At 41.9% G+C, this 102,435-nt stretch carries 83 protein-coding genes; 60 read left to right on the plus strand and 23 right to left on the minus strand.

Features of this window, described 5'->3' with window-relative positions; all coding sequences use genetic code 11:
* Positions 1-215: 215 nt before the first annotated feature.
* A complete protein-coding gene (locus J2T13_RS16335; protein WP_429373125.1) occupies positions 216-1,166 on the plus strand; it encodes a 1,4-dihydroxy-2-naphthoate polyprenyltransferase in 951 nt (316 codons plus the stop codon).
* A gap of 290 nt (positions 1,167-1,456) precedes the next feature.
* On the opposite strand, the gene ald is transcribed toward J2T13_RS16335, so the two are convergent.
* Positions 1,457-2,584: an alanine dehydrogenase gene (gene ald, locus J2T13_RS16340; RefSeq protein WP_429373127.1), complete on the minus strand. Its 1,128-nt coding sequence runs from the start codon at positions 2,582-2,584 to the stop codon at positions 1,457-1,459.
* Between the two features lie 886 nt (positions 2,585-3,470).
* On the opposite strand from ald, the gene J2T13_RS16345 reads away from it, so the two are divergent.
* From J2T13_RS16345 to J2T13_RS16370, 6 genes are all read left to right on the plus strand, one after another.
* Complete coding sequence (locus J2T13_RS16345) at positions 3,471-4,805, plus strand: LLM class flavin-dependent oxidoreductase (protein WP_429373129.1); 1,335 nt, start codon at positions 3,471-3,473, stop codon at positions 4,803-4,805.
* 61 nt (positions 4,806-4,866) lie between these two features.
* Positions 4,867-6,537 carry an ABC transporter substrate-binding protein gene (locus tag J2T13_RS16350; RefSeq protein WP_429373131.1) on the plus strand — a complete coding sequence of 557 codons (1,671 nt, stop codon included), beginning with the start codon at positions 4,867-4,869 and terminating at the stop codon, positions 6,535-6,537.
* A gap of 19 nt (positions 6,538-6,556) precedes the next feature.
* Positions 6,557-7,483, plus strand: coding sequence for an ABC transporter permease (locus J2T13_RS16355; protein WP_429373133.1), 927 nt, complete (start codon positions 6,557-6,559; stop codon positions 7,481-7,483).
* Positions 7,484-7,702: 219 nt separating this feature from the next.
* Positions 7,703-8,596: an ABC transporter permease gene (locus J2T13_RS16360; protein WP_429373135.1), complete on the plus strand. Its 894-nt coding sequence runs from the start codon at positions 7,703-7,705 to the stop codon at positions 8,594-8,596.
* 25 nt (positions 8,597-8,621) lie between these two features.
* Positions 8,622-10,661, plus strand: coding sequence for a dipeptide ABC transporter ATP-binding protein (locus J2T13_RS16365; protein WP_429373137.1), 2,040 nt, complete (start codon positions 8,622-8,624; stop codon positions 10,659-10,661).
* A 182-nt stretch (positions 10,662-10,843) separates the two neighbouring features.
* Positions 10,844-11,116: a glutaredoxin family protein gene (locus J2T13_RS16370; protein ID WP_429373139.1), complete on the plus strand. Its 273-nt coding sequence runs from the start codon at positions 10,844-10,846 to the stop codon at positions 11,114-11,116.
* 152 nt (positions 11,117-11,268) lie between these two features.
* Here J2T13_RS16370 and J2T13_RS16375 read toward each other — a convergent pair whose 3' ends face one another.
* Positions 11,269-11,553 carry a hypothetical protein gene (locus J2T13_RS16375; RefSeq protein ID WP_429373141.1) on the minus strand — a complete coding sequence of 95 codons (285 nt, stop codon included), beginning with the start codon at positions 11,551-11,553 and terminating at the stop codon, positions 11,269-11,271.
* Between the two features lie 278 nt (positions 11,554-11,831).
* Between J2T13_RS16375 and J2T13_RS16380 the strand changes: the two genes are divergently transcribed.
* On the plus strand, positions 11,832-12,749 hold the full coding sequence (locus J2T13_RS16380; RefSeq protein WP_429373142.1) for a LysR substrate-binding domain-containing protein: 918 nt from the start codon (positions 11,832-11,834) through the stop codon (positions 12,747-12,749).
* Positions 12,750-13,294: 545 nt separating this feature from the next.
* Here the strand turns inward: J2T13_RS16380 and J2T13_RS16385 are convergent.
* Positions 13,295-13,549: a hypothetical protein gene (locus tag J2T13_RS16385; RefSeq protein WP_429373144.1), complete on the minus strand. Its 255-nt coding sequence runs from the start codon at positions 13,547-13,549 to the stop codon at positions 13,295-13,297.
* A 359-nt stretch (positions 13,550-13,908) separates the two neighbouring features.
* Here J2T13_RS16385 and J2T13_RS16390 point away from each other — a divergent pair, with 359 nt between their 5' ends.
* Both J2T13_RS16390 and J2T13_RS16395 read left to right on the plus strand, forming a co-directional pair.
* Positions 13,909-14,742 carry a hypothetical protein gene (locus tag J2T13_RS16390; protein ID WP_429373146.1) on the plus strand — a complete coding sequence of 278 codons (834 nt, stop codon included), beginning with the start codon at positions 13,909-13,911 and terminating at the stop codon, positions 14,740-14,742.
* Positions 14,743-14,820: 78 nt separating this feature from the next.
* Positions 14,821-15,117, plus strand: a complete 297-nt coding sequence (locus J2T13_RS16395) for a hypothetical protein (protein WP_429373147.1) — start codon at positions 14,821-14,823, stop codon at positions 15,115-15,117.
* A 535-nt stretch (positions 15,118-15,652) separates the two neighbouring features.
* On the opposite strand, the gene J2T13_RS16400 is transcribed toward J2T13_RS16395, so the two are convergent.
* Positions 15,653-15,979: a hypothetical protein gene (locus J2T13_RS16400; protein WP_429373149.1), complete on the minus strand. Its 327-nt coding sequence runs from the start codon at positions 15,977-15,979 to the stop codon at positions 15,653-15,655.
* 199 nt (positions 15,980-16,178) lie between these two features.
* On the opposite strand from J2T13_RS16400, the gene J2T13_RS16405 reads away from it, so the two are divergent.
* From J2T13_RS16405 to J2T13_RS16445, 9 genes are all read left to right on the plus strand, one after another.
* Complete coding sequence (locus J2T13_RS16405) at positions 16,179-16,337, plus strand: type II toxin-antitoxin system HicA family toxin (protein ID WP_429373150.1); 159 nt, start codon at positions 16,179-16,181, stop codon at positions 16,335-16,337.
* 392 nt (positions 16,338-16,729) lie between these two features.
* Positions 16,730-17,590, plus strand: coding sequence for a transporter substrate-binding domain-containing protein (locus J2T13_RS16410; protein WP_429373271.1), 861 nt, complete (start codon positions 16,730-16,732; stop codon positions 17,588-17,590).
* A gap of 42 nt (positions 17,591-17,632) precedes the next feature.
* The gene (locus tag J2T13_RS16415) at positions 17,633-18,406 is read left to right on the plus strand and encodes an amino acid ABC transporter permease (RefSeq protein WP_429373152.1); all 774 of its coding nucleotides are present in this window, start codon (positions 17,633-17,635) and stop codon (positions 18,404-18,406) included.
* Positions 18,406-19,116, plus strand: coding sequence for an amino acid ABC transporter permease (locus J2T13_RS16420; protein ID WP_429373154.1), 711 nt, complete (start codon positions 18,406-18,408; stop codon positions 19,114-19,116). Before J2T13_RS16415 ends, J2T13_RS16420 begins: the two co-directional genes overlap by 1 nt.
* Entirely contained in the window at positions 19,113-19,865 is a 753-nt protein-coding gene (locus J2T13_RS16425; protein WP_429373156.1) for an amino acid ABC transporter ATP-binding protein, read from the plus strand. The genes J2T13_RS16420 and J2T13_RS16425 overlap by 4 nt, the downstream gene beginning before the upstream one ends.
* A gap of 96 nt (positions 19,866-19,961) precedes the next feature.
* Complete coding sequence (locus J2T13_RS16430; RefSeq protein ID WP_429373158.1) at positions 19,962-20,984, plus strand: LLM class flavin-dependent oxidoreductase; 1,023 nt, start codon at positions 19,962-19,964, stop codon at positions 20,982-20,984.
* Positions 20,984-22,120 carry a M20 peptidase aminoacylase family protein gene (locus J2T13_RS16435; protein WP_429373160.1) on the plus strand — a complete coding sequence of 379 codons (1,137 nt, stop codon included), beginning with the start codon at positions 20,984-20,986 and terminating at the stop codon, positions 22,118-22,120. Before J2T13_RS16430 ends, J2T13_RS16435 begins: the two co-directional genes overlap by 1 nt.
* Before the next feature lie 26 nt (positions 22,121-22,146).
* Positions 22,147-23,292 (plus strand): N-methyl-L-tryptophan oxidase, encoded by a 1,146-nt coding sequence (gene solA / locus J2T13_RS16440; protein ID WP_429373273.1) that lies wholly within the window; start codon positions 22,147-22,149, stop codon positions 23,290-23,292.
* Between the two features lie 226 nt (positions 23,293-23,518).
* Positions 23,519-23,731, plus strand: a complete 213-nt coding sequence (locus tag J2T13_RS16445) for a Spo0E family sporulation regulatory protein-aspartic acid phosphatase (RefSeq protein WP_429373162.1) — start codon at positions 23,519-23,521, stop codon at positions 23,729-23,731.
* A gap of 325 nt (positions 23,732-24,056) precedes the next feature.
* Here J2T13_RS16445 and J2T13_RS16450 read toward each other — a convergent pair whose 3' ends face one another.
* Positions 24,057-25,157 (minus strand): glycosyltransferase family 4 protein, encoded by a 1,101-nt coding sequence (locus J2T13_RS16450; protein WP_429373164.1) that lies wholly within the window; start codon positions 25,155-25,157, stop codon positions 24,057-24,059.
* A gap of 215 nt (positions 25,158-25,372) precedes the next feature.
* Here J2T13_RS16450 and J2T13_RS16455 point away from each other — a divergent pair, with 215 nt between their 5' ends.
* The 4 genes from J2T13_RS16455 to J2T13_RS16470 all read left to right on the plus strand — a co-directional run bounded on the left by J2T13_RS16455 (position 25,373) and on the right by J2T13_RS16470 (position 29,550).
* Positions 25,373-26,260: a YheC/YheD family protein gene (locus J2T13_RS16455; RefSeq protein ID WP_429373166.1), complete on the plus strand. Its 888-nt coding sequence runs from the start codon at positions 25,373-25,375 to the stop codon at positions 26,258-26,260.
* 313 nt (positions 26,261-26,573) lie between these two features.
* Positions 26,574-27,362: an ABC transporter ATP-binding protein gene (locus J2T13_RS16460; protein WP_429373168.1), complete on the plus strand. Its 789-nt coding sequence runs from the start codon at positions 26,574-26,576 to the stop codon at positions 27,360-27,362.
* Positions 27,363-27,365: 3 nt separating this feature from the next.
* Positions 27,366-29,009 (plus strand): hypothetical protein, encoded by a 1,644-nt coding sequence (locus J2T13_RS16465; RefSeq protein ID WP_429373170.1) that lies wholly within the window; start codon positions 27,366-27,368, stop codon positions 29,007-29,009.
* Between the two features lie 58 nt (positions 29,010-29,067).
* A complete protein-coding gene (locus J2T13_RS16470; RefSeq protein WP_429373172.1) occupies positions 29,068-29,550 on the plus strand; it encodes a hypothetical protein in 483 nt (160 codons plus the stop codon).
* A 147-nt stretch (positions 29,551-29,697) separates the two neighbouring features.
* On the opposite strand, the gene J2T13_RS16475 is transcribed toward J2T13_RS16470, so the two are convergent.
* Positions 29,698-30,729 (minus strand): methyl-accepting chemotaxis protein, encoded by a 1,032-nt coding sequence (locus tag J2T13_RS16475; protein ID WP_429373275.1) that lies wholly within the window; start codon positions 30,727-30,729, stop codon positions 29,698-29,700.
* Positions 30,730-31,201: 472 nt separating this feature from the next.
* Between J2T13_RS16475 and J2T13_RS16480 the strand changes: the two genes are divergently transcribed.
* From J2T13_RS16480 to J2T13_RS16535, 12 genes are all read left to right on the plus strand, one after another.
* On the plus strand, positions 31,202-32,602 hold the full coding sequence (locus tag J2T13_RS16480) for a cytochrome ubiquinol oxidase subunit I (protein WP_429373174.1): 1,401 nt from the start codon (positions 31,202-31,204) through the stop codon (positions 32,600-32,602).
* Positions 32,589-33,605, plus strand: a complete 1,017-nt coding sequence (gene cydB, locus J2T13_RS16485; protein ID WP_429373277.1) for a cytochrome d ubiquinol oxidase subunit II — start codon at positions 32,589-32,591, stop codon at positions 33,603-33,605. The genes J2T13_RS16480 and cydB overlap by 14 nt, the downstream gene beginning before the upstream one ends.
* Positions 33,605-35,332 (plus strand): thiol reductant ABC exporter subunit CydD, encoded by a 1,728-nt coding sequence (cydD, locus tag J2T13_RS16490; RefSeq protein ID WP_429373176.1) that lies wholly within the window; start codon positions 33,605-33,607, stop codon positions 35,330-35,332. Before cydB ends, cydD begins: the two co-directional genes overlap by 1 nt.
* Positions 35,329-37,104 (plus strand): thiol reductant ABC exporter subunit CydC, encoded by a 1,776-nt coding sequence (gene cydC, locus J2T13_RS16495; RefSeq protein ID WP_429373178.1) that lies wholly within the window; start codon positions 35,329-35,331, stop codon positions 37,102-37,104. Before cydD ends, cydC begins: the two co-directional genes overlap by 4 nt.
* A 635-nt stretch (positions 37,105-37,739) precedes the next feature.
* A complete protein-coding gene (locus J2T13_RS16500) occupies positions 37,740-38,867 on the plus strand; it encodes a hypothetical protein (RefSeq protein WP_429373180.1) in 1,128 nt (375 codons plus the stop codon).
* Positions 38,868-38,896: 29 nt separating this feature from the next.
* Positions 38,897-40,390: a hypothetical protein gene (locus J2T13_RS16505; RefSeq protein ID WP_429373182.1), complete on the plus strand. Its 1,494-nt coding sequence runs from the start codon at positions 38,897-38,899 to the stop codon at positions 40,388-40,390.
* A 1-nt stretch (position 40,391) separates the two neighbouring features.
* Entirely contained in the window at positions 40,392-41,948 is a 1,557-nt protein-coding gene (locus J2T13_RS16510; RefSeq protein ID WP_429373184.1) for a hypothetical protein, read from the plus strand.
* On the plus strand, positions 41,948-43,198 hold the full coding sequence (locus J2T13_RS16515; protein ID WP_429373279.1) for a glycosyltransferase family 2 protein: 1,251 nt from the start codon (positions 41,948-41,950) through the stop codon (positions 43,196-43,198). The genes J2T13_RS16510 and J2T13_RS16515 overlap by 1 nt, the downstream gene beginning before the upstream one ends.
* Before the next feature lie 20 nt (positions 43,199-43,218).
* Positions 43,219-45,297, plus strand: a complete 2,079-nt coding sequence (locus tag J2T13_RS16520; RefSeq protein ID WP_429373281.1) for a cellulose biosynthesis cyclic di-GMP-binding regulatory protein BcsB — start codon at positions 43,219-43,221, stop codon at positions 45,295-45,297.
* The gene (locus tag J2T13_RS16525; RefSeq protein WP_429373186.1) at positions 45,294-46,151 is read left to right on the plus strand and encodes a diguanylate cyclase domain-containing protein; all 858 of its coding nucleotides are present in this window, start codon (positions 45,294-45,296) and stop codon (positions 46,149-46,151) included. The genes J2T13_RS16520 and J2T13_RS16525 overlap by 4 nt, the downstream gene beginning before the upstream one ends.
* Before the next feature lie 42 nt (positions 46,152-46,193).
* A complete protein-coding gene (locus J2T13_RS16530) occupies positions 46,194-47,204 on the plus strand; it encodes a glycosyltransferase family 2 protein (RefSeq protein WP_429373188.1) in 1,011 nt (336 codons plus the stop codon).
* Positions 47,183-47,590: a GtrA family protein gene (locus J2T13_RS16535; protein ID WP_429373190.1), complete on the plus strand. Its 408-nt coding sequence runs from the start codon at positions 47,183-47,185 to the stop codon at positions 47,588-47,590. Before J2T13_RS16530 ends, J2T13_RS16535 begins: the two co-directional genes overlap by 22 nt.
* Before the next feature lie 55 nt (positions 47,591-47,645).
* On the opposite strand, the gene fumC is transcribed toward J2T13_RS16535, so the two are convergent.
* On the minus strand, positions 47,646-49,037 hold the full coding sequence (gene fumC / locus J2T13_RS16540; RefSeq protein WP_429373192.1) for a class II fumarate hydratase: 1,392 nt from the start codon (positions 49,035-49,037) through the stop codon (positions 47,646-47,648).
* A gap of 165 nt (positions 49,038-49,202) precedes the next feature.
* Here fumC and J2T13_RS16545 point away from each other — a divergent pair, with 165 nt between their 5' ends.
* Together J2T13_RS16545 and J2T13_RS16550 are read left to right on the plus strand one after the other, a co-directional pair.
* Positions 49,203-50,156 carry an alpha/beta hydrolase gene (locus tag J2T13_RS16545; protein WP_429373194.1) on the plus strand — a complete coding sequence of 318 codons (954 nt, stop codon included), beginning with the start codon at positions 49,203-49,205 and terminating at the stop codon, positions 50,154-50,156.
* Positions 50,157-50,474: 318 nt separating this feature from the next.
* Positions 50,475-51,536 carry a LacI family DNA-binding transcriptional regulator gene (locus J2T13_RS16550; RefSeq protein ID WP_429373196.1) on the plus strand — a complete coding sequence of 354 codons (1,062 nt, stop codon included), beginning with the start codon at positions 50,475-50,477 and terminating at the stop codon, positions 51,534-51,536.
* Between the two features lie 23 nt (positions 51,537-51,559).
* On the opposite strand, the gene J2T13_RS16555 is transcribed toward J2T13_RS16550, so the two are convergent.
* The 6 genes from J2T13_RS16555 to J2T13_RS16580 form a co-directional block, all read right to left on the minus strand.
* Entirely contained in the window at positions 51,560-52,174 is a 615-nt protein-coding gene (locus tag J2T13_RS16555) for a hypothetical protein (protein ID WP_429373198.1), read from the minus strand.
* A 483-nt stretch (positions 52,175-52,657) separates the two neighbouring features.
* Complete coding sequence (locus tag J2T13_RS16560; RefSeq protein WP_429373200.1) at positions 52,658-53,824, minus strand: glycoside hydrolase family 130 protein; 1,167 nt, start codon at positions 53,822-53,824, stop codon at positions 52,658-52,660.
* Between the two features lie 47 nt (positions 53,825-53,871).
* Positions 53,872-55,074, minus strand: a complete 1,203-nt coding sequence (locus tag J2T13_RS16565; protein ID WP_429373283.1) for an AGE family epimerase/isomerase — start codon at positions 55,072-55,074, stop codon at positions 53,872-53,874.
* Positions 55,074-55,280: a hypothetical protein gene (locus J2T13_RS16570; protein ID WP_429373202.1), complete on the minus strand. Its 207-nt coding sequence runs from the start codon at positions 55,278-55,280 to the stop codon at positions 55,074-55,076. Before J2T13_RS16570 ends, J2T13_RS16565 begins: the two co-directional genes overlap by 1 nt.
* Positions 55,281-55,331: 51 nt before the next feature.
* Positions 55,332-57,797 carry a beta-mannosidase gene (locus J2T13_RS16575; RefSeq protein WP_429373204.1) on the minus strand — a complete coding sequence of 822 codons (2,466 nt, stop codon included), beginning with the start codon at positions 57,795-57,797 and terminating at the stop codon, positions 55,332-55,334.
* Between the two features lie 348 nt (positions 57,798-58,145).
* Positions 58,146-59,879: an LTA synthase family protein gene (locus J2T13_RS16580; RefSeq protein ID WP_429373206.1), complete on the minus strand. Its 1,734-nt coding sequence runs from the start codon at positions 59,877-59,879 to the stop codon at positions 58,146-58,148.
* A 517-nt stretch (positions 59,880-60,396) separates the two neighbouring features.
* On the opposite strand from J2T13_RS16580, the gene J2T13_RS16585 reads away from it, so the two are divergent.
* Complete coding sequence (locus J2T13_RS16585) at positions 60,397-62,604, plus strand: methyl-accepting chemotaxis protein (RefSeq protein WP_429373208.1); 2,208 nt, start codon at positions 60,397-60,399, stop codon at positions 62,602-62,604.
* Between the two features lie 126 nt (positions 62,605-62,730).
* On the opposite strand, the gene gdhA is transcribed toward J2T13_RS16585, so the two are convergent.
* Positions 62,731-64,110 (minus strand): NADP-specific glutamate dehydrogenase, encoded by a 1,380-nt coding sequence (gdhA, locus tag J2T13_RS16590; protein ID WP_429373210.1) that lies wholly within the window; start codon positions 64,108-64,110, stop codon positions 62,731-62,733.
* A 223-nt stretch (positions 64,111-64,333) separates the two neighbouring features.
* Between gdhA and J2T13_RS16595 the strand changes: the two genes are divergently transcribed.
* Both J2T13_RS16595 and J2T13_RS16600 read left to right on the plus strand, forming a co-directional pair.
* A complete protein-coding gene (locus J2T13_RS16595) occupies positions 64,334-66,625 on the plus strand; it encodes a helicase C-terminal domain-containing protein (RefSeq protein ID WP_429373212.1) in 2,292 nt (763 codons plus the stop codon).
* A 209-nt stretch (positions 66,626-66,834) separates the two neighbouring features.
* Positions 66,835-67,812 carry a Gfo/Idh/MocA family protein gene (locus tag J2T13_RS16600; protein WP_429373214.1) on the plus strand — a complete coding sequence of 326 codons (978 nt, stop codon included), beginning with the start codon at positions 66,835-66,837 and terminating at the stop codon, positions 67,810-67,812.
* Between the two features lie 5 nt (positions 67,813-67,817).
* Here J2T13_RS16600 and J2T13_RS16605 read toward each other — a convergent pair whose 3' ends face one another.
* Positions 67,818-68,495, minus strand: a complete 678-nt coding sequence (locus J2T13_RS16605; RefSeq protein ID WP_429373216.1) for a CidB/LrgB family autolysis modulator — start codon at positions 68,493-68,495, stop codon at positions 67,818-67,820.
* On the minus strand, positions 68,492-68,863 hold the full coding sequence (locus tag J2T13_RS16610) for a CidA/LrgA family protein (RefSeq protein ID WP_429373218.1): 372 nt from the start codon (positions 68,861-68,863) through the stop codon (positions 68,492-68,494). Before J2T13_RS16610 ends, J2T13_RS16605 begins: the two co-directional genes overlap by 4 nt.
* 127 nt (positions 68,864-68,990) lie before the next feature.
* Between J2T13_RS16610 and cidR the strand changes: the two genes are divergently transcribed.
* From cidR to J2T13_RS16630, 4 genes are all read left to right on the plus strand, one after another.
* Entirely contained in the window at positions 68,991-69,893 is a 903-nt protein-coding gene (gene cidR, locus J2T13_RS16615; protein WP_429373220.1) for a cidABC operon transcriptional activator CidR, read from the plus strand.
* 116 nt (positions 69,894-70,009) lie between these two features.
* Positions 70,010-70,480 carry a MarR family winged helix-turn-helix transcriptional regulator gene (locus J2T13_RS16620; protein WP_429373222.1) on the plus strand — a complete coding sequence of 157 codons (471 nt, stop codon included), beginning with the start codon at positions 70,010-70,012 and terminating at the stop codon, positions 70,478-70,480.
* A complete protein-coding gene (locus tag J2T13_RS16625) occupies positions 70,474-72,201 on the plus strand; it encodes an ABC transporter ATP-binding protein (protein WP_429373224.1) in 1,728 nt (575 codons plus the stop codon). The genes J2T13_RS16620 and J2T13_RS16625 overlap by 7 nt, the downstream gene beginning before the upstream one ends.
* Positions 72,198-74,081 carry an ABC transporter ATP-binding protein gene (locus tag J2T13_RS16630; RefSeq protein WP_429373226.1) on the plus strand — a complete coding sequence of 628 codons (1,884 nt, stop codon included), beginning with the start codon at positions 72,198-72,200 and terminating at the stop codon, positions 74,079-74,081. The genes J2T13_RS16625 and J2T13_RS16630 overlap by 4 nt, the downstream gene beginning before the upstream one ends.
* 186 nt (positions 74,082-74,267) lie before the next feature.
* On the opposite strand, the gene J2T13_RS16635 is transcribed toward J2T13_RS16630, so the two are convergent.
* Positions 74,268-74,867, minus strand: coding sequence for a TetR/AcrR family transcriptional regulator (locus J2T13_RS16635; protein ID WP_429373228.1), 600 nt, complete (start codon positions 74,865-74,867; stop codon positions 74,268-74,270).
* Positions 74,868-75,016: 149 nt separating this feature from the next.
* On the opposite strand from J2T13_RS16635, the gene J2T13_RS16640 reads away from it, so the two are divergent.
* From J2T13_RS16640 to J2T13_RS16650, 3 genes are all read left to right on the plus strand, one after another.
* Positions 75,017-77,242 carry an MMPL family transporter gene (locus J2T13_RS16640; protein ID WP_429373230.1) on the plus strand — a complete coding sequence of 742 codons (2,226 nt, stop codon included), beginning with the start codon at positions 75,017-75,019 and terminating at the stop codon, positions 77,240-77,242.
* A 153-nt stretch (positions 77,243-77,395) separates the two neighbouring features.
* A complete protein-coding gene (locus tag J2T13_RS16645) occupies positions 77,396-78,775 on the plus strand; it encodes an aldehyde dehydrogenase (RefSeq protein WP_429373285.1) in 1,380 nt (459 codons plus the stop codon).
* 155 nt (positions 78,776-78,930) lie between these two features.
* A complete protein-coding gene (locus tag J2T13_RS16650; RefSeq protein WP_429373232.1) occupies positions 78,931-79,107 on the plus strand; it encodes a Spo0E family sporulation regulatory protein-aspartic acid phosphatase in 177 nt (58 codons plus the stop codon).
* A 235-nt stretch (positions 79,108-79,342) separates the two neighbouring features.
* Here J2T13_RS16650 and J2T13_RS16655 read toward each other — a convergent pair whose 3' ends face one another.
* A complete protein-coding gene (locus J2T13_RS16655; protein ID WP_429373234.1) occupies positions 79,343-80,893 on the minus strand; it encodes an FAD-dependent oxidoreductase in 1,551 nt (516 codons plus the stop codon).
* A 235-nt stretch (positions 80,894-81,128) separates the two neighbouring features.
* On the opposite strand from J2T13_RS16655, the gene J2T13_RS16660 reads away from it, so the two are divergent.
* The 3 genes from J2T13_RS16660 (at position 81,129) to J2T13_RS16670 (ending at position 85,038) form a co-directional block, all read left to right on the plus strand.
* Positions 81,129-83,966: a glycoside hydrolase family 3 C-terminal domain-containing protein gene (locus J2T13_RS16660; protein ID WP_429373236.1), complete on the plus strand. Its 2,838-nt coding sequence runs from the start codon at positions 81,129-81,131 to the stop codon at positions 83,964-83,966.
* A 238-nt stretch (positions 83,967-84,204) separates the two neighbouring features.
* Positions 84,205-84,651, plus strand: a complete 447-nt coding sequence (locus J2T13_RS16665; protein ID WP_429373238.1) for a V4R domain-containing protein — start codon at positions 84,205-84,207, stop codon at positions 84,649-84,651.
* 45 nt (positions 84,652-84,696) lie between these two features.
* On the plus strand, positions 84,697-85,038 hold the full coding sequence (locus tag J2T13_RS16670) for a cupin domain-containing protein (protein ID WP_429373240.1): 342 nt from the start codon (positions 84,697-84,699) through the stop codon (positions 85,036-85,038).
* A 363-nt stretch (positions 85,039-85,401) separates the two neighbouring features.
* Here the strand turns inward: J2T13_RS16670 and J2T13_RS16675 are convergent, their stop codons facing one another.
* The 5 genes from J2T13_RS16675 to J2T13_RS16695 are packed head-to-tail and all read right to left on the minus strand — an operon-like array spanning position 85,402 to position 90,119.
* Positions 85,402-86,148 carry a YheC/YheD family protein gene (locus J2T13_RS16675; protein WP_429373242.1) on the minus strand — a complete coding sequence of 249 codons (747 nt, stop codon included), beginning with the start codon at positions 86,146-86,148 and terminating at the stop codon, positions 85,402-85,404.
* A complete protein-coding gene (locus tag J2T13_RS16680; RefSeq protein ID WP_429373244.1) occupies positions 86,135-87,277 on the minus strand; it encodes a 2-aminoethylphosphonate aminotransferase in 1,143 nt (380 codons plus the stop codon). Before J2T13_RS16680 ends, J2T13_RS16675 begins: the two co-directional genes overlap by 14 nt.
* Before the next feature lie 27 nt (positions 87,278-87,304).
* Positions 87,305-88,441 carry a phosphonopyruvate decarboxylase gene (aepY, locus tag J2T13_RS16685; protein WP_429373246.1) on the minus strand — a complete coding sequence of 379 codons (1,137 nt, stop codon included), beginning with the start codon at positions 88,439-88,441 and terminating at the stop codon, positions 87,305-87,307.
* The gene (gene aepX, locus J2T13_RS16690; RefSeq protein WP_429373248.1) at positions 88,438-89,337 is read right to left on the minus strand and encodes a phosphoenolpyruvate mutase; all 900 of its coding nucleotides are present in this window, start codon (positions 89,335-89,337) and stop codon (positions 88,438-88,440) included. The genes aepY and aepX overlap by 4 nt, the downstream gene beginning before the upstream one ends.
* 5 nt (positions 89,338-89,342) lie before the next feature.
* Entirely contained in the window at positions 89,343-90,119 is a 777-nt protein-coding gene (locus J2T13_RS16695) for a YheC/YheD family protein (protein ID WP_429373249.1), read from the minus strand.
* Positions 90,120-90,496: 377 nt separating this feature from the next.
* On the opposite strand from J2T13_RS16695, the gene J2T13_RS16700 reads away from it, so the two are divergent.
* The 10 genes from J2T13_RS16700 to J2T13_RS16745 all read left to right on the plus strand — a co-directional run.
* Positions 90,497-91,441: an aldo/keto reductase family protein gene (locus J2T13_RS16700; protein WP_429373251.1), complete on the plus strand. Its 945-nt coding sequence runs from the start codon at positions 90,497-90,499 to the stop codon at positions 91,439-91,441.
* A 256-nt stretch (positions 91,442-91,697) separates the two neighbouring features.
* Positions 91,698-93,320 carry a spore germination protein gene (locus J2T13_RS16705; RefSeq protein WP_429373253.1) on the plus strand — a complete coding sequence of 541 codons (1,623 nt, stop codon included), beginning with the start codon at positions 91,698-91,700 and terminating at the stop codon, positions 93,318-93,320.
* Between the two features lie 8 nt (positions 93,321-93,328).
* Positions 93,329-94,510 carry a Ger(x)C family spore germination protein gene (locus J2T13_RS16710; RefSeq protein WP_429373255.1) on the plus strand — a complete coding sequence of 394 codons (1,182 nt, stop codon included), beginning with the start codon at positions 93,329-93,331 and terminating at the stop codon, positions 94,508-94,510.
* Positions 94,503-94,721 (plus strand): hypothetical protein, encoded by a 219-nt coding sequence (locus tag J2T13_RS16715; protein ID WP_429373257.1) that lies wholly within the window; start codon positions 94,503-94,505, stop codon positions 94,719-94,721. Before J2T13_RS16710 ends, J2T13_RS16715 begins: the two co-directional genes overlap by 8 nt.
* A gap of 23 nt (positions 94,722-94,744) precedes the next feature.
* A complete protein-coding gene (locus J2T13_RS16720) occupies positions 94,745-95,809 on the plus strand; it encodes a GerAB/ArcD/ProY family transporter (RefSeq protein WP_429373259.1) in 1,065 nt (354 codons plus the stop codon).
* Between the two features lie 63 nt (positions 95,810-95,872).
* Positions 95,873-96,715, plus strand: coding sequence for a uroporphyrinogen-III synthase (locus J2T13_RS16725; protein WP_429373261.1), 843 nt, complete (start codon positions 95,873-95,875; stop codon positions 96,713-96,715).
* Between the two features lie 990 nt (positions 96,716-97,705).
* Complete coding sequence (locus tag J2T13_RS16730) at positions 97,706-98,350, plus strand: ThuA domain-containing protein (protein WP_429373263.1); 645 nt, start codon at positions 97,706-97,708, stop codon at positions 98,348-98,350.
* 102 nt (positions 98,351-98,452) lie between these two features.
* Positions 98,453-98,791, plus strand: coding sequence for a phasin family protein (locus J2T13_RS16735; protein ID WP_429373265.1), 339 nt, complete (start codon positions 98,453-98,455; stop codon positions 98,789-98,791).
* Positions 98,791-100,461, plus strand: coding sequence for an ABC1 kinase family protein (locus J2T13_RS16740; protein WP_429373267.1), 1,671 nt, complete (start codon positions 98,791-98,793; stop codon positions 100,459-100,461). The genes J2T13_RS16735 and J2T13_RS16740 overlap by 1 nt, the downstream gene beginning before the upstream one ends.
* Before the next feature lie 457 nt (positions 100,462-100,918).
* Positions 100,919-102,435: DEAD/DEAH box helicase (locus J2T13_RS16745; protein ID WP_429373269.1), on the plus strand; the 1,517-nt coding region annotated here is incomplete at its 3' end.

Consider the following 102,435-nt stretch of genomic DNA (forward strand, 5'->3'; position numbering starts at 1 on the left):
TTGACCATATATTTCTCTCCCCTCGGAGAGTATGTCGGCTAATTATGGGGAATTTTCAACTGCTGATATTAGGTATTTTACAATTGATGTTCACATCTATATCTTAGAGAATCAGGTCCTTCATTTTTTCTTGTGAGAGTGATATTTGTCTCTACATAAAGCTCAAAAATTATATATCATTATTTAAAGTAAATGTTGAATAAGGATGATGGAGTATGACATTCAGAGGGTATCTACAATTAGTGGAAATGAGGACAAAAGTGGCGAGCATGATTCCGTTTCTCATAGGATCGGTCTATGCGATCTTTCGATTCCACGAGTTTAATGTATTTCATTTCGTCCTGATGCTGATTTCTTTACTTAGTTTTGATATGTTCACAACGGTCATGAATAATTATTATGATTTCAAAAAAGCTAGAATAAAAGAAGGTTACGGTTATCAAATTCACAACGTCATTGTGAAAGATAACCTCAAAGAGAGAACCGTAGTTACGGTTATCATTCTCCTATTCCTAGTGGCGACAGGTGCAGGCATTGTCCTCGTGTTTCATACAGGCCTCCTACTATTTCTATTGGGTGGATTGTCCTTTCTAGTAGGTATATTATATTCATTTGGTCCGATCCCCATTTCAAGAATGCCATTAGGTGAAATATTCTCAGGTCTATTCATGGGTTTGGTGATCATCTTTATTTCGACCTACATCCATGTCGGGGATGATCAACTAGTGTCTCTAGCCTTCGATCAGCAACATCTTATGGTTCAACTCAATATCGTTGAAGTATTACTCATCTTTCTCATCTCCATACCTGCCGTTTTATGTATTGCAAACATTATGTTAGCTAACAATATATGTGACATGGATGAAGATATAGAGAATAAAAGATACACCCTACCCGTATATATTGGAAAACCGTATGCTTTAATTTTATTTCGTTGCATCTATTATGCATCATTTCTAGATTTGATTGTCCTGGCGTTCTTGAAGGTGAATCCTATCATTATCGCACTTATTCTCCTCACCTTGATTCCTGTGAAGAAGAATATAAACGCCTTTATGTTCACACAGACTAAGAAAGATACGTTCGGTTTGGCTGTGCGTAATTTCCTTATTATGAACATGTCTCGAATTATAGCCTTTGGAATAGCAGCATTGATGGCAGGGTAGTCTAGTAGAGGAAGTTCAAGAAACATGATCGGTACGTGGAAAGAATGTCTGAAGAAATCGCTGTTGCCCCTAAAATTTATATTTAATGAAGATACCGCTAATTACGGTGGGAGTTTAGGGGCAAAGCATAAGATTAGAAAGTAGCTTTTCAGAAGTGAATTTTTAGGTGGACGCTACGCTTCTTGGACAATTGCATTATGGAAGCTATGATCATCAGCATCGAATACTTTATCGGCTAGTTCATTACGAATTAGAGCCGTTTATTTGTGCTGTTATTTAATCAGCGTTGCTTAGATGGGTATTCTATCGAACGCTTTGTCAGCAGGAACATATTCATAACCTAGATCACGGGCTACCGCTTCAAAAGTAATATAGCCATTGACGACATTCGCGCCACTGTGAATCGCGGGGTTACTCCGAATCACTTCCTGAATCTCATGATTAGCAAGTTCTAGCGCAAAAGGTATCGTAGCATTTGTTAAGGCGATGGTTGATGTTTGTGGTACAGCGCCAGGCATATTAGCTACTGCATAGTGAACCACACCATGCTTTACATACGTAGGATGATCATGAGTTGTGATATGGTCGATCGTCTCGACAATTCCACCTTGGTCGATCGCTACATCTACGATGACGGAGCCTAGTTTCATCGATTGTACCACTTGTTCAGAGACAAGTTTAGGTGCCTTTGCGCCGGGAATAAGAACAGCCCCTATGAGTAAGTCTGCTTCAGAGACGGCCTTGGCGATATTCGATGGATTAGAGACTAAGGTCTTTAATTGATTTCCGAAGATATCATCTAATTGCCGCAACCGCCCTACACTTAGATCAAGAAGTGTAACATCTGCACCTAATCCGATAGCGGCCTTAGCTGCATGGGTTCCAACGACCCCACCACCAATAATGGCGACCTTACCACGGGCAACGCCAGGGACTCCAGATAGAAGTATACCTTTGCCCCCTTGAGGTTTCTCTAGTAGTTGAGCCCCGATCTGTGCTGACATCCGTCCAGCTACTTCACTCATAGGTATAAGTAGAGGTAAAGTTCCATTGACAGTAACCGTTTCATACGCAATTGCCGTTACTCCTGTATCTACTAGTGCTTTGGCTAGAGCGGGTTCAGCGGCTAGATGTAAATAAGTGAATAGAATAAGCCCCTTACGGAAGTATACATATTCGCTAGATAGTGGTTCTTTAACTTTCATGATCATATCGGATTGATTCCATACATCTTGAGCTTGTTCTACAATGTTCGCTCCTGCATCTATATATTCATGGTCAGGAAATCCACTCTCAGCACCTGCAAGTTGTTCAATATATACGGTATGTCCGTGTTGAAGGAATTCTGCTACTCCCGCAGGTGTGATAGCGACGCGATTTTCATTGTTTTTAATTTCTTTTGGAATTCCGATTCTCATAACCAATCACCTCGTGTGTTTTATAGTTAAAGTGTACAAGTAAGTTAATATTTAATCATCATACGGAATGTCTAGAAATGTAATAAAAAAAGAAGACAGAATGTTTATAATGTAACATTATTTAACACTCTATTGCGACTAATGTTCCATTCGATTATCTCTAATCTATTATATGTATATAGTGGATAGCAAGTTGTGTGATTATTCACTGTAAGTTTAGTTATGTTTTCTAACCTTCCTCCCGTATGAGGCAATGATCCGGGGAGAGGGTTTTTTCATGTTTGTGGGTATAGCTTTGTTCTATTTTTAAATAGAAAAAGGTTATTAGACGATGGATGGGGTCCGTGATAAAGTATTACCAAGCAAATTCATACTTAACTTATCGGAATTATGAAATATCCATAAAACTCAAAATGGCATCATTCGCTATGAGTTTTCTCGAAGTAAATCAGGAAGTAACGCTAAAAACTGGCTCTAAATCATGATCAGTGCTTGCAGAAAACAGAAGTCTGTGCTGATCGTAGCTTCGATACTGGAATTGTCTTGGAGAAGCGTAGCGTTCGCCTAAAGCTTTCCTTTGGAAAGCTACATCGGAAGCATACGCTTTGCTCCTAAATTTTCACCGCAAAGAGCGGTAGATTCAAGGAAATTTAGGGGCAACAGCGATTCGGTTGGACAATCCATCAGCGTAGCGTCATCAATCAACTCGATACATTTGTCAAGCACTGATATTGGTGTTGAGCTCAAAAACTAAGCGTATGCTTTCGAGGTTATTTTTTTCGAAGTGAATCAGGAAGATGATGCTTTAAAAAGCGTATGCTTCCGGTGCTAGTTTTTTCGAAGCAATTCAGGAAGTAACGCTCAAAAACTTTTAGGAGGAATAAACATGGCTAGACAAAAAAAATTAAAGCTCGGAGCAATCATTCACGGCGTGGGCGGCAACCCAGCAGCTTGGAAACATCCAGATGTTCTCTCCGATGCTAGTGTGAACTTCAAATTTTACAAAGAGCAGGCATTGACAGCGGAGGAAGGAAAGTTCGATCTCGTCTTCATTGCCGATGGTCTGTATATTACAGAGAAGTCTATTCCTCATTTCCTAAATCGCTTCGAACCGATCACAATATTATCTGCGCTGGCAGCGGCTACAACGAATATTGGTCTGGTGGGTACGCTCTCGACATCTTACAGTGAACCTTTCACCGTTGCTCGACAATTCTCTTCTATTGATCATATTAGTGGGGGGCGTGCAGGGTGGAATCTCGTAACTTCACCGCTTGAAGGATCAGCCAAAAATTTCAGTAGAGAGGATCATCCCTCTCATCCCGAGCGTTATAAGATTGCCGAGGAGTATCTGGAAGTGACGAGAGGGTTGTGGGATTCATGGGAAGATGATGCCTTCGTTCGTGACAAAGAATCGGGTGTTTTCTTCGATCCTGAGAAGCTGCATACGTTGAACCATAAGGGAGAATTCTTCTCTGTCCAAGGGCCTTTGAACATTGCTCGCTCCAAGCAGGGGCAACCGGTCATTTTTCAAGCAGGGTCTTCGGAGGATGGGAAGGAGTTAGCAGGAAAAGGGGCAGATGCCGTATTTACAGGTCATGGAACGATAGAGGAAGCTAAAGCTTTTTATGCAGATGTCAAAAGAAGAGCTGTAGCCCATGGGCGCTCTCCCGATGAAGTTCTTATATTCCCTGGTATTGGGCCTATTGTGGGCCGGACGGAAGAAGAAGCAGAACGTAAATATCAGGAAGTGGCGAGTCTAGTTACGATAGAGAATGCACTTGATTATTTGGGACGTTTCTTTGAACATCATGATTTCTCACAATATCCGCTGGATGAACCGTTCCCGGAACTAGGGGACTTAGGAAGTAATAGCTTCCGTAGTGGTACCGACAAGATCAAACAAGATGCTAAGGAGAACAATTTAACGCTTCGTCAGGTTGCGTTAGGTTCCTTAACCCCTAGAGGCAATTTCATAGGTACTCCTGAAAGAATAGCAGACCTTGTTCAGCAGTGGTTTGAGGAAGAAGCAGCCGATGGATTTATTATTAGTTCCAATGGTCCCAATGGATTAAATGATTTCGTTGAGCTAGTCGTTCCTATTCTACAGGAGCGTGGAATTTATCGTACAGAGTACGAAGCAGATACATTGCGCGGCAATTTAGGGTTGGCAGTTCCAGAGAATCGTTACGTACAGAAGAAGGTAGCTACGGAAGCTTAGTCAGTATAGATAGAGTTACAGCAGCAATAACAAAAGAGACTAATGGAATAGGGGGAAAGAAATGATGTTACAAATTTCGTTAGGTAGAATAAAGCACATTGCGCTATTCGCAGCTCTGATTATGGTGATAACAGGCTGTGGAGCGGGAAACACAAATAGTGCTGATGCCGTGGGAAAAGAAACAAAGGCACAAGATACCTCGGGAACAAGTGGGGAGCTAAGTAAAGGTGGAGAATTGAGCTTTGCACTGGCAACTTCGCCAGACACCCTTGATCCACATAGAAGTGGATATGCAGTAGCCGTTAGAGTCATAAGAACGATCTATGATAGTCTCGTTGTTCAGTTGCCAGATCATACGATTGGACCGTGGCTTGCTACAGAGTGGTCTATTTCTCCTGATAAGAAGAGTTATACGTTCAAGCTTCGTGAAGATGTGAAATTCCAGGATGGGACACCTTTGAATGCTGAGGCTGTTAAATATAATTTCGATCGTATTATCGATCCGGCGACGAAGGCAAATAATTCAGTAGCCTTACTTAAACCCTATACTTCTTCGGAAGTGATTGACGAGTATACCGTTAAATTGAATCTGGAGACGCCTTCTGAAGCCTTTTTAGGAAATCTCAGCCAAGCATTGCTTGGTATCGTCTCTCCCACGGCGGCCAAGAAAGATGGGGATCAATTTGGGAAGCATCCTGTAGGTTCAGGTCCTTTTAAATTCGTGAAATGGGATGAGAATGCAGAGATTAGCGTCGAGAGAAATCCCGATTACTCATGGGCTCCTGCGAGTGTAGATAACCAAGGTGCAGCGCATTTAGATACAATCGTATTCAAAATCGTACCAGAAGAAGCTACTCGAATCGGGAGTGTACAGAGTGGACAGGTGCTAGCGGCCGAAACGGTACCTCCACAGAATATCCTCTCACTTAAGAGTGATCCTAATTTTCAATTACTACAAGCCAATACGGTAGGCTTACCGTACACCCTCTTTTTTAACGAGAGACGGGCGCCATGGAATGAAGTGAAAGTTAGACAGGCTGTACAACTTGCCGTTGATATTGATGTCATTGTGAAGACCTTGTATTTAGGAACGTATGAGCGAGCTTGGTCACCACTATCGCCGGGTATCTTCGGTTACGACGAGTCCCTTGAGAATGCAGTGAAGCCAGATCCGGATAAAGCCAATCAACTGCTCGATGAGACGGGTTGGGTTCGAGGAGCAGATGGCATTCGCGAAAAAGATGGCAAAAAGTTGACGCTCCATTATGTGGATGGCTCACCTAACCGTGAGAAAAGAAATGATATCGCTGCGATTATCCAGCAGCAGTTGAAACCCATCGGCATTGATGTAGATGTAGAGATCACGAAGGATGTTGGCACTGTAATATACACAAACGGGGCTTATGATCTGTACGGCAATAGCCAAGTGAACTCTGACCCGAATGCGCTATATTCCATCTATCATTCTATTGATCCTAATGCTGACCAACTAACGTTACCCGGTCTTGCAGATCCGGAGCTTGATAAGCTGTTAGAGCAAGGCGCGGTTGAGGCAGATCCCACGAAGCGTCTTGAAATTTATACCAAAGTACAACATTACATTATCGATAATGCTGTTGTACTCCCCATCTATGTATTTCCTTATACGGTTGCGGCAGCGGAGTCTGTAGAAGGTCTGAAGTTCGATACCCTAGGTTACCCACTATTTAATGATGTTTCGATTAAGCAATAACTAAGAGGAGGTAGAGGATATGGTGAAGCCCATGATCGTAAGGTTCTTTACTTCCTTGTTCGTCATATTTGGATCGCTGATTCTGGTTTTCTGTATCCTTTACTTGCTACCCGGTGATCCGGTTCTTAGTATGATTGATCCTTCTATGGCTACTCCAGAAATGATTGCGAGTTTACGTCATCAGCTTGGATTAGACCAGCCCTTCTATGTTCAGTTCGCTACCTATTTTAATAAGATTATTCAGGGCGAATTTGGAAATTCGATTATCAATTCAGAGCCTGTTCTGCCCAAAATATTGAAGCATTTCCCGGCTACATTGTTGCTAACCGTGGCTAGTTCCATTATAGCGGTTATTGTAGGTGTGTTACTTGGGGTCTTATCTGCGATACATCGCAATCGTTGGGTCGATATTGTAGCTAGAATTGTAGGTTTGTTTGGGATCTCGATGCCGACTTTTTGGACGGGGATTCTGCTTATTCTCATCTTCTCGATTCAGTTAGGCTGGTTTCCGGCGATGGGTTCAGATGGATGGAAGACCGTAGTCCTTCCCGCACTAACGTTAGGTATTGTTGGAGCTGGATTCATCGTCCGTATGGTTCGGAATAGCATGCTTGAAGTGATCAATGAGCAGTTCATTGTGACTTTACGGTCCAAGGGATTATCGGAAAAAGCCATTATGTATCAACATGCGCTCCGTAATGCGCTTATTCCAGCCATCACGATGATGGGTATGCTCATCGGGGAGATGTTGGCAGGTGCAGTCGTTATCGAAACGGTGTTTTCTAGGCAAGGAATAGGCCGGATTATTGCGGATGCAATTATGGCCAAGGATTTACCTGTAGTACAAGGAGTTATCTTCTTCTCGGCCATCATTTACGTAATCGTCAATCTGCTCGTGGATATTTCATATTCTTTCATTGATCCAAGGGTGAGACGTTCATATTAAGACTGCTGCGCAAAACTTATGTTCATGCTTACGAAGCAAGTTTTGAGACGAAGTAAGTCAGGAAGAGAAGCTCCTCAAAACTTAAGTTCATGCTTACGATGACAGTTTTGCTTCGCAAAACTTTAAAGTATCGCTTACGAAGACAGTTTTGCTTCGCAAAACTTAAGCCTATGCTTACGAAGATAGTTTTGCTACGCAAAACTTTTAGGAGGTTTTTCCATGAAAGAAGCCATTTCATCAAAAGTTGTCTGGCAGAGAAAGAGGCTGGGCTTATCGACTTCTTTTTCACAGAAGCGGCTTACTGTATCTGAGCTATTCGTGGTGGTGGCCGTGTTAGTGGTGGCGTTCATCGTTGTCTGTGCGATTGTGCCCAGCTGGATTGCTCCGTACTTGCCTACTGAAATGCTAACAGACCAACTATTGCAGGCACCAAGCTTCGCTCATCTGTTCGGCACAGACTATTTCGGAAGAGACATCTTTAGTGTGGTTGTGTATGGTAGTCGAGATTCGTTGTTCATCGGCTTTGCTTCTGTGCTCGTGGGCGGACTTGCGGGAGGATTGATTGGAATTATATCAGGTTATGTGGGTGGGGTTGTGGATATTATACTCATGCGACTTATCGATGTTCTGATGACGATTCCAGGAATTCTTCTAGCCCTTGCCATTGCAGCCTCACTGGGCCCAAGCTTGTTTAATATTATTCTAGCTGTCGCCATATCCGCCGTTCCCGGATATGCAAGAGTGATGAGAGGACAAATGATGAGTATCAAGAATCGACCGTTCATCATGGCCTCACGATCAATCGGTAGCTCAAGTATACAAATATTATGGAAACATGTGCTTCCTAATTCACTGTCACCTCTTTTAGTTATGGCTACTCTAGGGATTGGCTCTTCTATTCTGATGGGATCAGGTCTTAGCTTTCTCGGACTTGGCATCATCAAGGAAATTCCAGATTGGGGAACGTTACTGTCCCAAGGAAGAGGTTACTTAACGGTGGCTTGGTGGATGTGTACTTTCCCGGGACTCGCCATCACGTTGTTCGTTATTTCAGTAAATATTATTGGAGATCATGTTCGAGATGTATTAGATCCGAAGAAACTTACAGCATAAAAGCCATGCAGAGGAGGTGCTTTACTTGACACAACTGCTGGATATTCAACATTTATCCGTGGATTTCAATACCAAAAAGGGATTACTAAGAGCAATCACGGATGTATCTCTGACCATTCAAGCAGGTGAGACCGTCTGCCTTGTTGGAGAATCGGGAAGTGGCAAGACCATTACCTCTAAATCGGTTATGAGATTGATAGACTACGAGAATGGCATCATATCTGAGGGAGCTATTAAGCTGAACGGTGTTGATGTAGTTCCGCTATCGCAGAAAGAGCTTCGTTCTCTTCGAGGGAACAAAATGGCGATGATTTTTCAGGAGCCCATGTCTGCTTTTGACCCTGTTTTTACAATAGGTAGTCAAATTATCGAGGTGATCATCAATCACCAGCAAGGGGGGCGGAACAAAGCATGGGATCGTGCGGTTCACTTATTGCAACGAGTTGGAATACCTGAGCCAGAGATCCGTATGAAGCAGTATCCTAACGAGTTATCTGGGGGCATGTTACAGCGGGCCATGATCGCAATGGCTCTGGCATGTGGTCCCGAACTTCTGATTGCGGATGAACCCACGACGGCTTTAGATGTGACTATCCAGGCCCAGATTCTACAGTTACTGCAAGAATTGAAGGAAGAGTTCAACATGTCCATTCTGTTAATTACACATGATATGGGGATCGCAGCCGAGGTAGCTGACCGCATTATTGTGATGTATGCAGGGCAAGTCCTGGAGAATGCAAATGTCTATCAATTGTTCAAACAGCCACATCATCCGTATACACAAGGTTTACTTCAATCGATAACAACGATGGATAGTGATCGTTCGAACACGTTGTATTCCATTGAGGGAGCGATTCCTAACCTAACTGATTTACCGACAGGTTGCCGGTTTCATCCACGCTGTCCGTATGCCAGAGATCGGTGTGCCAAGGATAGTCCACCCCTATTAGAGGTGAATGACCGATGGGTAGCCTGTTGGTATGCTGAGGAACTGGTACAATCCGACGAATGGAGACATGCAACAGTCAAGTCACAGCATCCAAGTCCAACGGTAACCGAGCAGAAATCTTCGGCCGAGTTAGACCAGAACTTAGATAAGGGACCTTTATTCGAAATCGAAGGATTAAGTAAATTTTATCCGATCCATAAGGGCGTCTTCGCACGGAACAGGACGGTTATTCGGGCTGTAGATAACGTATCTCTTCATTTGCGGAAGGGAGAGACTTTTGGACTTGTTGGTGAATCTGGTAGTGGTAAATCTACTTTAGGTCGTGTCATTCTACAGCTTGAGCAAGCAACATCGGGCAAAGTGTTATATCAAGGTCGTGACTTAGGGAAGTTGAGTACGAACCAATTACGAGATGCTCGTAAGGATATGCAGATGATATTTCAAGATCCATATGGTTCGGTCGATCCGCGCTGGAATGTGGGTGACATTATTGGTGAGCCTTTAGCGGTACATGAGAATTTGAATACAAAAGAGAGGCGATTGCGTGTAGAGGAGCTTCTGAACATTGTAGGCTTAGATCGTAGCTGGATTGATCGCTACCCACATGAATTCTCAGGTGGACAAAGACAACGTATCGGGATCGCAAGGGCAATTGCCCTTCATCCCGAGTTTATTCTTGCAGATGAAGCGGTCTCGGCACTCGATGTGTCCGTACAATCTCAGATTGTGAACCTAATGCAGGACTTACAACACAGGTTAGATCTGACCTATCTGTTCATTGCACATGGGCTTAATATTGTAAGGCATATATCGGATCGGATTGGTGTGATGTATTTAGGGAAGTTAGTTGAGATTGCACCGAGTGAAGAGTTATTTCTACACCCTGCTCACCACTATACGAAGGCGCTCATCGCATCTATTCCAATCCCTGATCCTACTCGCCAAAGAGAGGCTGTTGTCATCCAAGGTGAAATACCTTCACCGGCAAATCCGCCATCAGGTTGCCATTTTCATACACGCTGTCCCGCAGCAACGGTTAGGTGCCGAGAGGAACAGCCTGTGTTGAAGCAAGTGGGCAAGGACCATTTTGCAGCTTGTCATTTCCCGGCCTTTTGAGGGTAGTGTAAGTTCAGTGAGCTGATTTTACTTCGTAAAACTTTAAGAAAATGCTTACGAAGCTAGTTTTACTTCGTAAAACTTTAAGAAAATGCTTACGAAGCTAGTTTTACTTCGTAAAACTAAGAAAATGCTTACGAAGCTAGTTTTACTTCGTAAAACTTTAAGGAGGAATTATAAACATGTCAACTAATCCTAAGATCGTGGTATGGAGCAAGCCGGGCTGTCATTATTGTGCTGAAGTGAAGTCTTACTTGGAAGCTAACCATTATAGCTATGAGAATATTGATGTAGGTGCGAATGATAATTTACGCGATGTACTAGAGGTGAAGTATGGGATTCGCCATGTTCCAGTCGTTGAGATCGGTAGAGATGGCAAATTTGAAGGGGTTGTGGAATTAGGATTAGATCATCTGCAAGCTGCTCTCGAGCGGTCGCTAAGAACGGTTGTATGAAGACAAGATGAATATTCACACGTGAAGGCTCCTCTCCTTATTCTTTCTCATACTGAGGAAGGGTAGGAGCCTTTTTGACTTTGCTTTGTTTAATGTCAATGTTGATTTGTGGTAATAAAATAGGGATATTTTGTTGCTAATCCCCGTAATATTTAACATATTTGTTGCACCCCGTGAGTTATCTTACCATCGTTAACATTTACATAATCCGTTCCGCTTTCACAATTACTCTTACGATCCCACTTTACTTCATATTCATCATGCTTTTGTGTGACCGATAGGACATTGATCTTACCAAAAGTATTGTTCTGTTCATGTTGAGCTCTTACGGATGTTATGGCTTGTTCCTTTGAAATTATAGAAATTGAAGAATCTTGGCATCCGCTTATTAAAGCTATGGTTATTAGTAGACATGTCACAAGGAATCTAAGGTTCAACTTTCTACCCCCTTTATTAGATTGATTTGTTTCTCTTCCGATATGCGGAGATGGAGAGTTTCCTATTGACATCGTATTCCTACATTGTCTACATAACGATAACAACCCCAATAATGTTGCGAATATGGCGCTTTATATACTATTTAAATCCGTTAATGGTAAATTTAGATTGACATCGAAGAAGGGTTGCATTAAGATAACGGCAATAATACCGACTTAATTTATAGGAAAAGTATATTTAATATATCGTTCAGCACAACATATGGAGGAGGGATTAGATGAATATTGAGAATTTGGAGGCCTTTGTGTATGTTATTCACTACGGAAGTTTCAATAAAGCAGCAGATATGTTATTTCTATCTCAGCCTTCGGTATCTGCTCGGATACAATCCCTTGAACGTGAGTTGGATTGCAAGTTATTTGACCGGTGTGGAAGACAGGTTCAATTAACAGACAAGGGAAAACAATTCTTGCCCTATGCACAGCAGATTCTCCAAACGTACCAAAAGGGTAAAATGCTGCTTCAAAAGCAAAAAGCGCTTCCCAATGAATTACGAATTGGCTGCACCATTTCAGTATCTAACTATGTAATCCCTAACCTGCTACCACGTATAAAGCTATTATATCCAGATATTATTTTTAAGCTTAGTGTAGGAGTTACGGATGATATTGTGAATAAGACGCTTAACAAGGAACTAGATATTGGATTTGTGAGGAATATAACTCATCCTAACCTTCAATCCGTTAAGCTCTATACAGATCCTATTACATTATACGTTTACGAAGGACATCCATTTATTGGTGATGAGCAGGTGACGATCGAGGATATTAAACAGGAAGCTCTAATATTTTTTGAATGTGGTGCACTCGATTGGATGCAGCTACATCGCGTATTTGAGAATTTAGATCACCCTCCTAATATTGAGTTTATGACAGATAATTTAGAGACAGCTAAGAAACTAGTTCTTAATAAGATGGGCATTTGCTTTCTGCCGAGTCGGTGTGTGAGTGAGGAGATGGCCGAACAGAAGCTCTTCCCGATCCATTTTCGTGAAGTGTCTAATATTTCTTTGCAGACCAATCTGATTACGCTTCATGGGGAAAATACCGACATCTATAATAAGTTTCTCCAAATGGGCAAGGAAATAGGATCAGGTGGCGATAGCACAGACTTAGAGAGAAAGCTACATGTGTAAATGATGTTGACAAGGTGAAAAGAAAAGCTTGCCTTTAGGCATTTGTTCAACGGAAATGTGATCGGCTCTCATGGTCCAACTCGGCTGAATTTGGAGATCTGGAAGCAAGGCATATTCACAAAATGTCTGACCCTTCGATCCTCAAATTCAGTTATAGCAAGGTCTAATAACGAGCGGGTCATGAGCCTCACAGCAACTATATGTTATCTGTGTCCGTCTAATAAATGAGTCGTATTATATAATATTTTTCTTCTGGATCTTCTTTCATATTAGTCAGTGTTGTACGTGAGCTATTGAAATATTCACCAACTAAAACAAGACCACTAAGGCTTTAGCCAAAGTGGTCTTAAAAGATAAATTCGGGTGATGGAATTATATAACTCAACTGACGTATGTAAAGTACAGCTAACGTTACTCCCGCATTGGCCATCCCTTTAAACCTATTAATTTATGTACTTGGATGATTTAGATTTAGTCTCCCGTCTTGTCCCAGAATACTGATAGATCCTTAACCTTCTCAATAGGCACAATAATATTACTATGCATTACTCTTTTATACGAATGGCATCATTGTAATTTCCTTTAGGTACGAACATGGCTAGAATCGATTTTTTAATAGTTAAATATGTATTAGCATTAATTCCTCCAATGCTCCCGACTAATCCTTCCGGATCGATTGTCCCCGTAACTGCGAAATTACCGTGATTGTTTCTTGTTTCCTTAGCCTTTAACATAACTTCATAAGCTGTGGCCGCACCACCAGAACTGCCAGAAAAACCTTGGATGTCAAAATACATCATATCGTTAAGTCCCCATAGATCATTCAACGTATAATGTGCCCTTACTGTGGCTCCATATAGTGAGACGCTGAAGCTTGGATATTCCCTATTATTGTAACAAAGTTGAAGTTTATTCAGAAACTCCTTTTTGTGTCCACTACGTTATACTACCTTTCGGTTGCTTCCATAGTTTTAAAACTAAACTAATATCTTCAGATTTTCATTTTTCATAGAATAGATAGAGATTATTATGATTTCCAGTCTCTCTAATTACCTACTATAAATTTCATGATACTCCAATATTTAACCATATTAAATTGTACAAAATATCCCATATGTGGTAGAGTTAAACTATACCACATATGGGAGGATGATAATAAATGAATAAAATGTTGCTAGTTACCAAAAAAATCAAAAAGACAATGCTATTGGTACCTTTGCTAGTAATGTCCGCATTTCCTGGAATCGTAGGCGCAGAAGGGCTTTCTACTGAGGAATTAGCAAAACAATCTGTAAGCAATTATTTAGAAGCTGCTCAATCTGGAAATGCTTCTGAAGCCGTAAAATGGGTGATAGATACGAGATTTAATAGTACAGAAGAACAATTACAAGCATATAAGGAATCTGTAAATAGTAATCCATTCTCTGATGTAAGTCTCAAAAGCATTACTCCGGAATCAAACAATACCTTTTCTGCTTTAGTTGAATTAACTAGAAAAGATGATGGGGAAATTAATGAGGTCTCATACCCAGTTATTGAACAGGGGGACAGTTGGAAGGTAGTAATAGATGGTCAAGAAACGATGAGTAAAAAAGTTGATAAATTTATTAAATCAAAAATGAGTGAATCTCAAATTTCTCCTCTAAATTCTGTTCATTTGGGAAGCTATGGACCAGATACCTTTGGTGCAGGTGAAAAAACATATAGTAATCAATTTAATATGACTGCGAACATAGTAGGCATTACTGGATGGCAACATGTAAATGGTCTTATAAAAAAAATCGACGTAAGTTACAGTATCGTGACTAAAAACATTATGAGTGATGAAATACATGGAAGGACTTTTGTTAATGCTTTCACATATTGGAATGGCAGTGCATTTTATGATACAGTATCCACAGATCAGCAGAGAAACAATGTATATCTAAAAGTTATAAACGAGATGTTTAGCAATACTCATATACAGGTAAGAGGTCATGTATACGGAAATTAAAATAGAATGAAAAATCTGGAGGATGTAAAAAAAATTTCTCCAGTTTTTTTTACTTACTAATTTATGGAGGCCCCGTAAATGAGATTATTAAAAGAAAGCTCTAAAAAAGAATTGCTCCGAGATCAGTATGAACAATTATGGTCTGAACTTTTAACTAGTGATGAAGAAAAAGCGGAGAAAATCCTAAAAGAATTAAATTATGATTTGCTTCCCTCTCGCAAAAAAAAAATACACCGTTTTAAAACTCCTCGTACATTGAAAAATACACTGTTACCATTTAAAACTCATCTTACTTGGATTATTCCCTTGTGTGTGATTGCATTATATGTGTTAGCCTATGTACTCTTTATAAGATTATCATTATGGTTAGAATAGTTACCTAGAGGCTTTTTCAGTTTCGTGCTGATCTACAGCAAAGATTTAATCTCACTTTCTAAGTTGCTAATGCAGTCTTTCATCGGGTCTGTCAATAATTTTGTGTAGTGCCTCCGGGCAAGGTCGCTCATTCTAGTGGGTGGAAGTCCCATCGGAATAATGCCTAACCAGCAGTTCCGTAGCTAGTTCTTGGAGGTTAAACGGTAACGCTTAACTTTAAGCGTAGAACGGCAAATTAGCGGGCCGAAAGTGAAAGCTGAAGTGATTGAGCCTCGAAAATACGTGGAGATAGGCCGATGTAGTTACACATACAGAAGGCAATATCGGTTCAAGCGTGATGGTGAGTTTGAATCGGCGCTCCAGGGTCTTAGAGCTTGGCACATTAAGACTGAGAATAAGTGGTAACCCGGGAGAACCTATCTCTTCCTGAAAAAAACAGGTATGCTGTACAAGCAATAACCAAGTAAGGAAGTCAAAAGAATGTCCCAAGTAGCAGTTTACAAGCTTAATTCACTTGTTAAATGAGAAGATGCTACTAGAATGTCATCATGAACTGAAGGGAAATAAAGCAGTTGTTGTAGTCTGTATACGTCTTAGAAGAGGTATGTGTTTTGCCCTTCGAATCCGTCCATGTGACAGTTCTTGTTTTGACATGATAGCCAGTAATCAAAGGATAACTTACTGTCCAGTTACCTTGATCCTCCGCTTTATTACAATCTCCACTGCCCTCATTACCTCCTGCAGAACCCGAATTCACGCTGCAGACTGTGGTAGCAATATTATTCGTCCGGTCTTTGTCTGGATTCTTCTTGTCCGGATCTACATGAACAGAGATATAATATTGGGTTAGGTGGTGAGTCATGGAAGATCGCTTTACTTAGCTTTACCGGAATTATTGTTCTTATAGTAATACTGGGTGCCGTATATATCATTGGGTACAGCAACGTAAAACAGATGTATCGATTGGAAACAACAGGTCAATCCATACTGCAGCTGGAGACCTTATTAAGGGTCATGAACGCTATCTTACAAAATCAAAGCAGCCTCAGGAACTGCTAAAAATGCGTATGGAAAAGGAAGGCTGGACATATATTCAGCAGGATGGATCAGGGTATTTTTTTGAAAGGGATGATCATCAGGGAATTGTGACCATGAGGAAATGGAATCATTTATACGTGGTTTACGATTTGAAAAGTGAAGTGGCTAACCTAGCAGATTAAACGGTAACCCTTCCCCCTATAATGGTCAAGACCCCAATTTAGTGGACATTGGAAAAACCCATAGGCTATAAACTGACGCTGATACTCTATCGGTGTCAGTTTATTTAGTTTTCGTTGCGCTCCTTTTTCGTTTTAGGTCGAATATAAGGGCTTCTTTTATTCGATTGAACTATTGTATTGCCATATAGAAAAGCTCTATTAGTTACCCCGTTGACGGGAAGGCCTAAGGGTTGTAAAGTTAATTCAACACTAATTCATACCAAAACTATAGGAATTATAAGGATATGAAATAATACATTTTAAGAGGTGAATTAAGAGGTGAATTAAGAGGTGGATACATGGGGGGAAATGAGTTCATGAATACAAAAAAATCAAATTTGGGGGAAATCAGAATGAAGAAGCTAAGCATCATAAGTACCGTACTATTACTAGTTGTGTTAATTGCAGGTTGTGGCTCTAACAATAACAATGCAGCTAAGGAAACCACTAAGGCAGAAGGAACAACGGGAAGTGCGGCAGTAGCGGTCAAGAAAATCATTGTAGGAACAGGTACACAGTTCCCTGATGTGTGCTTTATAGATGAGGATGGCAAACTGACAGGCTTTGACGTGGAACTCGTGAAACAAATAGACGAACTATTGCCTGAATATGAATTTGAATTTAAAACGATGGATTTTGGAAATTTACTGCTCAGCCTAGAAACGAATAAAATTGATTTTGTTGCCCATCAAATGGAGAAAAACCCGGAACGTGAAGAGAAATTCCTGTTCAACAAAGAGCCGTACAGCATTTTCTTAACAAAAGTAGCTGTAGCTAAGAATGATACTACGATCCAGTCGATTGCCGATTTGAAAGGTAAAAAGATACTCGTAGGACCGACTAGTAATCAAGCCTATTTCCTTGAGAATTACAATAAAGAAAATAGTGATGCTATTAACATCGTATATTCGAGTGGTGAGGCCAATGATCTCGTAGCTCAGATTGAAGGTAAACGAGTAGATGCTACCTTAACGACTGACTTTGCACTTAAGAACCACTATCCTGGCGCGGACGGTAAGCCGGCTCTAAAAACGGTTGGAGACCCGTTGATTCAATCCAATGTATTGTTCGTATTACGCAAGGATGGTCAGGAATTATCTGACAAGCTAGATGGAGCGATTAAGACGCTGAAAGAAAACGGCGAGCTAGCTAAATTAAGTATTCAATGGTTAGGGGAAGACTTAACGAAAACCTTAGATGAAGAAACGAAATAAGATATTCGATATCAACAATAATCTCAAACAGGGGGTGTAGGTGTGGGCAGAAAATTTGATATTTATTACGTATTGGATTTCCTACCTAAACTACTGTCATATCTGCATATTACCCTGTTCATTGTAGCTTGCTCCATTATGCTTGGGATCGTCATCGGATTTCTGGTGGCGTTACCTAGGCTATACAATGTACCGGTATTAAAAAGAGTCTCGCAAGTCTATGTATCCTTTTTTCGCGGAACACCGATTCTGATTCAATTATTTCTTATCTATTATGGTTTGCCGGAATTGTTAAAGCTGGTAGGTATAGATACTTCGAGGGCAGATGTGCTCCTATTCGTTATATTGACGTATGCGCTACATAGCGGTGCCTTTGTTTCCGAAGCTATCCGAGCGGCAGTTAATGCTGTTGATCGGGGCCAGGTAGAAGCAGCCTATTCAGTGGGTATGAGTGGATATAAGGCATTCACCAGAATTGTACTTCCGCAGGCACTATCGATATCTGTACCGATTCTAGCTAATTTAGTGATTGCTAATTTGAAGGATACTTCCCTTGCCTTTACGTTAGGTGCCATGGAGATGACGGGTAAATCTCAGACACTTGGCTTAGCGACACAGCATTTTTTAGAGACTTATATTGCTTTATCCCTTATATATTTCGTGATCAGTACGGCGCTTGAACGATCATTCTCCTTCATGGAGAGAAGATTACTAAGACATGAGCGACAGGACGTAGATAAAGAACTCGGATGGAAAAGGCTGGTTGGATTACGGCGGAGGCTGATACTCGTATCGAGAAGGGAGGCTGATTCATAGTGCAAATTGATCCATCGTTCATTCTAACGGCCTTGATAAGTTTGCTAAAAGCGCTCCCTACGACGCTGATCATCACGATCGTCTCGGTAAGCATTGGGTTCATCATTGGTGCTACAGTGGCTCTTATTCGAATATACAAAGTACCCGTTCTGCACCCTATCGCTTCTGCGTATGTTCTGTTCGTTCGTGGAACGCCTATGTTGATGCACTTGCTTCTTATCTATTTCGGGCTTCCAAAGCTGATAGATGGCCTATCGGGAGCTTGGGGGTTAGGATTTCAATCCAACTCGATCCCTTTGATCGTATTTGTGTATATTTCTTTTTCTCTAACGGCAGGAGCGTATATGTCGGAGGTCATCAGGGCGGGAATATTGGCGGTTAATCGTGGACAGATGGAAGCAGCTTATTCGATTGGGATGACGACTTCTCAGGCACTGCGTAGAATTGTGCTTCCACAAGCGTTGGCGGTGAGTCTGCCTAACCTATCCAATAACTTAATCGGTATGCTGCATGGATCTACGCTGGCTTTTGCCGTTTCTATAGTGGAGATTAACGCACAAGCACAGATCGTGGCAGCTACAAATTGGAAATTTCTTGAATCCTATATTGCAGCAGCCATACTCTTCTGGGGAATGACCTTTCTGATCGAGAGAGGAACAGCGGTGCTGGAGAAGCGGATCAATATTTATAATCGAGGTGGCGTAGCATGATTAAGCTGACTAATATCTCCAAGTCTTTTGGTAAAAATCAAGTATTACGTCATATCAATCTAACCGTGGACAAAGGGGAAGTGGTTGTTATTCTGGGTCCGAGTGGCTCAGGTAAGACGACTTTGCTTCGTTGTATTAATTATTTAGAGAAACCTAGCGGCGGCCAAATAGAGATCGGTGATTTCAGTCTTGATTATAAACAAGCAAGCAAAAAGGATATTCACAATCTTAGACAAAAATCAGCGATGGTATTTCAACACTACAATCTATTTAAGCATAAGACGGTGTTAGAGAACGTTATGGAAGGGCTTGTCGTTGTTCATAAGTTACCGAAGGAAGAAGCTAAAGAGAAAAGCATTCAAATGCTGGAGAAGGTAGGGCTTGGAGCTAAACTGGATGTCTTTCCTAGCCAACTATCAGGTGGTCAGCAGCAACGTGTTGGGATTGCGCGGGCACTTGCACTTAATCCAGAAGTTATTCTGTTCGATGAGCCCACCTCAGCCCTCGATCCCGAGCTTGTTGGTGAAGTATTGGACGTTATCCGTAAAATTGCCAAGGAAGGCATCACAATGATTGTCGTTACACATGAGATGGGTTTTGCACGTGACGTATCGAATCATGTGGTCTTTATGGATGGCGGTGTCATTGTAGAGGAAGGTCGACCGCAGGACATATTCGGCTCACCGAAAGAAGAACGTACGAAGCAATTCCTGAAGCGTATTACATCGGAATGGAGCTATTCCATATAAGTGCGATGTCGAATATTCCGCTTGTGTTACTTCGAGAGCAATGGATGATTTTTTGAACAACCTCTATAAATGGGGTGGGAGAGGGAGCGAGATTATATGGGTATTAAGTTAAGCATATTAGATCAAAGTCCTGTGTTTGAAGGAGATAGTGCAGCGGATGCATTCCGGCATACGCTGGAGTTAGTCCAAGTCGCAGAGGCATGGGGTTACCATAGGTTCTGGGTATCGGAGCATCATGATTCGGATCAAGTCGTGGGATCTTCGCCTGAAGTACTCATCTCCTATCTACTGGCCAGAACAGAATCGATTCGTATTGGTTCAGGGGGGATTATGCTCCAGCATTATAGTCCTTATAAAGTAGCAGAGAATTTCAATATTCTAGCAACGCTCGCCCCAGGAAGAGTAGACCTAGGGATCGGGAGAGCCCCGGGCGGACTTCCACGTTCCACGAAGGCACTTCAGCATGGGGTGGTAGATGCTCCCTCTTTGGAACATAAGTTGCAAGAGCTTGAGCAATACGTGTATAACCAGTTGGATGACAATCATCCCCATGCTGGACTTCGTGCGACACCTATTCCGGAGCAGCCTGCGGATATTTATCTACTGGGTGCTAGCGTCGCTAGCGCTGAATCCGCTGCCGAGTTAGGACTTCCGTACGTGTTTGCTCAATTTATTAATAGTGACCCCGAGATCGTTCGCGATGCTTTATTGAACTATCGAAGCCAATTTAATTATAATAAAGGAAGACAACCTCAGCTTATGCTCGCACTCTCAGCCATTATCGCCGATACGGATGAGGAAGCGAAGGCATTAGCAGGTGATCACAAACTGTTCAAGGTACATTTGGATAGTGGCAAGAGCGTTACAGTGGGTACACTAGAGCAAGCAGAGAAGTACGGTAAACAAGCTGATGAACCTTATCGCATTGAAGTTAAAGATGCAGAAATTACAAAAGGTACGAAGGAAACCGTACGTCAATACTTACTTGGATTACAACAACAATATGGCATAGAGGAGTTTATCGTTACGACAGCATTAAAGGATTTCTCCAAGCGGATTCATTCCTATAAGCTGCTTAAGGAAGCTTTCTCAGAAGTGCTAGTAGAGGGTGAACAGTAATGTTAGAGCAACAATTAATCGAGATGAGACGTCATCTACATCTAAATCCTGAATTATCCCATGAAGAGTTCGAAACAACGAAGTCAATCCGGGGGTGGTTAGAGGAAGCAGAAATTAAGATCGTTGATTATTCATTGGCCACAGGAATTATTGCCGAAGTAGGCGGTCATCAAGGTGGACCCATCATCGCTATCCGAGCGGACATAGATGCCCTACCTATTCAAGAAGAGACGGGGCTATCATATGCCTCTCTAATTCCTGGAAAAATGCATGCGTGTGGTCACGATTTTCATACCTCTGCTATCGTGGGTACTGCTTTGTTACTGAAGCAGAAGGAGCATGAACTAAAGGGGACCGTTCGATTTATTTTTCAACCGGCAGAGGAGAAGGCGCAAGGGGCTAACTTGGTCATTCAGAGCGGGGCGCTCGAAGGCGTGCAAGCCATCTTTGGAATGCATAATAAACCAGACTTACCTGTAGGAACTATCGGGATTAAATCAGGTGCACTTATGGCGGCTGCAGATGGTTTCGTGGTCGAAGTGAATGGCGTAGGCACGCATGCAGCCGTTCCAGAGGCGGGCGTAGATCCGATTGTGACAGCATCATATATCGTAACTGCATTGCAATCTATTGTTAGTCGTAATGTGAGTTCTTTACAGAGTGCCGTGGTAAGTGTAACTCGTATTCATAGTGGAACGTCTTGGAACGTTATTTCAGATAAAGCGATTCTTGATGGAACCATCCGAACCTTTGACGAGGGAGTAAGGTCTCGCGTCCTAGAGCGGTTTAAGCAGGTTGTAGATGGCGTAGCTGCTGCTTATGGAACGACTGCAAGTGTGAAGGTTGTTGCAGGTCCACCATCGGTACATAATGATAGCTCGCTGGAGCAACTTACGATCGATGCCGCTCATAGCGTGGGACTAGAAGTCATTGCGGTAGCGCCTTCTCCTGCTGGAGAGGATTTTGCCTTTTATCAGAAGGAGATTCCGGGGTTCTTCGTGTTCATGGGAACGTCGGGTCCACGGGAGTGGCATCACCCTTCGTTTGATATAGATGAGCGGGCTTTACCCCTTAGTGCACAGTATTTCGCGAACTTGGCGGAAAGAGCCATTCAACAGTTGTTAATCACCGATTAGAATACATGGAATTAGGATAGGAGGGGATTCTCATTCGCACGTTATACGACGTCATTGTCGTCGGGGCGGGGTCGATGGGCATGAGTGCAGGGTACCATCTGGCTAAACAGGGCGTACGTACACTGCTCATTGATACCTTTGATCCTCCACATCAGGAGGGAAGCCATCATGGGGAACCACGGTTAATCAGACATGCTTACCATGGTGGCCCAGCTTATGTATCGATGGCTCTCCGAGCGCACAAACTTTGGAATGAGTTAGAAGATGCAACAGAATCCTCGTTACTTGTTCAATCCGGTGTATTGAATATGTCATCTTCCAAAGTGTATTCATATGAAGAGCGCCTGAAAGATTCGCTGCAATTCGGAGTTCCGATAGAACTACTAGATGCAGATGAAATCGCAAAGCGGTGGCCAGGTATCCGGCTTCCAGAGGATTTCGCCGGAATGTATGAACCGGAGGCTGGATATTTATTCAGTGAGAAATGCGTGGGAGCCTACCGTCAGTTGGCATTGGCAGCCGGAGCAACGTTGTTACCCTATACGCGGGTTGAATCCATTGGTGCAGATCATAGTGGAGTGTCTGTATACACACAGCATGGTGTATTTCATGCAGAGAAGGCCATTTTAAGTGCAGGGGCATGGTTTAAGACATTGGAACCGTTCATCACATTGCCGATCCAATCCGTTCGTAAGGTTGTGGGCTGGTTTCAGAGTGAGTCGCCGCTCTTTGATGCAGGAGACTTTCCCGGCTTTACACTTGGGACGGTAGAGGGTGGATTCTACGGATTCCCAAGTATCGGGGGAGCCGGAGTCAAGATTGGCCGCCATGATCAAGGGGTACTATGGCAGCCTGGAGAACCGATTGAGCCGTTCGGAACTTATGCCGATGATGAAGCCGATCTGCGTCGCGCACTGGAGACTTACATGCCAGCAGCAGCGGGTAAACTCATTCGTGGTGCAGTATGTAAATACGAGATGACACCAGATGAGGACTTCATAATAGATCACCACCCCGCGTATCCTAACATTCTGTTAGCAGGTGGATTCTCAGGCCACGGCTTCAAATTCTCCAGTGTCGTAGGAGAGATTCTATCGGATCTGATTATGAAGCAGGAGACGACGCAGGACATTAGTCCATTTGCGATATCTCGATTTAGTAATCCTGTGTAAGATTTGACTTGAAGCGTAAGCCGTTACTTTTAACGGCTTACGCTTTTTTTGGAATATACGAAAGATAGGTTTTCACTGTGCTTTGATTATCTTTCTACGAGAAACAGTTACCGTCCCTTTAAGGACGAAGCTGTTCCTTTTTGATGGTTACACTAAAAGGGAATATAACTTCAAAACCTTTACTTTTGGTAACTTGGGATAATATAGCAAAAAAGGGGGCGCACCTATGAATTTAGAAACAATAAATGAATTGATAGAGTGTACACGTAGGGAGTTAAATAGACTAGCTAGTATCTATGGCATTATAGATGAAAGAGTATTGAATAAATCTATGGAGTTAGATGAGATTATCAATCTTTATATTCGGAATAAAAGGCTGGTAGGCCTAGGGTATAGGGATATGAATACAGTAAAGTATGAAATGGAATATTCGATGTAAATGTCATGTCTTTTAATCTATATCATGCTGTTCGCCCATACATATGTTTATGAATTAGGATCTTGTGACAAGTCCTCTTGAAGCCTTTTTGAGAACGTACAAGAGTTAATCATAAATCGGAAATATACAAGGAAATAATATAATCAGTTTTATGGTAGTACCCATAAGGTCCGTCGTTTATAAAACGGGAAATATGGGTACTATTTTTTTGGATTTATATTTTATTGAGAATAACAGGAATTAACTCAGCTAAGGTGACATTAACAAATTAGAGTGACGATAAGCATGCTTTGTCCGGGAAAGAGAATCCGCCGCATAAATCAAGTTATGATGTTATCGCCTTACTATAGATTGCCGCTAATTTAGTCGATGTTTGGCTCCAGGTGAAATGTTGAAGCACATCGTTGCGTCCATTAGCACTCAGTTTATCTCTTTGTGTGGGGTTTTTGGCTAAGCGTATTAGATAATAAGCGAACTCACTTGGTTTCTGATAACGATCTACAAGGTAGCCATTGTGTTCGTGTTTCACCACTTCTTGAATTCCACCAATTCGTGAAGCAATAACCGGAACACCTGAAGCCATCGCTTCCACATTGACGAGGCCGAAGGCCTCGTGTTTCTGCGAGGGGCAGACGAAACAGTCGGCTGCGCGATATATTTTGTGAATCTTTTCGTGCGACTTTTTGCCAGTAAACGTAATGGGGACGCCTAATTTATAAGCTTGAAGCCTCAACCGTCGAATATAGGAAGGATTACCTTTCCCCACAATGATGAGATGAATAGGCGTATGCTTCCGTACGAGATGAGCAGCCTTAATGAGGACAGGTACGCCCTTTCGTGGAATGACTCTGCCAACGAATAGGATCGTGAAGGCCCTACGGATTCGATAATGTCGTTTGGATGCCTTTTGCTCAGACCTTGTCGCTGGACGGAAACGGGAGGTATCTACACCAAGCTCAACGGTATGAATTTTGCTAGCGATATCAGGGAATCTAGAAGTTAATTTTTGTTGTAATGAGCTGCTATTAGCAATGATAAGATCTGCTTTTCTTAAGTTGTTCGTCATTTCAGCAGTATTGGGTACAAAAGTTAAGGAATGCAGGAAGATGGAGACGAGTGTACGAGGGAATTCCTTTTTTATTTGAGCCATATAGCTAGGACGGTTATCCACTTGGATGAAGTCGAATGATTTGCCCTTCATATAATGAAGGACGGAAGCAATGTAAGTCTTAGCACTTCCTGAGGTCACACGCACAATGGTCACATTGCTGATATGGCTCTGAAGTGGGAGCGGATAAGATCGTTTACTAATGATGGTTACTTTGTGTTGCAATGCAAGTTGCTTGGCTATGGAGAGAATACATATTTCTACAGAGCCACTTCCTGGAACGGGAATCTGTTCTGGTGCAACAATGAGTATGTGCACAGCCTTTCCTCCTATCGGGCCTTAAGGACCAACCACTCTCCTTTAACGTATGTTGGCTCCTTCGAAAATGTACGCTCCCACACCCTATTTTCTCTTAAATGTGTGAATTATAGCCGTTGAATGTCTCGACCCAAAAGCTTGGATTTGAATAGAATGTATGGATTGTCGCTTAGACGGTAGATTCATCATATTCGTTCACAGGGGAGAGGTAGGGAATGAAGGTGAAAAAGGCGGAGAAGGGAACGAAGGTGGATAGAGTAAATAATGAACTAAATGTGCAGAAGGCGAAAAAGGTGAAGAAGCTAAAAAAAGGAAACAAAGTAATTAGGGCACAGAATGGAGTTAAGGCGAAGCGACTTCGGACAATTACAAGTAAATGGGTTAAAACAAAGGTGTTGCTACGTCATCCTCGAATTAGTTGCTATATTCCAGAGACTGTGAAATTGACGAATATTAGCTTAAGGCAAATGTTAAATAAATATAACATGGTCTATATTAAACCAGAGCGTGGAACGTATGGTAACGGAGTCATTCGGGCCGAATGGGTGAAAGATGGAAATAAGGGGTCTTATTATAAATATCAAGTGGGTACAGTCGTAAGAAAGTTTAATACTTATGAAGCATTCTATGCGGCTCTATGCCAGTATAAGAAGGGCAGAAGTTATCTTGTTCAGATGGGTATCTATCTATTGAAATATCAGAAGCGAAGATTCGATATTCGGGTCATGGTTCAACGGAGTCCGGTGAGAAAATGGGAAGCAACGGGCATTATAGGAAGAGTAGCTCATCCAGGTAAAATAGTAACTAATTATCATAGTGGAGGAACACCGATGGCTATGGAGAAGCTATTAGCCCCTCATCTATCTGTCATTGAGCAGCGAAAAGTTCTGAATCAGATGTCTCAATTAGGTGTTACGATCGGCGAGGCCCTTCAGCAGAAATATCCTAATTTCAGGCAGATAGGTGTCGATATTGGGCTAGACCTAAATATGAAGCCATGGATTATTGAAGTGAATACGAACCCAGATCCGTATATTTTCAATAAACTTGCAAATAAAACGATGTATCGTAAAGTCATGAAATATCGAAAGTTTAATGGTTAGAGTGGAGGAGCCGAGATTCTAATGACTCGGCTTTTTTGTTGATCGCTCACCTGCGGAGAGACATTCAGAATTTGTGGATTGTGCATTGGAGCACCTTCATTATTTATTGGAATTCACCTGCCGTATTTCTGGTATCTTATTTTAATCAATAAGTAAATCGTGAATCAAAAGATATCTGATAGCAACAGCAAGTGTAAGAGTGATCCGGCATCTTAGCGATCTTTTTGCATGCAAATGGAAGGAATTGTATAGTCATTCATAGAATAATATACTAAGGATACATTCGAGGGTAGGAAGGTGAGGCGTTTTTGGTATGGACGAGACAGGAGAACCCGTAATATCAATACGAAGTTTAGCTATGAATTATGGTGACAAACCTGTGCTGAGGTGGATTAATCTTGATGTATTCAAAGGACAGATTATTGGATATATAGGTCCTAACGGCGCTGGAAAGAGCACTACAGTGAAGATTCTATTGGGTCTTATACAGGGATATATTGGAGAAGTGAAGATACTAGGAAGAGATATTTCAGACGGTGATGTTGAATATAAAAGAAGGATTGGATACGTACCAGAGGTCGCAGATATATATGAAAGTCTGACGGCTCAGGAGTATTTAACATTCATAGCGCAATTATATGGAATGAATTATAGTAAAGCCAACCATAAAGCAGAACAACTGATGATAAGTTTCGGATTAGAATCCGTGTATTCTTCGAGGGTATCCTCCTTCTCGAAGGGGATGAAGCAGAAGGTACTCTTAATCTCAAGCCTAATACATAATCCGGATATCCTGTTCTTAGATGAACCTCTAAGTGGCTTGGATGCTAACAGCGTCATTGTTGTGAAAGAAATACTTGCTTGCTTAGCAGCTCAAGGGAAAACAATCTTTTATTCGTCGCACATGATGGATGTAGTGGAGAAGATTAGTAACCGTATTGTTCTTCTGAATGATGGGCAAATCATTGCCGACGGAAGCTTCCACCAGCTACAGGAGAAATCGAAGGAAGGGTCACTAGAGCAAATATTTAATGAATTAACTGGCTTTCATGATCATAAAGAGAAGGCTGAACAATTCGTATCTATCGTTCAAGAGGTGTAATCAATGAAGGATTTCACAACATTGAAGATGTTAGATCGCTTTCGTATCCTTTTTGAGAAATTAGGTATCGACTACGTCATTATGAGAAGAATACTACACATTAAACTGACGATGGATGGTCGGAGAGTCTCAACTGTCATGGCGAATTCAGGATCTCTGTCTAAGAATGAAGATAAGAATAAGTTCCTTCAATCATTGTGGTTATATATGATTATGGGCGTGATCGTATTGACGCCACTGGTGTTATTGGGGCAAGGTTTTATTTTTAAAATGAGTCTGGTATTTGGAATTCTTATGTTCATGATCATGACCTCGCTTATATCGGACTTCTCATCTGTGCTGCTTGATATACGTGATAAGAATATATTAGATTCTAAGCCTGTAAATTCACGAACCATTCATGCAGCGAAGATGATCCACATTTCCATCTACTTAATGTTTATTACAGGATCGCTCACACTGGTGCCATTAATCGCTGGATCGTTCAAGTTTGGGATTGGATTTTTCCTCCTGTTCTTAATAGAGATTATCCTCATGGATGTCTTTATAGTGGTCGTAACAGCTCTTTTCTATTTGTTCGTTCTTCGTTTCTTTAATGGTGAGAAGTTAAAGGATATGATCAATTATGTACAGATTGCTCTAACGCTTGTCATAACAATAGGTTACCAACTCATTTCGCGATTATTTAATGTTTTAGATTTTCAAATCGTATTTGAAGGGAACTGGTGGCAGTATTTTATCCCTCCACTTTGGTTCGCAGCTCCGTTTGAGATGTTGATTCAAGGGGATGTACGCGTAGCATTTATTCTATTCTCTTTGTTATCCGTGGTTGTGCCTATTGTGGCTATTATGATCTATGTGAGACTTATGCCGTCTTTTGAGCATTATCTACAGAAGTTGACGGATAGCAGTATACCTAAAAGTAGAAAATGGTTCAGTGGATGGGGCAATATTTCTCATATCATTTGTAAGAGTTCAGAAGAAAGATTATTCTTTCGATTTACATCTGACATGATGCGCAATGAACGTGATTTCAAGCTGAAGGTGTATCCTTCTTTAGGATTTTCTCTTATCTTTCCTTTTATCTTTCTTTTTAATGGTTTGCAAAGTGAAGGACTAGAGGGCATTTCCTCTGGAAGAATGTATCTTTTTATATATTTTATGGCTACACTGATACCCTCAACGTTAATGATGCTGAAATTTTCTGTGAATTACAAGGGAGCCTGGTTGTATCGAACGATGCCGTTCCAAGATGCAGCTGGCATCTTCAAAGGTAGCATTAAGGCATGCCTAGTTAAATTGATAATGCCGTTATTCGTTCTAGAGAGTATTGTGTTCCTTTGGATTTTTGGATTTCGTATCATACCCGACTTGCTTGCTATATCGTTAACTGTAGGGATCTACGTGCTTATTAGCTTTGCTGTATTAAGAAAGGCGCTACCTTTCTCTGAACCCTATCAGGCAACTCAAAGTAATGAGGGGCTAAAGGTATTCTTTCTAATCCTCGTTCTAGCGTTATTTGCCGGAATACACTTGTTATTCACTACGTTGAATTATGGGGTTTACATCTATATGATATTACTTATTATGGGTAATATTATAGGATGGAGAAAGGCTTTCACAACAATTCCTATTTCATCCTTTTGATTATCTGTTTCATAAGTAGTACATTAATAAGGGAGTAATTAAGGAGGTTTCTAGATTAATGTATTACGAAGACAACGAGAACCTATCCATCATGACGTACACACTCAACAGTGGCATTAAAGGAACTGTCCCTTTATCTAATAAGCAAATTCAGGAATGGTTAGAGAGTTACAAATCAAACACCAAGTTTATTACTGCTATTGGTAAGGAGTTTTTTGGACTAAATCCAGATTTGGTTGCAGATTTCAAGGTGCAGAATCGTTTCTCTAGCTATGTGGAGATGCTCAAACCGGTTTCTAGTGCAGATCAAGTTAGCACGGAAGAGCTGTCACAAGCCTATGAAGACAACATGGTATACTTTAAGGTCGACTGTAAATGCGGAACAACCTACACAACTTTTTCGCAATACTATACAACGAAGTGGTTCTGTTCTAAATGTAAGGAAATTGTATTCATGGATAAGAAAAAAGGGAAGGTTCCAACAGACAAAGGCGAGGCATGGTACATGACGAACAAGTACTTTGTAGAACGTGAGTCGTAATAAGTTGATATCCCTACAGACACTATACAAATAGACCACTACCCGAGGGTAGTGGTCTAATTTGCGTAACATAGAATGACAGCATGTGAGAAGTGATTGAATGATTATGAATACGATCGGACCCTTAATGGTCTAAAGACTCATATGTTATATCTTGAAACGTTCAATTAATGTATGAAGCTTATCAGACATAAGGGAGAGAAGCGAGGCTGAAGAATCGACTTCTCCAATTGAAGCGAGTTGCTGCTGGGAAGCTGCTGATACACCTTGGGCTCCGTTCAACGTCTGATTGGCAACTTCGACGAGTTCGAGTGTTGAGGAAGTAAGGTATTGAGAGTGATCAGATAGCTGATGGACAGCGTTAGCTATATATTCATTATGTGCTGTGATTTGGGAAGCGTTAGCTTCAATTTGCTCGAAGTAATGACCGGCATTTGTAACACTTTGGGCTCCCTCTGTCACTTGAATAACGGTTTCAGTCATTCTTTCACTGGTTAGTTCCATTAGTCTTAACGTCGTTAATACAACATTAGAAATATCTTCTGCCGATTGAGCTGAACTCTCGGAGAGTTTCCTCACTGAACTTGCTACTACGGCAAATCCCCTCCCCTCTTCTCCAGCTCTAGCAGCCTCTATTGCAGCGTTAAGTGAAAGTAATTTGGTTTCCTCAGAAATCTGACTAATGATACTTAGCATTTGCTTGATTTCATGCGAGTGATTTCTTAAATTCTCGATTGTAACCGATAATTCTTGAATGCTCCCACTCATATGCAGCATTTTATTTTTGGTTTCACTCATAGATGACTTGCCTGTTTGAGCATTCTGCAAGTTGTCTGCTGCGGAGACCAGCGCGTGCTCAGTGCTAACAGATATCTCTGATATGAACTGTGACATTTCGGTCATCTTGTGAGAGCTTGATTCTAAGCGCTCAAGTTGTTTCTCTGCGCCATCAGCCATCTCTAAGATGATAGATAAGGTTTGCTGGCCTGCTTCCTCGGTTTGTTTAGAGCTTGCAGATAATTGTTCAGAAGAAGATGCGACTTGGTGTGAAGTATCGTTGACCTCACAGATCAGGTTCTGGAGACTAGAGGTCATTTTGTTGAAATCTGCTGCAAGAGCCCCAATTTCATCACGGCCTTTGAAATGCAAAGGGGGTTGTGTTAAGTCACCTTCAGCAATGAGGTGGACGCTTGCTAAACAGGAAGGAGAGAGGCTTCACCAAGACGCGAATGATAAGGTAGACAGCTAACGAAGCCGCGAATGATAAGGTAGACAGCTAACGAAGCCGCGATAAATAAGATAGCTCCAATGGTAAAGGGGAGCATAAGAATTTCAATCCATCTTTTATAACCTCCGTTTTACCTAATGTGTTACTGTTTATCTTTTAGTTACGTAATTACGCGCAACTGCTAAAAATTATAACGGAAATGAGTCAGTGAGTGTCTGTATCTTATATCACTCTGATTTGAGATCTGGGGATCTGGTTATTATTAGGATGAACTGGTTGTAATTTTAAATATTGTGTGACAAACTTCACATTGGACCTTGTTTAGGTGGACGAGTGTGATAAATATCACATTCCCAATGAAGACGGTCTGACAGAATATAAAAAGATGTTATAAAATTATCAATAGAAAGAAGGATTAGAACCATGGATCCGGTTATGCTCTCTCGCATTCAATTTGCGTCGACAACGCTGTTCCACTTTATCTTTGTACCCTTGTCTATCGGATTAGCACTGTTGATCGCGATTATGGAGACAATGTATGTTATAAAAGGTAAAGAAGAGTACAAAAAGATGGCTAAATTCTGGGGGCACCTGTTCCTGATTAACTTTGCGGTTGGTGTGGTTACGGGGATATTGCAAGAATTTCAGTTCGGGATGAACTGGTCGGATTATTCTAGATTTGTAGGAGATGTGTTCGGGGCACCGCTTGCTGTCGAAGCATTGCTTGCATTTTTCTTGGAATCTACATTTCTCGGATTGTGGATTTTTGGATGGGACCGCTTATCGAAGAAACTTCACCTCATGTGTATATGGTTAGTTTCTATTGGGACAATTATGTCAGCTTTCTGGATTCTAGTCGCGAACTCGTTCATGCAAAGACCTGTAGGGTTTACCGTTAATAATGGGCGAGCGGAGATGAATGATTTCCTTGCATTGATTACGAACGGACAGGTATTATTGGAATTCCCGCATACGATTCTTGCGGCATTCATGACCGGAGCTTTTGTGGTTACAGGTGTCAGCGCATATAAAATATTGAAAAAGAAGGATGTTCAATTCTTCAAGAAATCTTTCATTATTGCTATTATAGTGGGAATGGTTTCATCTATAGGGGTTGCACTCGTTGGGCATAGCCAGGCGCAGTATCTAGTAGAGACTCAACCGATGAAGATGGCAGCTTCGGAAGCACTTTGGGAAACAAGCTCTGACCCAGCTCCTTGGACCGTTATAGCATCGATTGATCCGGAGAAGAAGGAGAATGGGGTAACCTTCAAGATTCCATATCTACTTAGTTTCTTGTCCTATAGTAAATTCTCGGGAGAAGTTATAGGGATGAATGAGCTTCAAGCTCAGTATGAAGAACAATATGGACCTGGGGATTATATCCCACCCGTACGTACGACTTTCTGGAGTTTCCGTATCATGGTTGCAGCGGGTTCGGCTCTTATTCTTCTGTCAATGTATGGAGTCTATTTAGTTGCTCGTAAGAAGCTAGATCAACCTAACAAATGGTTTATGCGTATCATGATATGGGCTATGTCATTACCATTTATCGCAAACTGGGCGGGATGGATTATGACTGAGATTGGTCGTCAACCTTGGACGGTTTTCGGATTGTTTAAGACTGAAGATAGCATTTCACCCAACGTTTCGGCAGGACAGATCTTATTCTCCTTAATTACATTCTCGCTGGCGTACACGATATTAGCATTTATATTGGTCTATTTATTTGTTCGTGTGATCAAAAAGGGGCCGAATCATTCGGATTCCATGGATGAACAATCTCACGACCCATTTGATAAGGAGGGTTATCATGTCTCTTAATGAGTTGTGGTTCTTGTTGATTGCTGTGCTATTTATTGGTTTCTTTTTCTTAGAGGGTTTTGATTTTGGAGTAGGGATGTCCACAACGGTTCTCGCCAAGAATGACACGGAGCGTCGTGTATTAATTAATTCTATAGGTCCGTTCTGGGATGCCAATGAAGTATGGCTCATTACAGCAGGGGGTGCGATGTTTGCAGCTTTCCCGCACTGGTATGCCACATTATTTAGTGGATTCTACACCGCCCTTGTATTTGTACTGCTCGCTTTGATAGGCCGTGGTGTGGCTTTTGAATTTAGAGGTAAAGTGAATTCAGAACGCTGGAAGAGAACTTGGGATATCGTTATTTTCTTCGGTAGCCTACTTCCGCCACTATTGTTCGGAGTTGTATTCGCTTGTCTGATTCAAGGGGTACCTATTGGCGAGGACATGAATATGAATGCTGGATTCTTTGATATTGTGAATGTGTATACCTTACTAGGCGGTATTACCGTTGTCGTTCTATGTTTGGTACATGGGTTATTGTTTACGACGTTAAGAACGCTTGGAAGCTTACAAGAACGCGCTCGTATTATGGCTAAGAGACTTCTTATCCCACTTGCAGTTCTAATTGTAGCTTTTGGAGTTATGACCTATTACGTAACAGATCTATTTGAAGTTCGGGGGACGATTCTGACCCTGATTGCTATTGTTGGAATGATCGTATACCTATTAGCTGGCTTCTTCATTGCTCGGAAGAAGGATGCTTGGGCTTTTGGAATGACAGGTGCTGTGATTGCTTTGTCCTTCGCTTCGATCTTTATTGGTTTGTTCCCACGAGTGATGATTAGTTCGATTAATGATGCTTTTAGTTTAACAATTACGAACGCTGCATCTGGGCAATATTCACTCAAGGTCATGTCCATTGTCGCCTTAACATTGCTTCCATTCGTCTTGGGATATCAAGTGTGGAGTTACTTCGTATTCCATAAACGGGTGAACGAGAAAGAACATATGGAATACTAATGGACCGTAATTTACTGGGCTTCAAAGGGATTAAGCCTGTTTTTGCGGCGGTGGCACTGCTGACCTTGGTGCAAAGTGTATCCATACTGCTCATGGCAAGAGGGTTATCGGAAGTGATTTCCGCCCTCTTTGCCGGTGCTCCACTACAAGAACAAAATCAAGCTATTCTTATGTTTGTTGTCTCATTTCTAGTTCGCCATTTGACGAATTTCTTTCAACAGAAGATTACACATCGCTTTGCGGAGACTACGGGGACGTTGCTCCGTAAACAGTTGATGGATAAATTGTTTCTACTCGGACCACGTTTTGCTAAAAAGGAAGGCACAGGCAAGTTGGTAACGCTCGTCTTGGATGGCATATCGAAGTTCCGAACTTATCTTGAGCTCATTATCCCACGGATGGTGGCCACGATGATTATACCGATGGTCATTGTCATCTATGTATTTACGCAGGACATTCAATCCGCCATTATTTTAGTAGTGACGATGCCCATTCTAATAGCCTTTATGATCCTAATTGGTTTAGCTTCGCGTAAACAAGTAGACAGTCAAATGAATTCTTATCACAAGCTAGCGAATCATTTCCTGGATTCGTTACGTGGATTAGAGACATTGAAATATTTAGGTCGTAGTAAATCACATATCAGCTCCATTGGAAGTGTAAGTGATAAGTACAGAACTGCAACGATGCGTACACTGCGTGTTGCCTTTTTGTCATCATTCGCCCTAGATTTCTTCACCATGCTCTCTGTGGCCTCTGTAGCGGTGGGTCTAGGACTTCGGCTGGTGAACGGGGATATGATGCTTGTAACGGCACTAACGATCCTTATATTGGCTCCTGAGTATTTCCTCCCGGTACGGATGGTAGGAGCGGATTACCATGCTACTCTGAATGGTAAAGAGGCTGGGGCATCTATTCAAGCGATTATTGATATGCCTGTTCAGAAAGTTAAGGGAAGATTGCCTGAGTCTGCCTATTTATGGACAGCAGATAGTCAACTACTCCTCTCTCATGTGCAAGTGCAGTATGAGGAAGAGGGTCCGCACTCTTTACATGATGTGAGTGTCAAGATTCAGGGTCTGCTTAAGATCGGGATTATTGGAGAGAGTGGAGCAGGCAAATCAACGTTGATTGATGTTCTTAGTGGTTTCCTAGAGCCATCATCTGGCTCAATAGAGCTTAATGGACATAAACTAACCGATTTAATGGATGAAGCATGGCAGCAACAAATGACGTACATTCCACAGAGTCCCTATCTGTTTAGCAGCAGTCTTGCGGATAATGTCCGGTTCTACACACCCAATGCATCTCAAACGGAGGTTGAACAAGCTGTTGTAAATGCAGGTTTAGCTGACCTTGTAAGTCAGTTGCCTCATGGATTTGATGAGGTCATCGGGAATGGTGGGCGACCCCTAAGTGGTGGACAAGCACAACGTGTGGCGCTGGCTCGTGCATTTCTCAGTGATCGGCCAGTTATCTTATTGGATGAGCCAACAGCGCATTTAGATGTCGAGACAGAGTATGAATTGAAAGAGACGATGCTTTCTCTTTTTGCAGGGAAATTAGTGTTCCTCGCGACGCATCGCTTACACTGGATGCCGGATATGGATCTAATTATCGTAATGGACCAAGGCAAAGTAGCTGAGGTGGGCACGCATGACGAACTCCTTGATCGTAAAGGCGTGTATCATGCATTGATTGCATCGCAATTGGAGGGAGTGCTATGAGAAACAATCCATGGCTGCGGCCCTATATCTCTTCATACTTCTGGCGGTTTGTCATTATTATCGCGCTAGGTACTCTAACGCTACTGACCGCGAGTAGCTTGATGTATACGTCTGGGTACCTCATCTCAAAGTCCGCGCTTCGTCCTGAGAATATATTGATGGTGTATGTCCAGATCGTTCTCGTAAGAACGTTCGGAACGAGCAGGTCGGTGATCCATTATGTAGAGCGTCTCGTTGGACATGATACGATTCTACGTATTCTATCTAAAATGCGTGTACAACTGTACCGTATTCTAGAACCGCAAGCGCTATTTATTTCTTCCAGATTTCGTTCAGGTGATATTCTTGGCGTGTTGTCAGATGATATTGAGAAATTACAGGATGTTTATCTACGTACGATCTTTCCAAGTGTGATTGCGGTGGTACTATATATCGTATCCATCACGGTACTGGGTCAATTTGATGTAAGGTTTGCCCTGGTGATGGCATTGTATTTGTTGATTCTGATCCTCGTCTTACCTTGGATTTCATTGTGGGTTACGAAGTCTAAGAATAAGCAGGCACAGCGTAAGCATGGTCGATTGTACCAGACGCTAACGGATGCTGTACTGGGGATGAGTGATTGGGTCATCAGTGGTAGACCCGCACAATTTGTTCATACCTATGAGCAGGATGAGCTTGAGGTCGCTCGAATTGATCGTAAGCTTAGTGGCTGGTCACGGTGGAGAAATCTTATCGGTCAAGCCGTGGTCAGTGTCATCGTCGTTAGCATGTTGTACTGGGCTGGTCAGCAGTATGCGGAGGGACTAATTCCTTCGACGATGATTGCTGCGTTTGTACTCGTTATTTTCCCACTGATGGATGCATTCTTGCCCCTATCTGAGGCTGTTGAGAAAATGCCGCGGTATCAAGGCTCATTTGCAAGATTAGCGGAGTTGGATAACTCCGTTGGACAAGGTGAAGTGACGGGTAACCGTAAGCTTACGGAGATGCAGATGAGTAAAGAAGAGACGCTTGCCATCGCTGGTTCTAATGCGCATATTAAGATAGATCAAGCATCTTACCGTTACGATGCTACCACACCATGGTCTTTCGAGAATATCACACTAGACATTCCACAAGGTAAGAAAGTGGCGATTATCGGACGTAGTGGCGCTGGTAAGTCTACCTTGCTGAAATTAATCCAAGGAGCCATTGTTCCTGAAAAAGGAACTGCGACGATTCATGGTGTAGATGTGGAGCAATTTGGAGAGCACATCCCAAGCCTTATCGCTGTGTTGAATCAGAGTCCACATTTATTCGATACAACGGTGAGTAATAATATACGACTAGGCAAGTTAGAGGCATCAGATGTGGAAATCAGCAATGTAGCCTCTAAAGTGAAGATGGATGCTTTAATTGAGTCACTTCCAGAAGGGTACAGAACGCCGATGCATGAAACCGGACAGCGCTTCTCCGGTGGTGAGCGGCAGCGTATTGCCTTAGCACGCGTACTGCTGCAGGACACGCCTGTAGTTATTCTGGATGAACCGACAGTAGGTCTTGACCCGCGCACGGAGAATGAGTTACTCTCCACGATCTTTGAGACGATGCAAGGGAAGTCACTGATCTGGGTTACTCACCATTTAGTAGGCGCAGAACATATGGATGAGATCATCTTTATGGAGAATGGGAAGATTGAGATGCGAGGTTCTCATGTGGAGCTCATGGCGCAATATCCGCGGTATCGTAATCTGTATCATCTCGATCGGCCGGAGGTCTTCTTTAAATAATTGTGATCGTTTTAACGCTCTTAGTGCAACTACAGTTGACACTGAACCTTCCTGCCCATCAAATGAACTCTAACACAAAGGGACACCGTAAGGTGTCCTTTTGTGTTAGTAGGAAGTATATAATTCTGAGGAAAGGGTTGAGTCAGAGGTCGATGATTTCCTTTACAGAATCAAAGATGCGATACATACTCACCACGGAAATCGAAATGTGAGATAACGATTGCGAGGAATTGCGATAGATTTAGTGCCCTATATGCCAACTAGTGCTGAGTACCATAGGCGCGCACGGTGTTGAGAGTTGTCGTAAAGTCCCTAAAAGTATCGAAAAATGCAGAAGATAGTCGAAAAGTGCCAAAAATAAGCCGTCGAAAGCGCCAGAATCATCAGAATCAGCTGGAAAGACCTGGGGCGCTCGAAGTGCTTAAGGTCTTTCTTGTATATAATGCAAGAGTTTATAGAATTTATTATATGGTTATTTATAGGTATTGAGATCTAGTTGGATGGTTTTGTTGTGATTTGTGTAGTTAGGTAAAGTGCGATAAATACTATATTATACAATCATACGACATTTTTCGTGCTTTAAGGGGATTCTCAATACAGGATGTATTAAATAGTTACAAAAGGAGCCAAGATGTATGAAAATAAGAATTGCTCTATTTCTAGGTATTTTTGTACTATGCTCTTTATTTATTTATTTCGGAAGACTTAATCAACCTAAGCAAACGTTGGTAGATTCCGTCACGTCTGAGAATCACTATGGAGATCGCTTGCCCAATCAAGAGAAACGACAAGTATTATACCAATTTATTATAAATAGGCTTTCTGGAAGTGATGGTATATTTACGAATTATCTGGATACTGACCAAGCCTTAAATGTGGCTACTGGACATGAGGTGTTGAGCGAATCTGAAGGTTTAATGATGCGTTATTATGTGATGACTAAGCAGCAGGATGCATTTGATAAAGAGTGGGCCCTCGCTAAACAAACTCTTAATCTTTCTTCGGGATTTAGTTACCGGTATAGCCCGAAGACGGATAAACGCTATTCGCTAAACGCAGCAGTAGATGATCTACGGATCATTCGTGCACTTTATGAAGCTGGGGATATGTTCGAAGATGCTCGTTATACAGAAGAAGCCGATACGTATGGTGGACGATTTTATGAGAATAACGTGAAGGATCGGAATGTCTATGATTTCTACGATGAGAGCTACAAGATGACGAATGATTTCATTACTTTATGTTATATAGACTTAACAACACTACAGAAGCTTCCGATTAAATCCGATAAAGCTCAACAACTATCCTCCAATATGCTGAGTGTTGTTCAGGATGGATATTTGTCTGATCCATTCCCCTTCTACGAGACTCGATATCAATATGAGACGAGCTCCTATAGCTCCGAGAATATTAATACCGTTGAATCGCTACTTGTTATTCTCTCACTGTCCGAAGTGAAACAACAGAATCCGTCAAGCATTCGTTATCTTAAAGAACATGTTAAGAGTGGTACGTTATATGGTCAATACACCCTAGAAGGAACTCCAACGAATGATATTCAATCTACTGCTATTTACGCTATTACAGCGATGATCGGTTCTCAGATTGGTGATCATGAACTTTATGAGAATAGTATTCGAAGAATAAGCCAATATCAGATTCTGGATACAGATAGTCTACTTTATGGTGGGTTTGGGGATGAAAGGACACAAACAGCCTACTCCTTCGATAATCTGATGGCATTGTTGGCTTTTGCTTACTAAATGGGTAATAAGGGAGGAAGGCAAACAGCATGTCAGCAAGTAAATTCAAATGGCATAGGATGAACCGATTTATTTCATATAGCCGATTTATTTCTCCCGCTTTGTTAGCGGCAATTGGGGTATTGCTCATTACCGTGATGACATTATTTATTCCCCCTTACATTGGGATGGCAGACAACGGAGACTATTTCCGTATTTTATACGGTAACGGATTGTATTTCAGTGCTCCTGATTACGATAGTCAATACTTAGGATACTTTATTAAGAACTTTGGGATATTTCAATATTTCAATGAGAATAGTACGGATGTCGTCTCATCACAATCGTTATTCATTCACTTCTCCGTATGGATAAATAAGCTCTTCTATGATCAACAGGTATTTGATATTCGATTTCAAGCGGCGATCTATACGGTGTTATACACGATTGCGATTTATTTATTAGTAGAAAGTCTAACTTGGAAAATACCTAAGAAATATGGTTATCCTATTGCACTTTTAGCTATTTTTATGTTTGGAGATACGAGTTATACAGCTTTTTTCAATTCCTTCTTCGGGGAAAGTGTCGTATTCATTATGTTGATGTTCATGTTGGCATCGGGCTTACTACTGTACAGGAATAGGTATAACGATTACATATTATTGGTGATATTTACGCTTAGCGCACTCTTACTAACAACAAGTAAACAGCAGAATGCACCGGTCGGTGTCATCATTGCTTGTACAGGGATTATGATGATCTTTATCCGAAAACAAAGAACATTTCGCGTATTGATGTCTTCTTCACTCGTCATTTTGCTATTTGCGGGTATAGCCACCTACGCTTTAATTCCGAAAGAATTTGTGAATATCAACAAGTATCATGCTATGACCCGAGGTATTCTTATGGAAGCAAACGACCCGGAGGATGCTCTGAGTGTCTTTGGTATAAATAAACAATACGCTATTTTGGATAAAAGTATTTTTTATGCGCTCAACACTACAATAGATGTCAATTCTGAAATACTAGAACAGAATTTCTATAGTCAATATGGGTTTGGATCTATTCTGAAATATTACTTTACCCATCCGGAACAAGCAGGCAAGATGTTCGATCTGGCAGCGAAAAGTGCGTTTATTAACCGTCCGCCAGAGATGGGGAACTACGAGAAATCTGTGGGGTATGCTGCAGGTAAACAGACGACTTTCTTCTCTGGATACAGTCAAATGAAAAAATTACTTACACCTAGAACCTTTGGTTTTATTGTCATTTGGATAGTTGTGGTCATCGGTTGCTATATGCCAAGCTTTATTTCGGCTTTAAGAGCTAAAAAGATACGAGAGGCTACTCGATTGCCGCTTGTTATGACCTTTATCTTATTTGGTTTATCCGGCATATTGGTTTCGATTATCGGGGCTGGAGATGCTGATTTGGCGAAGCATGTGTTTCTATTTACGGCAGCCTTTGACATGGTCACTTTCGTGTTCATAGCCGACATCATCCGGCGACGTTTATTGCGTGGGGATCAAGGAGGTGAGGCTTAACATGTACATGCTAGTCAAACCAAAGATTCTCATCATCACCTTTATGCTGATGGTCGGTATGACCTTTTCTAACGTATACGCATCGGTAGAAGAACCCACACATGCCCTGCTTCTTTATGATAGTTTGGCCAAAGGGACATCTAGAGAAGGTAATGTTGAGACCCTGCAAAGATTGCTTGCATCTTACGGTGTTAAAGTAACCTCAGGAACCTACGATGAATATGAGAGAGGAACATTATCGCGATATACCAAGGTCATCGGAATTAGGAATTCGGTAGAACTAACCATAACCAATATAGATTTCATAAATGATTTTGAGATATATGAAGAGGACTATTTCCATATTGGAACGGCGATTCCTACTTCGGTGCAAAAGGAGCTAAGCATTCAGACGGAGGTGGCAACGGAGCAATTCGTGGATCTCTCGATTGACCAGTTCTTAGAACCAAGAATCCAAGTGCGTAATTTCCCTTATATTGTACAAGCTGAGGGCACCTATTATGGGAATTTTACGTCAGCTAACCAGGGAAATAATTCACCTTATGGAGTGCGTAATGATCGTTATGCTTATGTTCCTTATTATGAACAAGGGAACCTCAGTGAACTTGCGATGTCCTATGTGCTAAAAGACTGGCTGGAGGTTAACCAACAAGGAGGGACATACCTTATATTCAAAGAGGTCTACCCATTCTCTGATTTGAACCTATTGGAGAAATTGGCCGACCAGCTCTATGATGCTGGCATTCCATTTATGATTAGTGTCAGACCGGTGTTCAGTAACACAGACTTTCCCGCTATGCAACGTTATCTAGAGACACTGAAGTATGTACAGTCTCGGAACGGAAGTATTTTGGTGAATACACCGATCGTATCATCCACAATTAGTGATAATGGTCCCATTCTGCAGGGGCAAATGGAGTCTTTTATAGATGTACTAGCTGATTATGGCGTTATTCCTTTGGGTATAGGGGCTGAAATGTATTGGTCGTACGATGCACAGTACGCTGAATATGGTATGGGGTTCTTCGATTCTGTGGTTCTATTTCCTAATATAAATCCAATATACAGGTCTCGGACTGACTCATCGCATGCCTTCATGTCTTCCATGTACAGTATGTCATTAGACTTTCTGCAGCAATTTGAACATACCGATACAATCGCTCATGATCTTCCTATGGATTCTGCGATAACCTATGACTTCTCTGACGATGAAGCACAATTGAATGAGATCATTCAAGCACTTATGGGTAGCTGGATTACGTTTTCTGATTATAAATATGGAGAGCATGAGATTGATACACAGGCGAATGCGATTTCGTCGGATAACGGATTTTTAAGCTTAAATGGTCAGAACGTGGATATGAATGATGCTTACAGGAGTGTTAGTTCTGAATATACCTATACGGTAGAACAAGAGCAGAGTTTTTCCACACTATTTAATATTCAGAATAAGATTTTTATTGTTCTTATTGTCGTAACTCTTCTTATTTTTGGGTATTTATTCCTCATTGGGTATCGACTTTATTTACGTAAATATATCAATCAGAGGAGAAAATGATGACAGTCGCAGATATTCTAATGTTATTCTCCGTGATTTGTATTTGGTCCCTTTTACTTGTGAACGTAGTTCTGATTGTGGCTGGTTATCTGTACTACGTCCAATCTGAAGGTGAAGAAATACCAGAAATAGATGGAGAGATGCCCTTTGTCTCTATTATGGTACCCGCTCACAATGAGGGGATCGTGATTGTTAAGACTGTTGAATCGCTACTCGCGCTAGATTATCCACATGATCGCTATGAGATTATTGTGATCAACGACAACTCTTCGGATAACAGTGGTGTGTTGCTTCAACATCTCCAATCCAAACATCCGAGTAGAAATCTAAATATCATTAGTACGGATTCGATAACAGGAGGCAAAGGTAAATCCAATGCATTAAACATCGGATTTGCGCAAAGTAAAGGTGAACTTATTGCCATTTACGATGCGGATAATACGCCGGAGAAAACAGCTTTACGTTACTTAGTGGCTGAGATTATGAATGACCAAACGTTAGGGGCAGTCGTTGGTAAATTTCGGACGCGTAATCGTGATACTAACTTATTAACACGGTTTATTAATATCGAGACGTTATCATTTCAGTGGATGGCACAGGCGGGTCGCTGGAAACTGTTTAAGTTGTGTACGATCCCGGGGACCAACTTCATTATGCGTCGTCATATCGTGGAGCATATTGGCGGTTGGGATGTGAAGGCGATTGCGGAGGATACGGAGATTAGCTTTCGCATCTATATGATGGGGTATCGAATTAAATTTCAGCCGAAAGCTGTTACTTGGGAGCAGGAGCCACAAACGCTGAAGGTATGGTTTAAACAACGAACGCGATGGGCGAAGGGCAATATTTACGTGATTGTGAAAAATGCAAGATTGCTATTTGATCCTTCGGCCAAGAACATTCGGTTCGATATATTATATTTTTTATCCATCTACTTCTTGTTGCTGACCTCGTTGGTCATGTCTGATGTTCTGCTTATTCTTCATGCCTTAGGTTATGTTCGGACTACGATTGCTGGATTCAGTTTATTTCTGTGGATGCTGGCTATTACGATGTTTATCGTAGGCACGTATATTACATTAATAACGGAAAAAGGTGAGATGAGACTCTCCAACTTGTGGATTATTATGCTGATGTATGTTTCCTACTGTCAGATGTGGATGGTTGTAGCTGCTTATGGCTTGTACACCTATCTGAAAGATTTAGTATTTAAAAGAGAAGTGAAATGGTATAAAACCGAACGTTATTAGGATAGGGAGAGAATCACGTGATGAGAAAATTAGTAGTTGTATATATAGTCTTATTGTCATTCGTTTTCGTACAAGTTGGCCAAGTATCGGCTGCAGGGGTGGAACTGAAGTCTCCACAGACGTATGAAATGGCCTTAACCAATACCAATGTATCCTTGTCAGGGGGAAGGGTATCGAAGGAGCTATTCTTTCAGGTACCTGACTACTGGAAAGTAAATGATGTGTTGCTTCATTTGGATTATAAGGTATCTCCTTTAGCCTTGAATGATCGTTCTAGTGTAACTCTAAAGATCAATGGGACTTATGTACATTCGTTCAGGCCCTCCGCTACGGATGAAGTGAAGCAACGATTAACGTTTACTATACCTAAGGGACTCATCGTGAAGGGTTCCAATGCGTTGTTTATCGAAGGCGATATTCAGACGACCCATGTAAACAAGGATGTATGTACAAGCTATGAAGAACAAGATAATTGGCTCCAAATTTTCAGTACCACAAGTGTGGATATAGATCATACCAATGTAGCATTAGACGGGAGCATTCGTGGTTTTAACAAGTACTTTACTGGCATAGACGTCGTTAGAGCTAACCAAAGTGCGATTGTAGTGCCTGAACAGAGCGATTCTACTGAACTCGAGACAGCCGTCTATGCATTGACGGGATTTGCGAAAGCGAATAGTTTGGAGGATAAGACGATCCCCATGCTGACTTATGGGACGGAATCTCTGAAAAGTAAGAAAGCTATCGTTGTTGTTTCTTCATATGATCATTTACCAGAGGATCTTAAGAAGTTGCTTGTCCAAGAGGATTTAAACAATGTAGCAGTGATTCAATTAGTGAATACGGATCAACAACCTACGTTAGTCGTTACATCTAACAATGCAGAGTTATTAGTGAAGGCAGGAAGATTTATAGCGAATCAAGACTTAATGAAACAATTAGATAGTCATATCAAAATAGTGAATCGTGACACGGATGTAGAGAAGCCCGTTATGAGTGTGGATAGTCATGTGACATTAACGGAGACTGGAGACCAACTTAAGGGTTGGAGACATCAGGAGAAAAGCTATTTCATTTCACTTCCGTCTAACCGATCCATTGCGGACGCTAGCAAAGTTAGTGTGGATTTTCGCTATGCGAAGAACCTTGACTTTGATCGGTCGATGGTAACGATCCTTATGAATGATACACCGATTGGGAGCAAGAGATTAACGACAGAAATGGCTGATGGGGATACCCTGACGTTACCTATTCCTAAAAACCTGAATATATCAGGTGACTTTTCGCTTACTGTCGCTTTTGATCTGGAGCTTAAGAATGATGGATGTTATCGGAACCAGGACCAAATGCCTTGGGCATTCATTACGAAGGATACGGTATTAAAGTTAAACACGACAGAAAAACTAGATTTATTATTTAATAACTACCCATATCCATTTATTCGTGATGGTAGTTTAAATCGGGTTGCCGTTGTCATGCCTACAGAGCGTGATCATTATACATATCAATCGCTCTCCAATCTGTTTAATTTATTGGGTCGATATGTAGAAGGGAATACGGGTGAACTTAATTTTTACGAGGACAATGTGGGCGAAAGTGATTTATCAGATCGCAATATTATTGCCATCGGAACCTATCAGAACAATAAGGTCATTCGGGAACACAATAACAGCCTTTATTTTCAATACGGAACAGATGGTACTGGCTTTAAGTCAAATGAGAAAGTAAGCATTGATGTCGATTACGGCAAGCGGATAGGTACACTACAGTTGATCCAATCGCCTTATGAAGCGGGACATGGACTTATGGCTGTGACAGGAGCCAGTTCGGAGTATTATTATCTATCTTCTAGACTCATTGCGAGTCAGAATGCCACTTGGAAGATATATGGAGACGGGGTCACGACAGACAAGGATGGTACGATTAATCCCTACCGCTTCAAGAAGGAAGTGAGCCCAAAGCAATCTACGTTATTAGAAAAAGTGGTTCAACGGGGAGATGTTCTTGGGTTTATGCTAGCTTCGGTATTAGTCATATTACTCGTCTTGGTTTCTCTGATTCTAATCATTCGCAAATATAGAAGGTGGGGTGAAAGATGATGAAGCGACATCAAAGTAATTTAGTCTCGGATATTGCCTTTCTCCTGCTGTTCGTCATCTGTTTTATATGTATTGTGTTCGTTGCAGGTAAGCCTGATCAATATATTCAGAATATTATATTTTTGAATATATCCTTTATGCTAGCGATTGTGACCTATTTTACGAGTTTAACAGCAGGACTGGTCCTAAGTATTGTTTTTATATTCGGTAGTGGTACCTTCACGCTTTATCAAAGTGTTGTTCAGGGATCTATGGTAGGGGATGAAAGTTACTTTTGGTTGATCATGGCGCCTGCCATAACCTTTGTGACATGGTTGCTTACTCGTGCGAATAAGCAGTTGCAGGAAGAAAAGGAACAATTGCTAAAGAGTAATACTTCACTAGCTACAATGGATGAAAATACAAACTTAAAGAATAGTCTCTCATTTCAACGAGATGCTGCTGTTTTTATGGCTCTTTCAACTCGTTATGAGATACCTCTGACATTATTAATTATAAATGTGAGGCACTGGGATGAAATACGGCGGATGACGAGCGAAGAAGACATGACAGCAGCGATGAATGATGTTTCAATTTTAAGTCAGACGAGTATTCGTACGAATGACTCTCTCTATATATTTGATAAAGAGAACCCAACCTGGGGAATGATCCTCTTTACGGATCGCGAAGGTGCAAATATAGTCATTGAACGATTGAAGGAAAAAGTCATTGATCTAAATGTCGGCGATAAGGCCGACAAGTACAGGATAGAACTGAACCTTAGGGTTGGAGCTGTGGAATATCAAACTGAATCTATTGCAACACCTCTTGATTTCATTGTAGAGGCCAGAAAACAAATGGAGTACGATGTGTGATATGTATTTAGGATCGTGATGAATGATTCAGAAGGAGGGTTTATGATGGTACACAGTAATGACAGTCCCATACTTACAATCGTAGTTCCTTGTTACAATGAAGAAGAGGTTCTTCTTGAAACAACGATAAGATTATCAAGGATATTGAGAGGGTTAGTTGCGAACAAACAAATTTCATCTTTAAGTAGCGTCTTGTATGTAGATGATGGGAGTAAGGATCGTACATGGGAATCCATTTCAGAATTTAATCTGACATACCCTGAGATTAGTGGTTTAAAGCTTGCTAGAAATGTAGGGCACCAAAATGCCTTGTTAGCGGGTCTGTTGCATGCGAAGGAGACATCTGATTGTGTCATTTCGATTGATGCTGATCTACAAGATGATGTGGACGTTATTCCTGAATTTATAAGTAAGTACAAAGAGGGAAATGACATTGTATACGGTGTTCGAAGTGATCGAAGTACAGATACCTTTTTCAAACGAAAGAGTGCCAATATATTTTATAAAGGATTAAGACTGCTGGGTGTGAATCTCGTATTTAATCATGCGGATTATCGATTGATGAGTAGAAGAGCATTAAATGGCTTGGAACGTTATAGGGAAGTTAATTTATTTCTGAGAGGGATTGTCCCACTTATTGGATATAAATCAACTAAAGTGTACTATGAACGAAATAAGAGATTCGCGGGCGAATCGAAATATCCTTTAAGGAAGATGATCTCCTTTGCTCTAGATGGAGTCACCTCCTTCAGTGTTTCGCCTATTCGATTTATCACGATGATGGGGATGTTGTTCTTCTTACTAAGTATAATCACTGCTGTATATGTATTGGCTAGTAAATTCAATGGCAATGCCGTTAGCGGATGGTCTTCCCTTATGATCTCGATCTGGTTTATTGGTGGCGTTCAACTGGTTAGCATGGGGATGATCGGAGAATATATTGGAAAAATATATAAAGAGGTCAAGGATAGACCTAAATATACGGAAGAAATCAAGCTGGATGCTTTGGTTATAAGTATGGAGGAGGAACGATGTTTAATCGAGATTTCATAAAGTTTCTCTGTGTGGGTCTGTTGAATACAGCGGTGGGGTTATCCGTTACCTTTCTATTTATAAATCTATTCGGGTCTAACTATTGGATCTCAACGTTTATGGGGAATTCGATAGGGGCTGTTGTTAGCTATTTTCTAAACAAGAACTTTACCTTTAAAAGCAATGTATCGAATAGAGAAGCCATGTGGAAATTCGCAAGCGTCATTCTATGTTGTTATTTAGTGTCTTATTCTGTTAGCTATATTCTATTCGAGTTCACCGTCGGAGATATCATCGATAATGATGTCGTTCATACGAATCTGACAGCTCTAGTTGGAGCTGGAATCTATACATTGTTGAACTATTTTGCACAAAAGTATTTCGTATTTAAAAGTGACTCCATATAATGCCCCGTCCATGTAGTCTTTCATAGGCTACGTGGACGGGGTACTTTTATATCAATTAATCTTCCTTTGGATGAATCATATTCTCTGGTCTTACAACCTTGTCGAACTGTGCTTCAGTTAACAAATTGCTTCGCAATGCAGCCTCTTTAAGTGTGAGACCCTCTTTATGAGCAAGTTTAGCAACAGCAGCTGCATTCTCATATCCAATGTGCGGATTAAGAGCCGTAACGAGCATAAGAGATTGATTCAGGTTACGCTCAATGATGGCATAGTTCGGTTCAATTCCAATGGCACAGTGGTCATTGAAGGAGCGAATAGCATCTGCTAGAAGCCGAGTGGTCTGTAGGAAATTATAAATAATGACAGGTTTAAAGACGTTTAATTCGAAGTTGCCCTGGCTGGCAGCAAAACCAATCGCGGCATCATTACCCATAACTTGGCACACAACCATCGTCAAAGCTTCGCTCTGTGTTGGATTGACTTTACCAGGCATAATAGAGCTGCCGGGCTCATTCGCAGGGATGATCAGCTCGCCAATTCCACAGCGTGGACCACTAGCCAGCCACCTAACGTCGTTAGCGATTTTCATGAGATCAGCGGCAAGCGCTTTCAGCGCGCCGTGAACATAGACTAGCTCATCGTGGCTTGTAAGGGAATGAAATTTATTCGAAGCTGAGGTAAAGGTCTTTCCAGTAATCAGGCTAATCTCTTCAGCAACATTGTCGCCGAACTTCGGATGTGCATTAATACCTGTACCCACAGCGGTTCCACCGATGGCAAGTTCCCGTAGGGATTCGGAGCTATTCTGAATCATAGTTTCTGTTTTCTCCAGCATTCGGTGCCAGCCACTTACTTCTTGTCCAAGTGTTAGAGGCGTAGCATCCTGTAAATGAGTTCTTCCTATTTTAATGATATCTTGGAATTGCTCTGTTTTGAGGCGGAATGTTTCTTTCAGCTCGGCAATAGCCGGTAGGACCTGATCTTCGACCGCGATCAAGGCAGCCATATGCATCGCTGTTGGGAATGTATCATTTGAGCTTTGTGATTTGTTGACATCATCATTAGGATGGATGCGCAGTTCACTACCCTTGTCAGCCAAGAGTTGATTTGCACGGCTAGCAATGACTTCATTGACGTTCATATTAGACTGGGTGCCACTGCCTGTCTGCCATACTACTAAAGGGAAATGCTCATCTAATGCACCCTCAATGATTTCATCAGCAGCAGCAACGATAGCATCGGCTTTGGTAGGGTCTAATTTACCAAGTTTAGCATTGGTGAGTGCAGCACTTTTTTTCAGGATAGCAAATACTCGAATGAGGTCTAAGGGCATTTTCTCTGTACCGATTTGAAAATTTTCAAAACTACGCTGAGTCTGAGCTGCCCACAATTTATCTGCAGGTACCTTTATTTCTCCAATTGTATCTTTTTCGATTCTGAACTCCATATTTGCTTCCTCCCTTTAATCTTGAATCGGTAATAGTGTAACATCATCACCTTCGCAATATATCACAATTTTAACCTATTTTAAAAATGAATTGGACCTGATTTGAAGATTATTCGAAGTATTGGTACATTATATATAGAAATGCTGACTTTAGGAGATGAATCCATGCTCACTACTTTAATCATTATTGCTGCTGTACTAATCATTGTTGTCGCTATTTTATTTGGTGCCAGCCTATTTTTCTATAATGTAGGTATTCTACGTAGTAAGAAGGAATTCTTGGTAGATGATCCTAATCTCGTCAAAACAGAGTTCCCGTGGGATTCCGCCACAAGTTGGATGGGCCTTCAACCTATTGAGACGTTACATATGATTTCAGATGATGGGCTTAAGCTGGTAGGATATTTCATTCCATCGCCACAGCCTTCGAATAAGATTGCTATTCTGGCACATGGTTACTCAAGTCAAGGTAGAGAGATGGGAGAATTCGCTAAGCTTTATCAAGGAATGGGCTATCATGTATTAATGCCGGATGATCGTGGTCATGGTCAGAGTGAAGGTAAATACATTGGCTTTGGTTGGCCCGATCGGAAGGATTATATCCAGTGGATTCATGAGATGATTCACAGAGTTGGTAAGGATGCAGAGGTAATCCTGCATGGTGTATCCATGGGCGGAGCTACCGTACTTATGGTGAGTGGTGAGCCACTGCCGACTCAGGTGAAGGCGATCGTATCGGACTGTGCTTATACCTCGGCAAAGGATATTCTGAGCTACCAATTAAAATCCATGTATAAATTACCGGCATTTCCTCTGATCTATATGACCAGCTTGGTGGCTAAGTTACGGGCAGGCTATTGGTTCGGGGAAGCCTCTGCAATAAAGCAGGTCAGCCAAACAACCTTACCGATTCTGTTTGTCCATGGAGATGAGGATAAATTTGTCCCTTTTGAAATGGTTCATCAATTATATGAAGTTGCGGGTGGAGAGAAGGATTTATTGATTGTAGAACATGCGCAGCACGGGAATGCTTATTATGTTAATAAGGAAGTGTATGGGGGAAAGCTTGTTGAATTCTTTAATCGTTATGTAAGTTCTAAGGAAGGTACGGTGGCCTAAGTTTGATTCATCTATGGGCGCATCGAACGATAACTTCATAGTTAAAGTGACAGCCCACGCTTAGATGTAATAAGCATGGGCTGTTATCTTTTTCATTCACAGTCTTTATAAATTTGTTATACTAATATTATTGTTTTTATATAACATATATGAAGAGCGAACAACAAAGTTAGAATAAAGGGGTTATCCAGATGAAGAAGACTAGACACGGCGCGAAGCCATAATAGCGACATTTGATAAGAGTAGTATGACGTAAGTTGGTCCACCATGTATAATGATTACATCTGTAGCATTTCGTGACAAGAGGTGAAAGGAAGTATGAGCAAAAAAATTACGATGCAGCAAATTGCTGATCATGTAGGAGTTTCTAAGTTCGTTGTCTCCAAAGCACTTTCTGGAAAAGGAGGAGTGAATGAAGCCACGAAGGAAAGGGTTATTCAAGCGGCTTCTCAACTCGGCTATTTCTCTCAGAAGAATGCCTATGTCAGAAAACCAGAACGTAAAATACCGAAAGCAAACGGTAAGCAATCCGTGATCGTACTTATGCCTAATATTCGTTTTCAGACGAAGGATTCACTATATTGGGGTAAGATCATGGCGGGGATTTCTTCGCAGTTAGATGAAGAAGGGCTTGGAATGGTCATTATTTCGGAGCAAAGTGTAGATAGCTTTCTGAATATTCTCAATCCAGACGGTATTTTAGGTATGATTGGTGTAGGTCAGATTTCAACACCGCTATTACTTGAAGTGCATCGTATTGGCCTACCTATTGTTCTAGTAGACCATGAGGATCCTCTCATTCCTTCGGATACTATATTCGTGAATAATGTAGATTCTATGGCCAGAATGACGAATCATTTGATAGGCACTGGGCATCAGAGTCTTCAATTCATTGGTAATGTGCGGTTTTCAAGAAGCTTCAGAGATCGATTCATGGGCTATCGCTCAGCCATGGAGGAGAATGGGTTATACCCATCTCCTGGTAGTGAGGTGATGGAGAGCTTGGAAGGACTTGAGAGTGGTCAATTTGAAGAGAATATTAGAAATTGGATACTCAAGAAGAAGAAGGCAAAAGCTTTGCCGACCGCCATTATATGTGCGAATGATCTCATTGCTACAACTTGTTTAGATTTATTGCAGGAGCTCGGTGTTGGAGTACCCTCAGAAGTATCCGTAACAGGCTTTGACAATCTTGACGAGTCTAAGGAGCGAGGAGTGCCTGCTCTCACAACAGTTCATGTACCGAAAGAAGCTATGGGACGTCGTGCTGTGGAGCGGCTATTAAGCCGAATTAATCATACGAGTGAACCTATGGAGAAAATTATGCTTGCGGGTGATGTGTTATATCGTGAATCCACTGTTGTAGTGAGAGAGTGCTGATTGTGCTTGTAGCTTATGTTGAGTCAGCGCTTAATGGATGAATTCGAGGTCATAAGGAATCTTCCATTCAAGGTATGATGTATGAAGGACTGGGTGGCGGGTTTATGGGAGCGTCTTAGAACGCAAAGATCTCCCTCAAAGAGCAAGTGTAAGCACTCTGAATTCACAAAGTCTGCAGGCTGAGTTAGTGCAGAGGCTTTACCAGCAAGATTAAGACCATGCTCAGCAAATACGGAAGCTACAAATTCAGAACAGAAGTAAGCATTCTTGCGATGAACTTCTATGTTCAGCAGAATGTAGAAAAGGCCTAGAAGGTTATATTTATATTGCTCGCTGTCTTCTTCAAATTTCTGTACGTATAAGTATATTTGCTCATAAAGATCAGGATCAACAGAACAACTGTAGAAAGAACATTTGGCGTTGCTAAATAATCCCTCATGGACATTTTCCTTTACGAATCCAGCTACAAATGGATTACTAGGTTTCTTTCTACCGAAGCTATACACATCATTTAACTCATCATCAAATACAATTGAGGCATGATTATACGGCGCTCTAGTAAAAAGCTTAATCATTCGGGTTAAGATGCTTCCCGTATCGGATAGAAGAATATAAATTTGTTTCTCGGGTATCATCATTCAATCCTCCTAAAACGTCTAAAGCTGTTACACATATGTATATACGAGTGAGTATGTATTTAGGTTCAATTCATATAACTGTATTGTAAGTGATAACCATGACCTATCAAAATAGACTTAAGACGGTATTTCATCCTAGACTTAAGTAGGGGAAAAGTGAGTATTACATATCATTTCTAGTATGGTACTATTTTTCAATAATATAGTAATATATAGGCAAATGAAAGAGAAGTAATAAAGTCTTAATAAATGGTGAAATAAATAACGGCTGCGCCATGCCCTTCAAGGGCTAGGGGGAGCCGTTATTTCCCGTTACTAAAAAAAGACCCGATAGAGTCCACTACAAAGTGTTCATCTCTCGGGTCTCATGGAACAATAGAGTGTATTAAAGGAATATCAACATAGCAATCTCATCGGTGAATGAGTGCCCTCCCTCCTGTGGGACGACGAGTCGCTTACCTTGAGGTTGCATATCGTTGTAAATTAGAGGTTACCGTTGATTAACTCTATACGTTGTTGTACAGATGCATAGGAGCGTAGAGGGTCTTCTGGTGTGTTCATAGCATAGTCCAACAATTGATCTACGGTCGTTGTAGCGACATGGACTCTCGTATCCGAGGAAGCGTAGTAGAGGTACACTTCGCCATTATCAAGAGCGATGACACCATTGGTGAACACGACATTGGATACATCACCTACACGCTCCTCTCCTTCAGGGGCGATGAAGTGACCGCCAGGACGATGCGTAACGACTTGTGGCTTCTCCAGATCGGATAAGAACACATAAAGTACATACCGTAGTCCAGCTGCTGTATTCCTGACACCATGGGCAATATGCAGCCAACCTTTAGGTGTTTTGATGGGTGCAGGACCTTGACCATTCTTAACTTCTTTGATCGTATGGTAGTATCTTTCATCTATAATGATTTCTTGCTTCACAACAGCATTCTCGATGGAATCAGAGAGTCCGAATCCAATACCGCCACCCGATCCAGTATCGATAAATCCATCTTGTGGACGAGTATAGAAGGCATACTTGCCTTCCACGAACTCTGGATGGAGTACAACATTCCGTTGCTGTGCAGAAGCGGTCTTAAGATCTGCTAGGCGCTCCCATGTCTTCAGATCCTTCGTACGGGCGATACCACACTGAGCGGTAGCGCTAGAAAGGTCACCTCTTGGGGCATCGGGATCTTTACGCTCTGTACAGAATAATCCGTAAATCCAGCCGTCCTCGTGCTGAATAAGACGCATATCATACACATTGATATCTGGATCTTCAGTTTCAGGTAGTACCACGGGATGATCCCAGAAGCGGAAGCCATCTACACCGTTGTTACTCTCAGCAACAGCGAAGAAAGATTTACGATCGACTCCTTCAACACGTGCAACAAGATAGAATTTACCATTCAAGTGAATAGCACCGGCATTGAAGACACCGTTAATTCCTAGACGTTCCATAAAGTATGGATTTCGCTCAGCATTGAAGTCATATTTCCAGATCAGAGGAGCATGTTCTGCGGTTAAGACAGGGTGTAGATGGCGGTTATAGATTCCGTTGCCATAAGGAACCTTCTCATTTTTACGGTTAATCAATGTTTCATAACGTTCGGTGAGTTGTTGTTTACGAGTATTAAATAATGAATTCATATTTTCTCATCCTCTCTAATTATAAACATTTGAAATATATATCTAATTTACGATTGCAATCGCTCTAGCATTTCCATACAGGCTCTGCCGTTGTGATAGGGGCATTTCCAAGCACTAACCTTCGCATGTTGGAGATTAGGTATTCCCGCGCGGTTAACACTCCAGAACCATTCCCCATGTTCATGGTCGATAATATATTGCTCGATAAAGTCCCATGATCGATAAGCAGCTTGTTCAAATTTGCTGTCTCCTGTGAGTTGATAGGCATTGTAGAATCCGACCATGGCTTCAGCTTGTGGCCACCAATCCTTATTTGTATCGATGAATCCAGTGGCGTCTGCCTCGTTAATGATTCCGCCATCGGTATCTACACCTTCGGCATAGGTGGTTTCTGCCATTTGGATAGCGACTTCCTTCGTTCGTTTCAATAGAGGCACATTTCCAAGTACCTCTGCGGCCTCTACTAATAACCAACTGCCCTCAATATCATGTCCATAAGAAATATGTTCCGACTTCACCTGCCATGATTCATCGAAGAATAACTTGAAGTGTCCCGTTTCAGAATTAATAATGTGATCAAGTGTGACTTCAATTAATTCGGTAAGCTTTTGTTGAAGTAAAGGTGAAGGCCAGACACGAAGTAAATTCGTATAAGCTTCCATGATGTGCAAATGCGTATTCATTGATTTCTTTTCGTTTAAATCTTTGTCGCTTAGACTGACATCGTCGGTTGCTTGCCAATCACGAGAGAGAGCTTCCAAGTATCCCTTGTTAGTAGGGTCATAACTATGCGTCTCTACGATATGGAATAGCTGTATTGCCTGTTCTAGTGCCACTTCGTCTCCTGTAGCCCTGTGATACTCTGTAAGGGCGTAGATCGCAAATGCTTGCCCGTATACCTGCTTCTTATCATCAGACGGGGTGCCGTTCGCGTGGACCATCCAGAATAGGCCACCGTATTTCAAATCTATGAAATACTTCAGAATGTAATCATAGGCCCGCTTAGCTATGATTAAATACTCCTTATTTGGATAGAGCCGATAAGCTGCAGAGAAGGTCCACAGTATTCTGGTGTTGAGAACCAGACATTTATCGGCTCTAGGTGTGACCTGTAGATCGGTTGAAATTTCTCCGAGAAAGCCACCGTGTTGTTCATCCAACGTATGTTTCATCCAGAATCCCAGGATATTATCAGTTAATTCTTGTTTCACCTTAGACTTCCACGTATCAATGACAATGGCCTCTTGAATCAAAGGAGCACCTCCTGAGGTTTAGTTATTTTAGATGCATAAAATTCTGATATGATAGATTCGGCTTGCTTTGCATAAGGACAGTAGTCATCATTTTGGGCAGCCATTTCCTTCATAGAATGCTCAGCCGTATCGTTATTCCAGATTCCACGAGTTCCATCCCATCCCCAAGTCATACCCCCAATGTATCCTTCAAGTATCTTCATGTTGTACCTTCTCTCTATATTTCAAATTAAGTTCCAAGATTATTTGTAAATCTAGACATCTGCTATATCTACCGCACTACGAATCGTTAATGATGCTTGTAGGGCCTCGAATGGAGTAGTCTTTGATAAAGATTCTTTATTAAGGGTGATGGTCTTTGATTGACCCGGATATAGATCGAAGTAGTTATCACTCCATTTGCCATCTAGTTTGGTGAGCTCTAGCTCTACATATTTAGCGAGTTCGTTGGCTGTGACCTTAAGCTCGTACTCTTTATCGTTTTCACACCACTCCGTAGCGATATCTACCTGATTTAGCATGAAATGTTTAGCGGTACTGAGGAGTAGGACACCATCACTAATAATAGATCCCAGTGAGTCCTCTAATTGATAACTTAAGTAAGCTGAGCGCATTCCGTCATCCGTCAGTACATCGCTGAAGTCTAACTCAATGACCGAAGCAGAACTGAGTTGATTCACTTCGGTTATGTGTGTGCCTTCTTGGTTAAGATCCGATGTTGTGCTGCGTAGTTGCCATGACACGGTTCCTTGAAACGAATGCATCGTCTCATTGGATACATGTAGTGCAACGCTCTTTCCTTCCTCACAAGCGGAGATAAGGAGAGGTGCATAGAAGCGCTTCGCGAAGTAATGAAGTGCCTTCCATCGGCCATAATAGTCAATGCTTGACCATGAGGCTACCGGCCAGCAATCATTTAATTGCCAGTAGATGGAACCCATACACCGTCCGCGATTCCGTCTCCAATGTTCTACACCATACTTCATAGCTTCAGCTTGCAGTAACTGAGAGGTGTAGACGAGAGAACTGAAGTCCTTGGGATACTTAAAGTTCTGAGCTAAGTAGTACAATATCTTACCGTTAGCTCCATCATTTTTCTGATGTCTTTCCATCACATATGAGAATATGTTGCGATCTTCAGGTAATGTGAAGCTTTCGATCGTCTTCATGTTCGGGAAAGATTGGAACCCGAATTCGGAACAGAAGCGGAAATGGAAGGAGCGGTATTCTGTGAATGGCTTCAAACCGTGCCAGACATCCCAGTAATGTACATCCCCCCGATTCGGATCACTTGGGTTATCGAAGCTACCTGTCGAAGATGGAGAAGAGGACCAGTAGAATGTATTAGGGTCATATTCTGCTACAACATCCTTCAGTAGTACTTCGAATTGTTGAATATAATCTTGCTTCATCTTATCTGTCGTTGGAAATCCCCAATCGAGAATGGCGGACTCAATCTCATTGTTACCACACCAGAGTCCTAGCGATGCACGGTGACGTAAACGACGAATGTTATCGATAGCCTCTTGCTTAATATTGTCTGCGAACGCATCTGTCATATCGTATACGGCACAAGCGAACATGAAGTCTTGCCAGACGATCAGTCCGTATCGATCACATAGATCATAGAAGTCATCACTAGGATAAATCCCTCCACCCCAGATACGAATACAGTTGAAGTTAGCTTCGATACAATCTTGGATAAGAACTTCTGTCTTCGCTGTAGTAGCTCTAGGAAGTAAGTTGTCTTCAGGAATGTAGTTAGCGCCCATGGCAAATATGGAAGTGCCGTTAATTTCGAACTCGAATGACTCTCCCCAGGCATCCGGTTGTTGTTTCACACGGATGGTCCGTAATCCGATGGTATATTCTTGCTGATCTATTAAAATACCTTCAGCATGTAACCCTACGACTACTTTGTAGAGAGGTTGTTTACCATAGCCATTGGGCCACCAAAGTTGTGGGTTATCAATGGTTAAGTTTAAAGTCTGTTGTTCAGCAGTTACTTCATTCCGAATCGTTAACTCTTGCCCATCTGGAGTGTTAATCGTCACACTTGCATTTAGAGGCGTGTGGCTCCAAGCTTCAATATTTAGTCGAAGTGAAAGCTCTACTTGCCCTTCTGTATGGTGTTGGGTCATGTATACGTCTTGAATTCGTCCAATGTTGTATGCCTTTATGTAGATATCTCTCCAGATCCCAGCATCCGGAAGTTGTGGACCCCAGTCCCAGCCATAGCTACTATGAGCTTTGCGAATGTGAGGGAAACCGTCTACCGTTGTACCTACACCCCATAGGTGGAATTCTTCTTGTTTCTTAGCGATGTAATCGAGTGAGTTATGAAAAATAATGGCTATTTCATTCGCTCCAGCGTGAACATAATTCTTAACGTTTAGTATATAAGTACGGTGCATATTATGGGTATCAGCTAATACACGATCATTAATCATAATCGTTGTAAGGGTGTCGAGACCTTCACATACCAGTTCAATGCAGTCATTATTATAAAGTTCTTCGGATATTTCAAAGTTTCGGCTGTAGCGGTACTCCTTACGCATAATATCTTTAGCATTCTTTTCGTTATCTCTATAGAAAGGATCCTCAATCAGATTAGCCTGTAAAAGATCGTTATATACAGAGCCCGGAACTTGAACTTCTAGGTTGGCAGTGTTGCTACTATCTTGGAGTTGCCAAATGCCGCACAATGTTAGCTTTTTCATGTGATAATCTCCCTTGGGGGTATTTGTTAGTATGTTTATTTACCTTTGTTATTTAAATTACCTATCCCTTTTATAATCTTTTTTCTAATATATATCAAGTGCTAATCTAATATTTTGTTGTTTATTCTTTTATAAAATAATTATTCGAAAAAATATTAGTTATTATTTAGTTATTATAATGTACTAAACGATATCTGAGAAATATCAATAAAAAAAGGGCTGTTTTTTAATAACAAATAATAATCTTTAGTCCAAAAAGAAACCCCTAACGAAGTTGAATAATCGTTAGGGGTTTCTCTACGGCGATGAAATCGCCTATTTTCAGTTGAGTTCGTATTCGTATATAGGTTACTCTTCTGTCCAATTCGGTTGCTGATTCACATAACTGTCCGATAGTTGGAGTAGCTTGAGAGCCTGCATGTACTGCTCTTCCGTAACAGGTTGAGTCTGATCACCGCTACGATGAAGTGGGTATTGTGTACCATCATCAAACCCACTGCCAGAGAGGAACATTGTCGTATCACTCATGAGTGAGCCCGTAGGAAGATAGTATCGTTGGGGCAGGATGTTAGAACTATGATTTAGTAAATCTTGCCCAAAATGAATATGATCTGAGAGAGAGATGCCCATTAAATTAGCAAGGGTAGGTAGAATATCAATCTGACCACCCATATTCTCTATGACTTGAGGCGCGGCAATTTCAGTGCTGCTAATAATAAGTGGAATATTCAGCATCTCTTGGTAGCTATACTCATGTCCGTAGATCTCTTTCATTAACTCTTTATCATCTTTATCAAGAGAATAAATAGGCAGGCCCATGTGATCTCCATAGACTACGATCAAGCTATTATCCCATAATCCCTTTGCTTTCAAATCATCGATAAATAAACCAAGTGAATAATCCGCATAATTCTGCGAACGGATATAATCGCCTACGAAAGTTCCCTCGTAATGTTCGGGAAGTTCCATGTGGTACTTGTCCTCAGGGATGGAGAAAGGGTGATGTGCTGTCATAGAGATAACCTGGCTATAGAAAGGATTCGGATCAGCATCCATTTCCTGCAGTACGGTAGCTGTCTTAGCATATAACGTTTCATCAGAAGCACCGAAGAAAACGGTATCTTCGTCACCGAAAAACTGGTTATCATAATATTTATCAAATCCTAAAGCATGATATAAATCCCCACGATTCCAGAATTCAACGGTATTGGTATGGAAAGTAGCTGTGCTGTAACCCTGAGCTTCTAATAGTTTAGGAAGGCTTGGGAGTTCTTTATCCGCATAAATTTGCGTAGCTGCCCCGTTAGAAGGAATGTAAAAGGAAGTATTGACGACAAATTCAGCATCCGACGTATTCCCTTGCCCCACTTGTTGATAGAAGTTAGGGAAGTATAAGTGTTCTTGGGCTAATCGATTCATATTAGGTGTAATTTCTTTCCCATCAAGCTTTAGATTAATCAGGAAATTCTGAAAAGACTCTAATTGAATAATAATGAGATTTTTCCCTTGGGCATCCTGCCAGTAGTCTGGATTCTCTACTTCAGTGACTGTTTTTAATTCGTTGATGGATTGCTGAGTAACATTCTTAAGTGGCACCCAGTCTGTATCATCATTCGCAAAAAGGGTATAGGCTTCGTAGTTAAGAATACCCATATCCTGTGCTTGTATAATTTCATTCATGCTTGCTCGATTCGGTAAGATATTGAATAGACATAATGCTAAAGACAAAATGAATAGGGGGAGTACGACAAGTTTTCTCCCTTTGTATGCTGTAGTTCGTTTCCAATTCTTCATCTTAGTACGACGGAAGGAGAGGAGAAAGAACGCAATAATATCAGTAAAGATGAACAAGTAGTAAGGATCAAGTAATGAGAATACACTGTTTTTTACTGCCGTTACTTGGTTGACCTGCTCTAGCGCATGATAATTTACGATTACACCATAATATTTATAATACATAATGACTGCAAAAAATATGGCTGTAACAAGCAAATTAACCACCATGTAAGCTGTCAGCTTACGCTTGCTTGCAAACCATTCTATGAAACTAAAGACAAGCCAAATAAAGGGAAGTTCCGTCATGAGTAACTTCCAGGGTAATAGGTCACCAAAGGTGGCGGCCCAAGCTAGGTAACCTTTGAGTAATAATATGAGGGTGAAAAGTACAAAAGGCCTCTTTCCAATCCATTTAAAGGGTGTTGACCAAGACAAAATAATGACGTCCTTTCTGTAAGAGGTTGTTCAAACAGATATTTATTGCTCATGGATTAACAGTAGAAGAATATTGGGCATCGAAGGTGTGATTTTAGCCCCCAATCTACCTGTTCTGTGTCTAGCATATCTTTGAACATGCACTCTATGATGGTTCTATTATATTTTTAATAGTTGATAGAATTCATTATGCCCCCCCAAGGAATGGATGTCAAAAGAGGCTAATTACTCAATAAAGGATACGCTTACATTCAATGTCGTGAAATATTTATTTTTTTAAATGCCCATTCTGATATTGTGCACTCGAGAACAATTAGGTAGAATTACCCAAAAGCGCTAACGCGCAAATGTACACTTTTTGGATAGCAATAGACTAGGAGGAATTCATATGTATGATTGGCTTGGCTTCAAAACAGGGTATCCGCTTTGGAAGTCTTATCGATTGAATCGTCATTTGAAGAAAGATGTGGAACAAATATTCGAAGGAATTGCGCAAACACGTATGCAGATTCTGGAGACATGGGTCCACGAATATTGGTCCTATCTTGATAAGCTATTGTTAGAAGTTCAAGCCAACGGACTCACACTAGAACAAGGATTGATAACGGGAAATAACGTGGAACGGTTATTCGCAGATTGCCACAAGCGAGGCACCTCGTTCTCAGAAGTATTTGTACTGGGCCAGGAGAGAAAGGTGTTGTACTCTACCTATCCAAGTCATGTAGGTGCAATCTATAGCGATAAACATGAGGTAACTTCAGGGATCCAAGAATCATTAAAAGGGAATAAGTGCTTATTCGGTCCCTATCGTGATCCATTAACGGTAGAAATTGGACCTAGTACCTCACAATTTCACGATGAAATGACGTTGTTATTTATTGTACCCATCGTGGAGCAAGGCGTGTGGAAAGGTGCTTTGTGTGGCCGTGTTCCAAATGATGTACTTGGAGATTTGATTCAAAGAGAATCGGGACATGTCTATCCTGATTCAGGTGATAATTATATATTTATGGCGAAACCTATTCTTAACACACATATAGCAGCGGGGACGGCTCTGTCTCGTAGCCGGTTCGAGGATGTCACCTTTACGCATGGGGATAACTTGAAAGACGGAGTACGAACAGATTATGGCATGGTACAAGTAAAACAGCACACGGAGTTGGAGCTGATCTTCAAGGACCCGGCTACAGATGATCTTCATCCCGGTGTCGCCAATACGATTAAGAAGGGTAGCAACCTATTCGTAGAGTTCCCGGGATACTCCGATTATCGGCACATTCCAGTCATTGGTAAAGGCGTAACCTTTCAACTGCCTCATTGTCCAGATGTATGGGGGATGATGTGTGAAGGAGATCTAGAAGAAGTATACCGCATTCGTAGTATGAGCTGGACGCTGAAGAAGATGACTATCGTTGCAGGGATAAGTGCCATTATTCTCAATGTCCTCTTGTTTGTTCTTTTATCGAATTTCATGCAAGGGGTACTAGGGGCTGTAGTGGTCGGCGCGGCCAATCTTCTATTGGGTTGGGTTACGATGAGTGTTATGGAACGGAAGGGTAGCAGACCGATTGTGAAACATTTGAATCGTGTGAACCAATTCATCCGCATTAATGCGGAAGGAAAGGGAGATTTGACACAGAGGTTACCTATTCAGGAGTTCAATAATGATGAGACCAAGGAATTGGCTAAATGGATTAATAATATGATCGATTCATTAGAAGGAATTATGATACAAGTGAAGCAGGCAGCAGGGGACGTTCAGCATAGCCAAGGGCTTCTAAATGACTCTACCGCTTCAACGGAGGTTTCTACAGAGCGTGTTAGTCACAAAATTGACTTGATGATTGGTGGGATCCGCGGTCAATTGAAGGATATTGATGTGGCTAAGGATGTCTCACTTGATATGAGTGGAACATTAAGTGAGCTAGAACAGATAGCATCGAAACAAATAGCAGTAGCCCAAGATGAAGTGCAGCATATTGGGGACAAAATGCAACAGATCAAATTGAAGGTAGAAGAGAGTAACCAAGCGATTTCTAATTTCCTTCAAACCACCCGAAGTATTAATGGTTTGTTACAAGGCATTGAGGAGATTTCTTCACAGACGCATCTGCTCTCATTGAATGCATCCATTGAGGCTGCGCGGGCAGGTGACCATGGGCAAGGATTTGCTGTAGTCGCTGGAGAAATTCGCAAGTTAGCTGAATTGACGAATCAATCTACAGCACAAATGAAGGATATTATATTGAATATAGGTAGTGAGGTAGACGTTGCCTTCAGGTCTATGGAGGAAGGAACGAAATCTGTTGCTGAGGGGACAGAAATTGTTGCTAATGCTATTGATATTCTAAGTCAGGCTACGGCTCACGATACCCTGAAAACTCAAGTAGTTGACGAAGTTGTGGCTCTTATGGAGAAAATTGCTTCGGTTAGTATTGAGAATCGTAAAATCTCTGCGGAGGTAGAGAATACGGTACATGATCTACAGGAGGATATTGAACATGTTCGTAGCACATCAGGGAATGTTGAATCTATTACGCAGTCCTTGTTACAACTGGTGAACCAATTCAGACTGACCGATAGTAGGCTGCGATAGATATTTAGAAATGAATAAAAGCATCCCACGCACCGTTATACCGGTGATTGTGGGGTGCTTTTATTATTTTCAGAAACGATACCATCGATAAGACGGTATGTTTCTGCTTACTATGAAATTGAATGCTTAGATGACACCTTGTGCTAGCATGGCATCTGCGACTTTGATAAAGCCAGCGATGTTAGCGCCCACGACTAGGTTTCCTGGGTATCCGTATTCTTCTGCTGCTTCTGCACTGTTCTTATAAATATTGCTCATGATAAGGTGTAGCTTCGCGTCAACCTCTTCGAAGGTCCAAGACAATCTCATACTGTTCTGAGACATTTCAAGAGCGGATACCGCTACGCCTCCAGCATTAGCTGCTTTGGCTGGTCCAAAAAGCACACCATTCTCAAGGAATACATCAATAGCTGCAAGTGTGGAAGGCATATTTGCACCTTCTGCAACAGCCTTAACACCGTTGCTAACGAGTAGCTTCGCTGCGTCCTCATCGATTTCATTCTGAGTCGCACAAGGAAGAGCGATGTCACATGGAATGGTCCAAATGTCTTGACATCCTTCTGTATAGACAGCATTTGGATGCTCCTTGACGTATTCGCTAATGCGTTTTCTTTCCACTTCTTTGAGTCGTTGAACAGTTTCGTAGTGAATACCTTCTGGATCGTAGATATAACCATTAGAGTCACTACATGCTACCACTTTAGCGCCGAATTCTGCAGCCTTTTGAATCGCATAAATGGCAACATTTCCTGAACCTGAGATAACTACTGTACTTCCGGAAAGGCTCAAACCTTGCGCTTGTAACATTTCGTTCACAAAGTAAACTGTACCGTAGCCTGTAGCTTCAGGGCGTGCTAAGCTACCGCCGTAAGAAATGCCTTTACCTGTTAGAATACCCGCTTCGTTACCACCGCGAATACGTTTGTATTGTCCGAACATATAACCGATTTCTCTAGCGCCTACACCAATATCTCCTGCAGGAACGTCAGTATCCTGTCCGATGTATTTAGAGAGCTCTGTCATAAAGCTTTGAGTAAATCTCATCACTTCTCCATCAGACTTTTCTTTAGGATCGAAGTCTGATCCACCTTTACCTCCACCAATCGGTTGACCCGTTAGGGAGTTCTTGAATGTTTGTTCAAATCCTAGAAATTTGATGATACTGGAGTTAACGGATGGATGGAAACGAAGTCCACCCTTGAAAGGACCGATTGCACTGTTGAATTGCACGCGATACCCACGGTTAACTCTAACTTTACCTTGGTCATCTACCCAAGGCACTCTGAACATAATCAATCTTTCAGGTTCCACGAGTCTCTCTAGAATACCGTTGTTGATGTACTTAGGTTCTTTGGCAAGTACAGGTACGAGTGAATCTAATATTTCCTTTACCGCCTGATGGAATTCATTCTCACTAGGGTTACGTTTTTGTACCGTTTCGAAGATTCCATTCACGTATTGCTTAGCTTTTTCTTCGTTCGGGTTGTTGACATGTAAAAAGGTCATTGGGTTCTCTCTCCTCTGCGTTTATATATACCATTCTTATGTAAGGGAAATTATACACTTTTTTAGCCGTACTTCAATACTTTAACACTTTAAATAGCCAATATATTTCATATTCATACCTAGAATCGCCATATTAAGGGCGAAATTATCCAAAAAGATGAATAAATATAAGCGATTGTATGTTATGATACCAAATATTGAATGAGAACGGGTGATCGTATAGATGGAAGAAAATAAGGAAATGAAACAAGTGAAGATATCGGTTAGACCGCTGGTGGAGTATGCATATCGTAGTGGAGATATTCATACGGGCTTTCAAGTAGCGACAGCACTTCATGAGGGGACACGTATTCATCAGCAAGTGCAACGAACTTATAAAGAGAGTGATCTAAAGGAAGTACCCCTAAAGACAGAGATTTCTTATGATAATATCATATATTTGATTGAAGGGCGATGTGATGGGTTGATTAACTTGGAAGATGGACAGATGATCGACGAGATTAAATCGACTTCTGGACATTTAGCAGACCTACATGGCGGTCATGATATTCATTGGGCACAAGCTCAATTCTATGCTTATATGGTTGCAAAAGAGCATGATCTTAATCACATGCGGGTACAACTTACTTATATTCAAGTAACTACTGGTGAGAAAAGGCAATTTAGGCGTGACTACTCCCTAAGTGAACTTGAGGTGTTCACATTGGACGTAGTGAAAAGCTATGCACCCTATATTTCTGTAAGGCTTCAGAATGTGCATCTAAGGGATACGAGCATTCAGGCTCTATCATTCCCCTTCGATACCTATCGCGAAGGCCAGAGGAAGCTTGCAGGTGCAGTATATCAGACGATTAAGGAGGGGAAGAAGTTATTCGTCAAGGCGCCTACAGGGATTGGTAAGACGATATCGACGTTATTTCCATCGGTAAAGGCAATGGGGGAGGGGCTGCTTCAGCACATATTTTATCTTACGGCTCGAACAACAACACGTACGGCTGCCGAGCAGGCTTTTGTACGGATGAAGTCCAGAGGATTACATATACAGACAGTGACCCTAACAGCTAAGGAGAAGGTGTGTTTCCAGGAAAAAACATCATGTAGGAAGGAAGATTGCCCTTTCGCAGATGGTTATTATGATCGAATTAATGGGGCTATTCTCGATATATTGTCACAGGAAACGTTAATGGATCGAAGCGTTATTGAACATTATGCTCGGAAGCATAACGTATGTCCGTTTGAATTTTCATTAGATGTTGCTTATGCCGCAGATGTCATCATATGCGATTATAATTATGTGTTTGATCCTAGAGTGTCACTGAAACGACTAATGGAGGAGCAGAAGCGACATACGGTGCTACTTGTAGATGAAGCACATAATCTAGTTGATCGAGGCAGGGAGATGTTCTCAGCAGGTATTGGGAAGGCTGAGTTCTTACAATTACAGAGGGAATTCAAAGGCGTAGATACAGGCCTATTCGAGGCTTCCAAGGCCGTGAACCAATATTTTATTAATTTGAAAAAAGATTGTGGTGAGCACAGGCAAAAGTTATGGAAAGAACATCCTGCAGATCTGATATCTCTTCTTGAATCTTTTGTGGTTCAGGCAGAAATAGGGTTAATTCAACAAGGTGAAAGTGTGGCTATAGCTCGGCAACTGCTATTGGACACGTACTATGCAGCTCAGAACTTTATTCGCATCGCTAAGTTATACAACGAGAGGTATGTTACGTATGCGGAAGTACATCGGCTAGGGGTAACGGTCAAAATGTTCTGTATGGACCCGTCGCTGCTGTTATCTCAAGCAGGAAAAGGATTTCGTGGAGCCATATTCTTCTCAGCGACACTTTCGCCTCTTTCATATTATAGGGACATGATTGGAGCTGGGGAGGATGACTATAGCCTAAGTATAGATTCTCCTTTTCACCGAGAGCAATTAGATGTGCGGATTGAACCACTCTCTACACGTTACCATGATCGAGAGAATACGAAGAACGCATTAGTAAACTTGCTAGCTGAGTTAGTACAGGAGAGGAAAGGGAATTATTTGTTCTTCTTCCCCTCATATCAGTATTTGCAGACTGTATATGCAACCTTCATTGAGACGTACCCGGAAGTAACCACGATTGTGCAAGGCGTGGGTATGGCAGAGGAGGAACGGGAAGCTTTTCTAGCTTCTTTTCAAGGGGACAATAAGGAGACGTTGGTTGGATTTGCCGTGCTTGGGGGTATTTTCTCCGAAGGCATTGATCTACAAGGTGATCGACTGAATGGTGTGGCTGTTATAGGTGTTGGGCTGCCGCAACTCGGACTTGAAAGGAATCTAATAAAGGACTACTTTAACAGCATCGGGAAGAACGGATATGATTATTCTTATGTCTATCCAGGTATGAATAAAGTGCTTCAGGCAGGAGGGCGGCTCATTCGCTCGGAGCAAGACACAGGGGTACTGATGCTTGTGGATGATCGCTTCCTACAGCGTCAATATCAGGGGTTAATGCCTGATGAGTGGAAGTGAGTAACCTCTTATCCTCTTTCAGTGTTGAAGAAAAGCCTCGGCTGACCGATCCAATAAGATGGGACTAGAAATGACTCGCCCTAGACGGATCTGCATCAAAGGGCTTGTATCGACTAGTCGATAAAGTCATACTGAAAATGATCGCTATCATCATATAGTATGTACTAGAAAGTCAGAGGTCGAATTCTAAAAGAAGAGGTGCAGCAACGATGGATACATTACAGGTTGGGATCATTGGAACAGGTTGGTTTAGTAACGTTCATGCAGATAATCTATCAGCTATGGAGGGTGTAAAGCTTCAAGCCGTCTGTGGTAGTAGTCAGGGTAAGGCAGATAAGATGGCCATGCGTTATGGTACTGTAGGGTATGGAAATTTAACGGAAATGCTAGATCGTGAGAAGTTAGATGCTGTATATATTTGTGTTCCACCGATGGCACACGGTGACATTGAACCACAACTTATTGAACGTGGTATCCCCTTTCTTGTGGAGAAACCGCTCGCAACAGATATAGAATTTCCGCGCAATCAACTGAAACAGATTGAAGCACAACAATTGTTGACATCAGTGGGATACCATTTTCGCTATAAGGAAACGGTAGGTCAATTGAAGCAGTTGCTTAGCGAACAACAAGTAGGGATGGCGCTAGGACAATGGATGGGTGGAATGCCTGGGGTTGCATGGTGGAGACAACAGCAAGGATCAGGGGGGCAATTTATTGAACAAACGACTCATATTGTTGATATGCTCAGGTATTGTCTAGGGGATGTAGAAGAAGTATACGCACTGTATGGCAATCGTGTGATGCATGAGCAACATGAGAATGTAAGCGTATCCGATGTGGGAACAGTGATGATTACAATGGCGAGTGGGGTCATCGCGAGTATTTCTAATACCTGCATCCTTCCGGGTAATGTGGGTCAGAGTGGGCTTACGTTCTATACAGGTCAAGGGATACTAGATTGGAACGCAGATAGATTACAGGTGGTAACACCGAATGTGAAGAGCGAATACTCGGATTCAGTTGATCCCTATGTGCTGGAAAGTGAAGCCTTTATCCATGCCGTTCGTACAGGAGATTCCTCACGTATTCGCTCTAATTATGCGGATGCATTCAAGACACAGCTTGTTACATATGCGGCATTAGAATCGTCAATGACAGGTAAGCCAGTGACGATTCAATATTAATGCAGTCATAGCATATTCATGAAATAGGGCGCCATACCTAAGGTGAATAGGGCAGCCAGAATCATAGATATACTGGAGATGGTCCCACTTAGTGGGCTTAGCTCGAAGGCTTGGGATGTACCCATACCATGAGCGCTTGTTCCAAGAAGCACACCGCGTGCTACTTCATTGTCGAAATGGAAGACTCTTAGGATGGTAGGTCCCATCATGCTGCCTAGCAGTCCTGTAATAATGACGAATACAGCGGTTATATTGGGCACTCCGCCAATGACTTGAGATACGTTAATGGCGATGGGTGTCGTAATTGAACGAGGGACTAGACTTGTTACAAGTACCGTACTTAAATGCATCCATTTCGCAAGTAATACAGATGAGACCATAGCAACGATCGAACCAAAGAGTACGCTGACGATAATTTCGACGGCGTGCTTTTTGAGTACTTTGAAATGTTTATATAACGGAATGGCAAAGGCAACGGTAGCCGGTTGTAACATATCGCTTAGGTATTGTCCTCCGTTATTATAGGTTTCATAAGGGACTTTAGCCCATAGTAAACATACAACAAGTAAAAGAGGCGTAATTAATAAAGGAGAAAGATATACTTTAGGCCATTTTTTATAGAGTGATTTAACACTAAAATAGACAATTAGGGTAAGTGCGAGATACATGAGTCCGGTCATCATGATGCATGACGCTCCTTCTGTTTAGAAATTCTCGATGCCATAAAACCTGTGCTTAACATGACCACGAATGTGCTGATTAACACCACAATGAGAATACGTAAGCCATCACTTTGTAACATGGGGATATATTTCATGATACCTACGGCGGCTGGAACGAAGAAGAGTAGCAGCTCGGCAAGTAACCAGTTAGCTCCGATTTCAATCCATTCTAGACGGATAACGCGGGTTTCCAATAGGATGAAAATCACCAGGATGCCCACAATATTTCCAGGTATTTTCCATTGTAGCCATTGTGCCAGTTGATTCATAAGTAAGGAAAATATCATAAGTACAGCTACCTGAATGAACCCTTTCATCATGTTCTTCACGTTATTTCCGCTCCTTTCATTCTTTATGAAAATTTTACATCAATTGTTTTCATAGGTAAAATGAATATAAAGAATAATGTTCATTCTGTTTATCTATACTAGTCAGAAGAGGGGAGATTACTTAAGAATGGATATCCGGCATCTGCAATACTTTATGGAAGTGGCACGTCACAGAAGTTTTACTAAAGCGGCTGAGGCACTGTACATAACGCAACCTACGATCAGTAAAACGATTAAGAATATGGAGGAAGAACTAGATATTGTTCTTTTTGACCGGAGGGGTAAGAGAATAGAACTTACTGACGCAGGTGAGATCATGTACGAGCAGGCTCGACTTATTGTGAAGTCATTTCAGAGCCTATCCTCAGAGTTGAAAGATCTGCAGAATTTGAAAAAGGGGCATATTCGAATAGGGCTTCCTCCCATGATTGGATCAAGCTTTTTTCCAGAGGTCATCGGACAATTCCATCAGCAATATCCAGAGGTTACGATTCAGATTTTTGAGGATGGTGCGAAGAAGGTCGAATTAGATGTTGAAAGTGGTCTACTCGATATAGGTGTGACGGTGTTGCCGACAGATAATGAAGTTTTCCATTCTTTCTCCTTTGTGCAAGAGAAGCTGATGTTACTTGTTCATCCGACACATCCTTTAGGTGGGAAACAGAGTGTGTCTTTAATGGAGTTAGAGTCAGAGTCGTTCGTATTGTTTCGAGAGGATTTCGCGCTGCATGATCGCATTATTACGGAGTGTGTTCGAGTAGGATTTCAACCGCATATTGTATACGAGAGCTCACAATGGGATTTGATTAGTGGTATGGTTGCCGCCAATCTCGGGATTGCATTACTACCTGAGACGATATGTCTTGAAGTGGATAAGTCGCGTATCCGGATATTACCCCTTACAGATCCCGTTATTCCATGGCAACTTGGGATGATCTGGTGTAAAGATCGCTACCAATCCTTTGCAACACAGGAGTGGATTCATTTCACACAAAATATCTTCAAGAAAAAGGAAAATGGTAAGCATTAAAGGGAATTTGACAACGGATTTTGTATCGTCTTATAATAGATAGGCAACCTAATTAATTGGTAACCTATCTATTATGTAGAGGGTGAGTTGTTTCGTAAGGAGGAAAGCTATCCATAATGAATAATATGACTGCGGAAACGTTATTCAGAGCCATGATGAGATTTAATAAGGCCGAATTTCGCCATCGCTTGGTTGAGGGTCTGAAACCGAGTGAGTTGGTATTGATGTTCTGTGTTAAGAAGAAGGTGAAGCCAGGTACGATGGGTTTAATGGTTTCAGAGATTAGTGAGTTGTTAGGTGTTACATCACCGACGGTGACGCAATTGCTCAAATCGTTGGAAGTGAAAGATTGGATTACACGTTCTATAGATCAACAGGATCGACGTGCTGTTCGAATTAAGTTATCTGATAAGGGAGAACAAGTGATTAAGGCTGCCATGGAAGCGACGGAGGCTTCTTTTGAGGGATTGATTCAATATTTAGGAGAAGAAGAGAGCAACCAACTAGCTGAGCTTCTTATTAAGGCTTATGAGTATTTCGAACGTGATGGACACTCGACTCAAGGTGGGGATGATAAGTTATGCTGAAATTATTTAGATTATTGAGCCCCTACAGGCTTCCGATTATATTCGTGCTCGCTTTAGTATTTCTCCAATCTTTATCTGACTTGTATCTACCCACATTGATGGCGGATATAGTAGATAAGGGAATTATAGATGGTGACATCCCATATATCTGGAAAATTGGGGGCGTGATGTTACTTGTAGCTGCAGGAGGCGCAATTTGTGCGATTGCATCTAGTTACTTCTCCGCTCGTGTCTCCGTTGGTTTCGGTCAACGTTTACGTTCTAAGGTATTCGGACATGTGCAGAATTTCTCATTACAGGAATTCGATAAGGTAGGTACTGCATCTCTGATCACTCGCACAACGAATGATATCAACCAAGTGCAACAAGTACTTACCATGCTCCTTCGGATGATGATTAGCGCACCGATGATGTGTATTGGTGGGATTATCATGGCCGTGAATCAAGATGCGAAATTATCACTTGTCATTGTAGTGGTTATTCCTGTATTAGTTGGTGCCATAGCCATTATCGCACTGAAGGGACTTCCTTTATTCAAAGCGATGCAAGTTAAATTAGATACATTGAATCGTGTTTTACGTGAGAATTTAACAGGGATGCGCGTCATTCGTTCTTTCAATCGTACTCAACATGAGACGAAACGTTTCAATGAAGCTAATGAAGACTTAACCAATACAGCGATTAAAGTAAATAAAATTATGGCCGCTATGATGCCTATTATGATGCTTGTGATGAACTTTGCCACCATAGCTATTGTGTGGTTCGGTGGGCTTCGCATACGTGATGGGTATATGCAGGTCGGTTCCTTAATGGCTTTCATTCAGTATGCCACACAGATCATGTTTTCTCTTATTATGCTTTCCGTTATTTTTGTTATCGTTCCACGGGCCTCTGCCTCTGCGACGAGAATTAATGAGGTATTGGATATGACACCAGATATTAAGGATCCAGCACAACCTAAGAAAGGAAAGGGAGAGCGTGGATTCCTGACATTCGAAGATGTGACTTACCACTATCCTGGTGCTGAGAATCCAGCCATTTCTAACATTTCATTTAATGCGGGTCCAGGGGAGACAACAGCCATTATTGGGGGTACAGGATCAGGTAAATCAACCATACTTAATCTCATTCCTCGGTTCTATGATGTGGGGAGTGGAAGAATATTAATCGATGGTATCGATGTTCGGGAGATCTCTCAGGAACAACTGCGAGCTAAGATTGGTTTTGTACCACAGAAATCGGTGCTGTTCTCAGGTACGATTGCTGACAATATTCGTTACGGTAAGCAAGAAGCTACAGATGAGGAGATTCAGCGGGCAGCAAATATTGCTCAGGCTACCGAATTTGTGTCAGAGATGAAGGATGGATTCCAGTCTGATATCTCTCAAGGTGGAAGTAACGTCTCAGGTGGACAGAAGCAGAGACTTGCCATTGCTCGTGCGTTGGTTCGTCAGCCAGAAGTCTATGTGTTTGATGACAGTTTCTCAGCACTTGACTTTAAGACCGACGCTAACCTTCGTAATGCTCTTAAAGGGGTGACGAGTGATGCTACTGTTCTACTAGTAGCTCAAAGGGTTAGTACCGTGATGGATGCAGATCGCATTATTGTGTTGGATGATGGTGAGATCGTCGGTATAGGTAAACACAGAGAGCTATTGGCTACTTGTGATGTATACCGTGAGATTGTTTCCTCACAGCTGTCAGAGGAGGAGATTGCATGAGCGAGGAACGTAAAGCACAGAAACCGATGGGTGGACCTGGTAGAGGACATGGACCAGGTGGCCCAGGGATGGTCATGCCGGGTGAGAAGGCCAAGGATTTCAAAGGATCTTTGCGAAGATTAGTTCGGTATCTACAGCCACGTAGAGTGCAGTTGATATTTATTTTTATTATGGCGATTCTAAGTACTGTATTTAGTATTTATAGCCCTAAGAAGCTAGGGGAAGCTACGACGACACTCTTCGAAGGTATTGTAGGTATAGCACAAAAGGTACCGGGTGCCAAAATTGATTTTGATGCGATTACACAAATTCTACTTTTTGTAGGGTTACTTTACATCTTCAGTGCGCTATTTAGTTATGTACAACAGTATCTAATGGCAGGAGTCGCACAAAAAGTTGTACTGGATATGCGTTCGCAGATTAATAGTAAGCTGTCTCGCTTACCCCTTAAATATTTCGATTCACGTACACATGGTGAGGTGCTCAGCCGGGCTACGAATGATGTCGACAATATCAGTACGACATTGCAACAAAGTCTAACGCAATTGATTACGTCTGTGGTGACTATCATTGGTGTGATCGTGATGATGTTGACGATTAGCCCTTGGTTGACACTGATTACGATTGTGACTCTTCCACTAAGTATATTAGTCGTTAAGGGCATAGCCACTAGATCTCAGAAATATTTCATAGGGCAACAGAAATCACTTGGTGATCTCAATGGACATGTGGAAGAGATGTATACGGGCCATAATATTATTAAAGCTTTTGGCCGAGAAGATGAATCGATGACACAGTTCAATGAGGTTAACGAGAAACTCTATCAGTCCGGTTGGAAGGCACAGTTCCTCTCGGGTATGATCATGCCGTTAATGAGTTTTGTTAGTAATATTGGGTATGTGTTGGTGTGTGTGGTTGGTGGGATATTTGTTGCGAATAAGTCGATTACAATTGGGGATGTTCAGGCTTTTATTCAGTACACGAGACAATTCTCCATGCCTATCGCTCAAACGGCGAATATTGCTAATGTCATTCAATCTACGATAGCTTCTGCAGAACGTGTATTTGAATTATTGGATGAGGAAGAGGAAATCCCTGAGCTTGAGAACGCTAAGACGATTAAGTACCCGCAAGGGGCTGTACAATTTGAACACGTGAAGTTTGGATATAAAGAAGATGCCGTCCTCATTGAAGACATGAATGTTGATGTTAAACCGGGGCAGACGATTGCGATTGTTGGACCTACGGGTGCAGGGAAGACGACGCTGATCAATCTACTTATGCGCTTCTACGAGTTGAATGATGGTGCAATTAAGATTGATGGTGTGAATATTACCGATATGAAGCGTGGCGATCTACGAAGTAAGTTCGGTATGGTGTTGCAAGACACTTGGCTCTTCAATGGAACGATCAAAGACAATATTGCTTACGGTCGTGAAGATGCAACGGAGCAAGATGTCATGAATGCCTCTAAGGCCGCCCATGCAGACCACTTTATTCGGACACTTCCAGACGGTTATAATACGGTGTTGAACGAAGAAGCTTCGAATATTTCACAGGGCCAAAAGCAACTTCTAACCATTGCTCGAGCTATTCTGGCTGATCCAGCCATTCTTATTCTGGATGAAGCGACAAGTAGCGTAGATACACGCACAGAGATTCACATTCAGAGGGCGATGAACGATCTGATGAAGGGAAGAACAAGCTTCGTTATTGCTCACCGTTTGTCGACTATTCGTGATGCTGATCTAATTCTCGTTATGAATCACGGCAGTGTTATTGAGAAGGGCAATCACGAAGAACTTCTGAAACAGGATGGATTCTATGCGGATCTGTATAACAGTCAGTTTACAGGTAGAAGTATCCAACAGATTGGATAAATGAAGGTGAAACACTCAAAGAGTACGCCACGATTAAACCGTGGCGTACTCTTTTTTTTGGAATATTAGTGCATATGATAATGGATTCTAATCATAATCAGTCCTTACTGAAATATAATGTATGTTATGCAGATCGTAGCCATTATTGTGTCAACACTACACGTTATCTTGAGTTTCTATGGACCTTTACTTCATTCCATTCCAGAATAACTCGATGAGGTTGTGGCTTAAGTTACCAAGGGAACTTGTGATTTCCTTGTTACCTATAGTAATCAACGAGGCGAAGGTATGAGCTAAGAATAACGCATTTCCGGGACGGATTTCTCCCGTATCCATAGATTGCTGGAACGAATCAATTAATACATCGTGGATGTTCTCTTCAGCAGATATGATCAGTTGAAGTTGCTCTGCTGAGAGTGTAGGGCGAGCTTCGCGCATAATCATCTCGAAATCGCCATGCGGTTTGGCAAGTTTGACCTCAGCAAGTTGCTCCAGCCTATCATATAATGGCTTGTCTTGCTCCATAATACGTAATGTATGCATCTTGGCCAGATTCAACATACTCGTTACAGAGGTCGTGAATAATTTTGCTTTACTCTCGAAGTGATAATAAATAGAAGCCTTAGTTATCCCACAGGCTTTGGCAATTTGTTGTAAGGATACGGCTTCATATCCATAATCCATGAATAATTGTGATGCTGTGCGCAGAATGGTCTGATCAATCGTAGCATCATGTTCTTCCCGTTTCGGGCGTCCGGGAGATCGTTTGATCTTGGATGTATTCATCACTTTGTTCCTCCAAATAATCATAAATGGTCGAGACTGAAAAAAATATTTGATAATTAACCTTCCGGTATATATAATTATATTAAATTATACACGAACCCGAGGATCAATGCATTATTTTGTGAAAAAGGGTTACTAGGAGGCTTATTATGGAACACCATTCAGGATACGGCAAATGGGTTGCCGGTAAGAGAAGTAAATGGGTTACGCTCATAGTCTGGATTATGACGATAGGAGTACTTACGGCTATATGGCCTGGAGTCGGTAGTGAAGAAATAAACAACGCTCCCAATTTCAACGATGATGTGGCCTCTGTTCAGGCACAACAGTTAGCGGATAAAGAATTCCCTGGCGGAACGGGTACACCTGCATTATTAGTATGGCAACGTGAAGGGGGGCTAAGCGATGAGGACTTAGGTCATATACAAAGTCTATACGCTAAGCTTACGACGAATCCTGTGCCCCATCAAGATAGTGTACCACCCTTCGACAAAATCCCTCTACCGGGCTTAAAGGCGCAGCTCTCTGAAGATCAGAGTACAATAGTTACACCTGTATTGTTCTCCAAAGAATCAGATAGTGATCAGCTAAAGGAAGGAGTAGAAGTACTTCAGACATTAGTGAATACAGAGTTCGGTAATGATCCATTTGCTGTTAAGCAAGGCGTAACTGGTGAATTAAGTGCAAGAGTAACTGGACCTGTCGGGATTTCAATAGATGCTACAGGACTATTCAAGAATGCCGATATCCAACTTATGATAGCAACAGTCCTATTAGTACTAGTGTTTCTACTAGGTATATATCGTTCCCCTATTCTAGCATTCATTCCACTGATTGGGGTAGGATTTGCTTATGGGGTAATCAGTCCTGTATTAGGTTTCTTAGCCTCTAAAGGATGGATCACTGTCGATGCACAAGCGATATCCATTATGACAGTACTACTGTTCGGTGCTGGAACGGATTATTGTCTGTTCTTGATTTCTAGGTTCCGTCAGGTTCTTAAGGAAGAAGAAAATAAAACGAAGGCATTACTTAAATCAATTACGGATTCATCCGGAGCGATTGCCATGAGTGGATTCACGGTTGTGTTGGCACTTCTAGCACTTATACTGGCTCAATATGGTTCATACCACCGTTTCGCAGCACCATTCAGTATTGCTATTTTCATCATGGGTATCGCGAGCTTGACGCTTGTTCCCGCACTACTTGCGATTATTGGGCGTGTTTCTTTCTGGCCCTTCACTCCTCGTACGCCACAAATGGAGGTGGATCGTGCCAAGAAGAACGGGAACCCATTACCTAAGCCTAAAGAACACCGCGAAAGTTGGATTGGTAAACTTGTAGTAAATAAGCCGTGGACAGTTGTCATTGTTACGGTAGTATTGCTTGGAACAATGGCTTTATTCTCTAATCAGGTGAAATTCACGTATGATATCATGTCCTCTTTTCCTAAAGATATGGCTTCTAGAGAAGGGTTCGATACGATCGGGAAGCAGTTCTCACCAGGTGAGCTTGCCCCTGTCAAAGTGATGGTTGATACGGAGGGTAAGGATGAATCTCTAGGGGAGAAATTAGCAGCTCTACCTTTTGTGAGTCTAGTATCAGAACCAGAGCAAGGAGCACAGAATAAGAACATTGTAGCTTATGAAGTGGAGTTCAATATGAATCCTTATTCACTTGAAGCTATTGGTCATATTCCAGACATACGATTAGCAGTAGAGCAGTCTCTTAACGATTCTGGAATTAATGATCCTGCGGATAAGGTATGGATTAGTGGTCAGACGGCAACGCAATATGATACGAAAAAAGTGGGCGAATCGGATACACGAGTAATTATTCCTGTCGTCATCGGCTTGATCACGATATTACTACTACTCTATCTTCGTTCCATTGTAGCGACCCTTTATTTGGTGGGAACAGTGATCTTGTCCTACCTCTCAGCACTGGGTCTGGGATGGATTATCCTCCATTATTTATTCGGAGTAGATGCCATTCAAGGTTCCATTCCACTCTATTCCTTCGTCTTCCTAGTGGCTCTAGGTGAAGATTACAACATCTTCATGATCTCGAGTATATGGAGCAAGAGTAGAAAAATGCCACTCAAGCAAGCGATTAAAGAAGGAGTTGGCGAGACGAGTTCGGTCATAACTTCGGCGGGTCTGATCCTAGCGGGTACCTTCGCAGTCTTGGCAACTTTACCGATACAAGTATTAGTGCAATTTGGACTTATCACCGCTGTAGGTGTGCTTCTAGATACATTTATTGTTCGTCCATTCCTAGTACCAGCCATTACGATGTTATGTGGTCGTTTCGCTTTCTGGCCTGGTAAATATGTTGAAATTAAAGATCATGAAGAACGAAGTTCTCAAGGTTAAGTTTGCACAAAATTTGCACAGAGTTTAATATACAACCACCAGAGAGAATTTAATCTGGTGGTTGTATATTTGTTATAGAAGATATTTGACAGCTCTCTTATAGTGCGAACCTCTTATATTTAGAAATGGAGTGAATTTCTTATGGTAGCTTTGATGCCTAAAGATATAGAACAAATGATCCATGAGCATAAACAGTTTCTCTACAGTGGACGTACAAGTGATCTTCAATTTCGTCTTGATCAACTAAGGAAGTTGAAAGAGGCCATTCAACGCTATGAACAACAAATTGTATCGGCGCTGTATCAGGATTTACGGAAGAGTGAATTCGAATCTTTCGAAACTGAAATTGGATTAACATTAGAAAGTATTCGCTACATCATGAAACATCTTAAACGATGGATGAAGCCACAAAAAGTAAAGACGCCGCTCTATTTGCTTCCATCCAAAAGCTACATCATGAATGAGCCATACGGGACAGCTTTAATTATTGGTCCCTTTAATTATCCTTATCAACTATTAATTGAACCCCTCATTGGGGCAATCGCAGCGGGCAACTGTGCTGTACTTAAACCTTCGGAAAGTACACCCCATGTCTCGGCTGTCATTAAAGCTATGGTGAGTGAAACGTTTGATGAACACTATATTCGAGTCATTGAAGGAGAAAAGGAAGCCACCGCATCACTGATTCATGCACCGTTCGATTATATCTTTTTTACAGGAAGTGTAGCGGTGGGTAAGATCGTTATGGAGGCTGCCGCCCAGAATCTTATACCTGTGACACTGGAACTTGGTGGAAAGAGTCCCGTTATTGTCGATCGTACAGCAAATCTTGAGATAGCGGCCAAGCGTATTATTTGGGGGAAATTACTCAATACGGGTCAGACATGTGTGGCTCCTGATTATGTGCTTGTCCATACGGATATTAAAGAAGCACTAATATCGAAAATGAAGGAAGTTATCACAAGTTTTTATGGAAGCGATGCCTTACATAGCGCCGACTATGGACGAATTATTAACGAACGTCAATTTGATAGGCTTGTCTCTATTATAGAGCAAGATCAGGCGAACCTATTATATGGTGGGAGATCCGTAAAAGAGGAATTATATATTGAACCCACGCTTCTTGAAGCTGTCTCATGGGATGATGCAGCTATGCTGGATGAGATATTCGGCCCCATTTTGCCCATTATGGCGTATGCCCATCTAGATGAAGTGATCCATATGATTAACGATCAACCTAAACCGTTAGCATTATATTTGTTTGCCGAAAATAAAGAAGTCGAGAATCAAGTCTTAACCCGGATCTCCTTCGGTGGAGGTTGTGTTAATGATACGAATTCACACGCGGCAAGTGCACACCTACCCTTCGGAGGCGTAGGTAATGCGGGTATGGGAGGCTATCACGGCAAACATAGCTATGATACCTTTTCACATCGCAAAAGTATCTTAAAGAAAAGTACTAGAATAGACATAGGAATCATCTATCCACCGTATCGTAATAAATTGAAATGGCTTCGAAAACTTTTGAAATAACGAATGATCTAATGATCTAAGAATCTAATGATCTAATGGGAGGCAGTCTTGACACAAGGCTGTCTTATTTTGTCGTTTTCTAAGGGGAAACGTAAATTAAAGAAAGGTATTTTAGTGCATCATGATCTACAATGTGTTCTTAACAGGAGGTAGACATGATGAAACTGAAGAGGGATATAGAACGGGAAAGACAGAATCTTCATGAATTGGTTATACGATACGGTCTTTGTGATCCGAGGGTGTTAGAGCAGTCTGTCATTCTGGATGTTTATATAAATGAATATAATAGAGTAAAGAAAAGAGAGAGGGAAAGAAACGAGGCGAGTGCTTAGAGACTTATGAATATCTGCTGTAGAGGTTTCGGATCTGGATCACGCAGGGCTTGTAACAAAAGACTAGTATCAGGAGAGAGTTACTCCGCTGATACTAGTCTTTTTTACAAGAAAGCTTAGTGGCTTGCATTTGCATCCCTATTGCAATGGTATTGGAACATCGTTCTTGCGGTGCGCCGAAGTTAATTAACCTTTTGGTTATTGTAGGTAGTGTTTCAACAAGGATCGAGTCTTATTAACCTTGGTCATTCAGCTTCATTAAAGGTTCTTCGGCAGGCCCTTCCATAACTTGTCCATCGTAGTTAAATCGAGAACCATGACACGGGCAATCCCAAGAACGCTCGGCTTCATTCCACTCCACCTCGCAACCTAGATGGGTGCATGTGGTATCAACGAGAAATAATTGTCCCTTCGGGTTTTTGTAAGCACCGGCTCTTTTTCCATTATGGATGACGACTGAACCTTCATCTTGCCCAAGCTCATCTGCTTTTCGATGAACCATGCTTATTTTACCTGTTACTAATTCTTTAGCAACATTGGCATTCTGGACAATAAAATTCTTGATGCTTGGATCGGCTACAAAGCGCGAAGGTGTGAATAGCTCCGCATAGGGATTCTTTTTGCGTTGGATTTGATCGCTAATCAGTCGGGCTGATACCATACTCGTTGTCATCCCCCACTTAGCAAATCCAGTGGCAACATAGATGTCTTGATCATGCGAGGTAATCTGTCCGATATAGGGGACTTTATCAAGTGTAATTAGATCCTGAGTAGACCAGCGAAAAGGAATGCTCTTGATGCCAAAAAGCTTTTCACCGAAAGCCTCTAGATGCTCATAGTGTTGATAGGTACAAATGCCTTGCCCTGTCTTGTGGCTATCTCCTCCCACGAGAATGACTTGCTCGCCGTTTTGGTTAGCCGCTCTCAAAGAACGATTAGGATCATCTACGCTCAAGTACATCCCTCCAGCAAAGGGCATTGTCGGCTTGATTGCAACCACGTAGGAACGTTCTGCATACAATCGTGAGAAGAAGAAACCACCACCATCAGAGAATGGGAAGTGGGAGGCAGAGACAATGTGGCGGCACTTCAGATGATGATCTCCTTGATGTGTTCTGAGTATGAGTAGTCCTTCTTTTTCAATTTTTTTGGATAGGATTGTGTTCTCGTATATGACTCCACCCGCCTTGATGATCTCTTCGACCAACCGCTTCAAGTAGGATAAAGGATGGAACTGTGCTTGATTGGGCAGTTTGATCGCACCCTTGATGACAAGTGGGATGGGGACATGGTTTGTCCATTCACCGGGAATACCAAGTTTCTCATAGGCATCAAATTCTTTCTCTAGCTTGTCTAGTGCTGAATCACTTTCAGCATATAAATAAGCGTCCTCCGTTTGCCACTCACAATCGATTTTTAGTTTCTTAACTAATTGGGCCATCGAATCTAACGCTTCTTGATTCGCACGGTAGTACTGAGTTGATTTCTCTGGGCCAAAGTGCTGAAGAAGCTCATGATAAATGAGACCATGCTGAGCGGTGACCTTGGCCGTGGTGTGTCCCGTCGTACCTGCTAATATTTTTCCTGCATCTATTAAGGCCACTTTATATCCTTGCTTCGTCAACAGATAGGCTGTTGTTATCCCTGTGATTCCAGCGCCTACGATACTAACGTCCACAGTCATATTCTCGGTAAGTTGCGGAAAAGTGGGCAAATCACTTGATGCCATCCATAAAGACTCAGGATATCTCGGCAGCTCACGAGATGATGCGTTTTTTTCATTCATGGGATAGTTCCTCCTAATTATTATGCTTATGTTAGTTATTGCCACAATTTCTTCAGGGGAAACTAAAATGTACTTGAATTAGCCATGATTGCATGAATTGGAGATCATGTTACAGAAACATCAACAACGCTAAAGTGGCGTTGTATTTATGCTGTCAGTTACTATATGATAGTTGTGGGGGACCCTCTCCGGAATCATTTTTTTTATATGACATGGTACGTAAAGGAGCGAACATATGAGTAAAGTACATCAGTACCTTTTCCAAGACCATACAGCGGACTTGGATACCCGGGTTAAAGATTTAGTATCTCGTCTGACATTGGATGAGAAGATTGAGTCCATGTTACAGTATCAACCAGAGGTGACACGACTCGGAGTTGGTGCATACAAACACGGAACAGAAGCAGCTCACGGACTTGCTTGGCTCGGAGAAGCTACAATGTTTCCACAGCCCGTAGGACTGGCTTGTACTTGGGATACGGAGCTTATGAAAGAAGTCGGTGAAGTGATCAGTGACGAGGCGCGTGTATTCTATAAGCGCAATCCTGCTGTGAACGGGCTGACGTTGTGGGCACCTACAGTTGATATGGAGCGCGATCCTCGTTGGGGACGTAACGAAGAAGCTTATGGAGAGGATCCAGAGCTGACTAGTGAACTAGCCACTGCCTTAGTAAAGGGGATTCAAGGAGATCATCCTGTATATCTTAAAGCTGTAGCTACGCTTAAGCACTTTCTAGCGAATAATAATGAAGTAGATCGCGGTGTAGGTTCATCAAGTATCGACCCACGTAACATGAGAGAGTACTATTTGAAAGCTTTTGAACAAGCATTCGTAGAAGGTGGAGCGCAGTCAATGATGACAGCGTATAATTCGGTCAACGGAACGCCTGCACTTATTCATCCGTATGTGAATGAAATCGTAAAAGAAGAATGGGGTATGGACGGTTTCATCGTAAGTGATGCTGGAGATGTCATGGGAATAATGAATGATCATAAATATTATGAATCTCATACTCCAGGTGTAGTCGAGACGATTAAAGCCGGAATTGACAGTATTACAGATGATGCTGAAATTTCCATGAAAGCTATGCGTGAGGGATTAGAGCAGGGATCACTTACAGAGGCTGATTTGGACCTAGCGTTATTCAATACGTTTCGTGTTCGTTTCCGTCTAGGAGAATTCGATCCTGAAGAGAACGTACCGTACGCTTCTATTGGTGAAGAAGCCTTGATGACTGAAGCAGCGCAGAAATTGTCTTTGAAGGCAGCGCAGAAATCGATCGTTCTACTTAAGAATGATAACCAGACACTGCCACTTAGCAAAGAGAAGTTGAATAAAGTAGCTGTGATTGGTGAACTTGGCGGCGTAACTTATCGGGACTGGTACTCAGGTACACTTCCTTATGCCATCACTCCTCTACAAGGAATTGAGAAGAAGTTGGTAGGGAAACAGGTAACATTTAAGGATGGTAATGATCAGATCAGTTTGAGCAGCGTTGCCAATAACCAATGGGTAGCCTTTGGTGAAGATGAGAAGGCACCGTTAATTGCGAACAAGTCACAAGCTAATGAGGCTGAAAGCTTCATCCTGTCCGATTGGGGTTTTGGAAGTTACACATTGAAGTCCAATTCCAATGGTAAATATGTTACGACAGATGAAGAGACATTGTTAGCTTCGGCTGATGAAGTATACGGTTGGTTTACAAAGGAAGATCTACATGTCCTTCCACAAGAGGATGGCAAGATTGCCTTGACGACTTGGGATGGTAAGAGCGTAACCGTGCCAGTGCAGAGCGATGGAGCGTTTAAGGTGTCCGAAGAAATCACAACATTCGGGGTAAATGAGAAGTTTAATAAGAATGTTCTGGTAAACGGACTAGAAGAAGCCATTGCAGCGGCTAAGGAAGCAGACACGGCTATCGTCTTCGTGGGTAACAATCCTCTTCTAAACGGGAAAGAGACCATTGACAGACCGAGTTTGGAACTTCCTGAATCACAACAGCGGTTAATTGAAGAAGTGTACAAAGTGAACAAGAATGTCGTGGTTGTCGTTGTAGGTAGCTATCCATTTACGATGAACTGGGTACAAGAGCATATTCCGGCGATTCTTTATTCATCACACAGTGGTCAAGAACATGGTAACGCGATAGCGGATGTACTATTCGGAGATATAGCACCGGCAGGTCGTACGAATATGACTTGGTATAAATCAGCAGATCAACTAACTAGCTTCTTGGATTATGACATTATTAAGAGTAACCGTACGTATCAATATTTCGAAGGTGAAGTATTGTATCCATTCGGACATGGCTTAACTTATAGTCCATTTGAATATAGCAATCTCACACTAAGTGCTTCTGAGATTACAGCAGAAGATGAGATCACGATTTCAGTAGATGTGAAGAATATCGGTTCAATAGATAGTGACGAAGTGGTGCAGTTGTATGTTCGTGCTCATCAGTCCCGTGTGAAACGTCCATTGAAGACGTTGAAAGGCTTTGACCGTATTCATCTGGCAGTTGGGGAGTCGCAAGTAGTAACCTTTACAGTACAGGCTAAGGAATTGGCCATTTGGGATGTTACCCGCGATCAATATTGCGTGGAGTGCGGAACATATTCCTTGATGATCGGAAAATCTTCGAACAATATTGTTTGTTTCGAAAACGTTATCGTTAAGGGTGAAAAGATTCCTCCGCGCAATTTGAATGTCGTTACAAGAGCTGAGAACTACGATGATTATAATGGCGTTATTCTAGATGAAAGCAAAGAAGGCGGCGTATGTATTGCTGAGATTGAGCAAGGCGATTGGATTTCATTCAATGACGCTGACTTCGGAGATGGAGTAAGCGGGTTTGAAGCTCGTGTATCTAGCATTGAAGCGGGAAGTGCTATTGAAATTCATGTAGGAAGTCCAAGTGGAACGGTCGTAGGCAAAGTAGCCATAGCCAATACGGGTGGATGGCAACAATGGACTACGGTGAATACGGAAATCACAGGTGTTTCTGGTTTGCAGGATATTTACTTGGTATTTACAGGTTCACTGCGCATTAGTACATTCCAATTCGTGAAATAAGACAAAGACCAAAAAAGGATAGAGAAGCAGATAAATCATCTGACCTCTTTATCCTTTTTTTGGTTAGTGATTGTTCCATAACCTTGGGAAATAAGATTCTGAGTATTGAGAATATCTCCATAATTATGTGACTTAAATCACAAGGCTGTTTTCATTCTTTCTTTAAGATGAAGTTAGGGCCTAAACTAACATCTTATTAGCTAAGAGAGATATAAATGATGGAATGGGGAAATGCAGGATGAGCGATTTTACATTTGAGGACATGAAGTCGATTGCAAGGAAAAGGTTGGGAGCTGAAGTTCCACTCGAGTTATTTAGGGCTATTAGACTTATTGGTCTTAATCAAAGTTTGCCAGCTGGAGGAAAAGGTACAACGATGACCATCGGTAGACAAATTGGAAAAAGCTTACCCGTGACTTCCGTCGAAGAACTTCTTCAGCTCATTGAGGATTTGAAAATTGGTATTCCACACATCATAAGTAGTGATGAACGAGGGATGCATATCGCTGTTGAGGATTGTTTCTGTGAAGGGCTTCCCGTTCAAGAAGGCAAGATGGTCTGTGATCTTGAAGGAGCCATTATGGAAGGTGCATTAACGAAGATATTCAATAAAAGAGTGACTGCTAGAGAAGTGAAATGCAATGTTAGCGGAGATGAACGTTGCGAATATGAACTGAGATTCTAATTGTGGAATTTACGGTGAGCCAATCATGAAATGGAGGTTTTTCTAATGGAAAAGAAAGAGTTACTTTCAGTCAAAGCATATGATCAAGATAAATTCACTAAACGTATACTGTTCAAAAGCGGTGAAAGTGTTGTCTTTGTACTAAACTTTATGCCAGGGCAGGAACTTCCTACACACCAGCATCCAGGAACAGCAGTATTTATTCTAGTTCTTAATGGAAGCGGGACTGTAACGGTGGATGGAGAAGAATCTATTGTAGTTCAAGATGATGTCATTTCGTGCAATGGCGACGAGCATTTCTCCTTCAAGAATACAGGGAGTATTCCTACAAGTCTCTATGTCGTACTTAGTAAAATTCCAGATGAAAGATATGTCCAAGAGGTATAAGTAACTTACTCTGCGGGTAGGTGGAAGCGATCCCTGCCACCATCACGGTAAGTATCGTCAAATGGAATGTACAAAGAAATCGCTCTTTTTGAAATGTTTGAAGGTATGTCCATTTCACTAAAAAGAGCGATTTTTTCTGTTTTTTTTGAAAAGATAAGAAAGTATAAGTTTCACTTGAATCAATTTCAAAATCGCCGATGCATCTAAATCGATTTGCGTAATTATGAAATTGATTCTTGATACTCTATTCCTTATATTACTGCTGAAACGGGTGCCGTCTTCGAAAAAAGGACGGCATTGCCGTTTCTACATGGTTAACAATGGTTGCATAAAGTAGTTTGTAAATAGATTAGGGTTTCGTTCCTAATGGTCATGTTTGTAAGAGGAAATTCGACGATACATCTTTTTGTCTTTAAGCATCTTGAAATGGGAACTTGACGGAAACAGGTTCGCTTCGATGATCCAGACGTAACCGTCCTGATCGAATCCAATGTCTAGCCCGTAAATACGATGCCCAGGGAATAAGAGCTCCATCCGCTTGGCCGTTCGTAATACTACACGTTCAATTCTGTTTGTTAACTTGGTTTTCGATTTGTGTCTGAGCGATGACTCTTTCAGTGCTGATCTTACCAGCATCAGCTTTCCATGGCTTCTGCCAATGTTGGATACGATGTACCCCTTACCGGCTATCTTAGCTACTTTACCTGTCACTTTCCATGTAGTATGGTGATGTCTGCGTTGTACAATGATTCGCATATCAAAAGGACGACCATGGACCGTAGCCCGCGAAATAAGGCGCTGTACCATATAATTGTGTGAACTGCTGATATGGTTCTTTAGGTAACTATAAGCATCGTCCAGACTACTGAAATCAAGTTTTTTATTTTCAATATGGACCTCGTATCCATGTTCTCCCCCTAAATTTCTTACTTGATACACCCCACGTCCCCGGCTACCGCCGATCGGTTTAACGACGACTTGACCATACTTGTTGATCAGTTCTTGAAGTGATGGGTATGAGAACTGTTGCGTGCGAGGTAGGTGGGATGCTAATGAAGAAGACTCCTCCATAAATTTGTATTTAAGCCATTTGTTCTTACTCAGTTTCATAAGGATTTGCCACCTTTCGTGAAGGAAATCCGATATCTTGCAAATAAATTTCAAGTAGCACTAAGAATGCATAAATATCTATATGGGTAATATCTCCAATATTCGCGATTCGGAAGGTATTTAGGTTCTCAACTTTTCCAGGATAAATCGTAAATCCCTTCGTATAAAAAAAGTCATGCATCTTCTGAAAATCGTATCCATCACAATCGGGTTCGGTAATGGAAGTTACCAATTTAGAATGGCATTCTTCTCGAACGATATGATTTAACCCCAATCGATGTATGCCATGGATCAACGATTCCCATGATTTTGTATATCGCTCATATCTTTGCTCGACACCCTCAAGCATCAATTCATGAATGGCCTGATGGAGCGCATATAGAGTCTGAATGGGGGCGGTGAATCGCATCTGTTGATACTGATTGAAATACTTATATTGAGCATACAAATTCAAGTAATAACTTCTCGGACGGACCTGATTGAGTTCCTCCAAATTTTGTTTGCTAGCAATAATAAAAGATACACCCGGTAATCCTTGGACGTTCTTATTAGAGCTTGCCACGATATAACTGATGTTCATAGCTTCCATGTGAATAGGAACGGCTCCAAATGAACTTATAGCATCCACGATTAGCTTTACCTGGTATTTCTGGCACAGACGCCCTATAGATCCGACGTCATTTAATAGACCCGTAGTTGTCTCATGATGAACTAAAGCTAGATGTGAGATCGGACTATGGGTACTGTGAAGCAATTCCTCCAAAGCAGCCAAGTCCACTGGCTGATCGGGAGGACTTACAAATTCAAGGAAGTGTAATCCGTACACTGTAGCGATTTCGCACATACGTTTCCCGTAGGCGCCATTATTAATGATAATGACGGTATCCTCACCTATGACGGAGCTTAGCACGGAATCCACTGCCGCTGTTCCCGAACCCCCAAACAATACAGTAGTGTATTGTTTCTCATCAGCTACAATCTTTGTCAAATGGGTAGAAATAGAACCCATCAATTCACCGAACTCTGTCTCACGGGGGCAAATGTCAGGTACCACCTGGGCAAATTTAACTGTGTCTGTTGTTGTTGCGGGACCGGGGGTAAGCAGAATATTTCTTTTTACATTTCCCATGGTTGATCTTCCCCTTGTTGACTTGACTTAAGAGTCAGAGTTTAAGAACTTACGTAATCGATTCTTGACTTCATAGGGTTTGATATGAGGTCGAGCGAGATCTTTCTTGGAGCCTGGGGCGATTTTCAGATAAAGAAAGGTTAGACCTTTCTCCGCTTTCCACGCCATGATGGAGGAATGCAATTGTTCTAAATTGTGAACGTATAAGGATTTCGTATAGCCGCAAGCTGCAGTAATTCCGATAAAGTCAATATTGTCAGAGACGGTCTTTTGCCCGCCGGTCGAGTCGTGCGCGTTATTATCAAGCAGAATATGGAGCATATTTGGAGGGCTGTAATATCCGTTAGTCGCCAGAGAGCCCATGCGCATGAGTAGGGAGCCGTCTCCGTCAATGACGACGATATCTTTATGATTCTGGGATAATGCTAATCCAAGTCCGATCGAACTGATACATCCCATAGAACCTACCATGTAGAAATTTCCAGCATCGTCTTCAACTTCGTATAATTCTCGCCCCGTCTTTCCGGTTGTGGCAAGATGCACGGTGTTGTTGTCCTTTAGCGAATGAATAGTGGAAAGAGCTTCGTAACGTTTGGGTAACTCGTCTGCGGTGCTTTTGATTCGTTTGAAGGGATGAGTTGTGAGTTTAAGTGCCTGGTTCTGTAGGATTTCCTCCTGAAATGTCCCTTTTTTAACGACAAAGAAGAAAGGGCGGTCTCGCTTGATATGTTCAATAGCTTTCTGTATCTGCTCTTTCACCTTCGTGATATCTGAAGATAAATACGCCCAACTTACTTCCATCAGATCTAGCAACTGCGTGGTAATTTGGCCCATCAATTCGTGTTGTGGTTCGTCCGGAATCCCTGGCTCACCGCGGAGGCTGACGAACCCAAGTAGTGGGATTCTGAACGTATAATTCAGAGATACCAAGGGTGAGACAGCATTCGCAAGCCCCGAATTCTGCATGAGAACAACGGGGTATTTCCCACCCAAATAAGCGCCACTTGCAATGGCTATAGCATCGCCTTCGTTCGTCGCGCCCACATATTCACAATCATTTATTGCATAATTGATCAGGTTCTTCAGAAAGGAGCAGGGAACTCCAGTATAAAAAGAAAACCCGGATTGTTTCAGTTCTTCTCCAAATTGTTTGGTGTCGATCATAGGGTGTCATCTCGGACCTTCTGTGATTTAGGGAGATATTTATTTTCGGCGGTCTTTAGCTCTTCAACTTGCTGGATTCGAAAGATCTCTTCTACGGTGGCTACGGTATTCTCTACAGCAAGTAGATTCTCATCTTGGTAAATGGTACGGGATATGGTCTGCATCGCGTCAATGGAAGCTCGTAGATTATGGTTAGCCCAGATGATGGTGCTAACTCCCAGTTCTTTAAACAAGGATGTCGGCGTGGAATAATATTTGGTGGGTACAATAATAATAGGGGTTTTACTCTTCCACGCATTCATGAATAATTCAATCTCAGAGGCATCTTGCCGTTTACTATGCACCAGAATTGCATCCGCTCCGGCACGTTCATATGCCTCGGCTCGCCGCAGCGTTTCTTCGAGACCGAAGCCTGCAATAAAGGCTTCAACTCTAGCGACGACAGTAAAGTCTTCATCGGCTTGGGTGTCTTTCATCGATTTTATTTTTCCACAGAACTCATCGATATCGGCAAGAGGTTGTGGCCCGTTGTCGATGAAGGAATTTGTCTTCGGAAAAAGTTTATCTTCGATACATACGCCTGCGATATTACGCTGCTCTAGTTTTTTTACAAGTCTTCTCGCATTATTAAAGTTTCCGTAACCCGTATCTCCATCAAGCAATATAGGTATCTTGGTCGCATCGCTCATGAACTCAAGCACATCAAGCACTTGTGTCCATGATGCTTCGTTACTATCCCTAACGCCCATCGATGATGAAATGGATAGTCCGCTAGCCCAAATTCCTTTAAATCCAGCTTCTTCCACGATTTTCGCAGATAAGCCATTGTGGGCTTCCATTAAATATTCCGTACTCTGAGATTGAAAGATACGCTTTAATTGAGTCGATTTATTCATCGGATCTATCCTTTCTTTATCAATTTTTTGTTATGCCTGATTGTATAGAGCATCTCTTTGTTAGATAGTTTGGTGAAAAGATTGTGTTGAGGTCTTGTATTCGCCTCTATGATCCATATCCGTCTGTTGCTGTCCACGGCTAGATCAATGCCAAACTCGCGTGTATCCGGAAACTGCTTGGTGAGCGTATCGGCAATGGTCAGTGAGATAGTTCTTAATTTTTCAATACAGTCATTCACCTTTTCGGTGTTATCCTCAAATAGCGGAAGCAGTACCTTATCCAACGTTGCCGCCTGTCCTCCTTTGTGGTAATTGGTAATGTAGCGGTGTTTGGGGGCAATTCGAGCTACCATACCGGAGATGCCCCATTCAGACTGAGGTTTCTGTAAATACATCCTAATATCAAATACTCTTCCGTGGTATTTCCCTAAATGGATGCCCCGTTGTACGATATATTTTTTGGGCGATTTTTGATACTTTTTTAAAGTCCGATACAACGTGTGCTGCCCAACACGTTTCCGTGTCTCTCCCTGCCGGATTTCATAATCATGGGTAGAAGTGTTTCGGATCTTGAGAATTCCCGATCCACCACTGCCGTTGTCTGGTTTCAAAAAAATGGTAGAATGTGATTTCAGCATGTGTAGAGCCCTTGAAGGTGTGAGCCACTTTGTTTTCGGTATATGAGGGTACAGGGAAGGTATTTTTTTCATGCGCTCATGCTTAATCATTTTTCCTTTTATTTTCCTCTTCGACATGGATACCACAACCTTTGGATATGCCATACATTCATTTCATGACAACAAACGTTATGACTGTATATAGGGGTTGTCGATGCTACTAGATCAGGAAATATATTCATAATATCCTCCTTCGTGAGTACCACGATTCTTAAATCCAATAACATACTATGGAGGTAAGACTCTGCCTAAACACTGCATAGGCCTACTTCTGAAAAATAAAATACAACCGCCCAATAGATTTAGAATCTGTTGGGCGGATTTTTTATGACAACGTAGTCGTTTATCTGGTTATTCTATTATTAATGGGCGTAGTTCTTATAGTAAAGAAGCCTAACACTGGTCTTTTCACAGGTAATTTCATACAATGAATGAGAAGAAAAGATACATATTCCCATTTGGAAATAGGAGGAATTATAATTATGGAATACCGTAGATTAGGAAAAAGTGGACTCAAAGTCAGCGAGATTAGTTTGGGGAGTTGGCTAACATATGGAGGTTATGTGGAGCGAGAGAATGCGGTAAAGTCTATTCAAACCGCGTATGAGCTCGGAATCAACTTTTTTGATACTGCCAATGTATATGAAAAGGGTGCTGCAGAGGAAGTGGTGGGTGAGACGCTGAGTTCTTATCCGCGGGAATCATACGTTCTAGCTACTAAAGCTTATGGCCAGATGGGTGAGGGTCCGAATGATCGTGGATTGTCTCGTAAACATATTATGGAGCAAGCCAATGCCAGTCTGAAACGACTTAATAAAGATTATGTTGATATTTTTTATTGTCACCGCTATGATCCCGAGACGCCGCTGGAAGAAACGATGCGAGCACTGGATGATTTAGTCCGACAAGGTAAAGTATTATATCTAGGTGTGAGTGAATGGACGGCTGCGCAGATGGAGGCCTCTTTTGGCGTATCTGATCGTTATTTACTAGATCGTATTGTTGTCAATCAGCCCGTATATAATATGTTCCAGCGTTATATTGAGAAGGAAATTATACCGCTTGGCGAACAGAAGGGTATAGGTCAAGTTGTATTCTCTCCACTCGCACAAGGTGTATTGACAGGTAAATATACATCTATGGACCATGTTCCTGAGAACAGCCGTGCAGCGAAGTTAGATCAAATGAAGAATGGAATTACAGAGAACAGGATTAACCAAGTGAACCAATTAGCTGTGACTGCTGAAGAGATTGGTTTGACGGTAGGTCAGTTAGCCATAGCATGGATTCTACGTAAGGATAATGTGGCAAGTGCTCTAGTGGGTGCCAGTCGTCCTGAACAAGTGATCGAGAATGCGAAGGCATCAGGTGTTACATTAACAGATTCCGTACTAGAGCAAATAGAGGGTATCTTGGGTGAATCATGATAAGGGGTGAACTCATCATGATTCAAGTGTATTCTGCAGCATATAGCTACACATAACGGATATATATCAAGGCACGTAGGGTTTTTACCTACGTGCCTTTTTGTGGTTAGAGTACATAAACAATTATCCTATCTTCCTAAATAAAAAACGTGGATGAGGAAATTTCAATTTCTTAATCATACATAGTTTTCATAAATATGGAACATGCTATTGGATAAATGTATACATTACGGAGCGATGGAGGTGAGAAGAGCATATGAACAAGTCAAAAAAGTCTCAGGGCTTACTATCCAATACAGGCGTGTCCTCTAAGTCTGTGTTAGGTCTTCCAGCTCCACCGATTGAGAAGGAGCCTCTTCAGAAAGAACTAGACCGCAATATAGAGACAGCGAAACAAATTTTTGCGGATTGTTCAGATATGGTATATCGAAATGTTCAAGTAGCTCAAGGAAGGGATGCCGTAATATTCTATATCGAGGGAATTGTGGACTCGCAAGAGATTGAAATGTATATGCTGAGACCCCTTATCCAAAGCTATGTAGAGGATGAAGAAAACGGAAATAAAGAAGATAAAGAAGATAAGGAAGGTAAGGATTCTGTATTATCTTTTGATGACACGTGTATATCTCTCTTACAAGCTACAAGGGCTACTCATTGGGGGGAGATCATTTCTTCTATTATTAACGCAGGTGTCGTGCTTCTGATGGATGGTGAGAGTGAAGCCTACCTTTTCAATGTAAAGGGGGGCACGAGACGTGGAGTTGAGGAACCTCAGACGGAATCGGTTATCCGTGGTCCAAGGGAGGGTTTTACTGAAACGCTGAGGGTGAATACAGCTCTACTTCGCTTTAGGGTAAAGAACCCTAAACTCAAGATGGTTAGCTTTGTTATGGGTGAAGAGACAAAGACAGATGTAGTCTTGACCTATATTGATGGATTAATCGATCCTAAACGGCTTCGGGATATCAAGAAGCGATTAAAGGATATCAAGATCGATGGAGTACTAGAATCAGGTTATATAGAGGAACTAATTGAAGATCATCCATATTCCCCCTTTCCACAGGTACAATACACGGAACGACCCGATACGATTGCTGCACAATTGCTGGAAGGGAGATTTGCCATTTTAGTAGATGGAACACCGTTTGCCTTGATCGGACCAGTGACAATATGGCAATTAATGCAGGCAAGTGAAGATTATTACGAACGATTCTTTATTAGTAATTTTGTGCGGTTTCTTCGCTACCTTTTCTTGCTTATCGCTATCTTCTTGCCAGGACTCTACATTGCTGTGACCACATTTCATCAGGATATGTTACCCTCGACACTCATCTTAAGTGTGGCGGCAGCTCGGGAGGCTATTCCTTTTCCAGCACTTATTGAAGCGTTAATGATGGAGATTGCCTTTGAAGCTCTGCGAGAGGCGGGAATTAGGCTTCCCAAAACAGTAGGGCAAGCGGTGAGTATTCTGGGTGCACTCGTCATTGGACAGGCGGCAGTGGAGGCAGGGATTGTATCTGCACCTATGGTGATCGTGGTGTCCTTAACAGGCATTGCATCCTTTACGATTCCACGGTTTAATCTGGCTATTACGGTTCGCTTATTACGGTTTCCGTTGATGATCATGGCAGGTTGTTTCGGTCTATTCGGAATGATTATTACTACGACGTGGATTTTAGTACATTTATCACAACTTACATCCTTTGGAGTTCCGTATCTAACTGGATTAAGTCCATATTCCAAAGAGGATCAAAAGGATATATTCGTTCGAGCTCCTTGGTGGAAAATGATTAATCGACCCGAAGGAATGGCTAAGAGTAACAGGCAGCGAATGAAAAAAGATATAAATGGTGTACCTAAACCGGAAAAAAGTTGGTGAATGCAACAATGAGAAAAATGTGGATCCTAACTGGAATGTTACTGGTCTGTCCTATCTTTGTATCAGGTTGCTGGGATCGTAAAGAAATAAATGATATTGCCTTTGTATTAGGTTCAGCAGTGGATAAGGAAGGGACACTGTTCCGTACTAGTGTACAGATTGCTCTACCATCACAGCTCGGAGGGGCAGGAGGCAAGGGGGAGGCTGGCGGAGGTAAAGCATGGTATATGGAATCTAAATTAGGCAAAACCGTTCACTTGGCAAACGTAGAGACTCAAAGAGGTAATTCACGTACGCTCAACTATTCGCACCGTCGTTCTCTACTCATAGGAGAGGAGATGGCACGCTCAGGAATATCTATGATCATGGATGCTTCTTTGAGAACACCTCAGAATAGACTGCTTTCTATGGTGGCGGTGACAGAGGGACCCGCTTATAAAGTATTAAATAGCGATGCACCGATGGAACAATTTCCCACAGAAATGGTTCGAGAACTTATTAGTAACTATACGAAAAAGGCGATTACAATCAAAAAGTTACTGACGGATCTGTTGACTGAAGGAATTGACCCCGTATTACCTCTATTCAGGATTGGCGAATCAGTCCCTCCCCATGTAGGTGAGTCCAAAACGAATATTCAAGCTGTGGGTCTGGCTATATTTAAAGGTGATCGAATGGTAGGAACGTTGAAGGGTGATATGGCCAAGGTGATGCTCATTGGAATGAATGAAGACAGAGATTTAGAAATGAATATTCCTGCTCCCAGGGGTAAAGGGCTTCTATTAGTTGCGTTTAGAGAGAATGTTGTAAAGATGGTACCCCAAGTAAAAGAAGATCATGTAGCGATGCTAATTCATATTCATATGAGAGGAAAAGTTACCGAGAATGCATCGAATTATAGTCCTTATGACGATATATCTATGAGCGAATTGGAACAAGTGGCCGAAGCGAAAGTTAAACAAGACTTAACCCAGTCTCTGGCGATTATTCAGCAATATCATGCGGATACATTAGGATTTGGACAGGTAATATACCACAAAAAACCGAAGGATTGGAATCGTCTGAAGGATAGATGGGAGGATATATATCCCCTAGTCAAAGTAGAAGTTGAGGCTGAGATTGAGATTGAGACGGAAGGTCAAGCGCTTGAGCCGATGGGAATACCATCAAAGGAGATCATTCATGATTAATCCAATAGTGATATTCATAATCATTATAGTTCTGATATTGTTGCTCGATTGGAGGGTTCTGCGAACACTTCCGTCATCTAATCGGTGGCTTGCTTGTTCTGTGTTGATTTTAAGTTTAGCTATTTTTGTATGGGCGGTGATCTACGAGGATAGTATACGTCCAACCGTATGGATCGCGAGAATCATTGAGCGGTGGGCACCCTTTGATTAAGAGAGGAATAGGAGGAAACTAATGTGAATAGAATAACCTCTCGTCAGATTGTTATTCTGGGTATCATTTACGTGTTACCATTTGCCATAGACCGGGTGTCAGCTATTATGCCTGCGAAACAGCATATTTATATATCTTATATACTAGCTACTACAGTATTTATTGTCATCTTATGGATGCTAATGAGGAGTGCAAAGCGGTTTCCCAATCAGGATTTATTTCAATCGCTCACGATAAGGTTTCCGGTGCTTGGAAGAGGGATAGGTTACCTCTATCTTTTATTTTTCTTGTACATATTAGCTCGTGATATAAGGATTATGAATGACTATACCAATGTGATACTCCTACCAGAAACACCGTTGTTTTTTATTGCTATATGTCTTGTAGTTACAGTCGTCTTTATAACACGGGGAGGGATACAGACTTTGTTCTCTCTGACAGAGTTATTGGGGCCCATTTTTATGTGGGGTCTTCTTTTTATGGTGATCCTATTATTTAAAGATTTCAATGTAGGTAATGTTATGCCAATCTTAGATCTGGATATGAAGGGAATTGGTCAGGGGACTTGGCTCGTCTTATCGTCAACAGGTCAGATTATTGCGCTTCCCTTCATCATTTCTAGTAAAGACTATCGTTATCGCGATCCTCTGTACTCACTCTTGATAGGCACTTTTTTGGTTATACTGGTAGCGGTCATGCTCATATTAGTCGTAGGAGTACCCATTGCTGAAAGACTCATGTATCCTACTTATGAATTAGTTAGGCAAGTTAGAATAACAGACTTTATGGATCGATTTGATCTTCTGTTGGTCTCCTTATGGTACCCTCTCATCCTTATTAACATGGCCATAACGCTGTATGTTATTTGTTATGGGCTTAAAGTTATGATTCCCTCGGTATCTGGTAAGATGATGGTAGCGCCTGTGGGTTTACTGGCATTTTCTTGTTCAGCGTGGTTCTTTCAAGACGCGCTCCAAGTGTTGGATTTTAATAATGAGTGGACCTGGATAGCGATTATATTTGAAATTATTATTCCCATTGGGATTTTTGCGATGCTTAGACCTCGTAAAGCGTCCCTGAAACCATAAACAATGGAGCTTAAAGGTGATACAATAAAATGTAGCAAATCCAACAAGGAAAAGAGGATACATATGGCGCAGAATATGAAGGGCAAAGTGGTGGCCTTGGCAGCTTCCCGTAAAACTGCTGAAATGGGTACCTTGGTAGAAAAGATGGGCGGAACTCCATTATATCGTCCAAGTCAGGGAACCGTATTTCTCGACGATGACATGCTTCGTGAAGGAATCCAATCATGGATAGAGAACCCACCACAATGGGTTATTCTAACGACAGGTGTAGGGCTGAATGCTATTCTTGAGATGGCTGATCGGATGGGTCTTACGGAGAAGTTTCTAGCAGCATTAGCTCAATCATCAATTGCTGCTAGAGGGTATAAGACAGTGAATGCGCTGCGCAAACATAATTTAACGCCTGTGGTGCGGGATGATGATGGAAGTACGGCGGGTCTCATTCGGTCTTTTGAGCCTTATGATCTTAAAGGGGTTCGTGTGATTGTTCAGCTTCACGGGGATCCAGCGCCGAAGTTGATGGCGTGGTTGAAAGAGCAAGGGGCAGTGTCAAGACAACTCTTACCGTATCGGCATGTTCCTCCAGAGAAAGAACAGCTCGAGCAACTAGTGGCAGATATTGTTGGCGCTAAAGTGGATGCTGTGACTTTCACGAGTGCACCGCAATTTCGATTCTTAGCTGAGTATGCTCGTGAGCAGGGCCAATTGTCCATACTCGTAGAGGCATTTGCCGAATCTGTAGTGGCCGTTGCAGTCGGTACAATTACAGCACAGGCACTTAAGGAAGAGGGGATTGAGCGGATTGTTATACCCGAGGAAGAACGCATGGGTAGCATGATGGTGGCGTTAGGTCGTTATTTCTTAGCTCAGTCTGAAGTGGCCGCGGCTACGTATGATCAGGAATAATTCATATTTTATCTATTTTTAGTAAGCTGATAATGAATTAAAGTCCTAAATTTAGCAGGTGCATCCCAAAGGGGGGGCGCCTTTTTTTGATGAGGGAGATTAGTAAACATGCTATTTACAATTAGATAACACAACGAATACATATCCTTCCTATACTTAGCTTATCTATTTAATTCATTGAGGGGTAGGGAAACATATTTGATCCGCGTAAACTCGAAACTCGCAGCCTTAAATAACGTGTTCGAGAAAAGTATGACGAGGGTGGATCGAGTTAAAGAATTGTAGACATAGAGTCGCAGCTTTATTCCTAAGGGGAACGATTGCGGCTTTATGATGTGTGATTTTTCGCGTGCCTCCCTATTTAATTCGAACCATACGTGTTATCCTCCTTAATGGAAGCGTTACCAAAGATAATAATCCAATTAGAAGTACTAAAGAGAAATATAAGAGTATAATTGTCTTATTAGCATTTTAGAGCTGAATACTGGAGATCAGATGAGTATTCTGGTAACATTAGGAGTTATTAATGTGGGAATTGGGATGCTTCTACCATATAAAGAGGTTTTTTTCTTTTTCGTGTGGAATGCTATTATGAGCATAATAAGCAGGTGGATAGAGGATGATAAGGAACAGTAAGTGTAATTCGGGACCGTGATAAAGATCTTAGCTTAGTTAACATTATAGATTGTTGGCTAGTTGTATTTGTTGTTGGATATCTTTCTGAATATCTTTTTGAATAACGGATCTTTGAAGATCTTGAGCGAATAATTTCCTAACACATTATAGTGTGAAATTAGATATTAGGAGCGATCTATAGTGTCGGTTAGGTTGCTAAAGAGATCATTCTTGAACTTACATATGGAGTTCCAATGATCCACACCGCGAGTCATAAGTTGAGCATATTAACTAAGATGTGAGACAAGGTAAAGATGCAGTGTTGTAGATTATGCTGGACAGGCTTTGCTTTGGTAAGAGAAGGAGGAGTATTGCATGAATACAAATACTAATACAAATAAGAAGTGTCTACTACTAGGGAGCTATACGCATCCTAAGTTTCATCCTCTACAAGGGGTTGATACGCAGATTAGTCACATCTTGAACGATGTGATGACTGTACAATGTAGTGAGAATAAGAATATGTTACTAAGTAATAATATTCAACAATTTGATCTTGTTATATCTTATGTTGATCTATGGGATGAGAAAATATCCCCACAGCAAACTGCGGGACTTTTATCTTATGTAAGTAACGGAGGCGGTTTGCTGATTATTCATAACGGGATCTCATTAGGAGATCGTTACGAATTATCGCAACTTATGGGGGCCAAATTTAATGGGCATCTCGCATACCAGCCGTTGTCCTTCCGTGTGAGCGGAGAAGATCACGATATCACGGCGGGTATTGAATCTTTTGAGATGGAAGAAGAACCATTCCAATTTGAATTTGATACGTTTACGGAGAAAGACATTTTATTGGAATATAAATTAGGTGATACATGGCATCCGGCTGCTTGGACTCAAGCACATGGTCTTGGGCGTGTATCGTTCTTAATGGCAGGGCATCATGAGCCATCATTCATGCACCCCGTGATAGGACAGCTTATTCTGCAAGCAGCGCAGTGGACGGCTAGATAGCTATTTACCTTGGGTTTCGTCTTAGCTCCCTTTTGGAGTAGACTATAAATGAAGATATAAGAAGATATAAGAAGATATAAGAAGATATGGGAGGTAATGAACATGAGTGATCTGTTTAAGAAAGCTATTTCTTTGGGATGGGGCCTTACGATGGTTAGCAAGGAGAAGGTTGAGAAAGTCGTGGATGAGTTAGTGAAGCGCGGGGAACTTGCACCGGATGAATCCAAAGCGTTAGTTAGCCGTCTTATTGAACGTGGTGAAGAAGAGCAGACTCAGTTCAAATCTGTCATCAATGATCAGGTTAAGAAAATACTACATGAGATTAACGTGCCTACTACCCGTGATGTCACGAATCTAGAGCAGCGTATCGCTGTCTTGGAGCAGAAGATTTCGGAACTAGAAGCACCACATGCAGAACAGGTAGCACCACAGGTTGAATAATGGCCGTACGTATTAGGCATACGGGACGTTATAGGGAGATCGGCATGGCGCTCATACGCCATGGGTTCGGGTACATGGTCGAAGAACTAGGTCTGTTCCAAGTTCTTACGATTCCCCGCCGCTGGATTACGCACGAATCAGTGGAATCCAAAACATTAGGCGAGCGAATTCGGCTAGTGTTAGAGGATCTGGGACCTACATTTATTAAGTTGGGTCAACTTGCAAGTACACGAACGGATTTACTTCCTGAACCTATTATTCAGGAGCTTGTGAAGTTACAAGATCAAGTTCCTCCTTTCTCATCGGATACGGCAAGAGGGATTCTAGAGCAAGAATTAGATATACCTATTCAGAGTATGGTGTCTTGGTTCGAAGATGTGCCGATTGCAGCGGCTTCGATTGGTCAAGTTCACATGGCTAAGCTAAAGACTGGGGAAAGAGTAGCCATCAAAATCCAACGCCCAGGCGTCATCCGAATGATGAGTAGAGATCTTGATATTATAAGCGATCTTACGGCTGTAGCGGAGAAACGTTGGCAGTGGGCTAGACAATATCAGCTTTCTCGAATCGTGCAGGAGTTCTCTAAATCCATGTTAGCAGAATTGGATTACAGCCAAGAAGCACGTAATACGGAGAAAATAGCACTGCAATTTACAAAGGATGCTCATATTCATATTCCAAGAATCTATTGGGAATATACTTCTTCACGTGTGCTTACTATGGAATTTGTGGATGGGATCATGCTTAGTCGTCGTGAGGAATTAATCAATAAAGGCCACGATTTGAAGGAAATTGCGGAGCGTGTTGTGAATGGGATGCTTCAACAAATTTTTGTTGAAGGATTCTTTCACGCCGATCCCCACCCTGGCAATATCATGGTAAGGAAAGACGGGAGTATTGCCTTTATTGATTTTGGTATGGTGGGGCGTGTAAGTAGTGATATGAAAGATCACTTATCGGGACTGATTATCGCATTAATGCGTAAGAATACAGAAGGTATGGTTCGGGCAGTGTTGAAGTTAGGTCTGTTGCCCGATGACGGTGATATTTCCGCGCTTAGAGCAGATCTAGATCGGCTACGCGATGAATATTATGACGTGCCTTTTGCAGAAATTAGTATGGGTAAAGCATTAAATGATTTGTTTGGTGTGGCGAGGCAGCATCAGATTATGATTCCACCGGATTTAACGTTACTAGGTAAAGCGTTGTTAACTTTAGAAGGTATAATTGAGAAATTGGATCCTTCTTTAAGTATTATTGACATGGCAGAGCCCTTTGGGAAGAAATTATTGAAAGAACGTTACAGCACGGGGCGAATACAGAAAAAGGTATTTGGTGGAGTGACTAACCTACTTGAAAGTATGTTGGAACTACCAGGACAGGCTAGGCAGATTTCTTCGCTCATTAGTAAAGGTAAACTTAAAGTTGAGATTAGTATACCTGAGTTACAGGCCGTGATGCGTAAAATGGATCAAATCAGTAATCGGCTGTCTATGAGTATTGTGTTATTAGCCTTTAGTATTATCATGGTGGGGCTTATTGTTGGGTCGGCGCTCAATCATCAGCCTTCGATATTGTGGCATTTCCCGGTCATTGGTATCGGATTCGGTGTAGCCTTCTTTATGCTGATATGGTTGCTGTATGGTATTTTTAAATCTGGAAGATTCTAGATTTAATACGATAATCAGATATAAAATGTAAGGTCGGTATGCAGATTACCGGCCTTTTTTGAAATATAAGAATTTATATGTTGTACATAATAAATGATCCTTATATTTTTACGAGAAACGGATGCCGTCCCTTGAAAGGACGGCGTAGCCGTTTCTTCTTACATACTGACGTGTTACAATGTACCATGAGTGATAAGGTTGTCGGTCTTTATTATTTTGTGCAAGATAAGGTGTGGGGTACGCGTTAGGATAGCTAGTCACAAAGGTTTAGACTATTCCATAACTTGTGTATGAAACGTTGGCCACGAGTGGAACCCTTATAGTAACGATAGGACATTTACTTAACTAAACAGTAAACCTTCGGTTGAATGACTTTACCGTTGAAGATAGACTTGTGACTCTTGGCAAGATCAGCCGTTTAAATTACACAAATAAAACATAAGATGAGGTGAAGGATTTGCCGAAATTTCAAGACTTAGGCATATCGCCAGAACTAGTTAAGGTTCTTCAAGTGCAAGGGATCACCGATCCAACGCCTGTACAGCATGAAGCGATTCCGCTGTTGTTAGCAGGTCGTGATGTGATTACCCGTGCTCGTACAGGAACAGGGAAGACGCTTGCATTCATGTTACCTATCTTGATGAAGATAGACCCTAATCGTCAATATCCACAGGCTTTAATTGTAGCTCCGACACGTGAGTTAGCGCTACAGATTACGGAAGAAGCCCGGAAGCTTGCACGCAATACAGACATTAAGATTCTTGCTGTCTACGGTGGACAAGATGTAGAGAAGCAGTTACGTAAGCTCGAAGGTGGACGTCATCTGATCATTGGTACACCAGGTCGCTTACTAGATCACTTAGGACGTGGAACACTTGATCTAAACGGAGTCAAAATGCTCGTGTTAGATGAAGCGGATCAAATGCTCCATATGGGATTCTTGAATGATGTTGAGACTCTGATTCAAGCATTGCCTTATCGTCGTCAAACAATGTTGTTCTCAGCTACAATGCCTGCGGAGATTAAACGGATCGCGGGAGCCTATACGACAGATGCAGAAGATATTATTATCAAAGGCGAGAATTCACTCGTACCGCTTGAACATATTCGTCAAGTGGTTGTGGAATGCTCTGATCGGTCGAAGCAAGCAGCATTATTCAGCATGCTTAATGAGTATAACCCGTATTTAGCTATTATTTTCTGCCGTACGAAACGTCGTGCGAAAATGATTAATGAGGCACTTATTGATGCTGGTTATAATTCGGACGAGCTTCATGGGGATCTTTCGCAAGGTAAGCGGGAAGGTGTTATGAAGAAATTCCGTGAAGCCAAAATTCAATTGCTCGTAGCTACGGATGTGGCGGCACGGGGTCTGGATGTTGAAGGCATTACACACATATTTAACTATGATATTCCGCATGATGTGGAGAGTTATATCCACCGCATCGGTCGTACAGGTCGCGCAGGTGATAAGGGTGTGGCGATTACGTTAGCTGACCCTAAGGATAAGCCAGAAGTACAGCGTATTGAACTTGAAATACGCCACAAAATCGAAAAAATGCGTTATGAGAACATCGATGGTGTGGGTGAAGTCAAGAAAATGGGCACCTCATCTTCTGCTGGCAAAAAATCTAGAAGCGACAGCGAAGGTGGTCGCGGTCGTAGAGACGATCGCAGCGGTGGACGTAGAGGTGAAGCACGCGGAGGAAGTGGCCGCGCAGGCGAAGCGCGTGGTGGAAGTAGCCGCGGTGGCGAAGCAGCACGCGGAGGAAGTGGCCGCGGTGGCGAAGCAGCACGCGGAGGAAGTAGCCGCGGTGGCGAAGCAGCACGCGGAGGAAGTGGCCGCGGTGGCGAAGCAGCACGCGGAGGAAGTAGCCGTGGTGGCGAAGCAGCACGCGGAGGAAGTAGCCGTGGTGGCGAAGCAGCACGCGGAGGAAGTAGCCGTGGTGGCGAAGCAGCACGCGGAGGAAGTAG

It is taken from the genome of Paenibacillus sp. DS2015, assembly GCF_050433705.1.
Classification (GTDB): domain Bacteria; phylum Bacillota; class Bacilli; order Paenibacillales; family Paenibacillaceae; genus Paenibacillus_AQ.

Excerpts from the sequence above, each read along its gene's own strand:
- J2T13_RS16715 (WP_429373257.1), top strand. The coding sequence starts at position 94,503 with ATGATTAATCCAATAGTGATATTCATAATCATTATAGTTCTGATATTG.
- J2T13_RS16430 (WP_429373158.1), top strand. The coding sequence starts at position 19,962 with ATGGGTATTAAGTTAAGCATATTAGATCAAAGTCCTGTGTTTGAAGGA.
- J2T13_RS16600 (WP_429373214.1), top strand. The coding sequence starts at position 66,835 with ATGGATACATTACAGGTTGGGATCATTGGAACAGGTTGGTTTAGTAAC.
- J2T13_RS16625 (WP_429373224.1), top strand. The coding sequence starts at position 70,474 with ATGCTGAAATTATTTAGATTATTGAGCCCCTACAGGCTTCCGATTATA.
- J2T13_RS16465 (WP_429373170.1), top strand. The coding sequence starts at position 27,366 with ATGAAGGATTTCACAACATTGAAGATGTTAGATCGCTTTCGTATCCTT.
- J2T13_RS16645 (WP_429373285.1), top strand. The coding sequence starts at position 77,396 with ATGCCTAAAGATATAGAACAAATGATCCATGAGCATAAACAGTTTCTC.
- J2T13_RS16335 (WP_429373125.1), top strand. The coding sequence starts at position 216 with ATGACATTCAGAGGGTATCTACAATTAGTGGAAATGAGGACAAAAGTG.
- J2T13_RS16360 (WP_429373135.1), top strand. The coding sequence starts at position 7,703 with ATGAAAGAAGCCATTTCATCAAAAGTTGTCTGGCAGAGAAAGAGGCTG.
- J2T13_RS16455 (WP_429373166.1), top strand. The coding sequence starts at position 25,373 with ATGAAGGTGAAAAAGGCGGAGAAGGGAACGAAGGTGGATAGAGTAAAT.
- J2T13_RS16575 (WP_429373204.1), bottom strand. The coding sequence starts at position 57,797 with ATGAAAAAGCTAACATTGTGCGGCATTTGGCAACTCCAAGATAGTAGC.
- J2T13_RS16370 (WP_429373139.1), top strand. The coding sequence starts at position 10,844 with ATGTCAACTAATCCTAAGATCGTGGTATGGAGCAAGCCGGGCTGTCAT.
- cidR (WP_429373220.1), top strand. The coding sequence starts at position 68,991 with ATGGATATCCGGCATCTGCAATACTTTATGGAAGTGGCACGTCACAGA.
- J2T13_RS16585 (WP_429373208.1), top strand. The coding sequence starts at position 60,397 with ATGTATGATTGGCTTGGCTTCAAAACAGGGTATCCGCTTTGGAAGTCT.
- J2T13_RS16405 (WP_429373150.1), top strand. The coding sequence starts at position 16,179 with ATGCGTATGGAAAAGGAAGGCTGGACATATATTCAGCAGGATGGATCA.
- J2T13_RS16390 (WP_429373146.1), top strand. The coding sequence starts at position 13,909 with ATGAATAAAATGTTGCTAGTTACCAAAAAAATCAAAAAGACAATGCTA.
- J2T13_RS16505 (WP_429373182.1), top strand. The coding sequence starts at position 38,897 with ATGTCAGCAAGTAAATTCAAATGGCATAGGATGAACCGATTTATTTCA.
- J2T13_RS16345 (WP_429373129.1), top strand. The coding sequence starts at position 3,471 with ATGGCTAGACAAAAAAAATTAAAGCTCGGAGCAATCATTCACGGCGTG.
- J2T13_RS16500 (WP_429373180.1), top strand. The coding sequence starts at position 37,740 with ATGAAAATAAGAATTGCTCTATTTCTAGGTATTTTTGTACTATGCTCT.
- J2T13_RS16665 (WP_429373238.1), top strand. The coding sequence starts at position 84,205 with ATGAGCGATTTTACATTTGAGGACATGAAGTCGATTGCAAGGAAAAGG.
- J2T13_RS16510 (WP_429373184.1), top strand. The coding sequence starts at position 40,392 with ATGTACATGCTAGTCAAACCAAAGATTCTCATCATCACCTTTATGCTG.
- J2T13_RS16675 (WP_429373242.1), bottom strand. The coding sequence starts at position 86,148 with ATGAAACTGAGTAAGAACAAATGGCTTAAATACAAATTTATGGAGGAG.
- aepX (WP_429373248.1), bottom strand. The coding sequence starts at position 89,337 with ATGAATAAATCGACTCAATTAAAGCGTATCTTTCAATCTCAGAGTACG.
- J2T13_RS16740 (WP_429373267.1), top strand. The coding sequence starts at position 98,791 with ATGGCCGTACGTATTAGGCATACGGGACGTTATAGGGAGATCGGCATG.
- J2T13_RS16695 (WP_429373249.1), bottom strand. The coding sequence starts at position 90,119 with ATGGCATATCCAAAGGTTGTGGTATCCATGTCGAAGAGGAAAATAAAA.
- J2T13_RS16650 (WP_429373232.1), top strand. The coding sequence starts at position 78,931 with ATGATGAAACTGAAGAGGGATATAGAACGGGAAAGACAGAATCTTCAT.
- J2T13_RS16470 (WP_429373172.1), top strand. The coding sequence starts at position 29,068 with ATGTATTACGAAGACAACGAGAACCTATCCATCATGACGTACACACTC.
- J2T13_RS16735 (WP_429373265.1), top strand. The coding sequence starts at position 98,453 with ATGAGTGATCTGTTTAAGAAAGCTATTTCTTTGGGATGGGGCCTTACG.
- gdhA (WP_429373210.1), bottom strand. The coding sequence starts at position 64,110 with ATGACCTTTTTACATGTCAACAACCCGAACGAAGAAAAAGCTAAGCAA.
- J2T13_RS16410 (WP_429373271.1), top strand. The coding sequence starts at position 16,730 with ATGAAGAAGCTAAGCATCATAAGTACCGTACTATTACTAGTTGTGTTA.
- J2T13_RS16355 (WP_429373133.1), top strand. The coding sequence starts at position 6,557 with ATGGTGAAGCCCATGATCGTAAGGTTCTTTACTTCCTTGTTCGTCATA.
- J2T13_RS16710 (WP_429373255.1), top strand. The coding sequence starts at position 93,329 with ATGAGAAAAATGTGGATCCTAACTGGAATGTTACTGGTCTGTCCTATC.
- J2T13_RS16385 (WP_429373144.1), bottom strand. The coding sequence starts at position 13,549 with ATGATGTATTTTGACATCCAAGGTTTTTCTGGCAGTTCTGGTGGTGCG.
- cydD (WP_429373176.1), top strand. The coding sequence starts at position 33,605 with ATGGACCGTAATTTACTGGGCTTCAAAGGGATTAAGCCTGTTTTTGCG.
- J2T13_RS16395 (WP_429373147.1), top strand. The coding sequence starts at position 14,821 with ATGAGATTATTAAAAGAAAGCTCTAAAAAAGAATTGCTCCGAGATCAG.
- J2T13_RS16595 (WP_429373212.1), top strand. The coding sequence starts at position 64,334 with ATGGAAGAAAATAAGGAAATGAAACAAGTGAAGATATCGGTTAGACCG.
- J2T13_RS16680 (WP_429373244.1), bottom strand. The coding sequence starts at position 87,277 with ATGGGAAATGTAAAAAGAAATATTCTGCTTACCCCCGGTCCCGCAACA.
- fumC (WP_429373192.1), bottom strand. The coding sequence starts at position 49,037 with ATGGAGTTCAGAATCGAAAAAGATACAATTGGAGAAATAAAGGTACCT.
- J2T13_RS16460 (WP_429373168.1), top strand. The coding sequence starts at position 26,574 with ATGGACGAGACAGGAGAACCCGTAATATCAATACGAAGTTTAGCTATG.
- ald (WP_429373127.1), bottom strand. The coding sequence starts at position 2,584 with ATGAGAATCGGAATTCCAAAAGAAATTAAAAACAATGAAAATCGCGTC.
- J2T13_RS16535 (WP_429373190.1), top strand. The coding sequence starts at position 47,183 with ATGTTTAATCGAGATTTCATAAAGTTTCTCTGTGTGGGTCTGTTGAAT.
- aepY (WP_429373246.1), bottom strand. The coding sequence starts at position 88,441 with ATGATCGACACCAAACAATTTGGAGAAGAACTGAAACAATCCGGGTTT.
- J2T13_RS16725 (WP_429373261.1), top strand. The coding sequence starts at position 95,873 with ATGGCGCAGAATATGAAGGGCAAAGTGGTGGCCTTGGCAGCTTCCCGT.
- J2T13_RS16480 (WP_429373174.1), top strand. The coding sequence starts at position 31,202 with ATGGATCCGGTTATGCTCTCTCGCATTCAATTTGCGTCGACAACGCTG.
- J2T13_RS16640 (WP_429373230.1), top strand. The coding sequence starts at position 75,017 with ATGGAACACCATTCAGGATACGGCAAATGGGTTGCCGGTAAGAGAAGT.
- J2T13_RS16670 (WP_429373240.1), top strand. The coding sequence starts at position 84,697 with ATGGAAAAGAAAGAGTTACTTTCAGTCAAAGCATATGATCAAGATAAA.
- J2T13_RS16435 (WP_429373160.1), top strand. The coding sequence starts at position 20,984 with ATGTTAGAGCAACAATTAATCGAGATGAGACGTCATCTACATCTAAAT.
- J2T13_RS16520 (WP_429373281.1), top strand. The coding sequence starts at position 43,219 with ATGAGAAAATTAGTAGTTGTATATATAGTCTTATTGTCATTCGTTTTC.
- J2T13_RS16705 (WP_429373253.1), top strand. The coding sequence starts at position 91,698 with ATGAACAAGTCAAAAAAGTCTCAGGGCTTACTATCCAATACAGGCGTG.
- J2T13_RS16530 (WP_429373188.1), top strand. The coding sequence starts at position 46,194 with ATGATGGTACACAGTAATGACAGTCCCATACTTACAATCGTAGTTCCT.
- J2T13_RS16425 (WP_429373156.1), top strand. The coding sequence starts at position 19,113 with ATGATTAAGCTGACTAATATCTCCAAGTCTTTTGGTAAAAATCAAGTA.
- J2T13_RS16445 (WP_429373162.1), top strand. The coding sequence starts at position 23,519 with ATGAATTTAGAAACAATAAATGAATTGATAGAGTGTACACGTAGGGAG.
- J2T13_RS16630 (WP_429373226.1), top strand. The coding sequence starts at position 72,198 with ATGAGCGAGGAACGTAAAGCACAGAAACCGATGGGTGGACCTGGTAGA.
- J2T13_RS16550 (WP_429373196.1), top strand. The coding sequence starts at position 50,475 with ATGAGCAAAAAAATTACGATGCAGCAAATTGCTGATCATGTAGGAGTT.
- J2T13_RS16545 (WP_429373194.1), top strand. The coding sequence starts at position 49,203 with ATGCTCACTACTTTAATCATTATTGCTGCTGTACTAATCATTGTTGTC.
- J2T13_RS16660 (WP_429373236.1), top strand. The coding sequence starts at position 81,129 with ATGAGTAAAGTACATCAGTACCTTTTCCAAGACCATACAGCGGACTTG.
- J2T13_RS16555 (WP_429373198.1), bottom strand. The coding sequence starts at position 52,174 with ATGATGATACCCGAGAAACAAATTTATATTCTTCTATCCGATACGGGA.
- J2T13_RS16350 (WP_429373131.1), top strand. The coding sequence starts at position 4,867 with ATGATGTTACAAATTTCGTTAGGTAGAATAAAGCACATTGCGCTATTC.
- J2T13_RS16380 (WP_429373142.1), top strand. The coding sequence starts at position 11,832 with ATGAATATTGAGAATTTGGAGGCCTTTGTGTATGTTATTCACTACGGA.
- cydC (WP_429373178.1), top strand. The coding sequence starts at position 35,329 with ATGAGAAACAATCCATGGCTGCGGCCCTATATCTCTTCATACTTCTGG.
- J2T13_RS16730 (WP_429373263.1), top strand. The coding sequence starts at position 97,706 with ATGAATACAAATACTAATACAAATAAGAAGTGTCTACTACTAGGGAGC.
- J2T13_RS16620 (WP_429373222.1), top strand. The coding sequence starts at position 70,010 with ATGAATAATATGACTGCGGAAACGTTATTCAGAGCCATGATGAGATTT.
- J2T13_RS16400 (WP_429373149.1), bottom strand. The coding sequence starts at position 15,979 with ATGACTCACCACCTAACCCAATATTATATCTCTGTTCATGTAGATCCG.
- J2T13_RS16700 (WP_429373251.1), top strand. The coding sequence starts at position 90,497 with ATGGAATACCGTAGATTAGGAAAAAGTGGACTCAAAGTCAGCGAGATT.
- J2T13_RS16580 (WP_429373206.1), bottom strand. The coding sequence starts at position 59,879 with ATGACGGAACTTCCCTTTATTTGGCTTGTCTTTAGTTTCATAGAATGG.
- J2T13_RS16570 (WP_429373202.1), bottom strand. The coding sequence starts at position 55,280 with ATGAAGATACTTGAAGGATACATTGGGGGTATGACTTGGGGATGGGAT.
- J2T13_RS16560 (WP_429373200.1), bottom strand. The coding sequence starts at position 53,824 with ATGAATTCATTATTTAATACTCGTAAACAACAACTCACCGAACGTTAT.
- J2T13_RS16605 (WP_429373216.1), bottom strand. The coding sequence starts at position 68,495 with ATGATGACCGGACTCATGTATCTCGCACTTACCCTAATTGTCTATTTT.
- J2T13_RS16635 (WP_429373228.1), bottom strand. The coding sequence starts at position 74,867 with ATGAATACATCCAAGATCAAACGATCTCCCGGACGCCCGAAACGGGAA.
- J2T13_RS16655 (WP_429373234.1), bottom strand. The coding sequence starts at position 80,893 with ATGAATGAAAAAAACGCATCATCTCGTGAGCTGCCGAGATATCCTGAG.
- J2T13_RS16515 (WP_429373279.1), top strand. The coding sequence starts at position 41,948 with ATGACAGTCGCAGATATTCTAATGTTATTCTCCGTGATTTGTATTTGG.
- J2T13_RS16525 (WP_429373186.1), top strand. The coding sequence starts at position 45,294 with ATGATGAAGCGACATCAAAGTAATTTAGTCTCGGATATTGCCTTTCTC.